The 103,188-nt window shown below is 64.3% G+C and carries 91 protein-coding genes, 1 tRNA gene and 2 pseudogenes; 47 read left to right on the top strand and 47 right to left on the bottom strand.

The features are described from left to right. The 3 genes and pseudogenes from AC5IJH_RS06490 to AC5IJH_RS06500 all read left to right on the top strand — a co-directional run. Positions 1-459: pseudogene (locus tag AC5IJH_RS06490) on the top strand (LD-carboxypeptidase); the annotation flags it as partial. Next, positions 456-1,889: a UDP-N-acetylmuramate:L-alanyl-gamma-D-glutamyl-meso-diaminopimelate ligase gene (gene mpl / locus AC5IJH_RS06495; protein ID WP_491901996.1), complete on the top strand. Its 1,434-nt coding sequence runs from the start codon at positions 456-458 to the stop codon at positions 1,887-1,889. The pseudogene AC5IJH_RS06490 and the gene mpl, both read left to right, overlap by 4 nt. Positions 1,890-1,907: 18 nt before the next feature. Next, complete coding sequence (locus AC5IJH_RS06500; RefSeq protein ID WP_491901997.1) at positions 1,908-2,609, top strand: lysophospholipid acyltransferase family protein; 702 nt, start codon at positions 1,908-1,910, stop codon at positions 2,607-2,609. A gap of 7 nt (positions 2,610-2,616) precedes the next feature. Here AC5IJH_RS06500 and AC5IJH_RS06505 read toward each other — a convergent pair whose 3' ends face one another. From AC5IJH_RS06505 to AC5IJH_RS06530, 6 genes are all read right to left on the bottom strand, one after another. Then, positions 2,617-3,441 (bottom strand): SPOR domain-containing protein, encoded by an 825-nt coding sequence (locus AC5IJH_RS06505; protein ID WP_491901998.1) that lies wholly within the window; start codon positions 3,439-3,441, stop codon positions 2,617-2,619. Then, entirely contained in the window at positions 3,438-4,253 is an 816-nt protein-coding gene (locus AC5IJH_RS06510) for a slipin family protein (RefSeq protein ID WP_491901999.1), read from the bottom strand. Before AC5IJH_RS06510 ends, AC5IJH_RS06505 begins: the two co-directional genes overlap by 4 nt. A 54-nt stretch (positions 4,254-4,307) precedes the next feature. After that, positions 4,308-5,603 carry an NfeD family protein gene (locus AC5IJH_RS06515; protein ID WP_491902000.1) on the bottom strand — a complete coding sequence of 432 codons (1,296 nt, stop codon included), beginning with the start codon at positions 5,601-5,603 and terminating at the stop codon, positions 4,308-4,310. After that, complete coding sequence (locus tag AC5IJH_RS06520; protein ID WP_491902001.1) at positions 5,600-7,279, bottom strand: tetratricopeptide repeat protein; 1,680 nt, start codon at positions 7,277-7,279, stop codon at positions 5,600-5,602. The genes AC5IJH_RS06515 and AC5IJH_RS06520 overlap by 4 nt, the downstream gene beginning before the upstream one ends. 91 nt (positions 7,280-7,370) lie before the next feature. Beyond that, entirely contained in the window at positions 7,371-8,978 is a 1,608-nt protein-coding gene (locus tag AC5IJH_RS06525) for an ArnT family glycosyltransferase (RefSeq protein ID WP_491902002.1), read from the bottom strand. A gap of 97 nt (positions 8,979-9,075) precedes the next feature. Then, positions 9,076-9,387, bottom strand: coding sequence for a DUF3467 domain-containing protein (locus tag AC5IJH_RS06530; RefSeq protein ID WP_491902003.1), 312 nt, complete (start codon positions 9,385-9,387; stop codon positions 9,076-9,078). Between the two features lie 315 nt (positions 9,388-9,702). On the opposite strand from AC5IJH_RS06530, the pseudogene AC5IJH_RS06535 reads away from it, so the two are divergent. Then, a pseudogene (locus AC5IJH_RS06535) lies at positions 9,703-9,845 on the top strand (helix-turn-helix transcriptional regulator). A gap of 68 nt (positions 9,846-9,913) precedes the next feature. Here AC5IJH_RS06535 and AC5IJH_RS06540 read toward each other — a convergent pair. The 3 genes from AC5IJH_RS06540 to AC5IJH_RS06550 all read right to left on the bottom strand — a co-directional run bounded on the left by AC5IJH_RS06540 (position 9,914) and on the right by AC5IJH_RS06550 (position 12,028). Next, positions 9,914-9,998 (bottom strand) — tRNA-Leu (locus tag AC5IJH_RS06540). A gap of 71 nt (positions 9,999-10,069) precedes the next feature. Then, a complete protein-coding gene (locus AC5IJH_RS06545) occupies positions 10,070-10,261 on the bottom strand; it encodes a hypothetical protein (RefSeq protein ID WP_491902004.1) in 192 nt (63 codons plus the stop codon). A 57-nt stretch (positions 10,262-10,318) separates the two neighbouring features. Beyond that, positions 10,319-12,028 (bottom strand): CRTAC1 family protein, encoded by a 1,710-nt coding sequence (locus tag AC5IJH_RS06550; protein WP_491902005.1) that lies wholly within the window; start codon positions 12,026-12,028, stop codon positions 10,319-10,321. Positions 12,029-12,177: 149 nt separating this feature from the next. Here AC5IJH_RS06550 and AC5IJH_RS06555 point away from each other — a divergent pair, with 149 nt between their 5' ends. Next, complete coding sequence (locus AC5IJH_RS06555; protein ID WP_491902006.1) at positions 12,178-12,870, top strand: HAD family hydrolase; 693 nt, start codon at positions 12,178-12,180, stop codon at positions 12,868-12,870. Here the strand turns inward: AC5IJH_RS06555 and AC5IJH_RS06560 are convergent. Next, positions 12,867-14,729 carry a beta-L-arabinofuranosidase domain-containing protein gene (locus tag AC5IJH_RS06560; protein WP_491902007.1) on the bottom strand — a complete coding sequence of 621 codons (1,863 nt, stop codon included), beginning with the start codon at positions 14,727-14,729 and terminating at the stop codon, positions 12,867-12,869. The genes AC5IJH_RS06555 and AC5IJH_RS06560 overlap by 4 nt on opposite strands. Positions 14,730-14,837: 108 nt before the next feature. Here AC5IJH_RS06560 and AC5IJH_RS06565 point away from each other — a divergent pair, with 108 nt between their 5' ends. After that, positions 14,838-15,950 carry an FUSC family protein gene (locus AC5IJH_RS06565; protein ID WP_491902008.1) on the top strand — a complete coding sequence of 371 codons (1,113 nt, stop codon included), beginning with the start codon at positions 14,838-14,840 and terminating at the stop codon, positions 15,948-15,950. Here the strand turns inward: AC5IJH_RS06565 and AC5IJH_RS06570 are convergent. Next, positions 15,944-17,764, bottom strand: a complete 1,821-nt coding sequence (locus AC5IJH_RS06570) for a capsule assembly Wzi family protein (protein ID WP_491902009.1) — start codon at positions 17,762-17,764, stop codon at positions 15,944-15,946. The genes AC5IJH_RS06565 and AC5IJH_RS06570 overlap by 7 nt on opposite strands. A gap of 192 nt (positions 17,765-17,956) precedes the next feature. Here AC5IJH_RS06570 and AC5IJH_RS06575 point away from each other — a divergent pair, with 192 nt between their 5' ends. From AC5IJH_RS06575 to AC5IJH_RS06585, 3 genes are all read left to right on the top strand, one after another. Next, positions 17,957-19,807 (top strand): glycosyltransferase family protein, encoded by a 1,851-nt coding sequence (locus AC5IJH_RS06575; protein ID WP_491902010.1) that lies wholly within the window; start codon positions 17,957-17,959, stop codon positions 19,805-19,807. Positions 19,808-19,979: 172 nt separating this feature from the next. Beyond that, the gene (locus AC5IJH_RS06580; RefSeq protein WP_491902011.1) at positions 19,980-22,421 is read left to right on the top strand and encodes an ADOP family duplicated permease; all 2,442 of its coding nucleotides are present in this window, start codon (positions 19,980-19,982) and stop codon (positions 22,419-22,421) included. Between the two features lie 238 nt (positions 22,422-22,659). Next, positions 22,660-23,532, top strand: coding sequence for an MBL fold metallo-hydrolase (locus tag AC5IJH_RS06585; RefSeq protein WP_491902012.1), 873 nt, complete (start codon positions 22,660-22,662; stop codon positions 23,530-23,532). 41 nt (positions 23,533-23,573) lie between these two features. Here the strand turns inward: AC5IJH_RS06585 and AC5IJH_RS06590 are convergent, their stop codons facing one another. Together AC5IJH_RS06590 and AC5IJH_RS06595 are read right to left on the bottom strand one after the other, a co-directional pair. Continuing rightward, positions 23,574-23,792 carry a hypothetical protein gene (locus AC5IJH_RS06590; protein ID WP_491902013.1) on the bottom strand — a complete coding sequence of 73 codons (219 nt, stop codon included), beginning with the start codon at positions 23,790-23,792 and terminating at the stop codon, positions 23,574-23,576. Between the two features lie 51 nt (positions 23,793-23,843). Continuing rightward, entirely contained in the window at positions 23,844-25,454 is a 1,611-nt protein-coding gene (locus AC5IJH_RS06595) for a S41 family peptidase (protein ID WP_491902014.1), read from the bottom strand. 409 nt (positions 25,455-25,863) lie between these two features. On the opposite strand from AC5IJH_RS06595, the gene AC5IJH_RS06600 reads away from it, so the two are divergent. The 7 genes from AC5IJH_RS06600 to AC5IJH_RS06630 are packed head-to-tail and all read left to right on the top strand — an operon-like array spanning position 25,864 to position 33,186. Then, positions 25,864-27,744, top strand: a complete 1,881-nt coding sequence (locus AC5IJH_RS06600; protein ID WP_491902015.1) for a peptidylprolyl isomerase — start codon at positions 25,864-25,866, stop codon at positions 27,742-27,744. A gap of 10 nt (positions 27,745-27,754) precedes the next feature. Continuing rightward, positions 27,755-28,843 (top strand): 3'-5' exoribonuclease YhaM family protein, encoded by a 1,089-nt coding sequence (locus AC5IJH_RS06605; RefSeq protein WP_491902016.1) that lies wholly within the window; start codon positions 27,755-27,757, stop codon positions 28,841-28,843. Beyond that, a complete protein-coding gene (locus tag AC5IJH_RS06610) occupies positions 28,821-29,198 on the top strand; it encodes an EVE domain-containing protein (protein ID WP_491902017.1) in 378 nt (125 codons plus the stop codon). The genes AC5IJH_RS06605 and AC5IJH_RS06610 overlap by 23 nt, the downstream gene beginning before the upstream one ends. 57 nt (positions 29,199-29,255) lie before the next feature. Then, on the top strand, positions 29,256-30,431 hold the full coding sequence (aroC, locus tag AC5IJH_RS06615) for a chorismate synthase (protein WP_491902018.1): 1,176 nt from the start codon (positions 29,256-29,258) through the stop codon (positions 30,429-30,431). Between the two features lie 36 nt (positions 30,432-30,467). Further along, the gene (def, locus tag AC5IJH_RS06620; protein ID WP_491902019.1) at positions 30,468-30,977 is read left to right on the top strand and encodes a peptide deformylase; all 510 of its coding nucleotides are present in this window, start codon (positions 30,468-30,470) and stop codon (positions 30,975-30,977) included. A 2-nt stretch (positions 30,978-30,979) separates the two neighbouring features. Next, positions 30,980-31,915, top strand: coding sequence for a methionyl-tRNA formyltransferase (fmt, locus tag AC5IJH_RS06625; protein WP_491902020.1), 936 nt, complete (start codon positions 30,980-30,982; stop codon positions 31,913-31,915). Beyond that, on the top strand, positions 31,915-33,186 hold the full coding sequence (locus AC5IJH_RS06630; protein WP_491902021.1) for a transcription antitermination factor NusB: 1,272 nt from the start codon (positions 31,915-31,917) through the stop codon (positions 33,184-33,186). The genes fmt and AC5IJH_RS06630 overlap by 1 nt, the downstream gene beginning before the upstream one ends. Before the next feature lie 3 nt (positions 33,187-33,189). Here AC5IJH_RS06630 and AC5IJH_RS06635 read toward each other — a convergent pair whose 3' ends face one another. From AC5IJH_RS06635 to aroB, 5 genes are read right to left on the bottom strand one after another with little or no spacing between them, the layout of a single operon-like run. Next, positions 33,190-33,966: a PASTA domain-containing protein gene (locus AC5IJH_RS06635; RefSeq protein WP_491902022.1), complete on the bottom strand. Its 777-nt coding sequence runs from the start codon at positions 33,964-33,966 to the stop codon at positions 33,190-33,192. Continuing rightward, the gene (locus tag AC5IJH_RS06640; RefSeq protein ID WP_491902023.1) at positions 33,963-34,361 is read right to left on the bottom strand and encodes an OsmC family protein; all 399 of its coding nucleotides are present in this window, start codon (positions 34,359-34,361) and stop codon (positions 33,963-33,965) included. Before AC5IJH_RS06640 ends, AC5IJH_RS06635 begins: the two co-directional genes overlap by 4 nt. Beyond that, positions 34,306-35,844, bottom strand: coding sequence for a cation diffusion facilitator family transporter (locus AC5IJH_RS06645; RefSeq protein ID WP_491902024.1), 1,539 nt, complete (start codon positions 35,842-35,844; stop codon positions 34,306-34,308). The genes AC5IJH_RS06640 and AC5IJH_RS06645 overlap by 56 nt, the downstream gene beginning before the upstream one ends. Positions 35,845-35,891: 47 nt before the next feature. Then, the gene (locus AC5IJH_RS06650; RefSeq protein ID WP_491902025.1) at positions 35,892-36,632 is read right to left on the bottom strand and encodes a ubiquinone/menaquinone biosynthesis methyltransferase; all 741 of its coding nucleotides are present in this window, start codon (positions 36,630-36,632) and stop codon (positions 35,892-35,894) included. Continuing rightward, entirely contained in the window at positions 36,632-37,723 is a 1,092-nt protein-coding gene (gene aroB, locus AC5IJH_RS06655; RefSeq protein WP_491902026.1) for a 3-dehydroquinate synthase, read from the bottom strand. Before aroB ends, AC5IJH_RS06650 begins: the two co-directional genes overlap by 1 nt. Before the next feature lie 73 nt (positions 37,724-37,796). Between aroB and nadB the strand changes: the two genes are divergently transcribed. Continuing rightward, positions 37,797-39,431 carry an L-aspartate oxidase gene (gene nadB / locus AC5IJH_RS06660; RefSeq protein ID WP_491902027.1) on the top strand — a complete coding sequence of 545 codons (1,635 nt, stop codon included), beginning with the start codon at positions 37,797-37,799 and terminating at the stop codon, positions 39,429-39,431. On the opposite strand, the gene AC5IJH_RS06665 is transcribed toward nadB, so the two are convergent. Genes AC5IJH_RS06665 through AC5IJH_RS06680 form a run of 4 tightly spaced genes read right to left on the bottom strand, consistent with a single transcriptional unit; the run spans position 39,423 to position 42,596 of the window. Next, entirely contained in the window at positions 39,423-40,292 is an 870-nt protein-coding gene (locus tag AC5IJH_RS06665; protein ID WP_491902028.1) for a TerC family protein, read from the bottom strand. The genes nadB and AC5IJH_RS06665 overlap by 9 nt on opposite strands. 6 nt (positions 40,293-40,298) lie before the next feature. Then, a complete protein-coding gene (locus AC5IJH_RS06670; protein WP_491902029.1) occupies positions 40,299-41,201 on the bottom strand; it encodes a M28 family peptidase in 903 nt (300 codons plus the stop codon). After that, positions 41,201-42,010 (bottom strand): twin-arginine translocase subunit TatC, encoded by an 810-nt coding sequence (gene tatC, locus AC5IJH_RS06675; protein ID WP_491902030.1) that lies wholly within the window; start codon positions 42,008-42,010, stop codon positions 41,201-41,203. The genes AC5IJH_RS06670 and tatC overlap by 1 nt, the downstream gene beginning before the upstream one ends. After that, complete coding sequence (locus tag AC5IJH_RS06680) at positions 42,003-42,596, bottom strand: Sec-independent protein translocase subunit TatA/TatB (protein ID WP_491902031.1); 594 nt, start codon at positions 42,594-42,596, stop codon at positions 42,003-42,005. Before AC5IJH_RS06680 ends, tatC begins: the two co-directional genes overlap by 8 nt. A gap of 361 nt (positions 42,597-42,957) precedes the next feature. Here AC5IJH_RS06680 and nadA point away from each other — a divergent pair, with 361 nt between their 5' ends. The 4 genes from nadA to AC5IJH_RS06700 all read left to right on the top strand — a co-directional run bounded on the left by nadA (position 42,958) and on the right by AC5IJH_RS06700 (position 46,330). Further along, positions 42,958-44,139 carry a quinolinate synthase NadA gene (gene nadA / locus AC5IJH_RS06685; protein WP_491902032.1) on the top strand — a complete coding sequence of 394 codons (1,182 nt, stop codon included), beginning with the start codon at positions 42,958-42,960 and terminating at the stop codon, positions 44,137-44,139. Then, complete coding sequence (locus AC5IJH_RS06690; protein WP_491902033.1) at positions 44,136-44,570, top strand: DUF2203 domain-containing protein; 435 nt, start codon at positions 44,136-44,138, stop codon at positions 44,568-44,570. The genes nadA and AC5IJH_RS06690 overlap by 4 nt, the downstream gene beginning before the upstream one ends. Positions 44,571-44,637: 67 nt before the next feature. Continuing rightward, a complete protein-coding gene (locus AC5IJH_RS06695) occupies positions 44,638-45,096 on the top strand; it encodes a Fur family transcriptional regulator (RefSeq protein ID WP_491902034.1) in 459 nt (152 codons plus the stop codon). Positions 45,097-45,169: 73 nt separating this feature from the next. Continuing rightward, on the top strand, positions 45,170-46,330 hold the full coding sequence (locus AC5IJH_RS06700; RefSeq protein ID WP_491902035.1) for a beta-propeller fold lactonase family protein: 1,161 nt from the start codon (positions 45,170-45,172) through the stop codon (positions 46,328-46,330). An 85-nt stretch (positions 46,331-46,415) separates the two neighbouring features. Here AC5IJH_RS06700 and AC5IJH_RS06705 read toward each other — a convergent pair whose 3' ends face one another. Together AC5IJH_RS06705 and AC5IJH_RS06710 are read right to left on the bottom strand one after the other, a co-directional pair. Beyond that, a complete protein-coding gene (locus tag AC5IJH_RS06705) occupies positions 46,416-47,375 on the bottom strand; it encodes a ferritin-like domain-containing protein (RefSeq protein ID WP_491902036.1) in 960 nt (319 codons plus the stop codon). A 9-nt stretch (positions 47,376-47,384) separates the two neighbouring features. Next, positions 47,385-48,308 (bottom strand): ferritin-like domain-containing protein, encoded by a 924-nt coding sequence (locus AC5IJH_RS06710; RefSeq protein ID WP_491902037.1) that lies wholly within the window; start codon positions 48,306-48,308, stop codon positions 47,385-47,387. Positions 48,309-48,618: 310 nt separating this feature from the next. On the opposite strand from AC5IJH_RS06710, the gene AC5IJH_RS06715 reads away from it, so the two are divergent. Next, entirely contained in the window at positions 48,619-49,881 is a 1,263-nt protein-coding gene (locus AC5IJH_RS06715; protein WP_491902038.1) for an SH3 domain-containing protein, read from the top strand. Between the two features lie 9 nt (positions 49,882-49,890). On the opposite strand, the gene AC5IJH_RS06720 is transcribed toward AC5IJH_RS06715, so the two are convergent. Beyond that, positions 49,891-51,072 (bottom strand): DegT/DnrJ/EryC1/StrS family aminotransferase, encoded by a 1,182-nt coding sequence (locus AC5IJH_RS06720; protein WP_491902039.1) that lies wholly within the window; start codon positions 51,070-51,072, stop codon positions 49,891-49,893. Between the two features lie 252 nt (positions 51,073-51,324). Between AC5IJH_RS06720 and hfq the strand changes: the two genes are divergently transcribed. The 13 genes from hfq to AC5IJH_RS06785 all read left to right on the top strand — a co-directional run bounded on the left by hfq (position 51,325) and on the right by AC5IJH_RS06785 (position 64,699). Beyond that, positions 51,325-51,621, top strand: coding sequence for an RNA chaperone Hfq (gene hfq / locus AC5IJH_RS06725; RefSeq protein WP_491902040.1), 297 nt, complete (start codon positions 51,325-51,327; stop codon positions 51,619-51,621). Positions 51,622-51,652: 31 nt separating this feature from the next. Continuing rightward, positions 51,653-53,104 carry a GTPase HflX gene (gene hflX, locus AC5IJH_RS06730; protein ID WP_491902041.1) on the top strand — a complete coding sequence of 484 codons (1,452 nt, stop codon included), beginning with the start codon at positions 51,653-51,655 and terminating at the stop codon, positions 53,102-53,104. 316 nt (positions 53,105-53,420) lie between these two features. Beyond that, on the top strand, positions 53,421-53,897 hold the full coding sequence (locus tag AC5IJH_RS06735) for a F0F1 ATP synthase subunit B family protein (protein ID WP_491902042.1): 477 nt from the start codon (positions 53,421-53,423) through the stop codon (positions 53,895-53,897). Then, a complete protein-coding gene (locus tag AC5IJH_RS06740; protein ID WP_491902043.1) occupies positions 53,897-54,682 on the top strand; it encodes a F0F1 ATP synthase subunit B in 786 nt (261 codons plus the stop codon). The genes AC5IJH_RS06735 and AC5IJH_RS06740 overlap by 1 nt, the downstream gene beginning before the upstream one ends. Next, complete coding sequence (gene atpH / locus AC5IJH_RS06745; RefSeq protein ID WP_491902044.1) at positions 54,683-55,222, top strand: ATP synthase F1 subunit delta; 540 nt, start codon at positions 54,683-54,685, stop codon at positions 55,220-55,222. Positions 55,223-55,301: 79 nt separating this feature from the next. Beyond that, on the top strand, positions 55,302-56,921 hold the full coding sequence (gene atpA / locus AC5IJH_RS06750; protein ID WP_491902045.1) for a F0F1 ATP synthase subunit alpha: 1,620 nt from the start codon (positions 55,302-55,304) through the stop codon (positions 56,919-56,921). Positions 56,922-56,927: 6 nt separating this feature from the next. Further along, positions 56,928-58,043, top strand: coding sequence for a F0F1 ATP synthase subunit gamma (locus tag AC5IJH_RS06755; RefSeq protein WP_491902046.1), 1,116 nt, complete (start codon positions 56,928-56,930; stop codon positions 58,041-58,043). Between the two features lie 95 nt (positions 58,044-58,138). Beyond that, the gene (gene atpD / locus AC5IJH_RS06760) at positions 58,139-59,593 is read left to right on the top strand and encodes a F0F1 ATP synthase subunit beta (RefSeq protein WP_491902084.1); all 1,455 of its coding nucleotides are present in this window, start codon (positions 58,139-58,141) and stop codon (positions 59,591-59,593) included. Between the two features lie 3 nt (positions 59,594-59,596). Continuing rightward, the gene (atpC, locus tag AC5IJH_RS06765) at positions 59,597-60,010 is read left to right on the top strand and encodes an ATP synthase F1 subunit epsilon (protein WP_491902047.1); all 414 of its coding nucleotides are present in this window, start codon (positions 59,597-59,599) and stop codon (positions 60,008-60,010) included. 37 nt (positions 60,011-60,047) lie between these two features. After that, complete coding sequence (locus tag AC5IJH_RS06770) at positions 60,048-60,419, top strand: hypothetical protein (protein WP_491902048.1); 372 nt, start codon at positions 60,048-60,050, stop codon at positions 60,417-60,419. Positions 60,420-60,620: 201 nt separating this feature from the next. Beyond that, complete coding sequence (locus AC5IJH_RS06775; RefSeq protein ID WP_491902049.1) at positions 60,621-61,742, top strand: hypothetical protein; 1,122 nt, start codon at positions 60,621-60,623, stop codon at positions 61,740-61,742. Positions 61,743-61,861: 119 nt separating this feature from the next. Continuing rightward, positions 61,862-63,775, top strand: coding sequence for a CocE/NonD family hydrolase (locus tag AC5IJH_RS06780; RefSeq protein WP_491902050.1), 1,914 nt, complete (start codon positions 61,862-61,864; stop codon positions 63,773-63,775). Between the two features lie 120 nt (positions 63,776-63,895). After that, on the top strand, positions 63,896-64,699 hold the full coding sequence (locus AC5IJH_RS06785; RefSeq protein WP_491902051.1) for a Stp1/IreP family PP2C-type Ser/Thr phosphatase: 804 nt from the start codon (positions 63,896-63,898) through the stop codon (positions 64,697-64,699). Between the two features lie 3 nt (positions 64,700-64,702). On the opposite strand, the gene AC5IJH_RS06790 is transcribed toward AC5IJH_RS06785, so the two are convergent. Next, entirely contained in the window at positions 64,703-65,359 is a 657-nt protein-coding gene (locus tag AC5IJH_RS06790; RefSeq protein WP_491902052.1) for a hypothetical protein, read from the bottom strand. Between the two features lie 37 nt (positions 65,360-65,396). Between AC5IJH_RS06790 and AC5IJH_RS06795 the strand changes: the two genes are divergently transcribed. Genes AC5IJH_RS06795 through AC5IJH_RS06805 form a run of 3 tightly spaced genes read left to right on the top strand, consistent with a single transcriptional unit; the run spans position 65,397 to position 69,416 of the window. Next, positions 65,397-66,329 carry a glycine--tRNA ligase subunit alpha gene (locus tag AC5IJH_RS06795; RefSeq protein ID WP_491902053.1) on the top strand — a complete coding sequence of 311 codons (933 nt, stop codon included), beginning with the start codon at positions 65,397-65,399 and terminating at the stop codon, positions 66,327-66,329. A gap of 34 nt (positions 66,330-66,363) precedes the next feature. Continuing rightward, positions 66,364-68,493 carry a glycine--tRNA ligase subunit beta gene (glyS, locus tag AC5IJH_RS06800; RefSeq protein ID WP_491902054.1) on the top strand — a complete coding sequence of 710 codons (2,130 nt, stop codon included), beginning with the start codon at positions 66,364-66,366 and terminating at the stop codon, positions 68,491-68,493. A gap of 50 nt (positions 68,494-68,543) precedes the next feature. Continuing rightward, a complete protein-coding gene (locus tag AC5IJH_RS06805) occupies positions 68,544-69,416 on the top strand; it encodes a sugar phosphate isomerase/epimerase family protein (protein WP_491902055.1) in 873 nt (290 codons plus the stop codon). Between the two features lie 76 nt (positions 69,417-69,492). Here AC5IJH_RS06805 and AC5IJH_RS06810 read toward each other — a convergent pair whose 3' ends face one another. Then, positions 69,493-69,981 carry a single-stranded DNA-binding protein gene (locus AC5IJH_RS06810; protein ID WP_491902056.1) on the bottom strand — a complete coding sequence of 163 codons (489 nt, stop codon included), beginning with the start codon at positions 69,979-69,981 and terminating at the stop codon, positions 69,493-69,495. A 363-nt stretch (positions 69,982-70,344) separates the two neighbouring features. Between AC5IJH_RS06810 and AC5IJH_RS06815 the strand changes: the two genes are divergently transcribed. After that, positions 70,345-70,869, top strand: coding sequence for a YcxB family protein (locus AC5IJH_RS06815; RefSeq protein ID WP_491902057.1), 525 nt, complete (start codon positions 70,345-70,347; stop codon positions 70,867-70,869). Positions 70,870-70,985: 116 nt separating this feature from the next. Here the strand turns inward: AC5IJH_RS06815 and AC5IJH_RS06820 are convergent, their stop codons facing one another. The 11 genes from AC5IJH_RS06820 to AC5IJH_RS06870 all read right to left on the bottom strand — a co-directional run bounded on the left by AC5IJH_RS06820 (position 70,986) and on the right by AC5IJH_RS06870 (position 79,975). Next, positions 70,986-71,504 (bottom strand): SRPBCC family protein, encoded by a 519-nt coding sequence (locus AC5IJH_RS06820; RefSeq protein WP_491902058.1) that lies wholly within the window; start codon positions 71,502-71,504, stop codon positions 70,986-70,988. Then, positions 71,482-71,838 (bottom strand): ArsR/SmtB family transcription factor, encoded by a 357-nt coding sequence (locus AC5IJH_RS06825; protein WP_491902059.1) that lies wholly within the window; start codon positions 71,836-71,838, stop codon positions 71,482-71,484. The genes AC5IJH_RS06820 and AC5IJH_RS06825 overlap by 23 nt, the downstream gene beginning before the upstream one ends. A gap of 156 nt (positions 71,839-71,994) precedes the next feature. Then, positions 71,995-72,675 (bottom strand): hypothetical protein, encoded by a 681-nt coding sequence (locus AC5IJH_RS06830; RefSeq protein WP_491902060.1) that lies wholly within the window; start codon positions 72,673-72,675, stop codon positions 71,995-71,997. Positions 72,676-72,744: 69 nt separating this feature from the next. Beyond that, complete coding sequence (locus AC5IJH_RS06835) at positions 72,745-73,569, bottom strand: hypothetical protein (protein WP_491902061.1); 825 nt, start codon at positions 73,567-73,569, stop codon at positions 72,745-72,747. A 167-nt stretch (positions 73,570-73,736) separates the two neighbouring features. Continuing rightward, positions 73,737-74,519: a hypothetical protein gene (locus tag AC5IJH_RS06840; protein ID WP_491902062.1), complete on the bottom strand. Its 783-nt coding sequence runs from the start codon at positions 74,517-74,519 to the stop codon at positions 73,737-73,739. Between the two features lie 202 nt (positions 74,520-74,721). Continuing rightward, positions 74,722-75,078 carry a hypothetical protein gene (locus AC5IJH_RS06845; RefSeq protein WP_491902063.1) on the bottom strand — a complete coding sequence of 119 codons (357 nt, stop codon included), beginning with the start codon at positions 75,076-75,078 and terminating at the stop codon, positions 74,722-74,724. Between the two features lie 5 nt (positions 75,079-75,083). Continuing rightward, positions 75,084-75,650: a DUF420 domain-containing protein gene (locus tag AC5IJH_RS06850; protein ID WP_491902064.1), complete on the bottom strand. Its 567-nt coding sequence runs from the start codon at positions 75,648-75,650 to the stop codon at positions 75,084-75,086. 5 nt (positions 75,651-75,655) lie between these two features. After that, complete coding sequence (locus AC5IJH_RS06855) at positions 75,656-76,450, bottom strand: ABC transporter permease (protein ID WP_491902085.1); 795 nt, start codon at positions 76,448-76,450, stop codon at positions 75,656-75,658. Beyond that, positions 76,395-77,561, bottom strand: coding sequence for an ABC transporter ATP-binding protein (locus AC5IJH_RS06860; protein WP_491902065.1), 1,167 nt, complete (start codon positions 77,559-77,561; stop codon positions 76,395-76,397). Before AC5IJH_RS06860 ends, AC5IJH_RS06855 begins: the two co-directional genes overlap by 56 nt. Before the next feature lie 7 nt (positions 77,562-77,568). Further along, positions 77,569-78,591, bottom strand: a complete 1,023-nt coding sequence (gene cyoE, locus AC5IJH_RS06865) for a heme o synthase (RefSeq protein ID WP_491902066.1) — start codon at positions 78,589-78,591, stop codon at positions 77,569-77,571. Between the two features lie 274 nt (positions 78,592-78,865). After that, the gene (locus tag AC5IJH_RS06870) at positions 78,866-79,975 is read right to left on the bottom strand and encodes an alpha/beta fold hydrolase (protein WP_491902067.1); all 1,110 of its coding nucleotides are present in this window, start codon (positions 79,973-79,975) and stop codon (positions 78,866-78,868) included. 140 nt (positions 79,976-80,115) lie between these two features. Between AC5IJH_RS06870 and AC5IJH_RS06875 the strand changes: the two genes are divergently transcribed. After that, complete coding sequence (locus AC5IJH_RS06875) at positions 80,116-81,825, top strand: S10 family peptidase (protein WP_491902068.1); 1,710 nt, start codon at positions 80,116-80,118, stop codon at positions 81,823-81,825. Positions 81,826-81,851: 26 nt separating this feature from the next. Here AC5IJH_RS06875 and AC5IJH_RS06880 read toward each other — a convergent pair whose 3' ends face one another. From AC5IJH_RS06880 to AC5IJH_RS06905, 6 genes are all read right to left on the bottom strand, one after another. Beyond that, complete coding sequence (locus AC5IJH_RS06880) at positions 81,852-83,429, bottom strand: amidase (RefSeq protein WP_491902069.1); 1,578 nt, start codon at positions 83,427-83,429, stop codon at positions 81,852-81,854. Between the two features lie 62 nt (positions 83,430-83,491). Further along, positions 83,492-84,742, bottom strand: a complete 1,251-nt coding sequence (locus tag AC5IJH_RS06885) for an AI-2E family transporter (protein ID WP_491902070.1) — start codon at positions 84,740-84,742, stop codon at positions 83,492-83,494. Positions 84,743-84,770: 28 nt separating this feature from the next. Further along, positions 84,771-85,400: a shikimate kinase gene (locus AC5IJH_RS06890; protein WP_491902071.1), complete on the bottom strand. Its 630-nt coding sequence runs from the start codon at positions 85,398-85,400 to the stop codon at positions 84,771-84,773. Further along, positions 85,397-85,669: an anti-sigma factor gene (locus tag AC5IJH_RS06895; RefSeq protein WP_491902072.1), complete on the bottom strand. Its 273-nt coding sequence runs from the start codon at positions 85,667-85,669 to the stop codon at positions 85,397-85,399. Before AC5IJH_RS06895 ends, AC5IJH_RS06890 begins: the two co-directional genes overlap by 4 nt. A 23-nt stretch (positions 85,670-85,692) precedes the next feature. Further along, positions 85,693-86,418 carry an RNA polymerase sigma factor gene (locus tag AC5IJH_RS06900; protein ID WP_491902073.1) on the bottom strand — a complete coding sequence of 242 codons (726 nt, stop codon included), beginning with the start codon at positions 86,416-86,418 and terminating at the stop codon, positions 85,693-85,695. Positions 86,419-86,590: 172 nt separating this feature from the next. Then, positions 86,591-87,748, bottom strand: a complete 1,158-nt coding sequence (locus AC5IJH_RS06905; RefSeq protein WP_491902074.1) for a ThiF family adenylyltransferase — start codon at positions 87,746-87,748, stop codon at positions 86,591-86,593. A 415-nt stretch (positions 87,749-88,163) separates the two neighbouring features. Between AC5IJH_RS06905 and AC5IJH_RS06910 the strand changes: the two genes are divergently transcribed. The 5 genes from AC5IJH_RS06910 (at position 88,164) to AC5IJH_RS06930 (ending at position 98,671) form a co-directional block, all read left to right on the top strand. Beyond that, positions 88,164-91,448 carry a BamA/OMP85 family outer membrane protein gene (locus AC5IJH_RS06910; protein WP_491902075.1) on the top strand — a complete coding sequence of 1,095 codons (3,285 nt, stop codon included), beginning with the start codon at positions 88,164-88,166 and terminating at the stop codon, positions 91,446-91,448. Between the two features lie 5 nt (positions 91,449-91,453). Then, a complete protein-coding gene (locus AC5IJH_RS06915; protein WP_491902076.1) occupies positions 91,454-92,479 on the top strand; it encodes a SurA N-terminal domain-containing protein in 1,026 nt (341 codons plus the stop codon). Beyond that, positions 92,476-96,708 carry a translocation/assembly module TamB domain-containing protein gene (locus AC5IJH_RS06920; protein WP_491902077.1) on the top strand — a complete coding sequence of 1,411 codons (4,233 nt, stop codon included), beginning with the start codon at positions 92,476-92,478 and terminating at the stop codon, positions 96,706-96,708. The genes AC5IJH_RS06915 and AC5IJH_RS06920 overlap by 4 nt, the downstream gene beginning before the upstream one ends. A gap of 105 nt (positions 96,709-96,813) precedes the next feature. Then, on the top strand, positions 96,814-97,596 hold the full coding sequence (locus tag AC5IJH_RS06925) for a BON domain-containing protein (RefSeq protein ID WP_491902078.1): 783 nt from the start codon (positions 96,814-96,816) through the stop codon (positions 97,594-97,596). A 241-nt stretch (positions 97,597-97,837) separates the two neighbouring features. Next, positions 97,838-98,671, top strand: a complete 834-nt coding sequence (locus AC5IJH_RS06930) for a UbiA-like polyprenyltransferase (protein ID WP_491902086.1) — start codon at positions 97,838-97,840, stop codon at positions 98,669-98,671. Positions 98,672-98,762: 91 nt separating this feature from the next. Here the strand turns inward: AC5IJH_RS06930 and AC5IJH_RS06935 are convergent, their stop codons facing one another. The 3 genes from AC5IJH_RS06935 to AC5IJH_RS06945 all read right to left on the bottom strand — a co-directional run bounded on the left by AC5IJH_RS06935 (position 98,763) and on the right by AC5IJH_RS06945 (position 99,558). Then, positions 98,763-99,053 (bottom strand): CsbD family protein, encoded by a 291-nt coding sequence (locus AC5IJH_RS06935; protein ID WP_491902079.1) that lies wholly within the window; start codon positions 99,051-99,053, stop codon positions 98,763-98,765. A 140-nt stretch (positions 99,054-99,193) separates the two neighbouring features. Next, entirely contained in the window at positions 99,194-99,343 is a 150-nt protein-coding gene (locus AC5IJH_RS06940) for a lmo0937 family membrane protein (RefSeq protein WP_491902080.1), read from the bottom strand. Between the two features lie 62 nt (positions 99,344-99,405). After that, positions 99,406-99,558, bottom strand: a complete 153-nt coding sequence (locus tag AC5IJH_RS06945; protein ID WP_491902081.1) for a lmo0937 family membrane protein — start codon at positions 99,556-99,558, stop codon at positions 99,406-99,408. Between the two features lie 106 nt (positions 99,559-99,664). Between AC5IJH_RS06945 and AC5IJH_RS06950 the strand changes: the two genes are divergently transcribed. Both AC5IJH_RS06950 and lon read left to right on the top strand, forming a co-directional pair. Next, a complete protein-coding gene (locus AC5IJH_RS06950; RefSeq protein WP_491902082.1) occupies positions 99,665-100,534 on the top strand; it encodes a prephenate dehydratase in 870 nt (289 codons plus the stop codon). A gap of 251 nt (positions 100,535-100,785) precedes the next feature. Then, positions 100,786-103,188, top strand: a 2,403-nt coding sequence (gene lon / locus AC5IJH_RS06955; RefSeq protein WP_491902083.1) for an endopeptidase La, incomplete at its 3' end; no start/stop codon positions are given.

The following is a 103,188-nucleotide window of genomic DNA, read 5'->3' on the forward strand; positions in this document are numbered from 1 at the left end:
GGGGGGGAAACAGGACTCCGTATGCTGCGGCCCGGCAACGCACGCGGTGTGCTTTATGGTGGCTGCCTGAGCCTGCTGGTCGCCTCACTCGGCACGCCCTATGCCGCGCAAACTGAAGGCAAGCTGCTTTTCCTCGAGGACCTGGCAGAGAAGCCTTACCAGATCGACCGCATGCTGCGGCAACTGCGGCTCGGGGGCAAGTTTGACGGCGTGACCGGAATTATTTTTGGCGAGATGCTCGACTGCACATCACCCGGCGCGCCACCGGATCTGGCGGAGCGCGTCATCCAAAGCGTGCTTGACTGGTTTCCTGGGCCGGTCGGATATGGACTTCGCTCGGGACATGTGTCGCGCGGGAATGTTACGTTGGCCTTCGGAGTCGAGGCGGAACTCACGCTTAGCGAAGAGGCGGTTCTGCTTGAAGTGGGTGCCCGACCGTCGCTCCTCACACGTTCATGACAACGCAAACGAAGCATATTCATCTGATCGGGATCTGCGGCACGGCGATGGCATCGCTCGCCGGGCTGCTGCAGCTCCAGGGGCACCGCGTCACTGGTTCCGACGCCGCTGCCTATCCACCGATGTCCGACCTGCTGGCGCAACTCGGCATCGTCGTGAAAGAGCCATATGGCGAGCGAAACCTCGAGCCGCGGCCGGACCTCGTCATCGTCGGCAATGCGATCTCGCGGGGCAATGTGGAACTCGAATACGTGCTTGACCAGCGGATTCCGTTTCGCTCCATGGCACAGACGATCCAGGAGGAGTTCCTTGCTGGACGTGAGTCGCTGGTGGTCGCTGGAACGCATGGAAAGACAACGACGACGAGCATGCTGGCCTGGATCTATGAGACGGCCGCACGGCAACAGCAAGTGCCTGGTCCGTCTTTCCTGATTGGTGGTGTCGCGGAGAATTTCGGTTCCAGCTTTCAATTGCAGCCGAGCCGCAGCTTCCTGCTTGAAGGCGATGAATACGATACGGCTTTCTTCGACAAAGGGCCGAAGTTCATGCACTACTTCCCGGATTCGATCATTCTGACGCACGTCGAATTCGATCATGCCGATATCTATCGCGATCTGGATGCAGTGAAAACAGCGTTCAAACGGCTCGTGAACCTGGTGCCCCGGCGCGGTCGCGTCGTGGCTTACGACGCCAGCGCGAACGTGACCGAATGCGTGTCGCGCGCATTCTGCACGGTCGAGCGCTATGGACTGCAGGAAGAGTCGTACTGGCAGGTTCGCCATCTTGAGCACCGCGACGGGCGAACGCACTGGGCGCTCTTGCGCGCCGGCGAGCCGTTTCTCGAACTCGCGCTGCCGATGGCCGGAGAGCACAACGCACTCAACGCGACGGCAGCCGCCGCGCTGGCCGCCGGGCAGGGGATTGCTCCGGCCGCAATCAAGGAGGCGCTGAGCACCTTCCGCAGCGTCAAGCGGCGGCTCGAGGTGCGTGCTATCGAGCGCGGTGTCACCGTCATCGATGATTTCGCGCATCACCCGACAGCAATCCGCGAAACACTGCGCGCGCTGCGGTCTTCGTACCCGGGGTCGCGCTTGTGGGCGGTGCTCGAACCGCGCTCGAATACCCTGCGGCGTAATGTATTCGAGCGCGAACTAGTCGAGGCTCTCGCACTGGCGGATGAAGTCATCCTTGCCGGAGTCTTCAAGCAGGAGAGTATTCCGGAGGCGGACCGCCTGCATCCGGAAGGTGTGGTGAAGGCATTGGTGGCCCAGGGGCACAGCGCTGCTCTTGTTCCCAGCGTGGCTGAGATCGTCACACGCGTTGCTACAAATGCGCGGTCTGGTGATGTGGTCGCCATCCTTTCGAACGGCGGCTTTGACGGCATCTACGAGAAGCTGCCGCAACAACTTGCGGCAACTTCTCAGGCCTGAGGACCTGCACTCTCGCCTATGCGCGGACTTCTGCTTGTCTTGATTTGGACTTTGTTGGGTCTTCCCGCAGCGATCGTTGTGCTGCCCTGGACACTGCTCGCGCGGGACACGCGGGTTCTGCTTCGTGTGGGCTTCTGGATCACGCGGGCTGGGCTGCCGCTGGTCGGCATTCGCGTGGTGCTTCGCGGAGTGAACAACGTGCCGCACGGGGCTGCGATCCTGATGGCAAATCACACGTCGAACCTCGATCCACCGGCCTTTCTGCCGAACGTTCCGGGACGAGTCGTCATTTACCTGAAAGCTTCGCTGATGAAGATTCCGATTCTGGGCGCCGCGATGCGACTGGCAGGCTTCATACCGGTGCAGAGGGATGGCTCCGTCGAGAGCGCAAAGGCCAGCGGCGCGGCTGCCCTGAATGCGCTTGCGCAAGGCGCACGCGTGGTTGTCTTCCCAGAGGGAACGCGCTCGCGCGATGGTCGGCTGTTGCCCTTCAAGAAGGGCCCGTTCTTCCTGGCCATGGACTCAGGCGCGCCGGTGGTCCCGGTCACGATCACGGGAACTCATCAGATGTTGCCGAAAGGCAGCGTGCGGTTGCGGAAGGGCGCCGTGACGGTGACGTTTCATCCAGCACTCTTGCCTGGAGAGTTTGCCGACCGTGAAGCGCTGATGGCGGCGGTCCGGGCGTGGATCGAGTCTGGGCTCAACCTCGAACAGCTTTAGCTCGGGGCTACTTCAGGATGGCGTTGTATCCATCGGCGAGCAGGTGCTGCTTCATCGACTCTGCATCGGTTTTGTTGGTGAATGGCCCCACCTGCACGTGGAAGAACTTGTCTCCCGTCCCAGGCCGCACAGAGGGACTGAAGCCGCGCTTGCGCAGTGCGCCAGCCAGTGTCTGCGCATCCTCTTCGCGGCTGACCGCGGCGATCTGCACCATTACCGGATGGCCCGGCGTAGGGTCCGGCTGGGGCCCGGCATTCACATCGGGGATGGTCGCAAATCCGGCATGTGGCTTGGCGGGCAGCGTTGGACGATGGGCGTAGGGCACGGCTGTCAGAGCGGGGTTGCTGACCGCGGGCTCGACGACGCGCGTGGTCTTCGGTTCAGCTGGCGTCTTCGGTGGTTCTGGAGCAGTCTTCGCGCTGGCGGTGTGCTGTTCAGGGACAGCGGCCTTCGCGGCTGGCGCACTGGATGGCTCGGACGCGGCAGGTGCCGGGGCCGGGTGCGCAGTGGGGCTTGCTGGTTCGGGTGTGGCTGCCGGAATGGATGGTTTTGCTGAGCTGTCGTCGCTCTGTTCGTGCGTGACGACGGTGTCCGTGTCAGCAGCGGGAGTGTCCGATTTCGTAACGGAAGCAGGACTGCCCGAGTTCGTGAGCGCGGTGAGCGCTGCTGGCACGTGCGCATTGCGCCGTCCCATTGAATAGCCGAAGCCAAAGAAGATGCCGCAGATCAGGACGACGCCGAAGAAGATGCTGAGCAGCGAGCCGATGCCTAGCGTCAGGTCAGTACCTGATCGCGGCTCGTCCGGATCGACCTCGTCCATCAGGGAATTCATGCTGGCTCTTCGTGACTCGGTGGCGGTGGCGGGGGTGTCGGTGGAACAGTCGGTCCCACAGGTCCCTGCACCGTTTTATTGAACAATGAGATTAACTCGATGGGTAGCGGAAAGACGATGGTCGTGTTCTTTTCGGTACCAATGTCGGTAAGGGTCTGCAGATACCGCAACTGTAGCGTGATAGGTTGCGTGGCCAGCAGGGCCGCGGCGTCGACCAGCCGCTGCGACGCTGCGAACTCGCCCTCGGCATTGATGATTTTGGACCGCTTCTCGCGCTCTGCCTCGGCCTGCTTGGCCATGGCGCGCAGCATGCTTTCGGGCAGATCTACCTGTTTGACCTCAACACTGGGCACCTTCACGCCCCAGGGCGCGGTGTGCTTGTCGAGGATTTCCTGGATGCGCGAATTCAGCGAATCGCGGTGACTCAGAAGTTGATCGAGGTCGACTTCGCCGAGCACCGAGCGCAGTGTGGTCTGTGCGAATTGTGAGGTCTGGTAGACATAGTTTGAGACCTCGATCACTGCGCGCGCCGGATCGATCACACGCATGGTGATGACGGCGTTCACCTTCAGCGTGACGTTGTCGCGGGTGATGATGTCCTGCGGCGGCACCTCGAGCACTTCCTGACGCAGCGAGACGCGCACCATCTGGTCGAACGGCCGGAAGACGACGATAACGCCCGGTCCCTTCGGTGGCGCCAGCGCGCGACCGAGCCGGAAGATGACTGCGCGCTCGTACTCGCGCAGGATTTTGATCGAGCCGAGCAGATAGAGGACAACAATCGCGATCACAACCAGGGCAAACATGCTCATCAGGGTTCAGGCCTCGCGCGAGAAGTGTACGCCCGCCGCTGCGGGTAGAGTGAGTTAGGGCCGGGGAAGTGGCTCGACGTGCAACGTGAGTCCGTGAATGCCGGTGACGCGGACCTGCGCATCGCGGGCGGCGGGCGTGGTGCTCTGGGCCTCCCAGATCTCGCCATGCACCATCACCTGACCGTTGGGCTCGAGCGGCTTGAGCACGACCGCAGTCTGGCCGAGCAGAGCATCGATGCCAACCATGGACTTGCTGCGACGTGCCCGCAATGCAAGCCGCAGCAGGAAAACCGTGATCAGGCCGAAGCCGACACCGGCAGCGAGCGCCGTGGCGGGATGCACGCGCAGCTCGGGCACCGGCCCGTCTACCAGCGTCATCATCCCGAGGACCAGGCAGACGATACCCGCGGCGGCGAGAATGCCGTGGCCCGCGAACTTCAGGTCCAGCACCATGAGCGCTATCGCGGCGATGAGCAGAAGGACGGCAGTGTCGCGCACCGGCAGCAGGTTGAGCGCGAACAGCGAGAGCACTACGAGCAGCGTGCCGAGGGCGCCGGGAACGATGGTGCCCGGCACGTTGAACTCGAGGTAGATCAGCAGGCCGCCGAGCACCAGCATCAGGATGGCGAGATCAGGATTGATCAGCACGTCTAGCACTCGATCACGCAGTGTTGGGCGAATGGAATCGAGAAGCGCGTTCCGCGTACGGAGCGCCGTCTTTGTCCCGTTCAGACGCGTCACGGTGCGGCCGTCGATCTCACGCAACAGGGCATCGCGATCCGGTGCGATCACGTCGATCAGACCGAGCTGACGGCACTCCTGCGCGCTGTAGGACTTCGAGTTGCGCACCGCATCTTCCGCGGCCTGCGGGTTGCGGCCGCGCTGCGCAGTATAGGAGCGCAGAAACGCGGCAGCGTCGTTCTCGAGCTTCTGCTTCATCGTTTCGTCGATCTTTGCGCCTTCGACAACCGGGTGAGCTGCGCCTGCGTTCGTGCCGGGAGCCATGGCAGCGATGTCTGCTGCCTCGAGTAGAAAAAAACCAGCCGAGCCGGCGCGTGCGCCCGTGGGAGCCACGTAAACGATCACCGGCACGGGCGAACTGCCGATGTGGCCCGCCATGTTGCGCATCGAGGTGAGCAGGCCGCCGGGCGTATCCATTTCGATCAGCACCGCGTCAGCCTTGATATCGGCGGCGTGGTTCAACGCGCGCGTGACATAGTCATCGCTGATCGGTTGAATGGTATCGACCAGTCGCACGACCACGACCACTGGACGCGCGGCATGGGCCCGCACGCTGGTGGCTAAGAGCAGGACCAGCAGGAGCAAGCCGAGCGCGCGGAGCGCCTTCATGGGTGAACCGGCGGGGGTGGTGGTGCCGGTGGGTTCAATGCCTGCTGTAGACCGTGAGCATCGCTGTTTGCAGGCTCAAGCTGCAGTGCACGGCTGACATCGTCACGCGCAGCGGGAAGCTGGCGTGCCGTGCGGTCAAGCCGAGCAAGCGTCAGCCAGGCGGCGGCGTTCGGCTGCAGCTTCAGCGAACTTTGGGCCTCTGCGCGCGCCTGGGCATCATCGCCGTTGCGACGCCGTACCTCGGCCAGACCGGCGTGAGCGTCCGCGTTGTTCTGGCTGGCGGCCAGGGCGAGCTGGAACTCACGCTCGGCTTCGAGCATGAGACCGCGCCCCAGATAAGTTCGCCCCTCTTTCGCCAGAATCGCAGCCTGCTCCGCGGGTGGCAGTGTCGCCAGGTGCTGTGCTTCCATCTCTTCCAGCTCGGAGGCGGCCTGGCGGAAGGAAGCGTCGTTGTAACCGCGCTTGATACGCTCCAACGGCAGGCTGCGCGCGCCGCCTTCTGTGCCGGGATCAGGCGTCGCACTGCCCGGGTAGGAAGCCGGAACCGCTGCGGCAGGCTGGCGCAGCATGGTCTGCAGCTTCGCTGCTTCTGTATCCTGCGGACGGAGTTTCAGCGCCTCGGCCACTGCATCAAGCGCATGCTTCGTATCACCGCGCCGCGCCAGTGCCAGCGCCAGGTTGAATTGGTAGTCGGGATCGTGTGGGTCGGCGGCGATCGCTTCCTGAAAGAGCGCGCCACCATCGTGGCCGCGTCTTGCCGCCGCAACGCCCTGGTTATTCACGACCTCCGGCAGTGGCAGTTGGCCAGCGACGAAGGTGAAGGCGTCTTCCGCCTGATCGTAGTGACCGGTGTAGAAGAAGGAGAGTCCGCGGTAGAACTCTGCCTGCAGCGCCGCCCGATCCGTCTTCTTCAAATGGCCAAGCGACAGCGCCGCTGCGTCATACTGCTGCTCGGAAAAGTAGGTCATCCCGAGCGCGAGCCAGGCCGGGGAGTAGCCGGGGTTTTCTGCAACCGCGATCTTCAGGTGACGCAGCCGCTCCGCCGGATTGCCCTCGATGATGCCACGAATGTAATTCTCAAAACCATTCAGGTGCAGGCTCGATCCGGCAGCGAGAAAGCTGCTCTCCGGCAACGGAAATTTCAGGTCGAGCGCACGGGCCACCTGCCAGGACAGCGAGTCGAGCACATCCAGCATGTGATCGAGTGCGCCATCGCGCACCAGCGGTGCGCTCAGCTTCAGTGCGTTCACATCCAGCATCTGTGCTGAGACGTGAAGTGTCGTGCCCTGGAGGCTGTACGAGCCAACGATCACATCGTCTGCATCGAGCGTCTGTGCCAGCCGGACCGCGGTGGCACGCGAGGGCTGGAAGCTCTGCGGTAGGCCGAGATGCTCCAGCGCATACTGCCGGTCGTCGCGGCCGATCACGTCGAAGCCGGACGCGCCCAGTCTTTGATTCATCGTCTCCGACACTGCCTCGCTCACCCAGTCGAGACTCGCCTGCCCGGTGCGGTTGTCGAACGGCAGCACCATTACGAGGCGGTGGTGCAATTTTGGCGGCAGGGTCGCGGAGTCGGACGCGGCCTGCGCGTGCGCGGCCGTGGTCGTGAACAGGAGCCCGGCGCAGGGGAGTAGCCCGGCCAGCAGCACGCAGCGCAGTGAGAGGGAAGGGGGCACGTTGCGGTGATTATAGTGCTCGGGCGCGAGGCATTCGCATGGCCCAAAAGGCGTTGCCCAGTGACTGCAGTGCCGTTGTCGGGATTCAGGACTAGTGCAGCGACGCCTGCTGCGGACGATCGAAGTGAACCACCGCCGCCCAAAGCCCTTCGCGCTCTTCCCGCCAGACCACGGTTCCGCCGAGCAGCCGGGCGATCGCCTCCGGCGACAGGTCCTGGTGGAAGCCGAAGTACTGGCGATCCAGTGCCTCGCTGCGATGGCCGAGCAGAAATGGCAGGTGCGGCGGATCGTACTTGGTCGAGAAGATCAGCCCGACGCTGAAGTTGTCGCGCACCGCAGCGGCGCGAGCGATCTCCGGTGCGGAGAAATCATTGATCGTGACCACCGGGATGGCCGTCTTCATGTAACCGAGCTCCGGCCGGGTCAGCTCATCCGAAACCGGCCATGCTGTGAGCACCGTCTGGTGCGGATAGCGCACTACTACTTGGTGAATGGCATGGCGATCGAGCTGGATCGCATCGGCATAGGTCAGGTTGTCTTCCGGAGCGAAGCGGTAGGGCGGGTTGAAGAACAGCCCGAGCACAAACGCGAAGCCAGAGAGCGCCACCAGGCCTCCCCATGCGGGCACGCGACGCCAGAAGGTGGCAACACACAGCAGCAGCACCAGCGGATACAGCGGGAGCAGGTAGCGTGTGAGCAGCGCACCGCCCAGCACGGAGAACACGAGCCAGTTCGTCACCACCGCGTAAGCGAGCGGCAGCCATGCACCCCGCGCCAGAGCAGGCCGTATCGCTCCTCCCGCAAGCGCACGAGGCACAAGCAGGAGCGAAGCAAACGCGCACAGCACCGGCACGAACAGATTCATATGCGCTGTCAGGTGCAGGGCACGGTGCAGCAGCGCGGCAGCCACGCGCATTGGCGCCAGCGTTGAGGTGGCGTTGTAGCGCAGGTACTCCGGGTTGCCGAAGATGTGACCCGTGCGCCGCCAGTGGTACAGATACCAGCCACACAGTGGCAAAAGGGAGGTGAGCAGCACAGCCGCCCGCTCGAGTGATGGAGGCCTCCGCCAACGTGACAGCTCGTACAGCGCGAGCGCAACGGGTGTGACGATGGCCGTCTCTTTCGAGAGCGCAGCAAGTGCGAAGCACACTGCTGCAAACGGCATGCTCGAAGAGGTCTGGCCTTCGTCAGGTTCATTCAAAGGTCGCGCCGCGTAAAACGCGAGACCCCATACCGTGAACGCGGCAGCCATCAGGTCCGCATGCGCCAGCGTGCTCTGCGCAAACCAGACCGGGTACAGCGCGGTGAGCAGCGTGGTGGCAACCGCGATCGAGAGCTGGCCGGTGACGCGCAGGGCGAGCCGATACACGCCGAGTAGTGCGAAGGACGCGATCAGCAGCTCAGCGAAGCGCGTCGTTGCGGGAGCAAACCCCGAAAGCTTCCACCACAGCGCCAGATACAACGCGGGCAGCGGCGGGTGCGCATTGGTCAGCGTGCTGTAGGGGATGAGCGTGCCGGTGCGGAAGAGGTCGTAGGCAGCCGGGATGTAGTAGCCCGCCTCGTCCCAGTAGTAGGGCAGGCGCAGAAGCGAAGCATGCGACAAGTACAGCGCGACAAAGATCAGCGGAAAAACCAGCCGAAGCGGGAAGGGACGGTGGTGCGGCGCGGCGGACGTCTGCTGTTCGGTTTGTCTGCGCACGGAAGGGAGGATCAGGTCGCCTCCACGGTGACGTTTCGGAGAACAGGGGAGCAGCAGAGGGCGATCTCGAGAGAAGCGCCCTCGCCGTCTTCCCAGGTTAGTTCAGCGGACGCGGACCAGAATTCGAGACAGGCTCGAGCGAGATGGCGCCGAAGGCCTGCTCATACTGGGCCAGATTCTGACCCAGCACGTTGAACAGCGCCTTGGCCTGCTGCGGGCTGAGGTAAATGCCCTGAAAGCCCTTGATCGTCACCTGGTCCGGCGAGTCCTGGTGCGCGGTGCCGAAGGAAAGAAAGAAGTCCCACACACTGGCGCGAACCTGCACGCTGTTCGCATAGCCCTCGCGGTACTCCGGTGCTTCCGTCACTTGAATGCGGGGCTGATTGTTCGAAGGATTGTTGTCTGCCATGCCTGTACTCGTCTGCCTGCCTGTCTGGGATTGCCCTGATTGGAGAGTTGCTGCGAACGCGGGTGCGAAACCCCGCATCAGCCTGCTCGAACCTGCGACCAAGCGATCACAGGATGAACTCAGCGCCGCTCTCACCGCTGGATGTCTGCAACGGCTGGGCTACGCAGACGAGTATAGGGGAGACGGGCGAGTGCAGGCCAACCCTGGTGTTGCTGGGACGCATGGTGGGTCACCTGTTCACTCCCCTGGAGATCATGTCGAAAGCAAGTGCCGGCGATCCGCAACAAAATCCGGGAGCTACGCGCGTCGCAAGAAATGACTCAGCAGGACCTGGCGGATCGCGTGGGTGTGACGCGCCAGACCGTCATAGCGATTGAGCAGGATAAGTATCGCCTTCGCTCGAAACCGCATTCAAAGTTGCGCTGGTGCTGGGTGTGCCCATCGAGCAGTGCTTTTAAATACGACCCGCGCGGCAAGCGCTAACCGCAGGATGCTCGACTTTGCGGTGCCGCTCTTTCTGTGACGCTGGTGCGAAAGGGGGGACTCGAACCCCCACGAGTTACCCCGCCAGATCCTAAGTCTGGTGCGTCTGCCAATTCCGCCACTTTCGCAATGCTGCTGCTTCCTGCCAGTAGTTATATCAGGCCGCTACAGGCGCGTCGTAGTCCTCAGACGTCCCCAGCTACGCAGCGAAGGAGTCGTCTGCGGATGGGTCCGGGATCGTCGAGGGTGGGTCGCTGGTGGGGAACGAATCGGCGAGCGTCTTGTCGAGCATCTTCTCGCGCAGGCTCTCCTGGTCTTCGACCGGGCGCTGCTCTGGGTCGCGCGGCGTCTGTTCCGCGGCTTCAGGTGTATGCGTCGTTTCGTTTTGCATTGGGCGTCTCACTCAGTCAGATGGCGTCGCATCGTCCGGCGTCACCTGCAAGTCATGTCACTGAGACGGTTCTTCGACCTTGAGAATGCGATCGCCCTTTACATTCGTCAGCTTCTGCACAATGCCGCTGGGCCAATGGACCTCGACAAATGATGCAGCGGTATCCTTGCCCAATCCGAAGTGCGCGCGCTTGTCGTTCGACGAAAGATAGCTGCCCGCGCTTGAAACGGTGACGCTCTGGGTGCCCATACTTGTCGTGACGCGCACCTCTGCGCCAATGCCGTCGCGGTTGCTGCGGTGCCCGGTCAGCGCGACTGCGAGCCAGTGATTCGTCGTCGGCGTTTCATTGTGCAGGATGTACGCGGGTCCATCGTTGGTGGTCACCACCGCATCAATGCGGCCATCATTGTCCAGATCGCCGACCGCCATGCCCCGGCCGGCCCACGCCTGCTGAAACACCGCGCCGGACTGCCCGGAGACATCGACAAAACGCTTGCCGGTGTTGCGAGCCAGCAGCATCGGCTCTCTATAGCGCAGCTGCGGAAACGTGAGCTGGATCGTGTCCAGGTCGTGGCCCTGCGTGACCAGCAGGTCTTTCAGGCCATCATTGTCGTAGTCCACGAAGTGGATGCCCCAGCCGGAATGCAGCAGGGTCATGCCGCCGATGCCGGTCATGTAGCTGTCGTACGTGAAACTGCCATCGCCATTGTTGCGATACAGCGCGTACTTCTGGTTGGCTAAATTGGTGATCACGAGATCCGGCAGTCCGTCGTTGTTGTAGTCCTGGAAGTCGACGCCCATGCCCGCGTAAGTGCGACCATCGCCATCGACCGCAATCTCTGCCTCGAGACCTGTCTCTTCAAACGTGCCGTTGCCTTTGTTGTGGTAAAGAAACTCCACCATCGAATCGTTTGCAACGACCAGGTCGATTTTGCCGTCGCGATCGAAGTCGGCGAGCGCGATGCCCAGGCCCTTGCCGGGCTTGTTCAGGCCGGCTTTGGCTGCCATCTCGGTGAAGTGGCCATTGCCATCGTTGTGATAGACGAGCGCGCTGATCGGCTGGAAGACATCGGGATGGCAGTACGCTCGGTAGCCCTCGCGATGCTCACCGCAGTAGACGTCGTCGAAGTCCCACTGCACGTAGCGCAGCACAACAAGGTCGAGCCGCCCATCGTTGTCCAGATCCACCCATGCCGCCGAGGTGGACCATCCACTGCCGCCCGTGGCGGAACTCGTGGTCACATCGGTGAAGGTGCCGTTGCCGTTGTTGTGGTAGAGATGATTGCCGCCGTAGCTGGTGACGTACAGGTCTTCGTAACCGTCATTGTCATAATCACCGGCGGCGACGCCCAGGCCGTAGCCTACACCGGTCAGGCCAGCCTTCTCCGTCACGTCCTCGAACGTGCCGTCCTGCTTCTGGTGATACAGACGATTCCAGTACTCCGGCCCGGTCTTTTGCGGGATCGTCCCTTTAGGGGTCGGATCCGTGATGGGAGCGCCGTTGACAAGCAACAGATCGAGCCGGCCATCGTTGTCGTAGTCGAACAGCGCGACGCCGGAGCCCATCGTCTCCAGCAGATACTTCTTCGCCGTGTGCGAGGCGCGGTCCGTAAAGTGGACGCCAGCTTTCGACGTGATGTCGACGAAACGTCCGGGAACGATCTGGGCCTCTGGCGCGGCGTGCGCTGGCGCAGCAGGTGCCTGCGCGAGTGAGGAGTGCGCAACACAGAGCAGAACAAAGCAAAAAGAAAGAGGAAACGCGCGCATAGCCGTCGGCTCCGGTGAGAACGCTCACACGGCAGCAGGCTCCACCATACGTCAGCCCGGGCGCGGACGGCTATCCATCGTTCGGTGGTGACCAGGCGCCGACCATGCGCTTAGCAGATGGCCAGCCCGCCCTCCGATAGCATGGACCCATGATCCACGTTTCGACCGAGGCCCTGCTGTTCGACATGGACGGCGTACTCATCAATTCGATTCCGGCTGTGGAACGGGTGTGGTCACGATGGGCCACGGAGCGCGGCTTCGATGTGCACGAGGTATTGCGGCGTGCTCATGGACGGCCCAGCATCGAGACACTGCGCCATCTGATGCCGGACGCGGACCACGCGGCAGAGAATCGCGTCATCGAGCAGGCCGAGATTGATGATGTCGACGGCATCGTTCCGCTCCCCGGTGTACGTGAACTGCTGGATGCGCTGCCGCCGCATCGCTGGGCCATCGTGACCTCGTGCACGCGCCCGCTGGCGGAGGTGCGTTTGCGTGCTGCGGGCCTGCCCCGGCCGGACCTCTTCATCACGTCGAACGACATCACGCGCGGCAAGCCGGATCCCGAACCGTACGCAAAGGGCGCGGCCGGGTTGGGCTTTCGGCCGGAGCAATGCTGCGTGCTCGAAGACGCGCTGGCTGGCATCACCTCTGGTCGGCGCGCTGGTGCGCGCGTGATCGCCTTCACCACGACCGCTGCTATCGAGGATCTTGTTGCAGCCGAGCCGGATTGGATTGTGAAGGATGCGTCGTCGATCCGTCTCGACCGAAGTCAGCCAGTGCTCGACCTCATGCTCGACGAAGTCACCACGCCGCAGCGAATACCTGCGCATTCAAACTAGGTCGCGGTGAGATAGGTCGAGTAGGGGCGATCGCCAAGGCTGGTGAACGGGACGAAGTCGATGGCACCCTCTCCTGTTGTGACGCGCCAGTGGTCCGCAGCCACTCGCCGCGCCTGGAGAAGCTGTTCTTGCGTCACCGAAGGCCGCCTCTCCCCCAAGGGGAAGAGCACCAGCGGCCCGCGCAGGAGCGCCACCACCTCTGGATGATGAGCGTTAATAGGCTCGAGCCGCATTGCCATGGGCAGCTTCAATTCGATGTGATCACCCGAATGCCAGCGCCTTTCGAGCACGGCGAAGCCGCGCTCCCTGCGGGCTACCGCTGGTTCCCCATTGATCCTGAATGCGGGTTCAGCGGCCCACTGCGGCACGCGCAAGCGAATTGCGAAGTTGACCGCCCGGCTCAGCGTCAGCCGGATCCGAACGTCTCCTTCGAGCGGATACGCGTGCTCCTGGCTGAGCGACGCGCGGACACCCTCCTGCTGCCATGTCACTGAAGAAGGCACGTATTGCACAACGTAGAGTCCACGCTCGTCGCGCAGATAGGTGCTGATCCGGTAGTCCGCCGCGATCTGCGGCAGCGTGCCACTGCAGCAGGGAAAGCGATCGTGGTGGTAGCTGCGCTCGCCGCGATTGCTGTAGTCCGCGTAGTAGAAGGCGTGACCATCGCGCTCGAGCGGACGCGCCCCGAGCACCGTGTTCCACTGCACGCGCTCCATCGAATCGCCAAAGCGCCCATCATGCGTCACCTGCAGCAGGTAGCGGGTCAGCTTGGTGTGCGCGTATGAGCCGCAGGGTGTCTCGAAGCTGTGATGAGTGTCGCTCAGGCTGGTGAAAAGGTCGTCGCTCGCGGGCCTGCGAAGTTGCTCGTCCGGACCCCAGCCGCCGGTGACATAGCTTTGCTGGTCGATCAGGTCGAAGCCGTGCAGCGCAGCGCGCAGATGCATCGCGCTGCCGTCTGCCATGGCAGCCTGCATGGCAGAGCAGAGCGCGTTCACATGGCTGTAGGCATGCTGTCCGGCGAGCGCATCCTCACCAAGCGCGAGTGGCCGGAACAGCCAGTCGTCGGCAAGATATCGTCGCGCCAACTCACGATAGCGCAATCCCGCGCCACGTTGCGCTGCCAGATAGAGGTTTTCGGGCAGCGTGTAGGGCTCGTCCCACGTGTAGGACTCGTCGTTGAGCGTGCTGCCCTGGTGATCGTGTCGCCAATGCACGCCGCGCTGCACCGCATAAGCAGGCAGGTGCGGCAGAGCGATGTCCGCAGTCTGCGCAAGAGTCTTCCACGCGTCAGGATCCTGCGCGAACTGGTGCGCATCGATCAGCCCGCACACCAGCTTGTCGAAGGTGTACGCAGGGAAGCGCGTCCTGTCGTAGAAAGCGCCGGCATCGGGCGACTGCAGCGTCTCGCGATAGAGAGAGGTGAGCCGTCGCACACGCGCGCGCACGGCCGGGTCGCCGCTGGCTGCGTAATCGCGCGCCAACGCAGATAGCCACTGCCCGAAGGCATGCCCGGGAGCGAACCCGGAATTGCCCAGTTGCGGGTCGTAATCCGGGTTCCAGCTGTACCAGCCGCCCAGGGACTCACCCGGCGAGGGCAGTCCCGTTATAGCGCGAAATGGTTTCAGCAGGCTGTCGTCGTCGAGCGACATGAGCACGGCCCGCGTGTTGCGCACCTGCGCCTCGTGAGGCGGGCTGGTGAGAACGACATCGCGATACGGAAGCACCTCGAGGAAGCGCTCCGACGAGAGCGTCTCTTCCTCCTCCGCGTGAAGCGCGCGCGTGCCCGCCAGCTGCATCACCAGCGCCGCGGCTGCGCCTTTGAGCACGCTGCGCCGGCTGGGCTGCGGAAGAACCGTCATCGCTCTCTAGTATGCTCCTGCGAGACCGCAACACGGAGTGTGGGCCAGGGAGCGCTCTGTCGAGAGCATCTCTTGTGAAGAGGATCGTATGCGGAACAGGAGCCTTCGTTGACACAACCCGACGCCAGCGCGATGAACCCGGCCGAGGCTGCCCAGACACGACTTGGATCCGAACTGCGCAGAGTGAGCTGGGAGGACGCGGAGTGGCGCGCCAGTCTGCTCTGCCTGCCGGCAGTCGCGATCGGACTGGTCGGGGCTCTGGCTGCTGGACACCGGTTCGCGGCGGTGGTAATCGCCGGCAGTGCGCAATCCGTGGGGTTTGGTTCGTTTCAGCGCCGGCTCTGGTTCCGCGGCGGACCGATGGTGCTGGCCACCCTGGGGATGGCTCTATCTGCAGCAATGGGGGAGATAGCCGCGAATGCCCATTGGATCCTGATTGCTGCTGTCACGTTCTGGGCCTTCTGCTACGGCATGTCGAATGCGATCAGCTCGCCAGCGTCGTGGGTTGGGCAGCAGTGCTGCATCTTTCTTGTCATCTCGAGCTACGTCCCAGGCACAGTGCACCAGGCCGCCATCCGCGCCACCGGCGTGCTGACCGGGGGCACGCTTCAGTTCTTAATGATCCTCGTGCTCTGGCATTTCTTCCGTCCGGCGCGGACCACCGAGTCCGATCCCGTCATCCACGCTCCAGGGTGGCAGCGGCGCGCTATCCTCAGCAATCTCACCTGGAAGTCATCCACCTTCCGCTACGCACTGCTGCTCGCGCTCACCGGCTTTATCGCGGAGACGGTTGCATTGCGTGTGCCCTTCGGCAACAGCTATTGGATCCCGATGACGGCGCTGATCATCATGAAGCCGGATCTCCTGCTCACGAATGCGAGAGCGATCGCTCGTCTCGGCGGCACGCTGGTCGGCGCAGCGTTGGCCACACTGCTGGCCGTCGTGCTGCAGCCGACTGGCATCTGGCTCAGTCTGCTCGTGATTGTGTCGGTCTATTTCAGCTATGCGCTCTTGAATGTGAACTACGCGCTGTATTCCATTCCGCTGACCAGCTACATCGCCTTCATTGTCGCGGTGGGACGTACGCCGGAGGCGCGCACTGCGGAAAATCGCGTCATCGCAACTGCCATCGCGGGCGCGATCGCGATGCTGATCCATACGCTCTACGTGCGGCTCGAGCTGAGGCGCCTGGCGCACGCGCCGCTCCCACAGCTTCAGTAGCGTCGGATGTTGCGCGGGTAGAAGGTGAGCTGCGCAGAGATGCTGGTGTCGCTCTGCGCCGAGTTGTTGCCGTTGGTCAGGAAGGGCGCCTTCCAGCGTTCATACTGCACCCAGGCATTCAGCTCGACATCCTTGCCCAGTCGCTTCACTGCATTCACGGCGAAATCGTTCTGCGTCGTGCCCATCGGAACGAAATCATGCGGCGTCTTCACGTTGCGATACTGCAGCTCCAGCCACTCGTTGCCGCTGAGGTGGTACGTGAGCCACGCCTGCCCGCCCTTTGCCTCGCGGCCTATCCAGTCGCCGAAGACGTAGCCTTTATTCGTGTACGCCTGTTTCTGCACGGCCTCCCAATACATGAAGCTGCCGCCGACACTGCGATGCGTCGGCGGATCCGTCGAGACCGCCTCCGCACGGAGTGACCAGCGCGGCGCACCAGGAAACTGCGAAAGATATAAGCCGGGACGAAGCGCCGAGCGGCGCGGCGCGCTCAGGGGAGTGACGTCGTCGTGCGACTCCGAGTCGCTGTAAAGGGTCAGATACTTGCGCGCGAACGGGAGGCGGTACGAGAAGTTGAAGGAGCTGAAGCGCGCGCCGGGATCGTTGCGCCCGATCTTCTCTGGAAAGGTCGTGTCGCTGATGTCGAAGAAGCCCTTCAGGAAGGTGTGCCACGTGACCGGCTCGTGACCCTTCCCACCGAAGACAATGGTGCGCTCGAAGCCGAACTCGAAGTTCTCGGTTGGCCGGAATGAGAAGCCCTCCGAATGCGTGTAGTCGGTATTCGGTGCGGTGTGGCCTTGCAGGCTGCCGTACAGGAAGTCGTAGCGGATGGGACCGAGCACGCGCGAAACCAGAGGAATGTACAGCGGCTCAACCCGGTTGACGCGGAGTGAGTAGATGTTCTCGGCATTGTTGCTGTAGCCCATGCCGCCGCCGCGTCCCGGGCCCCACCAGTCGTCGCTCTTGCCGATGGAGATCTCATGGCTGGCGAAATTTGCCGCAAGGTAGGCCTCTTGCACGCGGATAGTGTTCACGCCCTCGACCGTCTGTCCGTAGGGCAGCGTCGGATTATAGGAGATGAAGGGAGCCGTATCGGTAACGCTTGCGAAGTACCCTGCCACCGGCGTGGAGTAGCCGTTGAAGGCAGGCGCATGCTGAAATTCAGCCCGAATGTAGCCGGAGTAGCGACCAAGCGTGGTGCGCGCGCTCGCACCCGTGATGTTGTTGAAGCCCTCAGCGTAAGGACGGCCGTAGTCGTTCACTATGGTGAGTCCGGCGTGGTAGCTGTCACGCAACGGCTGGCCGGTAATGCCGAGCACCCGGGTGTACACCGACTCGATCTCGGAGTGGCCGCGATGCGCGTCGACCGGAATCTCCAGGTCGGGCGCGAGTTCGTGGCTGAGTGCCTCGTAGATGTCGACTGCCTCCTGGTTCCCGCTGTTGTAGATCTCCCCCGAGGACTGGTCGAGCATGTGGGCGACACTGGTGCGCGTGTAGGGCCGCATCCCGAGAAATACCGTATTCAGATAGCCGAGCGAATAGAGCCGAAGGATCTGCGGGTACATCCAGCTGTCAAGCGGGATGTACGTCGAGCCCAGGCTTCCGGAATAGCGCATCGGCCGCGCTGGTGGCAGCGTGCGCGTGAACTGCACGGGGGCCTGCTCGTCTGTCTTCGCGGGGGCCGCGGGCTGCGCGCTCGCAGCCGGAGCACTCTCCTGCGGGGCTGGGGTCGCGATGGGAGCCTCTATCGATTGCCCGGCGAGCAGGGGAGCACTCGACGCCAGCAGGAGAAGAACGAAACAACCTTTACGCATCCATACCTCAAAGGAGACGTGACGCGGATCACGCCCCGGGTGCCCGAGCCACACACCGGCCCCGGCTCACGCTCGCGGACAGGCTGTGTGCTGGCTTGGGTGACTGTTGTAGAGTAGATCATTCGTGTTGCCCTTGAGGAAAGCCGGAGCGCATTCGTCGCACAGAACACGTGAAGGCGAGAGGCGATCCTGATGCAGGCCACAGCACGCCAGGTCGCGACAGCGCAAGCCCGTTCAGGCACGCTGCAGACTCGCTCGATCTTTTTGGCTCTGCTGATCGGCTTCCTGTTTCTGCTGCCGCACATCGCTGGCATCGCAACCGCCGGTAGCTTTCGCGCCTACACGCCCTTCTCTGTCATCACTCCAAGCAACGTCATCTCGGACGAGAGCTTTCTCTACGGCGCTCAGACCAACACCATGCTCCAGCAGCATCGCCGTGCGGATGATACGGATAGCTGGGAGGGGCGGAATACGTGGTTTCCGTATTCCTTCCTGCCAGAGTCCGTGGAGGCCGTCACCGCAGCCGTTCTGGCGCCCGGCCATCCGCGCACTGGACTGAAGCTGGCACAGATACTGTTTCATTTCGCCTTCCCGGCGATCATGGCGGCATTGCTGATGGCGCTGTTCGATCTGCCCGAAATACCCACGTCGCTGGCTGCGCTGCTCGCGCTTACGGTGATGGTGGCCTCGTTCTCGGCGCGGACGCTCACCGGCAGCGTGCTGGCGGTGCTGAGTCATTCTGGCGGAGCGGCCTTTGCAAATCCATTGCAGGCCTCCCGCAACCCCAATCCAAACGTATCGTTTGTCATCGTGCTGGTTGCGATCTGGCTCGCCGTGCGCGCGTGCCGTTCCCTCAGCAACCGTAGTTTCGCAATCGCTGGCGTAGTCGGCGGCCTGCTCTTCTACTGCTACACCTTCTATGCCATCGCCTGGTCGGCAGCATGCCTGCTCTTGGCGCTTGCGTCGTTGGTGCCCGTTCTGCGCTTGCCGCGAGGCTTCCTTCGCATGCTGGCCGCGACAGTCGTCACCGCATTGCCTTATCTGGCGTGGGTCCATGTCTCGAAGCGCTCCGGCGTGTATGTGCAGCGCACCGGCCGACTGGGAATGGTCTACTCACATCGCCTTCCACCGGAGTCGCTGCACACCAGCCTCGAGTTCGGCATACCACTGTTTGTCCTCCTGATCACGTGGCTGCTGGTATTGCGCCGCCACGTCCAGCAAAGACCTGGAGGGGAGAACGCCTACTCCGCCATCCTCGTCACCACGGCGTTGGGCCTCGGCGGCATAGCAGGGCTGGACATGCAGATCGTCACCGGCTTCAACGTCCAGGCAGACTTCCACTACACCCATATGGTGATCCAGCCCGCCGCCGTGCTGATCGTCGCCCTGCTGATCGCGTGTCTCCTCGGGCGAAGAGGCGCGCGATGGGTGGCGATTCCGGGCTTCGTGGTCTTGTGGATCGCCTGTGCCCTGATCGAGGCGCACGCCGGCATCGCCTCGGCGCCTTACCAGCAACTTCCCGCTGGCGATGCGGTGCTCTTCGACTGGCTGGAGACGCACACCCGGCCGGGGGACGTTCTGGCGACCACCAATCTTCGACTTTGCATGGAAACGCCTCTGTTCACGCACAACCGGCTGCTGGTCGCGAATGGGACGCGGGCCTCGGGGAGTGACGAACAGTTGCTCGAACGGCTGCTCGTGGCCAATCGATTGAGCGGTGCCACGGAGCAGCAGGTCAGGGCAGAGCTCGCTGTCGGCGATGCATTGCCCGACGCGGTGCCCTTCGAGACGTACGGCACATATCTGTTCGAGCAATCGCCGCTGCTCAACCCCTACACGCACTACTTGACGGATGCCGCTGTGGCCTCGGCACTCGAGCAATACAGCCGCTTGAACGTGGACAGGGAACTGACACGGTATCGTGTCGATTACCTGTACACGGAGCACGGCGGATCACCGCAACCTGGCTCCGCGTGGCAGGCCGCTCCGGTGCTCGAAACACCCGGGGGCGGCGTGTTGTGGCGCATTACCAGACGCTCCTGAGCTGCCGTCCGGTTCCGGACATGCGGGACGCAGCACCGAACAGACCCTCGCGCAAATCATCGCCTCGTCCATTCTGAAAGCTATGACGTAGTTAGGGTTATCGGGGGCTCCCTGTTGGCGCGAGGATTGCTTCAGTCGCTCCTGTTCGCTTCAGGACACGTAAGGGGCGCCCATGCAGAGTCTGTTCAGAGATATCCGTTACGTTCTCCGCTCCCTGCGTCGCTCACCTGCGTTTGCCGTGGTGGCTCTGCTCTCGCTCACCATGGCCATCGCTGCCAATGTTGTTGCCTTTGGCGTACTGGACGCCCTCATCATTCATCCGCTGCCCGTGGAGCAGCCGCGCCAGATCTACACAGTGCAGGGCAAGGAGACAGGGAACCTGAATGTCTCCTATCCGGACTACCGCGACATTCGCCGGCGGCTCGGTGGCCAGGGCAGCACGTTGCGCGATGTGGCGGTGGCGCGCATCGTCCATTTCGGCCTCGATCAAGGTGCCGGCGCGCAGCCGGTGTGGGGCTATGAGGCCAGCGGCAACTACTTCTCGCTGCTCGGCGTGCGCCCGGTGCTCGGGCGCTTCTTCGAGGACACGGACGAGCACGGTGTGAACAGCGCGCCGTACGCGGTGCTCAGCTATGCCGCATGGCGGAGTCTGTTTGCGGGTGACCACGGCGTGGTTGGCCGGACGGTCCTGATCAACAAGCATCGCTACACCCTGCTCGGCGTCGCCCCGCCCCGGTTCGAAGGCACCGAGCGCTTCTTCGCACCCGTGCTCTGGGTCCCGATGATGAATGCACCCCAGGTGGAGGGCTTCGACTCACTGGAGGCACGCGGGACTCACGGGCTATGGGCCATTGCGCGGCTGAACCGCGGAGCGACTGTGGCGCAGGCCAACGCGGAGCTGAACAACATCTCGGCACAGCTTCGCCGCCAATACCCTGCCACCGACCATAGCCTGACCTTGTGCCTGACCAAACCCGGGTTGCTGGGAGATCTCCTGGGCGGCCCGATGCGCGCGTTTGTGGGAGGCATCCTGCTGCTCGCCGGGCTCGTCCTGCTGGCGGCCTGCGCCAACCTTGGCGGGTTGATCGCGGCCCGCACCGCCGAGCGCACGCGCGAGCTCGGCATCCGGCTGGCCATCGGCGCAAGTCGCACGCAACTCCTGCGAAGCCTCTTCACGGAGACGCTCCTGACAACCCTGCTGAGTGCGGCGGCCGCATCTCTGGTGGCAAAGCTCGTTCTGCACGCGCTCACGCGGTTCCGGCCTGCCATCGGACTACCTATCCAGGTCGTGGTCGACGCCAGCCCGCTCGCCTATGCCTTCGCCCTCACCGCGGCCGTGACCAGTGGCGTGCTCCTCGGGCTGCTTCCGGTCCGTTCGTTATGGCAGATCGAACCTCAACAGGCGGTACGGAGCAGCCCCGGAGTCGCCGTCCACGGACGCCGCCTCGCCCTGCGGGATGTGCTTCTCGTGCTTCAGGTCGCGCTGTGCTGCGTCCTGGTGACAGCCTCGCTCGTGGCGCTGCGCGGCCTCCGCCATGCCCTGACCACGCCATTAGGAATCCGTCCCCAAGGCGTCGTCACTGCTACCTTCGATCTGCACCTGGCCGGCTACTCCGAGCAGCAGAGCGCTGCGATTCAGCGGCGCATTCTCGATGCTGTTATGCATCTGCCCGGCGTCATCGATGCTGCCTACGGCAACACGACCCCCCTAAGCCCAGACACTTCGACCACCGCCATCTACCCAGTGGGTACGGTGGATTTGGCCCGGCAGCACCCGGTTTTCGGAGCGAATTACTTCGACATTTCGCCTGGGTACCTCCGCACGGCAGGCACCCGGCTGCTCGCTGGCCGGGAGTTCACCTGGCATGACGACGCCAAGGCCCCTCCCGTGGCGATCGTTAACCAGACCTTCGCTCGACGCCTGTTCGGAACCCGGCAGGCGCTCGACCGCCGATTCGTGCAGGGAAATCAGACAATGCGCATCGTGGGCGTGGTCGAGGACGGCAAGTACAGCACGCTGACTGAAGACAGCATGGCGACCCTGTTCATCCCCATCCAGCAGTCGCCCAGCTCGGAGACAGCGCTGCTGGTGCGTGCTGCGCCCTCGGCAGACAGCATAGCGCCGGCGATCCTTCACGCACTGCAGGGGATCGATCCCGGGCTGCCGATCACCGCGATCGGCAGCTGGCAGGCGCGCCTGCAGTCGTTCGTTCTGCTGCCTGCGCGGGCTGCGAGTATCGCGCTCGGTGTCCTGGGTTCCCTCGCGATCATGCTGGCTGCCACCGGCATCTTCGGCCTGGCCAGCTACACGGTCGGCCGCCGCATGCGGGAGTTCGGCATACGCGTGGCACTCGGTGCCCAACGTTCGGAGGTGCTCCGGGCAGCGCTGGGGAGGGTGGGATGGCTGCTCGGATTGGGTTCGCTTGCCGGCCTCTTATTGGGTACCGCCGCCAGCCGCATTCTCACCAGCATTGTTCTGGGGGCGCAGGGCGCCGATCCCGTGGTGTTGACCTCCGCTGCTGCGGTGATGGTGGCCATCGGCCTCCTTGCGACGTGGCTGCCGGCGCGGCATGCACTGGATGTCGAGCCGGCACAGCTGCTCCGCACGGATTGACCGTACACCAGGAGCTGATCCAGTGCCGCGCTGGGAAGTTCCGGCCCCGCGGTCCCGACGGCCCTGCCTAATCCTTCGACCTGATCCCCTTTTTTGCGTCTAACAAGAAGTTGGCACAGGGTACATTCGTGTGCTGCAGAGCCGCACCCGGGGAGGGCGACGCATGGGGAGATTGGCAGAGATCAGGCGACGTGTGAGGTACAGCGGGCACCTGCTGTGGCGTTCCGCGGTGACTCCGATGCAGGGGCGACCTCAGGAGCCGCGGCTCGTCGCGCCGGATGAACTGGGCGTCACCTTCATCGGCCATTCGTCGTTCCTGGTGCAGGCCGCGGGCCGCAATCTGCTGTTCGACCCCGTTTTTGCGCGATTTCTGATCCTGCTGCGTCGCCAGCGGCGCCCGGGCGTCCGCGTCCGCGATCTGCCGCCCATCGATCTCGTGCTGCTCTCGCATGCCCACATGGATCACCTGAACCGTCCATCGCTGCGGCGGGTCGTGCAGGAGACGCTGCGACAGACCGGCAAGGCGCCAGTGGCGGTGGTGCCCCGGGATGTCGGCGATGTCCTCCGCGGCCTCGGCTTCTCCCGCATCATCGAGCTGAGTTGGTGGGAGCGTTGCGAGGTAGCGGGGCTGACGATTACGCACACCCCGGCCCGCCACTGGGGCACCCGCTGGTTCATGGATGGGCACCGCGGCTACGGTGGCTTCGTGGTCGAGGGGGGCGCACAGCGGCTCTACTATTCGGGCGACACGGCTTACTTCCGGGGCTTTGAGGAGATTGGGGAGCGACTGCGTCCCGAAGTGGCGCTGTTGCCCATCGGGGCCTACTCACCGGATAGCTACCGGAGTGTGCATACCAGCCCGGAAGATGCGCTGAAAGCGCTCGAAGACCTCGGCGCGGCGCATATGATCCCGATGCATTATGGAACGTTCTGGCTGTCGCACGAGCCGATGACCGAACCTCTGCCGCGACTGCTGCGCTCAGCCGAACAGCTGGGATTGCGCGACCGAGTGCTGCCACTGCCGGAGGGGGAGACAGTTGTGTTCCGCCCCGGCGAAGCACGGCAGAGACCGCGTCACCCACACCTGCAGGCCAGCCTCGCGGGAGGCTGAGGGCGGGGGGCTATCTCACGCAGTCGTGAAAGAGGGCAGGCTCAGGATGCCTTGCCCTTACGGGCCGAGCGAGCCAGGTCTCCGTCCTTGTCAAGGAAGTAGAGGTAGCCCTTCTCCCGTTCCAGCCGGGTTTCGGCGACGACCTCTTCGGCTCCCTCGCCCGTTTTCTTCTTCCGGGCGACGTTGCCGTCCTTGTTGATGAAATAGAGATACTGCTTGTAGTCCCGCTCCAGCCCCAGGTGCTTCACTTTGTCTGACATACGGCAACCTCGCAGGTTGGGATGCTTGCTGCCTGCGACCGACAACCGGAATCAGCGAACCGGATGCAGCGTCGCGCTGGCGCGCTGCTCTTCAGCCTTCCGCGCCTGATCTTCGAGCGCCTGGGCCTGTGGCAGGTAGTTGATGGCCTGACTGATCATGGGGTCCCAATTGGCCCGAACGCGAAGCCCCTGTTCCTGCCCGAACTGGCTGGTGAAGATGTCGGCCTTGATATTGGCCTTGATCCAATCCGAGACGCCGGCGATGTCCTGCTCGGTGAAGGGAACCTGCTGGCTGTTCAGGAACTGCCGGAACTCGTTCATCACCGCGTCATCGACCTGGAAGTTGCGATCGACGGTGCGGTTCGCCAGGTAATGGCTCGCGAAGTTGAAGAAAATGTAGTGCTCGAGCAGCGAGTCCTGGAAGTGGTTGGACTTCGGCGTGTCGATCTTGTCGTCCGGCGTGATTCCGCCGCCGCCGTAAACGGTGCGGCCGGAGTCGGTCAGCTTGACCTCGCGGTTCTTGTCTTCGCTGGCGGCCGGCTGGTCATGGTTGTAGTAGTAGTCGTAAAGCGACACGCCCTCGTAGTTGCGCTGGATCAGGCGTCCGCTGGGCGTGTAGTAGTGATAGGTCGTCAACGCCAGGCCGCCCTGGGACAGCGGGTAGACGGTCTGGACCAGACCCTTGCCGAAGGTGGTTTCTCCGACGACGAGAGCGCGGTCATGATCCTGCAAGGCGCCGCTTACAATCTCTGCCGCCGACGCGGTGCCATGGTTCACCAGCACGACGATCGGGAAGGTGCGGCCGCCATTGCCGTGGGTGGCGCGCTGGGTCTGCTCGGGGTAGGCGCGTCCGCGCTGGGACACGATGACCTGGCCCTTCTGCAGGAACTTGTCGCAAACCGAGACTGCCTCGGTCAGCAGACCGCCCGGATTACTGCGCAGGTCGAGCACCAGGCCCTTCACCTGTCCGAAGTTATCGAGCGCCTCGCCGAGCTCGCGCCCGGTGGTCTCCTGGAACTGCGTTATATGGACGTACGCAATGCCGGGACGGATCATGTACGCCAGATCGAGGCTGCCGTGCGGGATCTCGTCACGGATCAGGTCGAACGTGAGCGGCTTCGACTGGCCGAAGCGGCTGACGGTGACCCGCACATGCGTGCCCCGGGGGCCCTTCAGCATGTTGGCGACTTCCGTCGAGTCCATGTTGTCGGTCGACTTGCCGTCAACGGCGGTGATGATGTCGGCCGGGCGCAGGCCGGCACGGAACGAGGGGGTGCCCTCGTACGGAAAGAGCACGACGATCTTGCCGTTTTGCGGCTGGATGGTCATGCCTACGCCGTAGTACTTGCCGTGCTGGTCCTCGCGCATCTTCGCGAAGGCCTTGGGATCGTAGAAGCTGGAATGTGGATCGAGCACGCGGAGCATGCCCGGGATCGCGCCGTCATAGATGGCACGCTCGGCCTTGTCGCCGGTCAGCGGCTCGGCATAGTTCTGCTCGACCAGGCTGTATACGGTGGTGAAGGAGCGCAGATCATTGCGCAGAGCAGACTCATCCGCCTGCGACTGGGCGCCTACCGTACGCTCGACCAGTGTGCCGCCAGCTGCGCAGGCGGCGAGGAAGACAGCAACGAGGACGGCGGAACGGCGGGGACTGGGTGCCATAGGTCAATGCCAGCGGCAGGGATGTGCGATTCCGCAGTCCTTGCGCATCAATTTAGACGCGAGTATAGCATCGCGGGTAGCAGGCCTGACCCCTCCATGGCTGCCACCAAAGCAGCACTGGCGCGTCAAAATGACGTATGCCAGCTCGTCTGGACCGGCCGAGGATCCGGGTGTCCCGCTCCTGTTTGCCACGGCCTCGGTCGTCCTCCCAAGGCTCCGGTCCCGCCGACCCGAAGCAGCGTGCATGCACTCTGCTTGATGAGTACACTACGCGTAGGCGCCCCGTTAGCCATGGACCTGTTCGCACCTCAGAGCGGACGGTCTGGCTTCAGTACGCCCACCCAATCGCCGAGATTCCGTCAGCCATGCGCCGCCGGCATCCTCGTTGTCGCAGATTGTCGAGAGGTTCATGACCATTCGCCGTTCCGATGTCTTTGCCTGGCTGCTGGCCGGCTCCCTGCTGGCTGCAAGTCCCGCCCTGGCGCAGAAGAAAACCAACAAGCCGCTGTCGCCCGAGCAGCAGGCCGCGCGTGAGAAGTTCGATCCGCAGGCCCAGCAATCGTCTTTCGGCGGCAGCGTGGTCGAACAGCGTGTCGCGCAGGTCAATGACCAGATCATCACGACCTCGGACTACGACCGTGCGGAGGCGCAGCTTGAGCAGGAAGGGCAGCAGCAGGGCTGGAGCCCGCAGGAGCTCGAAAACCGAAAGCGCGATCTGCTGCGGGACCTGATCGACCAGCAACTGCTCCTGTCCAAGGGCAAGGACCTGGGCATCACGGGCGACAACGAGCTGGTGCGCCGGCTCGACGAGATCCGCAAGCAGAACCACCTCGACACGATGGAAGACCTGGAGAAGGCCGCCTCTTCGCAGGGCGTGTCCTTCGAGGATTTCAAGCAGACGCAGCGCAACAGCATCATCACGCAGCAGGTGATCCGGGAGCAGGTGGGCCGCAAGCTGCAGATGACGCAGTCACAGTTGCGCCAGTACTACCAGGAGCACCTCAACGAGTTTACCCAGCCGGAATCAGTCAAGCTGAGCGAGATCCTGATCCCGACGACGGGCGACGATCCGGCCAAGCTGGCCGCTGCCAAGGCAAAGGCCGATGAGCTGGAAGCGCAGCTCAAGGCCGGTGCCGACTTTGCCCAGCTCGCCAAGGCCAACTCGGGCGGCAGCACGGCAGCGCAGGGTGGCGACCTCGGCGACTTCAAGCGAGGCGCGCTGGCGAAGCAGCTCGAGGATGCGACGTTCGCACTCCAGGCCGGCCAATCGACCGAGCCGATTCGTACCCGGCAGGGCTACGTGATTCTCAAGGTGACGCAGCACACGCCGGGCGGCGTGCAGAGCTTCGAGTCGGTGATGCCGCAGGTGGAAGAGGCGGCCTTCATGGGGCGCATGCAGCCTGCACTGCGCGACTACCTGGGGCAGCTGCGCGAGAACGCCTACATCGATGTCCGTCCCGGCTACGTGGACAGCGCGGCGGCGCGCAATCCGGTGAAGCCGCTTTATAGCGCTTATGCCCCGCCTGCGCCGAAAAAGAAGCCCCATTTCACGCGGACCCGCTACTCGGGCGCGCAACGCGGCCGGCATGCCGGCGCCACCGCCGATACGAGCACGACTGCCGCGCCAGCAGCGGGAGCGAAGACAGCCAACGATGCGACGGCAGCCCCGGGTGATACGACAAAGACGGCCAACGGGACCACGGTCGCGCTTGGCGGCAGCGTACCCCCGGCAACGGCGCGTCCAGAGCGCCCCGGTAAGAAGGAGAAGATTCGCTTCGGTCAGGCGCCGCGTGAGGCTCTGCCGCCCGCAAGCACGGACAAGAGCCCGGATGCAGCGGCTCCCGCCGATGCTGCTGCAGAGCAGGCGCAGGTCGCCTCCGCCTCGAGCTCTGCCAATACAGATGTTCCGGACGCCTCCGCAGCGCCAGCGACCGATCGCAAGACCCGCTTCGCTGACCGTCCTCGTGTGCCGAAGTCCAAGAGGCCCAAGACAGCGGACCAGGTCGAGAATGAGCGCACGGACAAGCCCACTGCTGAAGAAGCGGCGGCACAGAAGACCCAGTCCGCGCCGCTGGGGCTAGCCGGAGACACGGCGAAGAAGAAGAAGGCGCCCCGGGTGAAGGGCGACAAGACGCGCTACTCGGACGAGGCAGGCAAGCCGAAGGAAGAGCCTGCGCCAGCACCGCAGAGCTCCACGCCATCGCCGCTGGCTACGCCCGGAACTGTGCCCACCAGCAACCCACCCGCAGACGCAACTCCGCCCGCGCAGGGCACGCAGCCGCAGCCGTGAGCCGCCTTCGGTGAGCGAGGGCACGCTGCTCCCCACGGCCAGCCGCGGGAAGAGCTTCTTCATCGCAGACGCGGCTGCGCGCATGGGCAGCTTCGGGGTGAAGAGCTTCTTCGCGGTCGCCTCTCGCCAAGATCGCCAGCAGAAAAGCGGTGCCAGCTTCTGCACGCTGCGCCTGTCTGATCGCACGGGGCAATGCGAGGCTGTGATCTGGGACGACGCCAAGCCGCAGGTCGGCCCCTTTGCCGTCGGCGAAGTGGTTAAGCTCGAGTTCGACATCTCCGCGTACAGTGGCCGACCGCAGTTCGTCGTCAAGCGGCTCCGCCGTGCCGAGCCGCACGAATATCTGCTCGCGGACTTCCAGCCCCACACGCGACATGAGATCGACGAACTCTGGCAGCGGCTCATTGCCTCTGTCGATAGCTTCACCGATCCGTATCTGCACGCGCTGCTGCGTGCGTTTCTTGACGATCCCGCGATCGCAGAGCGGCTGCGCGTTGCACCCGCGGCCAAGCAACTGCACCATGCCTGGATCGGCGGCCTGCTGGAGCACATCGTGTCGCTGCTCGAGCTGTGCGATCGTGTCTGCCCGCACTACCCGCACCTGCATCGCGACCTGGTGCTCTCCGCCGCGGTGCTGCACGATATTGGCAAGCTCGAAGAGCTGAGCTGGCAGCTGAACTTCGATTACACACTCGAAGGCCAAATGCTCGGCCACATCACGCTGGGCATCGCGATGATTGAGCGCAAGGCCGCGACTGTCACTGGCTTTCCTCCGCGCCTGCTGCTCATGCTCGAGCACATCGTGCTCAGCCATCACGGCAAATACGAGTTTGGCTCGCCCAAGCTGCCTATGACGCCTGAGGCGATGCTCTTCCACCAGCTCGACGACCTGGACGCGAAGATGTTCCTGGTGCGTAGCGAGCTGGAGCGCGGGGCCGCGCAGGGCAAAGGTGCCGGAGAGATGACGGACTGGGTACGCGCACTCGAGCGGCCGCTGCTGAACACGCATGCCTTTCTCAACGAGGCTGCAGCGGGTGGAGAAAGCATGGAAGACGCAGTACCCGAGGAGCGACCGGATGCCCTACCTGCTGAAGACTGAGCCCGACGCGTACTCCTTCGACGATCTCGAGCGCGATCGCGAGACGACCTGGGATGGCATCAAGAACGCGCAGGCGCTGCGCACGCTTGCCGGTATGAAGAAGGGCGACAAGCTCGCCATCTATCACTCCGTAACGGATAAGGCCGTCGTGGGTACGGCGAAGGTGATCTCGGTCGATGCCGCCGATCCCCGGCAGCCGGTCGTGCGCCTCGCGCCGGGCAAGCGGCTGAAGCAGCCAAAGACTTTGGCCGAACTGCGCGAGGCGCCGCTGTTCCAGGGCTCGATCCTGTTTCGGCAGTTCCGTCTCTCTGTCGTGCCGCTCACGGAGGAGCAGTACGAATGGCTGCTCTCCTGACCAGCGCCGATCCTGACTGCACCTGCATTTACAATCGAATTTTCCTCAGGAAGGTCCATGCTCCGTTTCTCAACCGCGGGTGAGTCGCACGGCGAAGCGCTGATTGCGCTGGTGCAGGGCCTGCCCGCTGGCCTCGAAGTTGACGAGTTGGTTCTCAATCGCGAGCTCTGGCGGCGCCAGCAGGGCTACGGCCGCGGCGGCCGCATGCGCATCGAGACGGACACGGTGCACATTCTCTCGGGCGTTCGGCATGGCCGTACGATCGGCGCGCCGGTCGCGATCCAGATTGCAAATCGTGACTGGAAGAACTGGGAAGAGATCCTGCCGGTTGCAGCAGGCGATCCTGCACTGCACAAGGCCGTCGCATCGCCGCGGCCCGGGCACGCAGACCTCGCGGGCTCGCTCAAGTATAACTTCAAAGACGCGCGCTACGTGCTCGAGCGTGCCTCTGCGCGTGAATCGACTGCGCGGGTGGCTGCTGGCGCGCTCGCGAAGACGCTGCTGCGCTTCCTCGGCATCGAGGTGCTCAGCCACGCTGTGCGCGTGGGCAGCGTAGAGGTGGAGGAGCCGGTCGCGTGGGAGAAGATCGCCGCGCTGGCTGATCGCAATGACGTTCTGCTGAACTGCGCTGTGCCCGAGGCAGAGGAGCGCATGAAGGCCGAGGTCGATAAAGCGCTGCGCACGGGGGATTCGGTCGGCGGTGTGTTTGAGGTGGTCGCGCACGGCGTGCCGCCCGGCCTCGGAACCTACGCCAACTGGGATGAGCGTCTCGATGGACTGCTGGCCTGGGCTGTGATGTCGCTGCAGGCGGTGAAGGCTGTCGAGCTGGGCCGCGGTGTGACGGCAGCGCAGTCGTTCGGCTCGGCTGTGCATGACGCGATCCACTACAGCAGCGAGAGCAATGGCCACACCCGCTTCGCGCGCGAACGCAACAACGCGGGCGGGGTCGAAGGCGGCGTCTCGAACGGCGAAGACATTGTTGTGCGCGGCTACCTGAAGCCGATCTCCACGTTGCGCCGGCCGCTAGAGTCCGTCACCTATGAGACGCGAGAGACCACGAAGGCTGCCTACGAGCGCTCCGATGTCTGTGTTGTGCCCGCCGCTGGCGTGGCCGCGGAGGCCATGGTGGCCTTTGTGCTGGCACAGCTTGCGCTCGAGAAGTTTGGCGGCGACTCCGCGCAGGAACTGAAACGAAACTACGACGGTTATCTGGAGCAGATTCGCGCCTACTGATTTCCTCAGCGGCGAACGCTCCCCAAGCACGCAAGCATGATCTATCCCATCGTCAAGTATCCCGATCCCATCCTGCAGCGGCCAGCCGCGCGCGTGACCGAGTTCAATGACGAGCTCCGCACGCTGGTGGCTGATATGTTCGAGTCGATGTACGTAGCGCAGGGTATCGGGCTGGCTGCCCCGCAGATTGGCGTAGCGAAGCGGATCACTGTCATCGATCTGAGCAACAAGAAGGACCCCGCGCAGAAGCTGGTGCTCATCAATCCCGAGGTCACCGTGACCGAGGGCAAGCAGTTCGAAGAAGAGGGCTGCCTGAGCCTGCCCGACATTCGCGAGAAGGTGCGCCGGGCTGCGTTCGTCAAGGTGCGCGCGCAGAACGAACACGGCGAGTGGCAGGAGCATGAGGGCACCGAACTGCTGGCGCGCGCCTTTCTGCACGAGATCGATCACCTGGACGGCGTGCTCTTCATCTTTCGCGTGAGCCCGCTCAAGCGCGACCTGATCCTGCGCCGCATCCGTAAGCTGCAGCGCACGGGTGAGTGGTAGGCATGCGGCTGCTGTTCTGCGGCACTCCGGCGTTCGCTGTCCCCACCTTTCACGCTCTGCTGGCTGCGGGCCACACGATCGAGCTCGCGCTCTGTCAGCCAGATCGGCCTGTCGGCCGCGGGCTGGTCCTGACTGCGCCGCCGATCAAGCGGGCTGCGCTCGATGCGAGCATCGAGGTGCTGCAGCCGGAGAAGATCCGCAACAATCAGGAGCTGCGCGACCGGCTCACCGCGATGGTAATTGATGTCACTGTCGTGGTGGCGTATGGCCGCATCCTGCCACCCTGGATGCTCGAGCAGCCGCGCATGGGCAATGTGAACCTGCACGGTTCACTATTGCCGAAGTACCGCGGCGCAGCGCCCATTCAGTGGGCGATGGCGAACGGGGACTCTGTCACCGGCGTGACCACGATGCTGCTGAACGAGGGCATGGACACCGGCGACACGCTGTTGCGGCACGAAGTGCCGATCCGCGATACGGATACTGCGGAAGACCTTTTCGTTTCGCTCGCCGAGATCGGCGCACCACTCGTCGTTCAGACCTTGGCTGGACTCGAAGCGGGCACGATCACGCCCGAGAGGCAGGATCACAGCCTCGCATCGATGGCGCCGATGCTGAGCCGCGAAGATGGCAAGGTGGACCCGGCACGAAGCGCGCACTCCATCTACGACCGCTGGCGTGGATTTCAGCCGTGGCCCGGTGCGTGGACCACAGTGCGCGGTAAAAAGCTGACCCTGCAGCGCCTGGCGCTCGCGCCATCCGGAGCGACCGGCGAACCCGGTGTCCTGCGCGTCGACAGCGACCGACTGTACTTCACGGCTGGCGACGGTGGCGTGCTCGAAGTGCTCGAGGCGCAGATCGAGGGCAAGCGCCGCCTCCCGGCTGCAGACCTGCTGCACGGGCATGTTCTCGTTGACGGCGACCGTCTCGGCTCCTGATGGCCGCCCGCATCTCTCCTGCCCGACTGGCGGCTTATCGTGTGCTGCTCGCAGTGGCTCGGTCACGCAACCAGCACAGCGACGATCTTCTGCGTGCTCCCGCCATCGAGGCTCTCTCGCAGGCAGACCGCAACCTGACGACGGCGCTGGTGATGGGCGTGTTGCGCTGGCAGCTTGCGCTGGACAGCATCGCGGCGCAGTTCCTTACTCGGCGGTCACAGCTCGACGATGAGGTTGCGATTGCGCTGCGGCTCGGGATCTTCCAGTTGCTCGGTATGGAGCGCATCCCGGCTCATGCGGCTCTGTCGGAATCCGTCGAGCTGACCAAGGCAAGTGGCCACCAGCACGCGTCCGGCATGGTGAATGCTGTGCTGCGCCGCATCTCGGAAGCGGCGCAGCGTACGCCCCTGGTTCCGACGAAAGCGCACCCGGAATGGCTGCTCGAGCGCTGGCGCACACACTATGGCGACGAGGCAGTCGCAGCCATTGCGAACTATGACCAGCAGGCGCCGCCACTGTGTTTGCGCGTGACGGAGGCCGCCGGCGGGACCTTTCTGACGCGTGCGCTCGTGGTGAGCGAGGGCGTAGTGATTCCGGAGAACGCGCGTGCGCAGGATGAGGGCTCGCAGCTCGTGGCGGAGATTGCGGGTTCCGGAAAGCGCATCCTCGACTGCTGCGCAGCGCCGGGCAACAAGACAGCCATTCTGGCCGCGAATAATCCGAAAGCAGAGATCACGGCGTGCGACATCAGTGAGTCGCGACTGGCCGCGATGCGTCGCACTCTTGCTGCGAACCCGCCGACCGCACACGTGCATTGCATCCAGGCGGATGCGACGGCGCTGCCGTTTCGCGACGACTTCGATCTGATCCTGTGTGATGCCCCGTGCAGCGGCACCGGGACGCTCGCGCGGAATCCGGAGATCAAGCTCCGGCTCGACCCAGCGGATCTGTCGCGGCAACGGGAACGCCAGCTCGCGATCCTGCGCTCGGCGTATCGAGTGCTCGCGCCGGGTGGCAAACTGGTCTATTCGACGTGCTCACTGGAGCCGGAAGAAAACGGAACCGTCACGGCTGCATTTCTCGAATCAGAGCCGACCGCCTCGGCCGTCAATGTACGTACCAGGCTGGATGCAATGGAGCGCGAGGGCAGTCTGCATGCGCGTGGGCGAGAGCTGCTGATAAAGCACGCCGTGCGCGGTGACGTCCTGCAGACCGTACCCGGCATTCTGCCATGCGACGGCTTTTACGTCGCTCTGTTCACGCGTACCTGACCGCTACTGGGCGACGGTGAACTGCACCGTTCCACCCGTCTCGATACGCGACCCGGCGGAGGGCTGCTGTGCGATCACAGTGCCTGGCGTCACTGGCAGTGCGGGCGGTGCTGGCGCGTCACCGGGCTGTGCAATCTGCGAGACCGACGGAATTTCCGCAGCTCGATAGAGCGGCGGCGACAGCTTCATCCCCGCGCGGCTTACCGCCATGTTCGCGGTCCTGACCGGCTGATTGGTGAGGTCCGGCATGACGAAGCCACTCGATTCCGGCGGCACCGGCGCGCTGAGCAGCAGCGACACGCTGGGACGGTCGACGGCTGCCGAGCCAGCGTCCGGCGATTGTGCGATGACCAGCCCAGGCGATACCGCCGCATACGGTACTCGAGCGACCGTACCGATCTGGAGATTTGCGCGCCTCAAGGCAAGCGCGGCGGCGCGCTCCGGCTGCTGGCGCACGTCGGGGATGGCCACCTTCTGCGCGCCCAGACTCTGGCTCGCGCGCACCTGCCAGCCGGTCCGCACTACGGTGCCGGGCATGGGCGACTGCGTTACGATGCGCGACTCTTGAACAGCCGCGCTGTAGAAGTGGTCTTCGATGTTGAACTCGAGCCCTTCGCTCGCCGCCTTCTGCCGCGCCTCTGCCTCGCTCATCCCCCGCAGGTCCGGAACTTTGACTTCGGCTCCGTGGATGGCAAAGTGCATGGTGGTGAGCGCAGACACGAGGCCCACGGCGATCACCAGCAGCAGCACCAGCAGGAACTTCGCGATTCTCCGCATCATGCCGTGGCGTACTCGATCGTGTAGGTGATTGTGGCAGTCCTCTCGAGCATCGCCGAGACGGAGCAGTACTTCTCCTTCGAGAGGCGCACGGCATCCTCCATGCTCTTCTGGTTCACTGCGCCGGTCACGCGATACACCAACGAAATGGCGGTGAACACACTTGGAGAGGTCGGCGCCTTTTCTGCGGTCGCGCTGACCGTAAGCGCGGTGAACGGCTCGCGTTTCTTGCGGAGGATACCGATGACGTCCACGGACGTGCAGCCGCAGAGGCTCATCAGCACGCATTCCATCGGTGTCGGCGCTTCGGCATGATCTCCATCGAGCAGCAGTGTGTGCCCGCTACCGGATGTTGCTTTGTACACCTGCGCGTGCTGCCACTCGGCCTTCGCGATCATGGGTCTCCTGTCGTGACCGCCATTCGCGGCCCTCATGTCGATTGTCCGCCTGCGGCTCGGGATGCACCAGCATGCGGTAGACCTCCGGCCTGTCCAGCTTCAGCCGGTCTTCCAGCGCGGTGATCACATCGTGCACGCGATGCATCGGCAGATCATCGGGAAGCGTGCAATGGCAGGACACGTGGAGGCGGTCGCCCGTGCGCGAGACCACGACGTCGTGAATGTCCAAAATCTGCGGCAGCGTCTCTGCCACCCGGCGCAGGTCCTCCTCGATCTGCCGGTCGCGCTCCACAACGGCCCCCGCCTCGATCGTCGCAGGCGTGCTCTCGATGTGGGTGAGCACATCACTGACTTCGGGCGCGGCACGATACATCTGTGCTTCCAGCTCGCAGACGAAGCGATGCGCCTCGAGCAGTGGCAGAGACTCGTCCACTTCGACGTGCTGCTCTACCCTCAGCCCATTGCTCTCCTGCTGCACGCTCAAATCATGGAGTGTGACGTTGTTTCTTGCCGCAGTCCCGCGGATGCGGTCGAAGATGCTCTCCCCCTTCACCTGCCGCGGGACGGTGCGCACCATCACATCGCAGCCGGGCATCGCTGTCTTGACGGCAGCGGTGATCTGCTGCACGAGCGCCTCGATGTGCTCGGCCGTGTCAAAGCGCGGTACAGCAACGCTGAGCTCCGCGAAGGTCTTGTTTCCAGACAGGCGGACCCGCAACTGCTCGATGCCGACCACACCATCAACGCGATCCACCGCACGCACGATACGCTGCCGCGAGCCGGCCGGGGCAGCGTCCAGCAATTCGTCCGTTGTGCGGCGTGCCAGCCCCCAGGCGAAACGAAGAATGATCGCAGACACCGCAAGCGCCGCGAGTGGATCCGCGAAGTGCAGCCAGCCGATGTGAAAGCGTACGCCGGCGTACGAGGCTGCCAGCCCGAGCGCGACCGCGGTGCTTGACCAGATGTCGGAGGCAAAGTGCAGCGCATCTGCCTCAAGTGCGGGGGACCCCACCTCGTTCGCGACCTGGCGCAGTGCGCGCGAGCGGCTGAGATCAACCGCGATCGAAAGCGCGAGCACTGCAAAGGGCCACGGCGAGAAGCGCACCGCGACCGGCGCTACGAAGATGCGGAGGATGGCTTCGATGGTGATCCAAAGGCAGGACGCACCCATCAGAAACGTCTCTGTGAATGCGGAGAGCGTCTCTACTTTGGCGTGCCCGTACATGTGGTCTTCATCGGCAGGCTTTCCGGAGATGCGCACCGAGATCAGGGTGAGTGCGGCGCCCAGCAGGTCGAGCCCCGAATGCGCGGCATCGGACAGCATCCCGAGGCTGCCCGTGATCAGTCCAGCCACCAATTTGAGCGCGGTCATGCCGCATGCCATCAGCAGCGAAAGCAGCGCAGCGCTGCGTTTCCGCTTCGCCGTAGCGGCGTCCGCTTGAGCGTCATTCGCGTATAACTCGCGAGTGGTTGGCTGCGCCATGAACACAGCCTACACGCGGCTGCGCACAGGCAGCCACATCGGCTCTATCACTCTGGTCTGCGGGCGGTGTAGAGTCCGGCGATCCCGAATGTGTAGGGCGTCCAACGGACCTCGCGAAAGCCGACGCGCTCCAGCGTGCGCAGCATTTCCGGCGGAGCGGGGAAGCGCGCGACAGAAGAGGGAAGGTAGGCGTAGGCGCCGGCAGAGCCGGAGAGTAGCCGGCCGATGCGTGGGAGAATGCTGCGGAAGTAAAACGTGTACAGCTTGCCGAGAAAGCCGCCGGGCTCGCTGAAGTCGAGAATGCCAAGCGTTGCCCCGGGCGCGAGCACTCGGTAGAACTCGCGGAGTCCGGATTCGTAATTAGACAAATTGCGAAACCCGAAGGCAGTCGTCAGCAGGTCGAGCGAGCCATCGCGCAATGGCAACTGCAACGCGTCTCCCTCGACGGCGATCGCCTGTGCGGCGAACTTGCGCGCGCCGCGCAGCAACATCTGGTGCGAGAAGTCGATCGCCAGGATCGGTGTAGCGTCCACCTTGCGTTGCCGCAGCAGGGCGCGCGTCATATCTCCGGTGCCACAGCAGATATCCGCGATGCATGCCTCGGGCCGAGCCAGGATACTGCGAAATCGTCGCGCGGTGCGCCACCACCACAGCCGGTCGATCGAGCCCGAAAGCACGTGGTTCAGCAGGTCGTAGCGGGGCGCGATGTCATCGAACATCGCCTGAACCGCGGCCGCGGCATCCTGCTCACTGCGCGCGCCCTCGGGCCGGGCTCCGGGTGCGGCCATCAGCGGTCTAGCCGCAGCCCGCACGTGATGGCGCGGAGCAGTTCCTGATCGGTCACGTCCTTTGCAACGTAGGCGTGGCCGATGGCAGAGAGCAGCACATAGTGACGCACACCGGCGACGTGCTTCTTGTCGCCCGCCGAAGCATGCAGCAGGCGCCGCGCTGACAACTTCGGCAACGGCGGTAGCTCCAGCGCATCGATGGCGGCCAGGCAGCGGTCCGCATCGACATTCGGCAGACCCCTGCCGCGGCTGACTTCCACAGCCACTCGCATTCCCCAGCCCACCGCCTCGCCGTGTAGCAGCGTGCGGTATTTTGTCACTGCCTCGATAGCATGGCCAATGGTGTGGCCGAAGTTGAGCAGCATGCGGCGTCCGGACTCGCGCTCGTCCTGCTCGACGACGTGCGCCTTGATGCGAATCGATTCCGCGATCACATGATCGAGCGCATCCGCACGCTGCGTGAGCAGGTCCGTGCTGTGCTGCTCGATGTATTCGAAGAGCGTTCGATCGCAGATCAGGCCAGCCTTCAGGCTCTCGTAGAGCCCAGCGCGCAGCTCCGCCGGGGGCAGTGTGCGCAGCACCGCGGTGTCTGCCAGTACCAGGCGCGGATGGTGGAAGCTGCCGATGAGGTTTTTGCCGACGCTGAGGTTCACGCCCGTCTTGCCGCCGACGGATGAGTCGACCTGCGCCAGCAGCGTCGTCGGCACCTGCACGTACTCGATGCCGCGCATGTAGATCGCAGCGAGAAACCCGCCGAGGTCGCCAACCACGCCGCCCCCGAATGCGATCAGCACGGAACGGCGGTCGGCGCCGTAACGAGCCATCTGTTGGGCCAGCCGCTCCACCACCGCGAGCCGCTTGTGCTGCTCACCCGCTGGCAGGAGCAGCAGCGTGGGGTGCGCATCGGTTGTGAAGCCGCGAAGAAATGTGTCGGACCAGAGGGTCCAAATCTCGGGCGAGGTCAGGACAAAGGAGCGCCGCCGCTGACCATTTGCGAGTGCCTCGACATACTGTCCCAAATCGGCGAGCAAACCCGCGCCCAGGTGAACGGGATAGGTGCTCGACGAGACCTGGATCGGGAGAGTGCGCACTCGAGATTCATCGTACCGCAGGCACTTGCACGGTTCGATTTCAGCCCCGCGGCCGTGGTGTTAGCCTTCGCTCATGGGAACAAACCATATCCCGGCGCAGACCGACTTCCTGATAATCGGCGCCGGTATTGCGGGGCTTCGCGCCGCCATCACGCTCGCCGAAGTGGGCCGCGTTCTGGTGGTCACGAAGGAGGCGCTCGGCGAGTCCAACACGCAGTATGCGCAGGGCGGCATTGCGGTCGCCATCAATGGCGATGAGGACGTCTCGCTTCATCTTGAGGACACGCTTGCGGCCGGCGATGGGCTGGTGGATCGAGCGGCGGCGCGGGTGCTGGTGGAAGAGGGTCCGCTGCGCGTCGAGGAACTGCTGCGCTGGGACACGCGCTTCGATCGCTACACCACGGGTGAGCATGCGGGCGAACTGATGTTGACGCGCGAGGGCGCGCACAGCCGCAACCGCATCCTCCATGCGAATGGAGATGCGACCGGGCGCGAGATCGGTCGCGCCCTGCTGGCGCGCGCGCGCGTGCTGCCGCAAGTCACGATGTTGCCGTGGACGCTGCTGACCGAGTTGCTGGTGGCAGACGGCCGCGTGCTCGGCGCCCGGCTGCTCGATGCGCAAGGCACCGTGCAGACGGTGCGCGCCCGCGCGGTTCTGCTGGCCAGCGGCGGTGCCGGCCAGGTGTACAGCGACACCACGAATCCGGCGGTTGCAACGGGCGATGGTATCGCGGCTGCGCTTGCGGCCGGAGCGGCGCTGTCCGACATGGAGTTCTACCAGTTCCACCCCACCGCGCTCAGCCTGCCGGGCGTGCCGCGCTTTCTGCTGTCCGAGGCGCTGCGTGGCGAGGGCGCATGGCTCATTAACGCGCGCGGCGAACGCTTCATGAACCGCTATCACCCGCTGCTTGAGCTCGCACCGCGTGACGTGGTGGCCCGCGCCATCACGCGCGAAGGCTTCGGCGCCAATCCGGGCGAGACGCTGCCGGTGTACCTCGACATGCGCCACGTCACCGGCATGGATTTATATGAGCGCTTCCCCGGTATCTCCTCGTTTCTGGCGCAGCAGGGGCTCGACCTTGCGCGCGATCCGATCCCGGTACGACCAGCGGCTCACTACCTAATGGGCGGCGTCCGCACCGATGTAGAAACGCGCACCTCGCTGGCTGGCCTTTATGCCGCGGGCGAGGTGGCCTGCACAGGCGTGCATGGGGCAAATCGGCTGGCCAGCAATTCGCTGCTCGAAGGGCTGGTCTTCGGGGCGCGGGCAGCAGAGAGCATGCGCGAGATGCGCGAACCCCCATCGTCGAGGCTCGATGTACCGCTGATGGTAAGTGCGAGTTCAACGCCGCTGCCGCCGGTTGAGCCCGCGATCCGGCAGTTGCAACAACAGATGTGGCTGAATGCCGGACTGCTACGCGACGCGGCTCTGCTGAAGAGCATCGACCTGAGCCAGGCCTCCAGGTACGGGCATGCGCAGCCCACGGCAGACTGGGGTCGCCGCGAGTACGAGGCGCAGTCCCTCGCACGCGTGGCGCATGCGATTGTGGACTGTGCGCTGGCCCGGGAAGAGAGCCGTGGCGCGCACTACCGCAGCGACTTCCCCAAGCGCGATGATGACCGCTTCCTGGCGCACTCGCATCTCGAGGAAGGAACCGTGCGCTTCGGCCCCTTGGTTCCGGAGGCAGCCGCTCAGCCGCTACGCTGACTTGGGCGTGTGGTGACCAGGCAGCAGGGAAGCGGCCGCAAAGATCGCGACCGTGCCGACGATGATCACCAGCGACCAGATGGTCGGCACAGTGACCCAGCGCGCGACCAGCATCTTGACGCCGACAAACGCCAGCACCAGCGCCAGGCCATAGCGCAGCCGGTGCAGCCGCTGCATCAGGCCGCGCAGCACGAAGTAGAGCGAGCGCAGGCCTAGGATCGCGAAGATGTTTGACGTGTAGACCAGGAAGGTGTCGCGCGTGATGCTGAGCACGGCCGGCACCGAGTCGATCGCGAAGACAACGTCAGTCAGTTCGATCGCGATGATCGCGAGCGCGAATGGCGAGAGGGCAAACCTGCGACGCTCCAGCCACTTGCCGATGCCTGACGGGGTGCTGCGTCCCTTCTTCTCATGGAAGATCCGCCACGCAGCATACAGCAGCAGTACGCCGAAGATGGTCTGCACCCACTCGTAGCGGCTCAGGATCGCAACGCCGGCCACGATGAAGAGTCCACGCAACACGATCGCGCCGAGCACACCGTAGAGCAATGCGCGGTGTTGATCGCCTCCAGAGAGGCCGAAGCTGTCGAACAGCAGCAGGAAGACGAACAGGTTATCGATCGAGAGCGACGCTTCGAGCACATACCCGGACAGAAACTGAAGTGCGTGCTCCGTGCCTTGCGTGTGGCGAATGAACAGCGCGAATGCGACGGCCAGAACCGCCAGGATGATGGTCCATCCGAGCGCAACGCGCACGCGCGGGCCCTGAGGGCGGTGGCTGATCGCGTAGTCAACGCCGAGCAGCACGACGACGATGACGTGAAAGCCGATCCAGTAAGAGAGCGGGGCACCAGCCAGCATGAGGTGTTACCGAGTGTTGAGCAGGTGCAGGGTCTCGAGGAAGACCGCGCCTGAGATGGTCAGGCTTTTCGCGCTTATCTTGTCCAGCGTGTCCTCGGGCGTGTGGTGCCATCCGTCTGAGTGCGTCGCATCGCGCGGCCCATAGTCCACATCGATGACATCGGCAGACGGAACGCCGCGCTGCACAAATGGATTGAAGTCGTCGAGCTCGTCACCGGATGTTTTGAAGAAGTGGCTTGCATTGCCGGTCTTCTTCGCCGCTTCGTAGATCACGTCTTCGATGGCAGGCGTCGCGTTGGTGATGCGAGAGACATTGAGATCGCGGTCGCCGATCATGTCTGCCAGAACGAACGCCTTGATCTTCTTCAGCGTGCCGTCGTTCTGCCACTTCGCCGCTAGGTGCCGGCTGCCGTACAGGGAGTCGGAGCCGGTCCACTGCTCGCCCACGGACTCTTCTCCATCGAAGAAGACGAGCCAAACGCTGTAGCCGTCGAGCGTGCGGCCACGCAGATGATTGGCCACCTCAAGCAGCAGGCCGCTCGTTGCCGCGCCGTCGTTCGCACCTGCAAAGGATGTGGTGCGCAGCCAATAGTTGGTCTCGTAGTGCGTTGCCAGCACGATCACGCCATCTCTTTTCCCGGGAAAGCGCACGATGAAGTTGGTCATCTGCTGCGGCCCGGCGGGCGTGCTCGCGACGAAGCTGTCGGCCTCAAGCTGGTCATGCGCGAACTGCTTGCGCAGGAAGTTCTGTGCGCACAGCAGGCCTGCGCTGCCGTTGAAGCGCGGGCCGCACGTCAGCATCTGTCGTGCGTAGTCGTAGGCTCGTTGCCCGCTGAACGCGGTCGCCGGCTGTGCGGACAGCAGCCCAGGCGACAGTAGCAGCAAAAGCAGCAGCAGACGCGTGAGCATCAGGCGCTTGCCTCCTGCTTCTTCCGATCGCGGCGCGCCGGGTGGACCAGGTACGCCACGCCGATGCCAACCAGGTAAAGCAGCAGCATGGGCATGGCGAACACGCATACCTGGAAGGGGTCCGGCGTGGGCGCAATGGCTGCGGCAATGATCACGATGATCAGGATGGCATAGCGCAGGTTCTTCCACAGCCAGCGCGGGCTGACGATGCCGAACAGGGCGAGAAAGAAGATCAGGATGGGCAGCTCAAAGCTCGCGCCGAGGCCGAGTACGACCGTGGTGAACAGGTCAGCGTACTCGCTGATCGTCACCATCGGCTGGAACTGCTTGCCGTAGCCGAGCAGAAAGTCCAGTGCGCCGGGATAGACGTAGTGGTAGCCGAACCACGCGCCAGCCAGGAACAGGCCGACCGTCGCCGACATGAACGGAAGCACGTAACGCTTCTCGTTGCGATAAAGCCCAGGCGAGATGAACAGCCAGATCTGGAACAGGATGAATGGCGACGCGAAGATGGCGCCGCCGATAAAGCTCAGCTTCAGGTAGAAATTGAACGGCTCAATTGGGTTGAGGTAGACGAGCTGCGGATTCAGGTGATGCCGCGCCAGCGCGACGGTGATCGGTCGCTGCATCAGGTCGGCAATCTTGTCGTGGAAGTAGTACGCAATGAAGAAGCCGACCACGAGATAAAGCGCCGAGTGGATCAGCCTGCGGCGCAATTCCTCAAGATGCTCGATCAGGCTCATGCCTGGCAGCTCGGCGCGTTCGGAGACAGCGGTGCGGGCGCGGTCGATCAGGTCGTCATCAGCCATGGTGCGTGGGAACGGGGCGACTCGCAGCCCCCTCCTCTCGCTCCGTTCCGCCTGTGTCGCTTTGGGTCGCAGCCTGTTCGGCTGCAGCGGCCTGCATGGCTGCCTGCGCGTTCGCCTCGAGCTCTTCCATCGGTCCGGTTGAAGCAGCGGTCAGGGCTGCGTCGACCTCAGCGCCGCGATACGGAGGGCGGCTGCTGACCGGGGCACCGGTGGACGGGGGCAGGATGCTCGGGCCGGCGTCTGTTGCCGTCTCGGCCGGAGCCGCGCTTATGGTGCTGTCTGAGGAGATGGCGACGGGAGTGGCCGGTTGCGGCGTGGCTGCCGTCTGCAGCTGCTTCTGCCGTTCTGCCTGCTCGGCCACCCGCAACTCCTCTTCAATCTGGAACTTGAAGTCGTTCGAGGCCTTGCGGAATTCGTAGAGCAGCTTGCCGACCTGCCGGCTGATCTCGGGCAGCCGCTTGGGGCCGAAGACGATCAGCGCGAGCACGACGATCAGCAGCGTGTCGCCCACGCCAAAGGTCGCCAGCCGCAGGGTGGGCTGGGACGCGGGAACCAGGTGAATGAACAGGATGGCGGACAGCGGCATTCGTCTCAACTATACCCGTCCGTTCGCTCGGCGTGACAGCCGCCCCGGAGCATCCCTGTGTGTCCGGTGCGGTGTCGCCCTGCTCCGGCCGGCACGTGCCTGCTAAGTGACGGAAGGCACAGGGCGGACCGGCCTGTTCTGTATTACACTCTGGTGAAAAGAGGCGCACGTCCAGCACGCAAGAATGACGCGGGTTTTGCGTCAAACCCTGCCGGATGCGCATCTGCTGTAACGAGGTTGCAACATCCCCGCTGGTTGGGCGAGGCCCCGGTCTCGCAGCGAATCGGCTGCAACCCGAACGTGCTTTCAACATCCCCGTTCGGCGCCCTCACCGGGCGGCTGGACTGAAGGCGGAACAAAGATGGACCTGCTGCTGGAAGAGACTACTGCGGACGTGCGTGCGGGCGAAGCCTGCTCTCTTGAGAGTTACCTCACGCTACCCGACAACACCATGGATGCCCGCATTGCGGCCGCACGCGCGGCGCTCGGGAGCACCACCGTGCTGCTCGGCCACCACTACCAGCGCGATGAGGTGATCCGCTTCGCCGACTACACCGGCGATTCCTACCGGCTGTCGAAGATCGCGGCCGAGACGGACGCCCGCTACGTCGTCTTCTGCGGCGTGCACTTCATGGCGGAGAGCGCCGATGTTCTCGGCAAGGCTGGCCAGCAGGTGATCCTGCCCGACCTGAACGCAGGCTGCTCCATGGCCGATATGGCCGAGATCAGCCAGGTGGAGGACTGCTGGGAGTCTCTGGGCCGTGCGGGTCTGGGCGAGGATACCGTCCTGCCGGTGACCTACATGAACTCGACCGCCGCCATCAAAGCCTTCTGCGGCGAGCGTGGGGGCCTGGTCTGCACCTCCTCGAACGCGAAGCTCGCCTTTGAATGGGCCTTTGCGCGGCGCGAGAAGATCCTGTTTCTGCCCGACCAGCACCTGGGTCGCAACACGGCCTTCGCCATGGGCATTCCGCTAAACGAAATGGTGGTCTGGGACCCCTGGCAGATCGGCGGCGGCATCTCCCCCGAACGGCTGCGCGCTGCACGGGTGATTCTCTGGAAGGGTCACTGTTCGGTGCATCAGCGCTTTCTGCCCAGCCACGTAGACACAATGCGCGCCAAGTACGAAGGCATTCAGGTGATCGTGCATCCGGAGTGCCGCTGGGAAGTGTGCCAGAAGGCAGATGCCCTGGGCTCGACCGAACGGATCATCGAGCTCGTCGACCGGGCGCCGGCCGGCAGTATTTTTGCGATCGGGACGGAGATCCATCTTGTCAACCGCCTGGCCCGTGAGTACGCGCCACAGGGCAAGCTGGTGATGACGCTCGATGCGACTGGCTGCCTGTGCACCACCATGTACCGCATTTCGCCCCAGCACCTTGCATGGGCGCTTGAAAACCTGGTCGAGGGTCGGGTAGTGAACCGCATTCAGGTGGATGAAGATGTGAAACACTGGGCCCGGGTGGCGCTGGACCGCATGCTGGAGATTGCGCCGGCGAAAGCAGCAGCGCCCGCCGCATCTCCTGAAGCCCTCACCGCATGAAGACATTCACCCTTGAAGAGGCAAACGCACTGCTTCCGGTCGTCGAGTCACTACTCGACCGCGCCATGGAGGCGAAAGAGGCTGCAGAGCGGCTGGAGGGTGAACTCCAGTCGCTGCGCCAGCGCATCTTCATCGCTGGCGGCATGACTGTCGACGTTGCCGGGGTGGCGCGCAATCGCACCGAGGCTGAGTCGCACCTGCAGCGGGCCAAAGATGCGCTGGGTGAGATCGACTCCGTCGGCGTGCAGGTTAAGGACCTCGAGTCCGGGCTGCTCGACTTCCCGTGTCGCGTCGATGGGGAACTGGTGCTGCTCTGCTGGCGGCGGGGCGAGAGCCGCATCGAGTACTGGCACACCCTTGAGTCCGGCTTCCGCGGACGCCAGCCGCTCGATGAGCGCTTTGGCCGTGGCTGGCGCGAACGACCAAACTGAACCGGGAACCCTCGTCTACCCAGCTTTCGGCATTGACAGCGCACGACGGGTATTTTCCAATCGAGACATGCACGTTGCACACAACGCGGGGCAGACCGAGAGCCATAGGGCGCTCGACTTCCGGGAGCTCTGCGCCGTGCACGGCATTGCGGTCACTCACCAGCGCCAAGTGCTATTTGAGGTCATGCAGACCATCCCGGGGCACCCCAGCCCGGAAGAGGTCTACGAGCGTGTGCAGCAGCGCATTCCCTCGATTTCGCTGGCCACCGTGTACAAAAACCTTCATCTGTTCATCGCCAGCGGCCTCTTCCGCGAGGTCAGCCTGCACCACGGCTCTCTCCGGGTGGAGATGAACGATCGTCCGCACCACCACATGGTGTGCACGCGCTGTAAGGCGATCTTCGACCTGGATGACGAGCAGCTCGGCCAGTTGATGCCTGCACAGCCGCTGCCTCATGGTTTCGTCGCGGAGCGCTACTCGGTCGACGTACTGGGCCGCTGCGCCGACTGCCGCGACGCCGAATAGTCTTTTCTCTCGCTCTCTCCGAACGCTCTCTCTTGTCGCGACGTCCATCTCCTGCGCGTTTAGGATGGTGGCCATGTTGAAGACCCTGGCTCGGGCTGGTACCGCGATTTCGGCCGCTTTGCTGACGGCAGTGACTCTCGCCGGCTGCGGCGATTTCTTCACCAAGACAACGACCGGCGGTGGTGGCGGAGGCGGTGGCACCACCGCCAGCTACGTTTACGTAGGCACCCAGGCGGGCGTGCTGGCCAGCTTCGCCCTGTCCACCAGCGGCGCGTTCACGCAGATCGCCAACTCACCGACGACGCTGTCCACCTCGGCGATCAATGCGCTCGTCGTCACGCCCGGCAATTCCTATCTCTACGCCGCGGTGGCTGGTGCCGGCATCTTCGGCCTGGGCATCAACAGCAGCAGCGGCTTTCCCACCCTGGTGAAGACCTCCGCCCTGACCACAGATGTCGTGCCGGTAGCGTTGGCCATCGATCCCAGCGGGAAGTACCTGCTCGCTGCCGGACTGGGCGGTGGTGGTCCCGCCGTGGGCATTTACGCCATCAACTCCGACGGCACGCTCAGCACCCTCCAGGGCTCGCCCATCGCGATCACGCTGCCCAGCGGGAGCAATGCCGCCGACGTCAGCATCCAGAACATTGCAGTCGCCCCGGATAGCTCCTTCGTCTTCGTCTCGATGGGCAAGCTGGGGGTGGCACCGCTGCCGTTCAACACCAGCGGCGGCCTGTCGCAGAACACCAGCGTAATTACAGCAAAGGCAACCAGCGGTGTCGGCAATCAGGACCTTGGGCTGGCTGTCGACCCGAAGAGCAAATTCCTCTACGTGGGCGAGACCAACCAGGGCATCCGGGCCTTCTCGATCGCCACCAATTTCCCGGAGATCAGCGGTTCCCCGTTCGCGGCCGGCGGGCAGCCGCGCTTCCTGCTGCTCGACGGAACCGGTGCCAATATTTATGCCGCCAACCAGGCAGACGGCACGATCAGCGCTTCCTCGGTGGCCGCCTCGGGTGCTCTGACCGCGATCGCTGGTTCCCCATTCAGCTCGGTTGGCGCGCAGCCCTATGCGCTGGCGCTTGACCAGACCAAGAAGTACCTGCTCGGGATTAATCTGGGCGGCAATCCAAGCGTGCAGGCCTATGGGTTCAGCACTGCGACTGCGGGGGCGCTCACCGCCGGCTCGACGATCGGCGGACTGGCTGCCGCGGGTGCTGTTGCGACCACGCACTAGAAAGCAAGCACCTAAAGAGCAAGAAGAAAAGGCTCACCCGGTCCTCTCGGGTGAGCCTTTTCTCTTGTAACGACCGCAGTTCCGACTACTTGATGTTGCCGTTCATTGCCTTGGGGAAGAAGACGCCGCCTGTGCTCTTGCCGCCGTAGACGATGCTGAGCACCTCTGCCGTATTCCGCGAGAAGGTGATCCCATTGTTGTCCGCATCGACGATGGTGGCAGCGCCGGTGGAGTCGTTGCCGACACCCACGTCATCGGTCTGCGTCGCTCCGCCTGCCTTGGACAGGGAGGCACGGGCTGCCGCGATCTTCTGCGACGCGTCCTGCGCCGCCGCACCCGCTGCGTAGATCCGTGTGCGGATGCTGCCTGCGTGGTAGGCCTCGACCGCCAGAATGCCGGCTGCCGCCTGAAGCAGCGCGGGGCTGCTCAGCAGGCCCGCCGCGCCGTTGTAGGCCGTCACGCCGACATCTTCGAAGATAAACGCGCCGAGCAGGAAGCTCGTCTCGTCAGCGAAGGGGTCAAACGTGGCGCCGAGCCCGGCTGCCATGGCCAGCGTGTTGAAGCTGGTGTAGAGGTCGATGTCCGGCATGGCCACGGATACCGCGCCCGCGCCCTTAATGCCGGCCTGCAGGAACGCGACGTGGTTGCGCTCGTCCTTGGCAGTTTCGGTGGCGTAGTCCTTCAGGATGGGCGTGGTGAAGGGAACCGGGGCGATCGGAGCGTTCGTGCCTGCCTTGGTGACGACTGTGCCACCCTTGGTCATGCCGTCGCTCGAGTCGATGGACAGCCCGATGCTGGAGTCGTTGATCAGCACGCCGGCCGTGGCCAGGGTGTAGAACTGCGCCTCCAGGAATTCGAGGTTGAGTGCGAAGTTGAGCACATCCGCGTCACTGGTCGCGGCATAGGCTGACTTGGTGGTGAGCACACTGCCCAGAGCGATACCGGCCAGGGCCGCGCCGCCCATCAGGAGTGTTTTGCGGCGATCCCGCCGCTCTGCCCGCCGCTCCAGCGTTTCGATTACTGCATTCTCGATGGTTTCGTTCATCTCTGTCTCCTACTTCGCTGAGGCGGTGATCTTGCCGTTCAGGCCGTTGGGGAAGAAGCCTCCCTTGGTGGCACCCTTGCCGCTTGCGTCCAGGTACACGATGTCCAGTACCTGATCGGTGGTGCGGTGGAAGGCGAGCGAGTTCGAATCCGCCGGCACGATGGTGGTGCTGCTGGGCGCGACCTCGGCCGTGATGCCGCCGCCAGCAGAGCTGGCCGCTCCGCGCAGACCGGAGATCGCCACCGCTGCCTTCAGATAGTCGGGGTTGCTGTTGTAGACCAGCAGCGTGCGGATCTCAGCAGCGTGGTACGCCTCGGTTGCGTGAATGGCTGCCGCAGCGCCCAGGATGGTCTTGTTCGAGATCAAGGTGACAGCGCCGTTGTAAGCGGTAACGCCTACGTCCTCAAACGTGAAGGCGCCAACCAGGAACGCGTTCTCATCGGTGAAGGGGCTGAACGTCGCACCCAGCCCTGCAGCCATGGCGGCTGCATTGAAGGAGGCCGTCAGGTCGATGGCTGGCTTGTCGACCGGGGTGCCACCGAACTGCTTGATGGCGGCGCGCAGGTAGCGAACATGCTGCTGCTCGTCGTCGGCGATCTCCATCGCATAGGCCTTGATGGCCGGGGTCGCGAAGGTGACCTGAGCACCACCCGTGGTCGCGCCCGGGCTGCTGCCTGTGTCCGCGGCGGCCAGACCGTTCCCGGTGACTGCGCGTAGATAGAACTCAGCCTCGAGGTATTCCAGGTTGAGGGCAAAGTTGAGAATGTCGACGTCAGTGACGGCCGTAGACGTGGGAGAGCCCACGTTGTTGACCGACGACTTATCACTGCAGCCGATGACTGCCGCTGAACCGGCGGTGATGCCTAATCCTGCAAGGAACTGCCGGCGCGAGTGAGAACGGCGAGCCAGCAAATCCTGGATGATGTCGCTCATAGGTGCGGATGCCTCCTGTTGACGAGAACGTCTTCGTCCTCGCGCTTGGATTCATTTCTTGGAAATGGAGGAGACCGAGAGTGTTGATGTCATCAACTCTGTGGGGCTTCGGGCAGGACTAGCGGATTTTCGCGAACACCGCTCCGAAGAGGTGACGTATCCGGCTGTCCCACCTTTCGGCACTCCACACGCTGGCCAGCGGACTGTATACCAGAGGAAGAACGGACACGTGGTGCAATCAGGATTCACGCAAACAGCCCGGCAGGCGCAGGCCGGCACAGACACTTCCCCGGTCGTGGAACCGGGAGCCATGCCATGGTGGGCAGCAGCCAGCCTGGCGCTCGCTCTTGTGCTGCCTGCCGGCTGCCATCGGACCAGTGCCAGCAGCCGGGCAGAGGTCGTCTTCGTCGTCAGCAAACAGACCTGGCTGCGCGACCGCATCGCGCCCGTCTCCAGCAAGGTTGCCCAGGTCAGTAATGGCGACAAGCTTACGGTGCTGGCCCGTGACCGGCGCTTCCTGAATGTCCGCACCGCCGACGGCAAGACGGGCTGGCTCGAGGAGCACGCCGTTGTCGATCGGCCCACGGCCGACCAGTTCGAAGCGCTGACCAGCCAGCATAGGGAGGATCCCGTCGTCGCCACCGGCGTGCTGCGCGACGAGGTGTTCCTGCACCTGACGCCGGGTCGGGATACGGAGCGCTTCAACCTCCTGCCGGAGGGTGACAAGCTGCAGTTGCTGGAGCGTGCGAGCATTGAAAAGCTGACGCCTGAGGGTGCGTTTCGGCAGCAGCAGCAGAAAGCGGCCGAGCTGCGCACCGAGGCTGCCGCCCAGCGTCTGCAGTACCTCATCGAGAAGGGTAAGGGCCCCACGCCGCAGGGCAAGATCGAGATGGGAAAGTCCGCCGCCCCGCCTCCGCCGCCGGATAGCGCGTTTGTGCCCGCGCCGGTCGCTGTCGATCCAAATGCGCCTCCGCCACAGTATGAGGATTGGTGGCTGGTGCGTGATAGCAAGGGGCTGGTGGGCTGGCTGCTGGCGCGTCGCCTCGACGTGGATGTGCCGGACGAAGTGGTGCGCTATGCCGAGGGCAAAAAGATCGTTGGCGCGTACCTGCTTGGCAAGATTCCCGACGACGAGTCGCCGTTCCCGGATCACCAGGCGCCTGAGTACGTCATGGTGCTGAATCCGTTCCTGGATGGGCTGCCCTACGACTACAGCCGGGTGCGCCTGCTGGTCTGGAATGCACGCAAGCATCGCTACGAAGGCGGCCTGCGGCTGGACAACCTCGTCGGTTACCTGCCGGTGACGGTGAAGCATGAGGATCTGGACCATAAAGGAGTCGCGGTCCCGACGTTCGACTTCCGACTGGGCGCAGCGGGGGGCGAGCCCTCGCTCGATCCCAAGACGGGGCACCCGGTCCCCGTGCCCACGGTCACGATCAAGTACCGGCTCGATGGGGAGACGGTGCGGCGTGTTGCCGATAGCGGCGAGTCATTCCCGAAGCTCGCATCGAGCGCTTCGAGTGTCGAAGAGAAGCGCAAGGCGGAGCGTGCCGCCCGCCACCACCACCGCTAAGTCAGAGGGCTAGGCGCTCCTCCGGCGAAAGAAATCAGCGATCACGCTGACAACGCGTTCCTGCTCCAAGTCTTTGAGCTGCGGGAAGATGGGAAGGGCCAGCACTTCGCGCGCCGCGCGTTCGCTTTCGGGAAAGTCACCCTGCTGGTAGCCGAGCGAGGCGAGTGCCTTCTGCTGGTGCAGCCCAAGCGGGTAGTAGACCTCGCTCCCGACGCCCTGCTCGGCGAGGTATGCGCGCAGCTCATCCCGCCTGGGCACGCGAACAACATACTGATGAAAGACGTGATGGGCGCGCGGATCGGTCCACGGCAGGACAATTCCGGATTCGGGATACGGCCCCGGCTCTGCGAGGTCGGCTTGCTCGAACAGTTCAGCGTAGCGTGCGGCAAGGGCGCGGCGGCGCCCGTTCCAGCGCTCCACGTGGCGCAGCTTGACCAGCAGGACCGCTGCCTGCAACGTATCCAGCCGGCTGTTCCAGCCCACCTCGTCGTGGTGGTAGCGCACCTTCATGCCATGCGCGCGGAGGCTGCGCGCTCGCTCGGCCACCGCGGCGTTGCTGGTTGTGACCATCCCGGCATCGCCCGCCGCGCTGAGATTCTTGGTGGGGTAGAAGCTAAAGGCCGCTGAAGTGCCGAGGGCGCCTGCCCGGGTGCCGAGCCACGCTGCACCGAACGCCTGCGCCGCGTCCTCCACTAGCACGCACTCGTGAGCGCGGGCAATATCGGTCAGCGCACTCCAGTCGGCACATTGTCCGTAGAGGTGAACCGGCAGCACCGCCCGGCAGCGCCCGTGGTTGAGAGCCTCGGCGAACGCCGTGGGCGCCAGGTTGAAGCTGCGCGGATCGATGTCCGCGAGTACCGGAAGGGCTCCCGTGCGCAGGATGGCGCTGGCGGTTGCAAAGAAGGAAAACGCAGTGGTGACGACTCGGTCCCCAGGGCCGACGCCCGCGCCTGCCAGGGCCAGCCAGAGGGCGTCCGTGCCGGAGCCGCAGCCGACTGCTTCGCTGGTTCCACAGGCCCGGGCAGCAGCTTGTTCAAAGGCCGTGACCTCGGGGCCGAGCACAAAGCGCTGGCTGCGGAAGACGGCCTCCACCGCGCTGAGTAGCTCGGGGCCAATCTCTGCGTATTCGCGGGCGAAATCCAGCAGCGGAACCGCTTTCCTGGCCTCCGGCTCCCGATTTGCCGCCGTCATGGTACCGTGGTGCTCCAGGCTCACGGTAGAAGGTTATCACCGCAACCACAACCATCAATCCTGCATCCGAGTGACGTGTCTGGAGAGGCTGCACCGGGTGTCGGAACGCATTACTTGGGTACGTTCGCAACACTTGGGATGGACTCCTTCGGTTAGTCCCCATCCCCCTGATTCATACAGCGGCAGCGTTTTGGGCGCTGGCGCGGATTGTGCTGTAAAGAGACATAGCCTCACGGCGCGGAGATCGGCACCATGGACAGCAAGCCGGCACAGAACATTCAGGACACCTTCCTGAACACCGTTCGCAAAGACAAGACCCCGATCACGATCTACCTCGTCAGCGGCGTGAAGCTGACAGGCCGGATCCGCTCATTCGACAAGTATTCGGTCCTGCTCGAGAACAACAGCCAGGAGCAGTTGATCTTCAAGCACGCCATCTCCACCGTGGTGAGCAATCGCGCCGTGATGCACGACCACCGTTTGGGTCATCCCCCCGCCGGTGTGTCGCATCCGCAGGCGACGCCACTGCGGCAGGAGGCGGAATCCTAGCGCTTTCGCGGCACACACTCCTTCCAAACGCATGAATCGTGCGGCAACGACCGATCCGGCGCGCGGCAACCGATGCGTCCTGGTCTCTGTTGAGTTCGCAGGCCGACGGCGCGGTGTGTCTCGCGCTGCAGCAGCAGCACGCGCCGCCGCGCAGTCTTCTGCTGATCTCGAAGAGACAACCGATGTGCCCGATGCGGCGCACAGCAGCGGCAACACTCGGGCGCCGCGCATTGCTGCGTCACACTTTGATTTCGAAGCCGCGCGCGAGGAGTTCCGCGAACTGGTGGTCAGCGCCGGCGGCGATGTGGTCGCCGAGATTACGCAGCGGCGCCTAGAACCAGACGCGGCCACGCTGATCGGCAAGGGCAAGATCACGGAGGTAGCCGCGGTGACTGCCTCGAGCAACGCGGATGTCGTGCTCTTCGATCAGGATCTGTCACCGACACAGCTACGCAATCTCGAAGCCGAGCTTCCGGCGCGGGTAGTCGACCGCACGCAGCTCATCCTGGACATCTTCGCCCGGCACGCCCGCACCCGCGAGGGCCATCTGCAGGTGGAGCTGGCGCAGCTTGAATACATGCTGCCGCGGCTGGCCGGCCGGGGCGCGGCCATGTCGCAGACGGGCGGCGGTATCGGGACGCGGGGTCCGGGTGAAACGAAGCTCGAGACCGACCGCCGGCGGATTCAGCGTCGCCTGGTGCAACTGCGTCAGGATCTCGAGGGCGTCCGCCGGGTCCGCGGCCAGCAGCGCCAGCGGCGCGAGGCAGTGCCGGTGCCGACCATCGCGCTGGTCGGTTACACGAACGCCGGCAAGAGCACGCTATTCAATCGGCTGACGCATGCCGATGTACTCGAGTCGGCGCGCATGTTCGCGACGCTTGACCCCAAGCTGAAGGCGATCACGCTGCCGTCTCGCCGCAAAATTCTGCTCTCCGACACGGTGGGTTTCATTCGTGATCTACCGCACACGCTGGTGACCTCGTTCCGGGCGACGCTCGAAGAGGTACAGAAGGCCGAGGTGCTGATCCACGTCGAGGATGCGGCGAGCCCCATGCGTGAAGAGCGCAGCCGCGAGGTGGAGCGCGTCCTTGCCGAACTCGATGTGCGCGAGCGGCGGCAATTGCAGGCGCTCAACAAAGCGGACCTGCTGACGGAGGAGGAGCGCGCCGGGCTTTCTGGCCGGCCGGACGCCTTGCTGCTCTCAGCCCGCACTGGCGAAGGACTGGACCGCTTGCTGGCCGAGATGGATGCCGCGCTGTCTGCAGATCCGCTGATCACGCGTTCGCTCACTGTGCCGCAGAGCGAGGGCGGCGTGCTGGCCGCACTCGGGGCCGGCGCCCGCATCGCGGAACGACGCTTCGTCGACAGCGAAGTCGCCATGGTGGTTGAAGGGCCGGCGTCGCTGCTGGGCCGCTATCGCCGGTTCTGGGATGAGAACAGGCACAAGGAGAACGCTGTGGACCCGGAAGCGCACGGATCCTAGTCGAGCCTGCGCATGGTGTTGTTTGTACCGGATGGGCAGGGGAGGAGAAGCGGTGGTACGTCCCCTCTACCCTGCATCCAGCAGACCCGGCTCGGGTCGAGATGTGTTTAGTTTACCCCGCTGAAACTCCTGGTCAACCCGGGAATCGGGATAACCGGTATCATATTCACAGACACTTCACACGTTGCTGAAAGTGAGCAGTTTTCGGCGATCCTGCTTGGTTTGACACCCCAAAATCGCCTCTGTTAGAACCGTACTTTCCGGACCTTTTCGCCGCCATCTCCCATCCTGATGGATGGCACCCTCGGGGACTGCATTGGACCTTATCCTTCAACAACTGGGCGATCTCTTTCTGCGTTCTGTGCCCACGGTTGTGCTGTTTCTGCTGCTTCTGGTGGCCTACCGCGTGCTGGTCTACGCACCGCTCGAGCGAGTGCTGCGCGAACGTCGGGAGCGCACCACGGGCGCCGTGGCCAAGGCAGAGGCCGCCATCCGCGCAGCCGATGTTCGCTCGCAGGAGTACGAAGCCAAGCTGCGCGCCGCCCGCGCCGAGATCTTCCGCGCCCGCGAGCAGCGCATGCAAGTTTTGCAGCGTGAGCGGGAGCGCATTCTCGAAGAGGCGAGGCATGCCTCGCATGACACCGTGCGCGTGGCTCGCCAGCGACTCGAGTCCGAAGCTGTAACGGCTCGTACCTCCCTCGAGAGCAGAGCCGACGCGCTCGCGTCCGAGATTCTCCGCGCCATCGTGCCCTCAGCGGCCGGCGTGGCCACTGCGCCGGGGAGCCGGTACTGATGCAAAGTTCGTCACTGCGGCTGCGCGCCGCCCTCTCTTCGGCTGTCCTCGTTCCGGCAGTCCTCGGCCTCGCCCTGTATGCGACCGCGGCGATGCCGCGCTCTCTCCATGCGCAGTCTGCACCTGCGGCCCAGTCTGCACCTGCCCAGTCGAGCGGCGACCAGAAGATCTTCATCGACAGTAAGACTGCCTCGTCGCAGAACCTGGCCAAAGCCGAGCAGGAAGACGAGGAATACGTCTTCAAGCACTCGGGATCGGTACGTGCGTTCGCCCGCATCTTCCACCTGTCGCCGGAGACGGCTTCGGTCGTGTTCTGGGCCTTCAATGCACTGCTGCTGATCGGGTTTGTGGCCTACTTCCTGCTGAAGGCGCTGCCGTCTGCCTTTCGCAGCCGCCGCGAGCGGCTGGAGCGGCAGATTGTCGAAGCACGCACCGCGACGGATCAGGCCAACGCGCGGCTGAAGGTTGTGGAAGAGCGCCTCGGCCGGCTGGACACCGAAATTGCTGCCGTGCGCGAGCAGGCGGAGCGCGAGAGCGCGCAGGACGAGGTTCGGCTGCGCGCGACGCTCGAAGAAGAGCGCCAGAAGATTGTCGCCTCGGCCGAGCAGGAGATCACTGCTGCCGGCGCCGTCGCTGAGCGGCAACTGCGGCGCTTCGCTGCGGGGCTTGCGGTCGATCGCGCGACTGCGCGACTGAACCTGACCGAGGGCGATGATCGCGCGCTGATTCAGGACTTCGCCGCGAGCCTGGGCGGCAGCCCCGATGGGCGCGGAGGGCGGAACTAGATGGCCAACTTTGCTGCCCGCTACGCACGCGCGCTGGCCGACGTGGTGCTTGAAAATCGTGTGCCGACCGATCAGGTCAATAACCAGCTCAATGATCTGCTTGCGACGCTCGACGAGAGCGCCGATCTGCGGCAGGCGCTCTTTAATCCGGCTCTGCCGGTGCCGGTGCGTGTTCGCGTGATCGACGCGCTGGCGCCTCGTCTAGGCCTGAGCCGCGAGGTACGCAACTTCGTGGCAGTGCTGGTGCAGCATGACCGCATCACGTCGATCCAGGACATCGTCACCGAGTACCGCGCCGAGATGGATCGCCGGCAGGGAATCTCCGAGGTCGAGATTGTCTCTGCGCGGCGGCTGGATGTGGATGAGCGGCAGCAGATGGAGCAGCAGGTGGGCCGGCTAGCCGGTACACGCGTGCGCGCTCGCTTCCGCGAGGACAAGGCGCTGATCGGCGGCGCGGTGGTGCGCATTGGCAGCACTATCTATGACGGGTCCGTACGCGGCCGGCTCGATCGCATGAAGCAGGAGTTGATGGCGGGCTAGTCGCAACACGTCACCGCCATTACGACAGATTTGCAGGAGCCGGCACAAAGGCCGGTACTGAAAGACAGAGAGACAGGGAATGGCTCAGATCAAGGCAGACGAAATCACACAGCTCCTGCGTGAGCAGATCCAGAACTACGACACGGAAATGCACGTCGACGAGGTGGGCACCATCATCTCGCTCGGTGACGGCATCGCCCGCATCCACGGCCTCGAAAAGGTGATGGCGGGTGAGCTGATCGAATTCCCGCACGGTGTCGCCGGGTTGGCGATGAACCTGGACGAGAGCGAAGTCGGCGCGGTGCTGCTCGGTGACTACACAGAGCTGCGCGAAGGCGACCAGGTCAAGCGCTCGGGACGCATCATGAGTGTCGGCGTCGGCAAGTCACTGATCGGCCGCGTCGTGAACGCGCTCGGCCAGCCCATTGACGACAAGGGTCCGATCACCGGCACGGAAGACTACCCGGTCGAGCGTCTCGCTCCCGGTGTGGTCGACCGCCAGCCTGTGCGTGAGCCGATGGCGACCGGCATCAAGGCGATTGACAGCATGATCCCGATCGGCCGCGGCCAGCGCGAGCTGATCATCGGCGACCGCCAGACGGGGAAGACGGCCGTGCTGCTCGACACGATCATCAACAATGCGAAGAACAACCTGATCTGCATCTACTGCGCGATCGGGCAGAAGCGTTCGTCGGTCGCGCAGGTGGTCAAGACGCTCGAAGAGTACGGCGCGATGGCCTACACCATCGTCGTTGCCGCGACTGCGTCCGAGCCCGCGCCGATGCAGTACATCGCTCCGTACGCTGCGACCGCCATCGGCGAATACTTCCGCGACAACGGCATGCACGCGCTGGTGATCTACGACGACCTGTCGAAGCATGCGACCGCTTACCGCGAAATTTCGCTGCTGCTGCGGCGTCCCCCGGGCCGCGAAGCGTATCCCGGCGATGTGTTCTATCTCCACTCGCGACTGCTCGAGCGCTCGGCCAAGATGAGCGACGCGCGCGGTGGTGGCTCACTGACCGCACTGCCTGTCATTGAGACCCAGGCCGGCGACGTTTCGGCTTACATTCCGACGAACGTGATCTCGATCACTGACGGCCAGATCTATCTCGAGACTGACCTGTTCAACTCGGGCGTGCGTCCGGCGGTGAACGTCGGCCTCTCGGTCAGCCGTGTCGGCGGGGCCGCGCAGATCAAGGCGATGCGCCAGGTGGCGGGCACGCTGAAGCTGGATCTCGCGCAGTATCGCGAGCTCGCAGCTTTCGCGCAGTTCGGCTCCGATCTCGACAAGGTGACGCAGAACCAGCTCAACCGCGGTGTGCGCCTGACCGAACTGCTGAAGCAGCCGCAGTTCTCGCCGCTGCCGACCGAGAAGCAGATTGCGCTCATCTTTGCCGGCACGAATGGCTTCCTTGACGACCTCAAGGTGGAAGACATCCGCGCTTTCGAGGTGGGCTTGTACAAGTATCTCGACTCGGCACAGTCGCAGTTGCTGAAGGACATCATCGAGAAGAAGACGCTTGACGACGATCTGAAGGGACGACTGAAGGGGGCGCTCGAGGAGTACAAGCGCAACTTCGTGGCCGAGCACCAGGATGCAAAGCTGAAGAGCTCGGCTGTTCAGCCGCTCGATCCGCGGGAGCAGCGCAAGGTCGACGCGGAGAAGCAGCAGAAGGAAGTCGTGGCGAAGGCCTAACCAGCGATGGCGAACGTACTTGACCTGAAACGCCGCATTCGCAGTGTGCGGAACACGCGGCAGATCACCAAGGCCATGAAGATGGTCTCCGCGGCCAAGCTGCGCCGCGCGCAGGAGCGCGCGATGGCGGCGCGGCCGTACGCGACCATGATGGCGAGCGTGATCCGCTCGCTGATGCGGCGCATCGATGTCTACGATCCCGCCACGGGCGAGCTGCGTCATCCGCTGCTTGTGCCGCGCGAAGAGAAGAACGTGCTGCTGCTCGTCATCTCCGGCGATAAGGGCTTTGCGGGCGCGTTCAACTCGAACATCGCGAAGGCCGCGTTGCGCTTCGTCGTGACCGAGAGCGAAGCCGAGCACCGCACGGTGGACGTCGAGACGGTGGGCCGTAAAGCGCGCGACCTCTTTCGTCGTCGTTATCCCGCGGCCCGCATCACGGAAGGACCAGCAGATGGTGCTCCGAGCGAGGCCGAGACGCAGGCCATGGATGTGGCGCTGATCCGTCAACGCGCCGAGCGCAACGCTTCGATCGAAGTCACAGCGGACTACCAGGGACTGCTCGACAAGCTGCGCTTCGAGCCGGTCGCCACGATTGGCGAGAGCCTGGTCGAGCGCTACGTCTCGGGCGAGATCGATGCTGCCTACGTCGTCTACAACGAGTTCCGCTCGGTGATTGCGCAGCGCGTCGTTGTCGAGAAGCTGCTGCCACTGGCGGAGCCCGGGCAGCAGGATGTCGCGCAGTCGGACGAACTCTCGCGTGAGGAGCGTGAGCGCGCGGGCGAAGCAGCCCTGAGCGCGGGCATCAGCCTGACTGAGCCCGACACCGAGCAAGCGGACGCCGAAGCGAAGCAGTTCGGCACTGCCGACGTCGACTACATCTACGAGCAGCGGCCGGAAGAGATGCTGCGCAGCCTGCTGCCGCGTTATATCGCGACGCAGATTTACCGCGGGCTGCTCGAATCCGTTGCGTCCGAGCACGCAGCGCGCATGACGGCCATGGACGCGGCCTCCAACAACGCCTCCGACATGATCGACTCGCTCACGCTGACCATGAATCGCGTGCGCCAGGCGGCCATCACGAAGGAAATCATTGAGATTGTGAGCGGCGCGGCCGCTCTGTAAGGACAGGTATGGCACAGATGAATGACACGCACTCCTCCGCCGTGCACGGCATGGGCGAGGGGCAGGATCAGGGCGCGGGCTACCAGGGCTCGAAGATGGCCGCCGGCAAAGAGAACATCGGCAAGGTGGTCCAGATCTCCGGGCCCGCCGTTGACGTGCAATTTAACGAACGCACGATGCCGTCCATCTACCAGGCGCTGCGCGTGGTCAGCGAAGGCTTCAACGTGCCCTCGCCGATCAACGTCATCCTCGAAGTGCAGCAGCACATCGGCGAAGGCCGCGTGCGCTGCGTCGCGATGGAGTCGACGGAAGGCATGGTGCGCGGCATGCGCGTCATCGACCTGGGCGGTCCCATCACCGTGCCGGTCGGTATCCCGACACTCGGTCGCGTGCTCAATGTGATCGGCATGCCGGTCGACGAACTGGGCCCGGTCAACGCGACGGAGATGCGCCCCATCCACCGCAGCGCGCCTGCCTTCGACGAGCAGTCCACATCGGAGGAGATGTTCGAGACCGGTGTCAAGGTCATTGACCTGATCCAGCCCTTCCTCAAGGGCGGCAAAATCGGCCTGTTCGGGGGCGCCGGGGTGGGCAAGACCGTCGTCATTCAGGAGCTGATCAACAACGTCGCTTCCAAGCACGGCGGCGTCTCGGTGTTTGCCGGCGTTGGCGAGCGCACCCGTGAGGGCACCGACCTGCTGCTCGAGTTCCAGGAGTCAGGCGTCATCGACACGAAGAACCGGGAGAAGTCGAAGGCCGCGCTGGTCTATGGCCAGATGACTGAGCCGCCAGGCGCACGTCTGCGCGTTGCGCTCACCGGCCTCACCATCGCGGAGTATTTCCGCGACGAGCAGGGTGCAGACACGCTGCTGTTCATCGACAACATCTTCCGCTTCACGCAGGCCGGCTCTGAAGTCTCGACGCTACTGGGCCGCATGCCTTCTGCCGTGGGCTACCAGCCGAACCTTGCGACCGAGATGGGTGAGCTGCAGGAGCGCATCACCTCGACCAAGCGGGGCTCGGTCACATCGGTGCAGGCCATCTACGTGCCCGCTGACGATCTCACGGATCCGGCGCCAGCCACCGCCTTCGCTCACCTCGATGCGACGACTGTGCTGTCGCGTCCGCTGTCGGAGCTCGGCATCTACCCTGCCGTCGATCCGCTGGCCTCGACCTCCCGCATCCTGACGCCGCGTGTCGTCGGCCAGGAGCACTACGATGTCGCGCAGGGCGTAAAGCGCATTTTGCAGCGTTACAAGGACCTGCAGGACATCATCGCCATCCTCGGCATCGACGAACTCTCGGAAGAGGACAAGCTGACCGTGCAGCGCGCTCGCAAGGTGCAGCGCTTCCTGTCGCAGCCCTTCCACGTTGCTGAGGTCTTTACTGGCTCGCCGGGCAAGTACGTGAAGGTCGAGGACACGGTCCGTTCCTTCAAGGAGATCATTGACGGCAAGCACGACAGCATCCCGGAGCAGGCCTTCTACATGAAGGGCTCGATTGATGATGTGCTGGAAGCGGCCGAGAAGCTGCAGGGAGTAAACGCCTAAGCCATGGCCGATCAACTGCAAGTGCGGCTGGTGACGCCCGATCGCGAGCTGGTCAACACGACTGCGGACGCGGTTGAGCTGCCCGGCCGCACCGGCTACCTCGAAGTCCTGTATGGGGCGGCTCCGCTGCTCACCGAACTAGGCACCGGCGTGGTGACAATTCACGGCGCAGCTGCCGGGCAGGACCGGTTTTACGTCGCGTGGGGCTTCGCCGAGGTGCTGCCGAATCGCGTCACCATCCTGGCCGAGTCCGCGGAGCGCCCGGAAGAGATCGACACGGCGGCCGCACAGCAGGAGATGGATCGCGGCCAGCAGATGTGGAATCAAGCAGGCGAGAACGCATCTCAATATGAGCGGGCCAACGCTGTCATGCACGACGCACAGTCGCGGCTGGATGCAAAGGGCGGCGCGCGTTAGCCAGGCGAACTCTACACTGCATCGAGCGAAGGACGTATTGCTGAATACCTCTGACATCATCATTGCTCTCGACCAACGGATCGAAGAGCTGCGCGCGGCTCGCGCACTGCTCGCGGACAGCGCCTGGTTGCGCTCTACTCCCGCCTCCCGGCGGACGAAGCAGCGCGCGAGCCCTGTGGCTGCTCCGGTCGTCGCCCTTCCTGAGCCGGCGACCGTGACGGTGGTGCCTGCTCGAATGCCTCGCATGCGCGGCACACGGCGCAAGACAGCTCCGCTACCGCAAACTAGCGCGTTGAGCTCCCTCGTCCCGCAGGGGCCGGTGGCCGTATCGGCCGCGAGTGTGCAGGCCGCCAAGGCCCCTCCCGCCGCTCCTCCCGTCCAGAGCGCGTACGACTTCCTGCGCGGCTAGGAACCCCGGGTTCAGCCAGTACACCTCGGGTCTTCCCCGATCGCTGTGATCGATTCTGCTGCACCACTGCGACAGATCCACAGCATCACCCGAATTTGACAACAATCACTGTTGCTAATTACGCCTCTGGTCGAATACAAGGATGAGCAGCTCTTGGCCGCCGCCTGGCCGAGAGCACTTCCGCATTCCAGGAGCTCCCCCATGAGGCTTGTCCGCAACACAGCGCTGATGGCATTCACCATAGCCGCGTCTCTTCCGCTCGCCACTCTCTCCATGTCAGCCCAGACCGCTCAGCCGGCGAAGGAGACGCCGCACGGTCGCTATGCAGTCCTCGCTCCACGCATCACCCCGGAGCCGGCCACGGCACGCGTCACAGCAGCCTCGACTCTTTCCCTGCGAACATGGAACGGCTCCTTCGCATACGGCGGCAAGACGTACACGTACAACATGGTGGGCGCGGCGCCTTCGAGTAACAGCTCTGTGGCGATTCCCGTTTACATCATTCCCGTGAAGGTTGTGGTCAGTAACAACGGGGTGCGCAGCACGTTCGACGCCGAGCACGTGCTGTCGAACGGCAAGTCGGTTGTGGCAAACACGGTTGACTCTCCGCTCTTCACGTCCAGCATCAACTACACGGTCGGCTCCGCGAATGTGGGCACGACGCAGTACATCGATGCATACCAGAGGGCAAATTTCTGGGGCACTGTGAGCAGCCACACGAACTCCCACTTATTGCTGGACACGCCCACGGTGCTGGCGGAGCAGACGCTCACCGTGCCTACGAATTACGGAAAGACCGGCTCTCCCTTTGGGTTCACCGCTGGTCTCGTCGACATCAACTGGTTCGACGCACAACTACCAGGCATCATTGCGGCTAATGGCATCCAACCCAACGCCCTGCCGATCTTTCTGACCTATGACGTGTACCTGACGCAGAACGGAAGCTGCTGCATCGGCGGCTATCATTCGTCCGAGGGCAGCACCAGCAATCCTCAGTCTTACTCTCATGCCACATACATCGATCACAGCGGCGCGTTCGCTCAGGATGTGTCGGCGCTGTCTCATGAGCTGGGCGAATGGGCAGACGATCCGCTGACCGTGAACTACAACGGCAACGAGACGCCGTGCGGCATTCTCGAGAATGGTGACCCGCTCGAGAACACGGCCAACTACGGCGACTACGCGTATAGCCTGGGTGGCTTTACCTACCACTTGCAGGATCTGGCTTTCCTGCCCTACTTCGGCGCACCGGCCAGCACGTCAGCGAATGGCTGGTACAGCCTTCATCATGCGGCTCTTTCCGTGTGTTCGAACGGCTCCTAACAACGTTGAGGCAGCCTTAGCATTCAGCCCGCCCTACCTTCTGGCGGGCTGCATGCGTTTCGGCACCGTGCTATGGTTCAGAGCATCGCTGTCGCCACACTCGCGGAGTCACCACTCAGATGAGCTCAAGAGTCCTCACCATTCTGGCCGTTGCCGTTGCGGCTCTACCTGCTCTCCATGCGCAGGCCGCCGAGGGCACAGAAGAGTACGTGAAGGCGCATTACACCAAATACGAATACCGCATTCCAATGCGGGATGGAGTGCGCCTTTTCACGTCTGTTTATGTGCCGAAAGACCACGCGCAGGCATGGCCGATCCTGATGGATCGCACGCCGTATTCGGTGGCGCCCTATGGTGAAGATCAGTACAAGAAGGAGCTTGGGCCCTCGCGTGAGTTCGAGCGCGCCGGCTATATCTTCGTGTACCAGGATGTGCGCGGACGCTATATGTCGGAGGGCAAGTTCATCGAGATGACGCCGCACATCGACGACAAGAAGTCGAAGACGGATGTCGATGACAGCTCCGATATGAGCGACAGCGTCGATTGGCTGCTCGCGCATGTGCCGAACAACAATGGCAAAGTCGGTATCTGGGGTATCTCGTACCCAGGCTTCTATACGTCCGCCAGCATCGTCGATTCGAATCCCGCCATCAAGGCTGCGAGTCCTCAGGCGCCCATGACGAACCTCTTCGAAGGCGATGACGCGTACCACGGCGGAGCCTTCATGCTGGCTGCCAGCTTTGGTTTCTACGCCGGCTACTTCCGTCCTTTCGAGCATCCGATGACGCCGGCCGAGATGGGTCCGGTGCATCCGTTCGACATGGGAACTCCCAACGGTTACGAATTTTTTCTGCGCGCCACGCCGACCTCTGTGCTGAACACGCAGGCCTCGAACCCGCTGCTGACGGACCAGATCAACCACGACACCTTCGACAGCTACTGGAAGGCGCGGGATCTCTCGCAACATATGAAGAACGTCCACTGCGCCGTCATGACGGTGGGCGGCTGGTATGACGCCGAAGACCTGAGCGGTCCCTGGCGCACCTACCGCGCGATCGAGAAGGCCAACCCGGGCACACCCAACACCATCGTCGAAGGGCCATGGGTTCATGGCGGCTGGGCGCGCACGGATGGGGATCGCCTTGGGGACGTTGCGTTCGACGCAAAGACGGCTCAGTTCTTTCGCGAGCAGATCCAGTTTCCGTTTTTCGAGTACTACCTGAAGGGCAAGGGTGAGGCGCCGCCTGAGGCGTATATGTTCGAGACCGGCACGAATGTCTGGCGCAAGTATCCCAGTTGGCCCCCGCCGGCCGCGCAGACGAGGCATCTCTACTTTCATCCCGGCGGGCGGCTCTCGTTCGACGCTCCCACGCACGATGCGAAAGGCGCGGAGTATGACGAGTACGTGAGCGACCCGATGCACCCGGTTCCGTTCGTTGGCTATGTCACCGACACTGTGCCGCAGCGCTACATGGTGGACGATCAGCGCTTCGCGGCAACACGGCCCGATGTACTCGTCTACCAGACCGAGCCGCTGATCGAGGACGTCACGATCGCAGGACCGATCTCCCCAAAGCTTCGTATCTCCTCGAGTGGCACGGATTCTGATTTCGTGGTGAAGCTGATCGACGTGTACCCCGAGGACTACCCCGATGCCGAGGGGACGACCAGCGGCAACAAGCGGATCACTGGCGACGCGCCGCTGCACATGGGTGGCTACCAGGAGCTTCTGCGCGGTGAGCCGATGCGCGCGAAGTTCCGCAAGAGCTGGGAGACACCCGAAGCGCTGAAGCCGGGGCAGGCGACCGAGATCAACTTCGACATGCCGGACCTCGATCACACCTTCCGCAAAGGGCACCGCATCATGGTGCAGGTGCAGAGCTCGTGGTTTCCGCTGACCGATCGCAATCCGCAGACCTTCACCGATATTCCGCATGCCCGGCTGGAAGACTTCCAGAAGGCGACCGAGCGGGTCTATCACTCGGCCGCGGAGCCGAGTGGGGTGGAGCTGCTGGTTCTGCCACAGCCTTGACCATGGAAGCCCGATCGCCTTTGGCTTGAGCGCTTCGAGGGTGACGGGACCAGAGCGTAGCGGGTAGCATGGTCGCTTGGCCGCGAAGACCCGAAACCAGGGGCTGCGTCCCGAGTCGACATGAGCATTCGCACGCAACAGCGAGCCAATCCTGCGGCTGGCCCCGCGGTCAGCAATGGCCACCAGCCAGCGCCGGTGCGTGCTGCTGCGGTTGCTGCGGCAGCCGGGTGCACCGACCGCGGTCGCGTTCGTAGCGGCAACGAGGATTCCTTCGTCATGCATGCGGACTCTGGCGTGTTCGTGGTCTGCGACGGCATGGGCGGCGCCGCGGCGGGCGAGACAGCAAGCCGCCTGGCTGCGGATACCGCCGCCGCTGTGCTGGCCAAGTCAGGCGTTGGCGATGCCGGTCTGCGCGATGCAGTGCGGCAGGCGAACGTCACCGTGTATCAGCACGCACGACAGGACCGTCGTCTTGAAGGCATGGGCACCACGCTGGTGGCGCTCGCCGTGGACAGCACGCGGGCGTGGGTCGCGCATGTGGGGGACAGCCGCTGCTATCGCTGGCGCGGCGGAGTGCTGCAGCGGCTCACGCACGATCACTCGCTGGTGGAAGAGCAGATTCGCTTCGGCCGCATGACCCGCGAGCAGGCGCGCCGCTCACCCATGCAGAACGTGATCACGCGTGCCATCGGCACACGCGAAGAGGTGGTGCCCGACGTGCAGGAGCTGCCGCTTGAGCATGGGGACGTATTTCTCCTGGCGTCAGACGGACTGACACGCGAGCTCTCCGACCCCGCGCTGAGCGCGATCCTCGCCTCCGCGGGCCACGACCTCGAGGCCGCCTGCGATCGCATGATCGCTGCTGCGAATGCGGCAGGCGGTCGCGACAACATTACCTGCATCCTGGTCCGTACCACGGCTTAACGGCTAAGGCTTTGTGCTGCCTGAGCGCAGCGCGCGGTTCTGCGCAATGCAGTCTGTGTAAGCCTTCAGGAAGCGGCTGCTGAGCTGCCGATACTGCTCGATGGTCTGGAAGCGGCGCGTCAGCGGCTCCTGGTTCAGCAGATACACGCTCGTCGCGATGTGGCTCGCATCGTCGAACAGCAGGTAGAAGCCGAGCGTACCGCCCTGTAGCACGGTTCGATTGATCCCGCGCACCTCGAGTCCATGGAGTTCGTGCGGCAAGGTCGTGTCCGGCTGCATGTCGTGGCTGGAGGAGAGCAGAAACGCCAACTCATCGAGCAGGGTCTGCTTCTCTGCAGCCCAGCGGGTCGCCGGCAGCACCTCCGGCTTAACGTTCGCGAAGAAGTCGCCACCGAGCCCATACGCGAGCATGATGCGGCGGCCAGCCTCCATGTCGATCGATCTGGGACCGGCCTTGGTCTGGATCGTGCGCTGCTGCACTCCGTCGGGCAACGCGTCGATCTTCACCACGGCCAAACCGTCGTCGAAGGTGCAGGACTCGTAGTTGTGCAGGAGTGCGCTGTCTGCTGCCGCACCGGGGGTAGCCTGTGCGTGCGCGTGGTTTGGCAGAAGGAGCAGAAGAAGCAGGGCGGGAGAGACGCGCAGGCGAGGCATGGGCACGGGCAGTATACGGCGGCCGGTCAGCTAGAATCGCCCTGTGGCCAATGCAAGCGCTCTGACCTTTCAACAGCTCCTGTTCAATCTGCAGACATTCTGGGCTGCGCGCGGTTGCGTGCTGCAGCAGCCCTACGATGTGGAGGTCGGCGCCGGCACCATGTCGCCGGAGACATTTCTGCGCGTGCTCGGGCCGAAGCCGTTTTCCGTCGCGTATGCGCAGCCATCGCGGCGTCCTGCCGATGGCCGCTACGGCGAGAACCCGAATCGGCTGTTCAAGCACACGCAGTTCCAGGTGATCCTCAAGCCCCCGCCAGAGCGCGTGCAGGAGATCTATCTCGAGTCGCTCGCCGCCATGGGGATCGATCTGCGCGTGCATGATTTGAAGTTCGAGGAGGACAACTGGGAGTGGCCGGCAGGTGGCGCGTGGGGCGTGGGCTGGCAGGTGATGCTCGATGGACTTGAGGTCACGCAGTTCACGTATTTCCAGCAGTGCGGCGGCCTCGATCTCGATCCAATCTGCGCCGAACTCACATACGGTCTGGAACGCATAGCCGCCTTTCTGCAGGATGTGGATTCCATTTACGACATCGTGTGGGCGCGAGATCCGGCGACGGGACGCGCGATCACCTACGGCGAAGTGCGCTTGCAGGAAGAGGTGCAGTTCTCGACCTATAACTTCGAGCACGCGGACGTGGCCAAGCTGTGGGAGCACTTCCGCCTTTACGAGCAAGAATGTCAGGCGCTGCTGGCGCTGGTGCGCGACGACGAAGCCACGCGTCGCGAGCGGGATCGCGTCCCCGTGCTCGCGGCGTATGACCTGTGCCTGAAGTGCTCACACTTGTTCAACCTGCTCGATGCGCGGGGAGCCGTCAGCGTGACCGAGCGGGTCGGTATCATCGCGCGCATCCGCAACCTCACGGTCGGTGTCGCGCGCGCTTACGCGGCCGCACAGCGCACACCACAGGCTGCCTGAGCCTCGCACGCTGGTCGACGAAGGAAAGAGAACGATGCCAGAGTTTTTGTTGGAGATAGGGCTCGAGGAAATTCCTGCCCGCATGATCGACGCAGCGGAGCGCGAGCTGGCGCAGCGCGTGCGGGAGCTGCTCGGGGCTGAGCGGCTGCTCGAACCGGCAGCAGAACTCACCAGCTATGCCACCCCGCGGCGGCTTGCCGTCTGGGTGCGCGGCGTGCTCGCGCAGCAACCAGACGTAACTGAGCAACTCACCGGGCCGGCATGGAAGATCGCCTTTCGAAACGATCAGCCCACACCCGCGGCTGCGGCGTTCGCGAAGAAGGCTGGCGTATCGATCGAGCAGCTCGTGAGGCAGGCGACGGTCAAGGGTGAATACGTCTCCGCAACCGTGACCAGAGCCGGACGCCGTGCGGCGGACATTCTCGCCGAGCGCCTGCCCGCGGAACTCGCGAAGCTTTACTGGGCGAAGAGCATGTACTGGCGGCCGGGGAAGCCGGAGCGCTTCGTGCGCCCGGTGCGCTGGCTTCTCGCATTGCTCGATGGGGCCGTCGTGCCGGTCGAGTTCGGCGGCAAGAGCGCTGGTGCGGTGAGCTTCGGCCATCGCGTGCTGCACGGCGATGCGCCGGTGACCGTCACCTCTGGCGCAGAGTACGCCGTACAGCTCGAGCGAGCGTATGTGCTGGCCGACGTTGCAGCGCGGCGCGAGCGGATTCGCAAGACACTGGACCACGTCACGCGCAGCGTCGCTGGAGCACGCTGGCGCGAAGATGAGGCGCTGGTCGAGACGGTGACGCAACTCACGGAGTGGCCGTCGGTCGTGCTCGGCACCTTTGAGCGCGAGTACCTCGACCTGCCGGAAGAAGTGCTGGTGACCGTCATGCGCGATCACCAGAAGTACTTCGCTGTCGATGATGCGAGCGGACGTCTCGCCCCGCACTTCCTCGCGGTGCTGAACACTGAAGTGGACGAGGCGGGCGTGGCGATCATTCGCCACGGCAATGAGCGCGTGCTGCGCGCGCGCTTCAACGACGCGCGCTTCTTCTGGACAGTTGATCAGAAGACGCCGCTTGCCGACCGCGTCGAACTGCTGAAGGCGGTCACCTTCCAGAAAGACCTGGGCAGCTACTACGCGAAGGCGGAGGCGAATGGGCGGCTCGCGCATGCCCTGGCCGGGGCTGTCGCCGCGCGTGGAGTCGCGGTGGACGAGCCGGCGCTGGCGACGGCGGCGCGGCTGGCCAAGGCCGACCTCACCGCGGAGCTGGTGAAGGAGTTCACCGAGCTGCAGGGCGTCATTGGTGGGCTGTACGCACGCGCAGAGGGCCTGGGGGAGACGGTCGCACAGGCGATCTACTGGCAGTACCGGCCGGCAGCGGCCGACGATGCCATTCCGCCCACGGTCGAGGGACAACTGCTCGGACTGGCGGACCGCACGGCGACGATCGTGGACATGTTCGCGCTTGGGCTGGAGCCGACCGGGTCGAAGGATCCGTTCGCGCTGCGTCGCGCGGCGAACGGCGTGATCCGCATTCTGGCCGAGTCGTCGTTGCCGTTGACGCTGGGCGAACTGGAGCGGCTGGCGACCAGCCCGCAGCAGGATGCGCTGGCGGAGACGACGACCTCGGCGGTCGCTGGCTTCCTGCGCGAGCGGCTGGACTTCTACCTGCGCGAGGTGCTGGGGCTGCGCTACGACGTGACCAAGGCGGTGCTTGCGGCAGGAGCGGATGACGTGGCCGACGCGATCGCGCGCGCGCGTGCGCTGGCTGACGTCCGCGCGGCTGATACTGAAGGGAATCTGGAAGCGATCTCGGCTGCCTCGAAGCGGATCCAGAACATCCTGCGCCAGGCACGCGAGCGCGGCGAGCCATACGATACTGCGCCCGTGGCAGATGCGCTGCACGAGCCAGAGGAGCGCGAGCTGCACACGCGCCTCGCTGCGGTTGCGCCGGAGGTCGAGACGCTGGCTGCGGCGCGACAGTACGAGGAGGCGCTGCGCCGGATCGCGACGCTGCGTCCGTCCGTCGATGCGTTCTTCGACGAGGTGATGGTGATGGCTCCAGACGCTGCGGTGCGCCGCAACCGGCTGTCACTGATCGCGGAGGTGGCGCAGCGCTTTTCGCGCATTGCAGACTTCTCGGAGATCGTTCCAGGGATCGTCGCCGGCTGAGTTCGGCGTCCGCCTGTACAGGGCGGCGTTCGCGCGTATGATGGTCGGCCATGGGATCGACTACACGACGCCACTTCCTCGGCATGAGCGCGACGGCAGCGCTTGCTTCGGCTGTTCTTCCGCGCCTCTCATTCGCCTCGCCGTACGGGCTACCGCTCGGGCTGCAGCTCTACTCGGTCCGCGAGGAGCTGCCCAAGGATTACGCGGGCACACTCAAGGCGGTTGCTGCACTCGGCTACCGCGAAGTCGAGGCGGCCGGCTTCTTCGGCCACTCTGCGCCTGAGGTGAAACAGGCGCTGTCTGCTGCGGGCCTGCGCTGCGTCAGCGGACACTATCCGTGGCCGCAGCTCGATGGCAAGCTCGATGCGGTGATCGACTTCCACAAGCAGATCGGTGCGGAGTACATCGTCTGCGCGTACCCGGGCCACAAGCCCGGCAGTGCGTCCGGCGATCCGCACAGCTTCTCACTCGATGACTGGCGCTGGAATGCAGAGCAGTTCAACAAGGCAGGCGCGACGGTGAAGAAGGCCGGGCTGCGCTTCGGGTATCACAACCACACGCCGGAGTTTAAGAAGGAAGGCGGCGTGGTGCCGTACGACGAACTGCTGCGGCTGACCGATCCGAACCTGGTCACGTTCGAACTGGACTGCGGCTGGGTGATGGTCGGCGGCGCCGATCCGATCGCATACCTGAAGAAGTACCCGAACCGCATCTCGATGCTGCACGTGAAGGACTTCCAGAAGGGCGTCAATCCGCCGCACGCAGCGCAGCTGGGGGAGGGGATGATCGACTACAAGCCGATCTTCGCCGCTGTGAAGCCGGGGCAGATTCGCCACGCGTTCATCGAGCAGGAGGAGTTCGATGTTCCCTGGCAGCAGGCGCTGAAGACAGATGCGGCTTACATGAAGAAGCTCCAGGTGTGATGGTGCAGATGTGAAAAGAGCCGGCAGCCCTGATTGGGGCTGCCGGCTCTTTCTGTTGGCGCATGGCGCGGGAGGGCTAGAAGGGAATGTCGTCGTCGGTGATGCCCTGATCGCCGTAGTCGTCGTTGACCGGGGCCGGGGCGCGCTGGTCGTAGCCGCCGGAGCTGCTGCCGCTCGACTGACGGCTGCTGCCGCCGTAGCTGCCACCGCCACCGCCTTCACCTTCGCCGCGCCCGGAGAGCAGGACGAGCTCGTTGACCAGGATCTCGGTCCGGTAGACCTTTTTGCCGGTCTCCTTGTCGTCCCAGGAGCGGGTGGTGAGGCGTCCCTCGACGTAGATCTTGCTGCCCTTCTTGACGTAGTCACGCACGATCTCCGCGGTGCGGGCGAAGGCGGCGAGGTTGTGCCATTCGGTGCGGTCCTGCCACTCGCCGGCCTTGTCCTTGAACCGATCGGAGGTGGCGATCGTGAAGTTGGCGACGGCCTGACCGCTGGGGAGGAACTTGACCTCGGGATCCTTGCCGACGTTGCCGAGCAGGGTCACTCTGTTGACGCTCTTTGCCATGATTCTTGTCCTTCGCTGGGGCTAAACGACGAGGATAGCAGAGGGCGGCGCCCCACCCCTCCCCCCTCCGGCTCCCGGCTTTCTCGGCGTAACGATAGGTCGGCACAGCACTTAGCACCAGCGAGGACGCTAACTGTGGCTGTTCAGAGAGGTTAGCGGCAAAGATGTGCAAGCACTGAGGTTAGCGCTGCTGTTCAGTGTGCGGGAGGCACAGCAGAAAACGATCCTGATTCCATGCTAGAGGATTGGGTGGGGTGGTTACGCCAAGTTTCTGCGGCGCGGGCTGGGTCGCTGGTCTGTTTCGGGAACAGTGACGTATTCCCATCGAGCCAAGGGAGTCCTGCCTGTAGGATCAGGTCGGCCATGATCGAAGCGGAATACACCGTCTCCTACTCTGACTACAAAGCCGCGATGCGTTTGTTCACGCGGCACAGTACTCACTGCGCGATCCGGTGGGCGATTACCTTCCTGCTGCTCACACCGTTCTCCCTATTCACTTCGCTCATCTCCCTGTGGCCTCGCTTGATCGGTTCAGGGAGGCCCGGGCACCCACTCCATGCAGCTCTCAACATGGGCATCGCTTGCTTTTTCCCTTTGCTTTACCACTTGAGTTTGCGGCGAGGGTACCGCAACCTCTTCCTTCTGTCCGACTCGAAGCAGTTGCTCTTCCGTGCAGATCAGTCCGGGTTACTGTTCCACCTGGCGTCTAAAGCGGAGTCCCGCTACGAGTGGGGAGCAGTGAAGCGGTGGTACCAGAATAAGAATTGCCTCATCCTCTTCGTGAGTAAGGTTCACTTCCTCCTTCTTCCCCAACACGCATTGAGTGAATCGCAATGGAAAGAGTTCCGCGGCATGATCGCGGCGCATGTCTCACAGGGAGTGAAGTAAGGATCGGTCCGGGGCATCCATTGATCCGAATGTGCTCGTCGCCGGTGAAGTGGGTGAAGAGATATCTTGAGCACTGGCCTCGTTCACCCACCCCACACGCGACTTCCTAGCGGACTTCAGCCCTTCGTGTTGCCCTGCGTCAGTTCAGCGAGAACCTCGGCGACCTTGTCGAGTATCTGGTTCCAGCCCTCGAGCTGTCCGCTCTCCTTTGCGCTCTCCATGGGTTCATTGCCGATGAAGGTAAGCTTCGTCTTCCCGTTGCCCAGGTCCTCGAACAGGGTGACGTCATTCGCATCGGCGATCGCCTCATGCTCTATGCCATAGTCCGCGGCGTCGACCTTGTTTCCCTGCGCGTCGGCGAAGTACATCGAGGACACGATCTTTTCGTGCGGAACGATCTCGTGGTATTCGCCAGCATTCCAGAACTCCTGCCCATCCGGGGATCGCATGCAGAGGAGGAACTTGCCGCCGACGCGGAAGTCCATCTTGCAGACGGGCACGGTGAAGCCCTTCGGCCCCCACCACTGCATTGCATACTTCGGTTCTGTCCACGCCTTCCAAACCAGTTCGCGTGGAGCGTCAAAGATCCGGGTGATCACCATCCGCTCTGTTTCACTTACCGTGCTGTTTGCCATGCTTCTCCTCCGCCTTTTTCATTTCGTTCACGACCACTTCCAGCTTGTCGAGACTTTCTTCCCAGAACCGGCGATAGCTGAAGGCCCAATCACTGACTGTCTTGATCGCCTCCGGCCGGAGTGTGCAGACACTCTCGCGTCCACGCCTGGTCTTTGTCACAATCCGCGCCCGCACCAGATAAGCGATGTGTTTCGAGATCATCTGCTGCGAGAGGGCAAACGGTTCTGTCAATCCATGCACGGAGGCAGGCCCCTGGGAGAGCCGTTCGATCATTGCCCGTCGAGTGGGATCGGAGAGAGCCGCAAATGTTGTGTTCAACTGATCCACAACCACATGGTAGTGAATTAGTGCGAGATGTCAAGGAGGAATTGCGATGCCGAAGTCACGTCCGGAGTGTCCGTGGCAGAGCGCGGCGGGAAGGGCAGTGCCTGAAGAAAAAGCCCCACGCCGACGAGGCGTGGGGCTTGTGATCTGCGTTGCCGTGTTCGTTTACTGGCGTGAGCGCATGTAGTTGCTGCTGTTCGAGCGCAGGCTGACGTCGCTTGCGGTGCGGAAGCGAAGGACTGTTTCCGCGGGGATGTCGAGCGACTTGCCGCGGGTCAGGGTCTGTGCGCCGGCTCCGGCTGCGCCGCCGGCCAGTGCGCCGATGGCTGCGCCCTTGCCCCCGCCGGCGAGTGCTCCGATCAGGGTGCCGGCCACTGCGCCGCCGCCGACGTACTTGCCGGTGCGCTTATTGGCGCCGACGCCGTCCTTGCGGCTGCCCGACTCACTCACTGACTCGCTCGAGACGCGATAGCGGTGGCCATTCACGGTGACGGAGTCGAGATCGAGCGTCATGTCATTGCCGCTGCTTTTGGACGGCACGGAGACGAGGCGCAACTCTGCGCGCGAGCCCTTGGGGATGGCGACGCGGCCGTTCTGGTCGAGCACTTCGTTAGCCACGGTGCCGGTGTAGCTCTCGCCGACGCGGCCGGCTTCCTTCACGTTGATGGCCTGATCGGTGCGCACCTGGATCTCGGTGCCGGCGGAGACGTAATCCGCGGTCTGAGAGCGAGCGGAGCGCGAAGAGCGGGCGGTGGTGGTGCCCGTGTCATCGCTCTGGGCCAGCAGCGCTGGTCCGTTCAGCATGAGTAGTACCGCGACCCCGGGAAGAAGTGTCTTCAGCTTCATCGTGAAAGCCTCCTATGTCCTGTTGAGGGATGTCTGCCAGCGGCTGCGAGATGGCTGGCGACGGACGGGCTAGCGCGCGGCGACCTGCTGGCGGGGCACGGTGGCCGCCTGGCGCAGGACGGCGGCCGCGGCCTGCTCGAGGGTGGGCGCATCGGGCTCGCGGGTGAAGCGGGAGCGCTCATCGTCCTGCTGGAGCGAGACGCTGTGGAAGAGCAGCGCGTTGCCATCGAGGTGAACGCGGATGGCGGTGAGCTGCCAGAGATTATCGCCAACGGGCTGCTGCTCGAGCGCGAAGGAGCTGCCCTGCTTGAGCCGGCCGAGCAGGCCGCCGCCGAAGGTGACGTCATGGATGAGGTGGCCGTTCATGGACCGGATGCGATAGCTGGCGTTGTCGGCGACGAGGTCGCCGGTCATGCCGGCGAAGACGCGCGCGTCGCGGGTGGGCGGGTGGAACTTCGGGTCGGGCTCGAAGTGCAGTGTAGTGCTGGTCTCGGTGGCGGCGGTGCGGGTCCAGAGGAAGGCCTGCGGCAGCAGCTTGAGGAGGTCATCGACCTGCTGGAGGTCGTGCTTGTTCTCGGCGATCTCCTTGTTCTGGGCGCGGGTGTCGTGAAGAAAGCGCTGGATCTCGGCCTGCTGCTCGGCTTCGGAGAGGGTGCGTCCATCGCGCTCGAGCACGCGGCAGACGCTGCCGTGGGGCGTCGCGGCCACCCACTGCACGATGTGCTCGTGGGGCTTGCGATTGTCCTGGAAGTAGAGCCACTCGGAGTGGTCGGCGGCGTTGGCGGCGCGCTCGGTATCGACGACCTTCTGGACGGTCTGAAGTGGTGTCTGGGCGAGGGCAGCGGCGGGCAAGAGGAGCAGCAGAGCTGCAAGGCAGAGACGGGGTGTGGGCATGCGAAGGCTCCTCGACAGGGAGCCGGAAGGATGCATGGAACCGAGCAGTCCGGCTGCCTGGCTGGGCTTTCGATGCCGGCAGGCAGGTGGCGGGCTGCACGAATTTCGAAGGGGATGGCGCCCGGTGCCCGGACGCGTTTGAGCGTCCGGGCCGGACGGGGGAGGGGCTACTGCTTGTGGTAGTCCTGGTTGCCGTGGTCGAGGTTGCCAGCCACGCTCAGGATGGTCTGCGAGTTGGGACCGGTGATGACGTAGGAGGCGTAGTCGTGGATGCCCGGCTCGCCCGCATCGGTGAAGACGAAGCTGATGTGGTAGCCGGTGTTGCCGTTGTACTCGCCTGTACCGGAGCCGATGATCTCGGGCACGCCGGCGGAGTTGATGAAGCAATAGGCGGAGGTGAGGCTGGTGAGGTGGAAGCGATCGCCGCCAAAGTTGATCTCGAGCCGGTTGGGCGTGACGGAGGCGTCGCAGTGCAGCTCGAAGCCATGGGTGACGCGCTCGCCAGAGTTGGTGAAGATGCTGCCACCGCCGGTCCAGCGACCGCTCAGCTCAGTCAGGACGCTGTTGACGAAGTGGACGTAGGTGCTCTGCTCACCGAGGACTTCCACGCGCGCGGAGCGCTGAGGGAAGGTCCATGTGGCGAGGCTGTTGCTGGGCGCGGCCCAGACGCTGGTGAGCACGGTGCCGGGGGCGTCGTCTTCGCTGACGGTGTAGGTGAGGTTGGGACCGTTCGCGACGAAGGTGCAGCCGCCGACCGGGACAGAGACGACGACGGTGGAGGCGAGGTGGCCGCCGCTGACATGGAAGGTGAAGAGTCGGCCGGCGAGGGCGGTGCTGGGCGAGGCGTCCTTGCAGACGTAGAGCGAGTGCGCGTGCAGCAGAGGCGTGCACAGGGCGAGCAGGAGCGCGAGAGCGAGGCCGGCGCGGAGAGAGAGTTGACGAAGAATCACGGGAGGTGCCTCCTACGAAGGCGTTTCGAAACGGAAACGCAGCGAGAGCCGGGGATGTTGGGGGGAACGAAGGGCCCGGGTCGTCGAGGGAGGAGGGGTGAAGCGCGACCCTGCAGCTAGGATGGCTGCGCACCTGTGGGTTGGCACGGAATTTTATCGATATACCGGCGGGGAACCGGTGAGCGCGTGAGCGCTGGCGCTGCTAGCGGCTGAGGCGTTTGTTGCGGAGGTACTTCGCGCCACCAAGCAGCAGCAGCATGGAGCCGAAGGGCAGGCACATCATGGCGACGATGAGCGAGAGCCAGCCGGGGCTGGTGTGGGGGCCATGCTCGCCGACGCCGCCGAAGACGAAGCGCGTGGCTGCGGCGGCGAGGATGCCGACCAGCAGGACCCAGAATGCGGCCTGGAGGAGCTGACGGGTGCCGTCGTCGGGGAGCGGCGCGCCACCGCCGGGGGAGGGCGGGTTGCCGAGGTTGCGTGGCTCGGTGGGCATCGGCTTGGTGGGCATGGACTGCGTGGGCATTTGGGTCGGCGATTCGGGCAGGGGCGTGAGGGGCATCGCGGTTATCCGTGCCAGCCGGCGAGCATCGCGTAGACGACGACGCCGGTGACGGAGACGTAGAGCCAGATCGGGTAGGTCCAGCGGGCGATCCTGCGGTGGGTGGCGAAGCGGCCGCTGAGCGCGAAAAAGAAAGTGATGAGCACCAGCGGCAGAGCGACGACGGAGAGCAGGATGTGGCTGATGAGGATGACGATGTAGGTCATCCAGACGGCGTTGTGGGGGCCGGGGAAGCGCATCTCGCCGTGCAGGTAGTGGTTGGTGATGTAGCTGACCAGGAAGAGCGAGGAGAACGCGAAAGCCGAGAGCATGGCGGCACGGTGCGCGGCGATGCGGCGGCGGCGGATCAACATGTAACCGACGACGAGCGCAATCGCGCTGAGGCCGTTGAACAGCGCGTTGAGCGCGGGCAGGAAGCGGAGCTTGAGGCCGTAGGCATCGGGCGCGTGGTGGGCGTAGACCAGCCAGAAGAGAAACGCCGAAGCCAGCGCCGAGACGGCGAGGATGGCGCCGATGGCGATGGCGGCAGGGAAGCGGGCGGGCGTGTTGGCGGGTGCGATGGTGACGGTCATAGCGATCAGGCGGCCGGCTTGCGGGTGCGGCGGTTGACGACGGCCCACGCCGTGACGAAGGTGAAGGCGCAGAAGCCGAACGTGACGGCGAGGTTGAATGGCAGGGTGTGGCTGGTGTGCGCTGCCGGGTCGAGTGCGTTGCGCAGTGCGTCGACTCCGTAGGTCAGCGGATTGAGCAGCATCAGCTTGCCCAGCCAGCCGGAGGCCTTGTCCGCCGGGAAGAGTGCGCCCGAGAGCAGCCAGAGCGGCAGCAGGATGAGGTTGACGATGGCGTGGAAGGCCTGTGTCGAGTCCATGGGCCACGCGATAGTGAAGCCGAGCGCCGTGATCTCAAACGAGACCAGCGCGACCACGGCGGCAGCGAGCAGGAGGCCACTGAGGCCGGGATGCACGCCCGCGAGCGGCGAGAAGCAGAGGAAGATCAGCCCCTGGATGGCGGCGAGCGTGGCTCCGCCGAGCACCTTGCCGAGCACGATGGCGGAGCGGGAGACCGGCGACGCGAGCACGGAGAGGAGGAAGCCTTCGTTGCGATCCTGGATGAGCGACATCATCGAGAAGATCGCGGTGAAGAGCACGATCATGACGATGGAGCCCGGGAAGAAGTAGCCGAAGGCGTGGCCGCTCGCGCCCTCTGCACCGGATGAGAACGAGTGCGCGAAGCCTGCACCGAACGCCACCCAGAAGAGCAGCGGCGAGGCGATGACGCCGACCACGCGCGCTTTCTGGCGGTAGAAGCGGACGATCTCACGCTGCCACAGCGAGAAGGACGGGATCAGGATACCGGGGCGCGCCGTGCGAATGGCGGGCCGGGGCGGGCGCGGAGCGGATGCGGGCTGCGGTGCGCGTTCGGCAGCAGCGGGGGCGTAGGTCGCCATTAGTCGATGCCCTCCTTCTGGCGGGCGCTGGCGTCCGTGCCTTCGCTCCAGTAGCGATGGCCGGTGCGCTGGATGAAGACGTCTTCGAGGCGTGGGCGTGACACGGAGACACCGCGCACCTCACCGGGGAAGGCGTCGAGCACGGCGGTGAGAAAGCGATGGCCGTGCTCGCGCTCGAGCCGGACGTCGAGCCGAGCACGGTCGGCGCGACGGAGAAGCGGGCGGCCATGCGCTCGCCCAAGGAGCGGGCGGCGGTCTCGTTGTCCGTCTCGAAGAGCACGACATCGCCACCGATGGTGGATTTGAGCTCCTCGGGCGAGCCGAGTGCGACCAGCTTGCCTTCCGACAGGATGGCGAGGCGGTCACAGTACTCGGCCTCTTCCATCAGGTGCGTGGTGACGAGCACGGTGACGCCCTCGTCGTCGCGCAGGGTGCGCAGGTACTGCCAGAGGTCGAGGCGCGCGCCGGGATCGAGGCCGGTGGAGGGCTCGTCGAGCAGGAGCACGGAGGGCGAATGGATGAGGCCCTTGGCGAGCTCGACGCGACGCTGCATGCCGCCAGAGAGTGTCTCGACGTATTCCTTCGCGCGATCGGTCAGCGCGACTCGTGCGAGGACGTCGGCGATGCGGGCGCGCAGGGCCTTGCCGCTGAGTCCGTAGAGGTGGCCGGCGTGGCGCAGGTTCTCTTCAACGGTGAGCTTGATGTCGAGCGAGCGCGCCTGGAAGACGATGCCGGTCTGCTGGCGCACGGCGCCGGGCTGCGTGGCGACGTCAAAGCCGCCGATGGTGGCCGTGCCGCCGCTCGGCACCATGAGGGTCGAGAGGATGCGGAAGAGCGTCGTCTTACCGGAGCCGTTGGGGCCGAGCAGGCCGAAGATCTGCGCGGGGGCGACGGAGAACGAGAGGTGATCGAGGGCGAGACGGGTGCCGTAGTCGTGGGTGAGGCCGGTGAGGACGATGGGGTCGGACAAATCCTGAACAAGCGGGGCGGATGAGCCGGCGGTGGCGGCGGGGTCGAGCAGGGAGCTGGCGGGCATGGGCGGCTTACCTCCTTCCCGGGGTGGCATCGAGCATGAGGATGATGAGCAACAGTGGCAGATACAAGACGCTGACGCGGAGCAAAGCGTGAGCAAAGGGGCGCGATGCAGTGAAGCTGGGCGCCTTGAGGATGCGGGCGAAGCGGATGGTGGCGCCGAGATAGACGAGGCCGAGCACCACCGCTGAGATCGCGTAGACGGGGCCCGCAATGTGCAGCATCCAGGGCAGGAGCGAGACGGGAACCATGAGCACGGCGTAGACCAGGGCCTCGGCGACGGTCGACCAGCCATCCGGCTCGACGACGGGGAGCATGCGGATGCCGGCGCGGCCGTAGTCCTCGCGGTAGAGCCACGCGATCGCCATGAAGTGCGGGAACTGCCAGACGAAGAGGATCGCGAAGAGTGCGACGGCGGGCCATTCGATGTGGCCGCGCGCCGCGGTCCAGCCGAGCAACGGGCCCATGGCCCCGGGGAAGGCGCCGACGAAGGTCGCGAGGGTGGAGCGGTACTTGAGCGGCGTGTAGATCGCGACGTAGGTGAAGACGGTGAGCAGGCCGAGCAGCACCGTGACCGGGTTGGTAAAGCGCAGCAGCACGAGCGAACCGGCGGCGATCGCCGTGAAGGCGACCAGCAGGCCGTGAGGCAGGCTGATGCGTCCGGAGGCGAGCGGGCGGCTGCGGGTGCGCATCATGCGAGCGTCGGCGCGACGCTCGATGATCTCGTTGCAGGCGCTGGCGCCGGCCGAGATGAGCGCGATGCCGGTGAGTGTCCAGAGCAGGCCGAGATGCAGTGTGGGGATGGCCGAGCGCACGGAGCCGAGGTGGAAGCCTGCCCACGCCGTGATGACGACCATGGCGGTGACGCGGGCCTTGCCGAGCTCCATGTAATCCGTGAGCAGTTGGCGCAGACGGGCGATCAGGCTGGGGGCTGCGCTCTCAAGAGTGGGGCGACCGGGAGCTCCGGCTGTGGCGTCGACCGGCGCGGAGGCCGCATTCTGAACAGCCGCGTTGTGAGCAGCGCTTATCGGCACAGGGTGCTCGCGGCTGAGGGGTCGGGGACGAGCGGCATGGGCAGGGTCCGCGCGGAGATCTGGAGGAGCGCGTTCATGCCTTCGCGTCTACGCACTCCTCAATGATAGCAACCGGAGCGGGGGTGGGCGGGGTGACGAGCAGAGGGCGTTTTGATCGGCTGGGGACGAGTGGCGGCAGGGTACGCGTACGACTTCGATTTCGACAACGACCCGACCGGCTTCCCTACCAGTATTCATCCGACGCGCTGAGTGTGTGAGGGGCCGCGGGCACGGCTCAGTGAGAAGGCTTGTCTGCCAGAAACGCGGCGATGTGCTCGTTCAGAAACTTCTCGTCGGCGGGGCTGGCGCCGGCGCCGGCGGGGTGGCCCCAGAGCGAGGGAATAGGCAGCAATGTGCAATGCGGGATGAACTGCGATTCGTACTGCGCGTCGGCGACTGGGAAGTAGAGGTCGGTCGCTGAGGGCATGTAGAGGACCGGCGCATGGATGGATGCGAGCGCCTTCGCGACATCGCCGTGGAAGCCGGGTGTGGTGCCGACGTCGTGCTGCTCCCAGGTACGTAACTGGAGGATGAGGTCGTTCGCGTCGCCGCCGTCGATGAAGTGGGTGCGGTATTGCTCGATGACCTGCTGGACCGAGGTGGCCTTGGGGTTCTCTTCGCGCCATAGCTCCTTGCGCCACCACTCCTGTCCGTAGAGCCACGCGGTCCACACGATGGAGAAGGCCTGGATGCCCTTGGTGGGCTCGGCCTTGTAGTCGCCGTTTTCAAAGGCGGCGTCGGTGGTGATGGCGGTGATCTCGCTCTCGTTGCGGACGATGCCGTGGCCGTAGGTCTTCGCGGTGCCGGAGGTGGCGACGATGTGGCTCATGTAGTCGGGGTAGGAGACGGCCCACTGGAAGGCCTGCTGCGCGCCCATGGAGAAGCCGATGACGGCTTCGAGGTGGCGGACGTGGAGCTCATCGACGAGCAGTTGATGCACGGCGTTGACGTTGTCTCGAATGGTCGTGACGGGGAAGCGCGGGCCGTGGAGCGGCTCGGGCGTGTTCGAGGGCGAGGAGGAGCGGCCGTTGCCGAACAGCTCCGAGGTGACGAGGAAGTGCCTGGCGGGGTCGAGCGCCTTGCCCGGGCCGATCAGCCATTCGTAACCGTGAAGGTTCGCCATGTAGTGCGAGGGCAGAAGGATGGCATTGTCGCCCGCTGCATTGAGCTGGCCATAGGTGCCGTAGACGATCTTCGCCTCGGGCAGCACGGTGCCGTTCTCGAGTTTGAGGTTGTGGATGACGTAGCTGTGCTCGGTGACGGGCGGGGCGGCGGCAGGCGCTTCCGCATGGGCGGCAGTGAGCGTCAGGGTGAAACACAGAGCGACGGCGGCGGCGAGCTTCATCAGGACTTGTGATCTCCAAAAGCGGAAGCGACGGGAACCGCACATTGACAGGCTGGTTCAGCTCCGCGTCGTCGCGTTCTGCATTAGTCTCATTACGATCCCCGATCATACGGTTTCTATCGAAGGAGCACTCCGTCTCTATGGTTCTGTCGCGATTTCAGTTTGGCGCGGTCACGTCGGCCGCGTTGCTTTCGCTGGTGTGTGCTACGGCTGCGGGAGCGCAGTCGCATGAGGCGCCTTCCGCGGCCGACAAGACCGCCGCTGCTGCTGTGCATGCCGCGGCGGAGACGGCTCCTGACAAAAGAGGCACGGTGCTGCCGCCGGACTCGACGACCGAGAGCTCGGTGACCCTGGCCAATGGCAAGTCGATGGCGTACACCGCGGTGGCGGGGCTGCTGACGGTGGGCGCGACGGATCCGCAGGATGCGATGCTGGGGCTCGACGGGCGCTACCTGCAGGACGCGCCGGTGGACCTGCCGACGAAGCCTGAAGACCGGCAGCCGACGGCGCACATGTTCTACACCGCGTACTTTGCAAAGGGCGCGACCACGGGCAAGCGGCCGATCATGTTTTTCTACAACGGCGGTCCGGGCTCGGCGACGATGTACCTGCGCATGACCAGCCTGGGTCCGGTGCGCGTGGACATTCCCGATCTCGAGCATCCGCTGGGTGGTCCGTACAAGGTGTCGAGCAATCCGAACTCGCTGCTCGATGCGGCGGACCTGGTGTTCATCGATGCGCCAGGTACGGGTTACAGCCGGATCGAGGGCAAGGACGCGGTGAAGGGCTTCTACGGCGTCGACCAGGATGGGGGCGCGTTCGACCGCTTCATCCGGCGCTTTCTGACGAAGTATGACCGCTGGGCGTCACCGAAGTATCTGTTCGGCGAGAGCTATGGCACGACGCGCGATGCAGTGCTGGGCGCCAAGCTGCAGCAGCATGGTGTGGACCTGAACGGCATTGTGCTGCTGAGCCAGATCCTGAGCTTCGACAACTCGGCGGACGGCGCGGGCACGAATGTGGGCACGGACAACGGCTTCTTTCTGGCGCTGCCGAGTTATGCGGCGACGGCGTGGTTCCACCACAAGGTGCCGGGCGAGCCGACGCAGGCGAACCAGGAGCAGTTCGAAGCGCGGCAGCGTGAGGTCGAGCAGTATGCCCTCGGGCCGTATGCGAGCGCGCTGCTGCAGGGCGCCGATCTGGACGCGGGCAAGAAGCAGGAGGTCGCGGCGAAGCTTGAGAGCTACACCGGGGTCTCCGCGGCGACGTGGGTGAAGGCGGACCTGCGCATCAACGGCGGGCAGTTCTCAAAGCTGCTGCAGGACCAGGAGAACATCACGACCGGTCGGCTGGATTCGCGCTACCAGGGGCCGGCAATGGATCCGCTCTCCGCAACGGCGGAGTACGACCCGTTCACGGAGTCGGTCGAGTCGGCCATTCTGGCGGCGATGAACACCTACGCGCACGGCACGCTGAAGTACGGCACGGAGATGACGTACAAGCCGCGCTTTGACGATCCGGGCGCGAACTGGGATCTGAAGCACCGCGTGGGTGGGAACCCGGATGGCTGGTCGGGCACCTTCACGAACGTGTCGATGGACCTGGCGAACACGCTGAAGCTGAATCCGAAGATGCACGTGCTGCTGATGGGCGGCTACTACGACCTGGGCACGCTGTACTTCGCGGCGACATACGAGATGAAGCATCTGCCGATTCCGGCGTCGCTTGAGAAGAACATCGAGTACCAGTTCTACCCGACGGGGCACATGGTGTACGTGAAGCCGGAGGTGGTGCGCGAGCTGCATGACCGGACGGCCCAGTTCATCGGGGCGAGCGAGAACGGGCAATAGTGCTGAAGGGCGGCAGGCGCCGCCCTTCACTTTTGTCGAAGTGCAGGGAACAGGGCAGGCGACTTGCGATGGCGGGTCGCCTGTTCGTAACTGTATGCGTAACGAATCAATTGTTGCTCCGTGAACGGCGCCGTGCCGAGGAAGGTGAGCCCTGCGGGCAGTGTGCCGTGGGTGAAGCCCATGGGCACGGTAATGGCGGGGAAGCCGGTCTGCGGCGAGAGCACCTGTGAGTTGTCACCGGCCGGGCTGGTGATGTCGCCCACCTTGCGCGGTGCGTTGCTCCACGTGGGGTAGACGATCGCGTCGAGATGGTTCTGCTCGATGACTGCTGTCAGCGCGTTGCGGAACGCGATCTTCGGCGCATCGTGATAGACATCCGGACATGGCGAGCGGCGATCGAGCGTGCCGTCCGGGTTCGGCTTCGGCGGTGCGGCCGCGCCCTGGATCTCGTCGCTGATGTAGGGCAGGTAGAGGCCTGAGGCGACGATCGCTTTGAGGGAGTGGTACGGCGCGTTCGGATGCTCGTCGAGGTAGTGGTTCAGATCGGCCTCGAAGTCGCCGCACCACAGGTCCTTCTCGAGCGCCTGCTCATTCGGAATCGTGACGGGATCGACGATGGTCGCGCCCTGCGCCTCCAGGTCGTGGAGCGCCTGCTCGGTGAGTTTGCGAATCTCCGGGTCGGTGGTGGGCGTGTCGATGTACGAGCGATAGACGCCGATGCGTGCGCCTTGCAGGCCATGCAAATCGAGCGAGCGCGTGTAGTCGATGCGATCGTGATCGCGGGCGAGCGCGGTGAGCGGGTCGCGCGGATCGGGGCCGGCGAGCACGGTGAGCAGGGCGGCGGCATCAGCGACGGAGCGTGCCATGGGGCCGCCCACATCATTGTTGAGAAAGAGCGGGATGATGCCGGCGCGGCTGGTGAGCCCGAGCGTTGGCCGGATGCCGACGAGCGCGTTGTGCGACGACGGGCCGCGGATGGAGTTGCCGGTATCGGTGCCGAGTCCGGACTCGGCGAGGCTCGCGGCCACGGCAGCGGCGGTGCCGCCGCTGGAGCCGGCGGGCACGCGTGTCAGGTCGTAGGCGTTGCGCGTGATGCCGGCGATGGAGCTGGCGGTGAGGTAGGGCGAGAAGGCCCACTCCGCCATGTTGGTCTTGCCGATTACGATCGCGCCTGCCGCGCGCAGCCGGGCGACCATGGTCGCGTCCGCAGCGGGGACGAAGTTTTTCATCGCGAGCGAGCCGCCGGTGGTCTGGATGCCGGCCGTGTCGTAGTTGTCCTTGATGAGCATGGCGATGCCGTCGAGCGGACGCAGCCGATGCGTCTGGCGGAAGCGGCGATCGCAGCTGTCGGCGTCCGCGAGCGCGTGCGGATTCAGCGTGACGATCGTGTTGAGGCGCAGGCGATCGGGGCCGAGCGGCTGCTGATCGTACGCGGCGATGCGCGCGAGGTACTGCTCGACGATGGCGCGGCAGGTGCTGTGGCCGGAGCGGATGGCCTTTTGCGTGTCAGTGATCGAGGAGTCAGTGACGTCGAAGCTGGGCTGGGCGTGCGCTGCGCAGAGAATGAGCAGGGTGGCGAGGAGCGTGCGGTGAGGGCGATGCATGCGTGTGCCGCATGATCGCACGAATGACGCGCTCTGCCCCGGTCAGTGTTCGGGGCAGAGCGTCAGTCGCCCGCGGCTGTCTCGGCGAGTTGTCGCGCTGCCGCGCCGCCCGTCTCGTCGCGCTGCACGGCGTATTCGTTGAGCAGCACGGCAACCAGCACGGCGGTGGGTACGGAGACCATCGCGCCGAGGATCCCGGCGAGGTCCGAGCCGATGATCAGGGAGACGATGATGGCGAGCCCGGCGAGGTCGACCGAGGACTGCATGATCTTGGGCGTGAGGTAGGAGTTCTCCACCTGGGCGTAGATCGCATACGCGATGCAGACGTAGAGCACGTGCGGCCAGGAGTCCATGGCGGCGGCGATGATGACCAGGCACATGGAGATCATGGCGCCGACCACGGGAATGATGTTGAAGACGCCCATCAGCACGCCGAGCGCGTACGCATAGCGGATGTGGAGCGAGACAAAGACGATGGTCGAGTAGACGCCCAGGATGAGCATGAGCGAGGCCTGACCGAGCAGCCATTTGCCCATGCGTACTTCGGCGCGAAGCATGGTCTGATTGAGCCGCTCGCGATGGCGCGACGGGAAGAAGGAGAGCGCCCAGTTGTAGGCGTTCTCGCCCTCGAGCATGAAGTAGATGGTGAGCACCAGACCGGTGATGACCTTGAACACCTTGTCGGCCCACGAGCTGGCCGATGTGACGATATAGCCGACGAAGTTCGAGGCGAAGTCCTGGATGCGTGCGTTGAGCGCTGACACGTCGAGGCGCGAGGCGAAGGGCAAGCGCTTGAGCCTGCCGAGCAGCTGGGGTCCGCGGGTGGGCAGCTCCTTGACGAACTCACGCGTGTCGTCGATGACCGGGGGCAGTGCGAAGAGGATGAACAGCGTGATTGCGCCGCCGACGGAGACCAGCAGCAGAGCGATGGCCGTGCCGCGCCCGGGGCTCCACCTGCCGATGCGCAGACGCTGCACGCCGCGAATGACGGGCATGAGCACGACAGCGAAGAGCGCGCAGACATAGAGCAAGAGCAGAACGTGACGCAGGTACCAGGCCAGCGCGAGCGCGATGCCGAGCGCGAAGGTGAAGAGGATGTCGCCGCGCAGCGTGCGGTGACGGCGGACTTCCTTCGGGGTAAGGGCGGCCGCTGGAGGATCAGTCTTTGGCTGGGCGGTCGTCTCCGGCTCAGGGCTCTTCTGATCGCGCAGGACGATCTCCGGGACAGGGCGCTCCGGGACAGCGCGCTCAGGTCCGATGCTGGGCTCCGGTGCGGGGCCGGGCTGGCGTTGCTCGTCTCGTCGTTGGGGCATCGTGCGCTCCTGGCGATGGGCAGCGATTCTACTGTGCCGGGATCTCGCGGTTTGCGTTCTGTGCGGGGAACGGCGCGAACAGCGCGTCCAGAATGTGCGTGACCACCTGCTGCGGAGCGAGTTCGGCGGTGTCCACGATGAGATGCGCCTGGCGATAGAAGGGCAGGCGATGGGCGAAGCGCTGCTCGACAGCAGCACTTCCGCCCTCGGTGGAAGCCAGCAAGGGGCGAACAGGGACGGTGCCGGCTGCGGGTTCGGCGTGGCAGCGGGCGAGCAGCTCCGGCAAGGGAGCCGCGAGATAAATCGTCACTGTATCAGTTGCGAAGTGCCGTGGGGCGCTGGTGGGGTCAGGCGAGGGGAGGAGCAGCGCGCGGACCCCCGGGGTCTCGATGGCGCCGCCGCCCAGAGCGAGGACGACCGGGTCCTGTGCGAGAGCGGACTGGATTGCAGCCAGTTCAAGGGCGCGGAAATGCGGCTCGCCGCGGCGGGCGAAGATGTCGGCAATGGAGAGCTGCTGTTCGGCCGCGATGCGCTGATCAATGTCGAGGAACGGCCAGCCGAGGCGGCTCGCCAGCAGGCGGCCCACGGTGGTCTTGCCAGCCCCCATGAACCCGGTGAGGACGATCCGGCGAGGCCCGTTGGGGCCGCGCTGGGTCATTTCGGACGAGAGCTCGGCGTGGCGCTGTTGCCGTTCTGGTCCGTGGAGAGCGTCGTCTGGATGTTGGTCCAGACGGCCGGGCTGGGGTCATGGATCGGCAGCAGCAGCTTGGCCTGCTGCGCAATGTACTCGAGATCACGAACCAGGGCACTGCACTGCTCGCAGGTCTTCAGATGGTCCTGCTCCTGCAGCGAGGCTCCGGATTCGAACAGCTCGGGGAGCTGTTCCTGGAACTCGGCGCAGGAGAGAGTGGTTTGGTTGGTTTTCATGGTTTTGGTGTCGTCGGCCCAGCTCATGGCAGCGCCTCTCGCCGTGTGTTGTTCTGCTGCCCCGTGCGCAGCAGGTCACGCAGCTTCATGCGTGCCTTGTGAAGTTGCGATTTGCTATTACCGATGGAGCATTCCAACATATCGGCAATTTCGTTGTGCTCATAGCCTTCGACGTCGTGAAGGACGAAGACCAGGCGGTAGCCGGGCGGCAGGTCGCCGACGGCGCGCTCGAGCGTGACCCGGTCGATGGAACCGGACAGCATGAGGTCGCGGGCGCCAATGTCCTTGCGCGGGCCGTCTTCCTGTGACGGCTCCAGGGTCTCTTCAAGCGAGACCTGGGGTAGGCCCTTCTTGCGCAGGTGCATCAGCACGACGTTGACGGCAAGCCGGTGCAGCCAGGTAGAGAAGGCCGAGTCGCCGCGGAAGGTGCCGATCTTGCGATAGAGCTGGAGGAAGGCTTCCTGGGTGAGGTCTTCGGCTTCGGCGACATTACCGAGCATGCGCAGGCAGAGCGAATAAACGCGCCGTTTGTGCAGAGAATAGAGCCGCTCAAAAGCAAGCCCATCGCCCGCCTGGGCAGCCGCAATCGCCTCGGCTTCGCCAGCAATCGGAGGATTGCGGCGAAGGTGCTGATTGCCCTTCTGCCGCTCCGGACCATTGGTTTCGGAAGATTTGGCGGGTGGGGAAAACACGCCGTTCGTCACTGATTTATTCATGAGTGTCTTGGTGCTCGCCAACGCAGTCTTCATGGTGAGATGCGGAATCCTTTTCAGAAACGCTGGTCGGGGGCAGTGCTCGTTCTGACGCGGAAGTGGCCTGGAGGGTTGCCCGGGTTGGCTGGTCAGGAGCCGGCAGAGACTACGCCAACCGCTCCTTGGGAAGCCGGCCTTTCGCCGACGGCTTCCCGCCGACCGCTCCACCTTAGCTGCCGATGAATCTGGCGTAGAGGGTACGGGCGAGGGTGATGTCCGTCGTGCCCTGGATGAGGGCGCGGCCATCGGCAAAGAGCGTGAGTGTGTGGGGACCGCGGCGGAACTGGAGCAGCAGGCCGTTGTGGCGGACCTCGCCGTGGGGGCGGAGGCGGGCGGCGGTGGCGGCGAGGTCGACGGGCCGATGATGCTCGTGAATCTGGACCGAGTTGCGGCCGCAGAGGGTAATGTGCGGGCGGCCCTCGCCACGGAGGTGCACGAAGTTGCGCAGGTCGCAGACGTCGCAGCCGGGGCGCGGGCGCGAAGCCTGGACCTCGGAGCGCTCGTTCTGCCAGAGGTCCCAGGCGAGCAGGGTGCGGCGCATCTCGGCAGTGCGGCCGGTCAGGTACTTGAGTGCCTCAGTGACCTCGAGCGAGGCGGCGAAGTTCACTGCCGTGTTCAGGATGCCGGCGGTGTCGCACGTCTCGACCACGCCGGTGGGCGGCTTGGGGAAGACGCAGGCGAGGCACGCGGTGGCGCCGGGCAGGATGTTCATCGTCGCGGCATAGGCGCCCACGGCGGCTGCGTAGATCCAGGGGCGCTGCTGCTCGACCGCGTAGTCGTTGATCAGGTAGCGGGTTTCGAAGTTGTCGGTCGCGTCGAGGATCAGGTCTGCGCCGGCGAGCAGGGCGTGTATGTTGTCCGGGACCAGGTCGGCGACGTGCGCACGCACCGTGACCTCGCGGTTGAAGCGCGCGATCTGGCGGCAGGCCGCCTCTGCCTTGGGTGTCGCCGCGGCGGCGTCTGCCTCGTCGAAGAGGACCTGGCGCTGCAGGTTGCTGCCTTCGACGAAGTCGCGATCGATCAGAATCAGGATGCCGACACCGGCGCGCGCAAGCAGCGCGGCTGCCGCGGCTCCGGTGGCGCCGCAGCCGACGATCGCGACGGTCGCGGCGGCGAGACGGGCCTGACCGTCTGTGCCGATGGGCGCGAACAGCACCTGGCGGGAGTAGCGGTCGGTGAAGTCCAGAGCGGGAGCGGTGGAATCGTGGGCAGGGGCGGCGGGAGCCGGGGTCTCCGGCGCAGCGGAATCGTCAAGTTCCTGAGCAGAGGGTAAGGGCTCTGCGGGCTCCGCGGCAGCTACGGTCGTCACTGGGCTGCTGTGCTGCATCCGCTCTAGTATAGAAAGACCCGAAGGCACAGCGCCGCAGAACGTTCGCGCGGCTCGGGCGGCAGAGTTCCGGGACGCCAGTGCGGTCGAAGCCGAATGCGTCGTGAGTTCTTGGCTTGCCGCATCTCACGGATCGTATGCTGCCGTGTTCCGCACGATCCGACCACTCTCCCGGGACTGCGCCTATGGGCGTTCGGGCCTGTCTCAGTGGTGGCGGTCAGGCACAACGACCGAAGTGGCGGGCGAAGAGCGCTGGCGTCCACCCCGGGCCTGAAGTCGCAGGAACAAATCTCAATGGCGCACCGCAGGGCGAGGTCCTTTGATTGCAGTGCTTGACGGTCGCGGCCGGAAGACGCCGAAGACCGAGGAACCAGGTGGCAGGACCACGGAACGCCCCCGCACGGGGGCGCGCTCTGTGCTGAGAGCCGCGTCTCTTGTGCTGGCCGGGGCGGCGCTGTGTCCGCTCGCCGCACGTGCGCAGCAGCCGGTGCCGCTGAATCCGTCGTCGCCACAGCCGCAGTCGAAGACTCCGACACCGGGGCAGACGACGCCGGGCGCTGCGGGCGGGCAGTCGCAACAGGCGCCGCCTGCGATCGCGCCCCCCAAGACCAACACAGAGCCGGCGGTCGTCTCTCCGGAGGGCGAGGGAGAGCAGCACGCTACGCAGACCTCTGAGGAGTCGACGGGAGCGCCGCTGCCGGGGCTGGAGCGATTCGAAGGACGGAAGGTCACGTCGATTCAATTTGCGGGTGTGACCGGGGCAATGCTGACGCCGCTGCCGGGGCAACTGTCGCTGCAGCCCGGCGATGTGCTCGACGACCGCAAGGTGCGGGAGAGCCTGCGCCGGCTGTACGAATCGGGGCTATACGACTCAATCGAAGTGCAGGGAACGCCGACGGCGGATGGCGTAAAGGTGGTGTTCTCCGGCGATCCACGGCTGTTCATCGGACGCACACAGATCTTCGGAGTGAAGAACGACCAGTTGCAGGCGCAACTAGTGGCCGCGGAGCGCCTGCAGCCGGGCTCGCGCTATAACCAGCGCAAGCTCGATGCCTCGCAGGCGTCGATGGAGAACTCGCTGCAGGAGAACGGACTGTACCAGGCGACGGTGGAGCGGCGGGAGCAGCTCGATCCGGTGCACTCGCAAGTGAACGTGGTCTACAACATCAAGCCGGGGCGCGTGGCGCACATTGGCGCGGTGGAGATCAAGGGCACGCCGGGCATGTCTCCGGAGCAGTTTCGCAAGGTCGGCAAGCTGAAAGAGGGCAGAAAGGTGGATCGCCAGACGGTGAGCCGCGCCCTGACCCGGCTGCGCAAGTACTACGACAAAAAGCAGCACTGGGCGGGCGCGATCACGCTCGAGACGGCGCACTACGACGCTGCGAAGAACGAGGTCAACTACGTCTTCCAGGCGAACCAGGGGCCGGTGGTGAAGGTGCAGGTGGAAGGCGCACGCATCGGCAACAGCACCATCCAGCGGCTGGTGCCGATCTATGAAGAGGGCACGGTCGATCTGGACCTGGTGAACGAGGGCGCGCACAACCTGCGCAGCGACCTGCAGGGCAAGGGCTACTTCGACGCCACGGTGACGCACGAGCCGGTGCATAACTCGAAGAGTGAAGTCACGGTTCTGTACAAAGTGGACCGCGGGGCGGAGCATCGCGTCGATTCCGTGCGGATCGTGGGAGGGAAGTACTTCGATCACGACACGCTCGAAGAGCATGTGAGCGTGCGGCCGGCGAACTTCGTCGAGCGGCACGGCACCTACAGCCAGGGCATGGTCGAGTCCGACGCGAGCAACCTGACGGCGCTTTACGAGGGCAGCGGCTTCAGTCACGTCAAAGTGACACCAGAGGTGCGCGACATCGACAGCAAGGACAAGAAGGGTCGTACGACGGCGCACATTGATGTGACCTACCGAATCGAGGAAGGCCAGCAGCAGAAGATCGGGCAGTACAAGCTGAACGGGATGGTGAAGATCTCACCCGATGCGCTGCGCGGGCAGTTGAATACCGAGGTGGGGCAGCCCTATTCGTCGCTGAACGTGATCGGGGACCGCGACCTGATCCAGAGCTATTACCTGAGCCATGGCTATCCCAACGCGACGGTGAACGTGCTGCAGCACACGGATCCACAAAGTCCGGGGCTGGTCGACATCGACATGAACGTGTCCGAGGGCACCCAAGTCTTCATCAAGGATGTGCTGGTCTCCGGGCTGCACTACACCAAGCCGAGCACGGTAGACCCGCGGGTGACGGTGCGGCCGGACCAGCCGATCGACCAGACGGCGCTGCTCGATTCGCAGCGGCGGCTTTATAACCTTGCGCTGTTCAACGAGGTCGACACGGCAATTCAGAACCAGACGGGCTTGCAATCGCACAAGGATGTGCTGCTGCTCTCGACCGAGGCGAAGCGCTGGGATGTGACGTATGGATTCGGCTTCCAGGCGCAGACCGGAACCCCCTACCGCAACAGCCCGTCGGCGGCCTACCTGATCCAGCAGGGGCTGAACCCGAGCACGTACAACGCGAGCGCGAATGGGCACTTCGGCTTGAGCCCGAACCTGATCTTCGACGTGTCGCGCATCAACCTGTTCGGCACGGCGCAGTCGGCGACGCTGCGGACGAACTACGGCACGCTCGAGCAGCAGGCAGTGGTGCTCTACCAAATTCCGCAGCTGTTCCACAATCCGACCTTCGCCGGATCGCTCTCGGGCGGCTACACGAGCAGTCAGAACGTGACGACGTTCCAGGCGTCGTCGCTGTTTGCCACCGCGCGTGTGACAGAGAAGATCAGCAAGCCAACCACGCTGATCTACTCCTTCTCCTACCGCGAGGTGAAGGTGAATCCGAACAGCATCCAGGTGAGCCTGGCGTTGATTCCACTGCTGTCCCAGCCGGCGCGCGTGGGCGGCCCGGGGTTCAGCTTTATTCGAGACACGCGCGACGATCCTCTCGATGCACACCGCGGCATGTTCACCAGCCTGCAGACGTTTCTATCGGCCACGCGCTTCGCGTCGCAGGCGAACTTCAGCCGCGTGGATCTGACGAACTCGTCGTATCTCGACTTCGGCAAGCGGCACTGGGTGTTCGCGCGCGAGACGCGTTACGGACAGGAGCGCAGCTTTGGCAAGGGGGATCAACTGCTGATCCCGTTGCCCGAGAAGCTCTACGCAGGTGGGGCGACATCGCATCGCGGGTTCGCGATCAATGCCGCAGGACCGCGCGACCCTGAGACGGGCTACCCGATCGGCGGAGCGGCGGTGGCGGTGAACTCGCTGGAGTTGCGGACGCCGTATCCCAACCTGCCGCTGGTGGGCAACAATCTCGGCTTTGTGCTGTTCCATGACATGGGCAACGTCTTTGCGACATCGGGCGACGTGTTTCCGAGCTTCGCGCACTTCCACCAGCCGAATGAGGCGAGTTGCAAAACAGTGCCCAAGGTATCGACGAATCCGGATGGCACGCTCCATGTCATGGAGTCGCCCTGCAGCTTCAACTACTGGTCGCACGCGATCGGCGCCGGTGCGCGCTACCATACGCCGATTGGTCCCATACGTGTCGATCTGAGTTACAACCTTAACCCGCCTTACTACCCCGAGGTCTACAACTACCAGAGCTCGACCTCAAATGTGCCGCAGCCACAGACCGGGCAGGCGGGTCACTTCAACTTCTTCTTCTCGATCGGGCAGACGTTCTGATGCGGATGCGGCGGAACATCTTCGACCTCTTTCTCTGCGGGCTGGCCGCGGCGCTGCTGCTATTGCCCGGCGTCGCCCTGGCGCAGAACGGGGACAACCCGGGCCTTACGCCTTCGACCGGCACCGGCAACATCGGCACGTCCACCCAGCAGGCGCCGGTGGGGCCGGCGAATGGCGTCGCGAACACGGGTGGCCTGACGCACGAAGAGCAGGCGGCGCCGGGCAGCGCAGTGAAGGAGCGCGGCGGCCTGACATTCCTCCCCGAGCTGAAGCCGACAGATGGCTCGACCACCGCGCCAGTGCGGCCGAAGCTGCCGCCTCAGGCGGGCGCGGTGACACTGGATCGCGCAGTCGCGGTGATCAATGGCGAGGTCATCCTGGCGAGCGATGTGCGGGAGCAGCAGCACTTTGCGGTGTTCGAGCCGGTGGGGGTGCCGAAAGGCGAGTTCACACCGCTCGAGGCGATGCAGCAGATTGTGAACAGGACACTGCTGCTGGAGCAAATGAGCGAGCAGCAACTTGCACAGCCGCCCTCGGACGAGGACGTGAACAAGCAGATTGCGGAGCTGCGCCGCCATATCCCGGGATGCAATCAGTGCGAGAGCGACGAGGGCTGGCGCAGCTTCCTGACCGCGCATGGCTACTCGGAGAAGGAGTTCCACCGCCGCTGGAAGGAGCGGATGCAGATCCTCAACTTCATCGGGGTGCGCTTTCGCATGGGCATCCGGATCGCGAAGCCTGAGATTGAGAAGTACTACCGCGAGACGCTGGTGCCGCAGTTCAATGCACGCAAGCTGCCGCCGCCGCCGCTGGCCAACGTGTCGTCGCGCATCGAAGAAGTGCTGCTGGAGCAGCACGTGAACGTGCTATTGACCGACTACCTGCGCAGCCTGAAGGATGCCGGAAGCGTGCAGATTCTCGATCCGGCTTACAACCAGCTCGGCACGCAGGGCGGCTCGGCGGGAACGACCACCACGACCGCGAGTGCGCCGACGACGACGCCAGAGACGCCTAGTGGAGGCGATCAGTGAGCACGCAGCCGGATCCGCCGATTCCACCCAGAGCGCGCCCGTCGCTCGCGCCCGCGCCTGTTGGCCGGGGAGCGCGACGGCATCGTGTGCTGCGTGTGCTCGGCATTCTCGCACTGGTGTTCGTGGTGCTGCTCGGGCTCGGGTTCTGGTACATCAACACGAACTCATTCGCGGGCATGGTGCGCACGAAGCTGATCCAGGCGCTGGGCGATGCGACGGGTGGCCGCGTGGAAGTGGCACGCTTTCGCTGGCATCCTCTCCGGCTGGATGCGGAAGTGGACGACCTCACCATCCATGGTCTCGAGGGTCCGGGAGAGGTACCGTATCTGCATGTCGACCGGCTGGAGGTGCAGGCGAAGATCATCGCGCTCTTCCAGGCAAAGTTCGGACTGCGGCTGCTCGAGGCGGATCATCCTGTCGCCCACCTGATCTTCTATCCGAATGGCACGACGAATCAGCCGACGCCGAAGACGAAGTCGACCAGCAACAAACCGGTGACGGACACGCTGTTCGACCTGGCGGTCGATCGCACCGCGCTGAACAACGGCATGCTGCTGCTGAATCAGCGAGCGCTGCCGTTCAATGTGGCGGCGAACAATATGTCCGCGACGGTGACCTATCGTGCGCAGCCGGAGAGCTACCTCGGCACGCTGCATATCGAGGACCTGACGGCGCAGCGCGGCCGCGCGCCAGCGGTGCGTTCCACGCTCGAGATGAATGTGGAGATGGCGCGCAACTCGGTCAAGCTGGACGGACTGCACTTCACCTCGGGCGCGTCGCGGCTCGATGCCTCGGGCGTGCTGAACGACTTTGCGGCGCAGCACTGGAACATCGGCGCGCAGGGCTCGATCGATCTGCGCGAGGTGGCCGACCTGGCGGCGGTGGAAGGACTGGGGCCCGGCGAGCTGGGACTCTCGATCAAGGGGCAGGGGGTGGCGGCGACGAGCTTCGATGTCACCGGCCACGTGGATGTGCGGAACGCCACGTACAAGACAGCGTCGCTGGCGCTGCGCGGCGTGAATGCGACGACGTCGCTGCGCGCGACCCAGGACCTGATCACGGCGCCGGACCTGAAGGTGCGGCTGCGGCAGGGCGGCGGGCTGGATGCGGACATCCGGGTGGCACACTATCTGCCGGCAGCCGCGCCGAGCACGCCGGCGGCTGCTGCCACTGCCGGGGTACCAGATAACAAGAAACCACCACAGGCACAGACAACGCCTGCCGCGAATCAGGACGCACAGATCCATGCGCGGGTCTTCGGCATCCGGCCCACGACCGTGTTTGAGATTATCGCGCTGCAGAAGTACGACAACCTCGGCTTCGACACCCAGGTGGACGGCACCGCAGACATTCGCTGGAAAGGTTCGCCGGCAGACCTGGTGGCAAGCACGAAGCTGAACCTGACGCCACCGCGGCCGCCGACGCCGAACGAGGTGCCGATGCGCGGCACCGTGGACGCGACGTATGCGATGCGCGGCGGCAAGCTCACTGCGCGGCAGGTAGAGCTGCACACGCCGGCAACGTTTGTCGGGGTGCGGGGGCAGGCGGCCTTCTCGCCGCTGACCGGGCCTACGTCGCTCAACATCGACTTCACCAATAGCAATCTGAACGAATTCAATCGAGCGCTCATTGCCTTGGGTGTGCAGTCGAAGGGCAAGAAGGGTGTGGCCGCCGTGCCGGTGCAATTGCATGGGCAGGCGGGGTTCCATGGCACGCTGACCGGGTCGCTGAAGGCGCCGGATGTGCGCGGGCACCTGAGCGCTCGTGACTTTGCCACTGTGATTGAGACACAAGCACAGGTGCCGCCAGTGCCGCAGCCGCGTGTGCCGGTGAGCGCGACCCCGCCGCATCCGCCGCCGCCCTCGCAGGGCACGCAGCAGACAGTGCAGTGGGACGACCTGGAAGCGGATGCGGAGTACAGCCCGGCGTTGATCTCCGTCAGCAACCTGTCGCTGACGCGGCAGAAGACGGCGATCCATGCCAGCGGGCAGTTGCACGCGGCGCGTACGCGGCATGGCCAGCTCGCGTTTAACAATCATTCGGCACTTTCCGCCGATGCGCGAATTGAGAACGCCAGCATTCCCGAACTGCTGTCGATTGCGGGAGAGAGCGTTCCCGTGACCGGCACCCTGAATCTGCAGGCGCACGCGGGCGGCACGCTGGACAGGCTGAACGGCGGCGGTCACCTCTCGGTGGCTGGCGGGGACATCTATGGCGAGCCGTACAAGAGCCTGAACACGGACTTGCGGTTTGCCGGGCAGACGCTCGGCATTACGAACCTGGCCTTGTTACAGAATGGTGGACGGCTGACCGGCGATGCGGATTACAACCTGGACGCGAAGAGCTTCCATGCCAACGTGCAGGGCAATGGCTTTGAGCTGGCGCATATCCAGAAGCTGCAGGGCAGCAACAAGGTAGGTGGCGCGCTGAAGTTCGATCTGCACGCAGCCGGCACGGCCGAGGCGCCGCAGGTGAACGGCACGCTGTCGCTGGCGCACCTCACGCTGAACGAGCAGAATGCCGGCGACGTGAATGCCGAGGTACACACCACCGGGCATACCGTCTTTCTGAACACGAAGGCGGGGCTGGCGCAGGCGCAGTTCAATGTGACTGGCCAGGTGGAGCTGGTCGGCGATTATCCGATGCAGGCCAGGCTCACCTTTGCGCAGTTGAACTTCGCGCCGGTGATGCAGTTGCTGAACGTGAACGGGGTGAAAGGCAGCTCGGACTTTGCCGGTGTGATCACGGTGCGCGGCCCGGCGAAGACGCCGAAGCGGCTGAGCGGCACAGCAGAGATCCAGCAGTTCCAGGCGACACTCGAAGGTCAGCCGCTGACGAGCAAGGGCCCCATTCGCGCTTCGCTCGCAAACGGCGTGCTGCGCCTCGACCAGTTGGAGATCGATGCCGAGGATACGAACCTGATTGCCGGCGGCACGGCGGATCTGTTCGGTGAGGGCGGTCTCGATGCCCAGGCGCATGGCTCGGTGAATGCGCGGCTGGCGCAGAGCTTCAGTCCGCAGTTGACCTCGTCCGGCCACGTCACCTTCAACCTCACCGCGCAGGGCGCGCTGAAGAAGCCAGACCTGCAGGGGCAGATCGTCTTCAACGACATCAACGTTGCCTACCAGGCGATTCCGAACGGGATCAGCCATCTGAACGGCTCGATGGTGTTCAGCCAGGACCGGCTCGAACTGCGAGACATGAAGGCGACCACGGGTGGCGGCCAGTTGCTGCTGGGCGGCTTCATCATCTACCAGCAGGGCGTGTACGCGGACATCACGGCGAATGCGAAGAGCACGCGCTTTCGCTTCGCGGGGCTGAGCACGACGACGGATGCGAACCTACGGCTGCAGGGCTCGACGAGCTCGCTGCTGCTGAGCGGCAATGTGCTGATCACCCGCTTCCTGGTGGGCGAGAATGTGGACTTTGCGGCGCTTGGCGGCTCGGGCGCGGTGTCTGCGCCGCCGGACCCGAATGCCTTTGGCAATCACCTGCGCCTGGATGTGCACATCACATCGGCGCCGCAGATGGACTTCCAGAACTCTTATGCGCAGATTGCGGGCAGCGTGAACCTGCGTATTCGCGGTACAGCGGCGCAGCCCGCCGTGCTGGGGCGCATCAACATCACCGATGGTAAAGCGACTTACAACGGCACCACCTACCAGTTACAGCACGGCGATATCTACTTCACGAACCCGGTGCGGATCGAGCCGGTCATTGACCTGGACGCGACGACGCGGATCGAGGACTACGACGTCACCATCGGGCTGCACGGAACTGCCGACAAGTTGACACCGACCTTCCGCTCCGAGCCGCCCTTGCCGGAGGCGGATGTGATCTCGCTGCTGGCGCAGGGGCGCACGCAAGAAGAGCAGTCCATCTACAGCACGCAGCAGCAAGCGGCGGGCGTGAACGGCACGACCAACGCGCTGCTGAGCGGCGCACTGAACGCGACCGTGAGCAATCGTATTCAGAAGCTGTTTGGCGTGGGCAGCGTCAAGATCGACCCGACGTATACCGGCTCTCTCGGCCAGTCGAGCGCACGTATTACGGTGACCCAGAACGTGGGCCAAAAGGTGCTGCTCACATATGCGACCAGCGTGAACGCGACGACTCAGCAGCTCATCCAGGCGCAGATTAACCTAAGTCCGACGCTCTCGATCACTGCAGTGCGGGATGAGGCGGATGTATTCAGCCTGCTTTTCAAGATACATAAGCGCTATCGTTAGCCCCGGGCAACGCGTCTTATAGCAGGAAGACCGCGCCGTGTTAGGCTCGGCGCGCTGCTTCCGATGCGTGCTCGCTCAGGCGAGCACGCCTGCAAGGAGAACGACATGCGCATCGCAACAACTCTTCTGGCGACCACGCTGCTGGCTGCCCCGCTTGCCGGCGCGGTTCTAACGCCGGCCGCTCACGCTGCGATCGAAGACTCGACCAAGAACGACAGCCAGATCCTCAAAGAGGTGCAAGGCAAGCTGAAGGGCTCGCGCTTTTCTGGCGTGCAGGCTTCGGTGCAGAGTGGAATTGCCACACTGACTGGTTCGGTGAAGGTTTACGCCGACAAGCAGGATGCGGAGAAGCGCATCGGCAAGGTGAAGAATCTGCAGTCGGTGGTAAACGACATTCAGGTGCAGAGCGGCGAAACCACAGACCAGCAGCTCGCGGACAAAATTGGCAAACAGCTGGCCTACGATCGCGTGGGTTACGGCAACGCGTTCAATGCGATCGAAGTCTCGGTGAACAACGGCGTGGCGACACTCAGCGGACACGCGCTGGGGCCGGTGGCGAAGAGCTCGGCACTCAACCTGGCCAGCCACACTCCAGGAGTCACAAATGTGGTGGACAAGATCCAGGTGGATCCGGTCTCGCCGATGGATGACGAGACGCGCGTTCGTGTCGCGCGGACGGTTTATGGCTATCCGTCACTCAACAAGTATGCGATCAATCCCGCGAATCCGATCCGGATCACGGTGGTGAACGGACACGTGATCCTCTCGGGCGTGGTCGATACCCAGGCCGACAAGGATGTTGCGGGCATCCAGGCGAACACCGTGCCCGGCGTTTTCAGCGTGACCAACAATCTGCAGGTCGCGAACGCCGGCAGCGAAAAGCGCTAGCTAGCAGAGAAGAGAACCTAGCTGAGCAAGCAGCGAAGAGGGAGATCGCGAGCAGGGATGGCCTGCCCTCTCTCCCTCTACTTTTCTCCCGCCCTTCGTTTGCACCCCGCTACTTGAACTGTCCTGCACGCTCGCCCTCCTCCGTCCTTCCCTGCTCAGTACACTGAAGAGAGCGGAAGGGAGGCAGGGCGTGGCAGCAGGCGGAGCAACGTGGGTGCGTCATCTGGGCACGACGCTCGAGATGATCAAGTGGGAGCACTCGATCTTCGCGCTACCCTTTGCGCTTACCGGTGCGGTGCTGGCTGCGGGTGGCTGGCCGCGGCTCCTGCCCTTGCTATGGATCGTTGTTTGCATGGTCACGGCGCGCTCCGCGGCGATGGCCTTCAATCGCTGGGCGGATGCGGAGCTGGACGCAGCAAATCCGCGCACGGCGAAGCGCGCGATTCCTGCCGGGCTGCTGTCGCGGAATTTTGTAGGCGGCTTTACTGCGTTGATGGCGGTGCTGTTCGTACTGGCCGCTGCGCAACTGAATCGTCTCACGCTGCTACTCTCGCCGGTCGCTTTGCTGATCGTGCTGGGCTACTCGTACATGAAGCGCTGGACGCGCTGGTCGCACCTGGTGCTGGGGCTCGCGCTGGGGATTGCGCCGGCCGCGGCGTGGATCGCGATTCGCGGCTCGCTCGATCCGCGCATCCTGGTGCTGACGGCGGCGGTGTTGTTCTGGGTCGCTGGATTCGACGTGCTCTACGCGTGCCAGGATGCGGAGCACGACCGGCGTGTTGGGCTACGTAGCCTACCCGCGGCGCTGGGGCTCTATCGCGCATTTGCGCTGGCGCGCATGATGCACGGCATCATGCTGCTGCTGCTGGCGTGGCTGTTGGTGCTGTTCGGGTTGGGCGAGGTGGCGTGGTGGGGACTGGCCGTGGTCACGTCGCTGCTGCTCTATGAGCACTCGATCGTGTCGCCGAAAGATATGCGGCGCATGGATGCGGCATTCTTCACGTTGAACGGCGTGATCTCAGTGCTGTTCTTCTTCTTCGTTGCTGCGGCCGTGATGATCTCGCACCGCATCTAGCTTTGCATTAGCTGCGGGGAGTTAGCTGCGAAACGCAGAAGGGGGTCGCGCCGTAGCGCAGACCCCCTTCGAGTCGAACGTCGTTGCGGACCTAAGCCCTGCGGCGGTCCTTGAAGTTATCGATCTTGTCGTTGACGCTTTCATTCGCATTGGTCACGTGATCGCTGACGGTTTCGCGGTTTGCGGCTGCATCGTCATGGGCATTGCTGCCGGTGGTCCGCGCCGCATCCTTTACGTTGCCCCAGGTCTCTTTCGCCGAGCCTTTCACCTGATCGGCAACACCTTCGTTTGCCAGATGATCATTGCCGACGGCATCGCCGACCTTCTGCTTCATCTTGCCGATTGCCTGGTCGAACTTGCCACTGATGCGATCGTTATCCAAGGGGATCTCCTTCCAGGAGTGTGCTGCGCGAACGGAAGGAAGGCCTCTCCTGGATCGGCCTGCCTTCGGGGTGGGAGGAATGGTGGCAAAGCAGCCGTTCCCGGGGGAACGGCTGCCTCAGGGGGACTTAGAGCTGTTGCCTAAACTGCAGTTCGTCGGCCGCTAATCAGCTGCCAGACCAGCACGATGACGGCGATCACCAGAACGATGTGGATCAACGCACCGACATGGAAGACGAGGAAGCCCAGCAGCCACAGCACAACCAATACTGCGAAAATCGTCCAAAGCATATTTGTCTTTCTCCTGACCAGAACTGCGCTTGGGTATAGCTCAGGAAGGCGGGTGTTGCTGTCTATACGACTGTGCGGCGTCCGCCGACGAGCTGCAGAATCAGCACGACGAGAGCGACCAGCAACAGGATGTGAATGTACGCACCCAAAACGTGGAAGCCCACAAAGCCCAGTAGCCACAGCACCAGCAGTACAACGAAGATTGTCCAGAGCATTTGATCTTTCTCCTTACCAGGAAAGCGCGCTTCGGTATGGTATGGTGCGCTTGGCGGCCAAGCGGTTGCCGTGCTCACGCCAAATAACTCCAGGTCCAAGAGGCTCATGAAGATAGCCATCCAGGGTGAACTGGGTTCATTCAGTCACCAGGCAGCGCTCGAGTTTGTTCCGCGTGCATCCATCGCTCCCTGCATGCTGTCGGCCGAAGCATTCGACCAGTTAGCCAAGGGCTATGTCGATGCCGTCGTTGTGCCCATCGAGAACACGCTGGCGGGTTCGGTGGTGGAGCACTTCGACCTGCTGCGCGAGCGGGCCGTCCACATCGAGCGGGAGACCCTGGTACGCATCCAGCACCACGTGATTGGTAACCGTGATAGCGACATTGAGTCAGTGCAGCGCGTCTACTCGCACCCGGTCGCGTTGGCGCAGTGCCGTGCCTTCTTCCGCGAGCACCCCGGGATCGAGCCGATGGCGTTCTATGACACAGCCGGCTCGGTGAAGCAGATTGTGCAGCTCCGGGACCGGCACTCGGCCGCGATCGCCGGCATCAAGGCAGCGGATCTCTACGGCGGGATCGTGTTGGTGCAGGGTGTCGAAGACGATCCGGCGAACTTCACGCGGTTCCTGATGGTGCGGGCCGATGGCGCCGCGGGCGTGGTCGAAGGAACGCAGAAGCTGAGTCTGTGCTGCGAACTCAACAACCGCCCGGGTGCGCTGGCAGAGGTGCTGACGACGATCGCAGGCGCCGGCGGCAATCTGTGCCTGCAGCAGTCGCGCCCGGTGCATGGGCGTCCCTGGCATTACCACTTCTTCCTCGATGTGCTGTTCCGTAGCGCCCCTGCGGCCGAGCGCCTGCTCGATCAGTTGCCGGGGCTGTGTACGCGCCTCAAGCTGCTGGGCAGCTACACGGCGGCCAGTGAGTTTGCGCAGCTCGCGGACGAACCGACCGGCGCCAGCCAGAGCCACTCTTCCTGACACTTGCGGGAAAGTTGCCTGGGAGGGCACCCGCATTCCCGCACCGCCGTAATGAGTGTTTCGCTGACGGGCTGCTCAGAAGCGGTCCGGATGCGTCATATTTCGCCGATAGGGTGAACAGGGCGGCAAAGGTCAGGGCATCCCACCTAGCAGAGACCGGCCGAGAACAGGCGGCGAAGGGATGGTGGGGAATTTGCGACCTTTGCAGATGTGATGCGTCCAATGTACACGAACTTGATAGAAGGACACTCATGGCTAGCGATTTTCTAAGCATCATCGAACCCTCCAACCGTCTGCAGCGCGAAGAGCGCGCCGCGTCGGACCAGGGGGGCCGGGTTCTCCCCATCCTGCCAGTCCGGGATACCGTGCTGTTTCCCCACGCCGTTCTCCCGCTGACCGTAGGACGCGAGAGCTCGATCCAGCTGATCCAGTCTCTGGGCGAGGAGAAGACGGTCGTCGTCGTGGCGCAGCGCGACGCCCGCGTGGACGCACCCCAACCCAGCGATCTACATTCCGTCGGCACCCTGGCGACCGTCCATAAGGTCGTCAAAATGCCCAACCAGAGCCTCTTTGTCTTTACCGAGGGCACCCAACGCGTGCGGCTGGGCGAATTCAATCAGTTTGAGCCGTTCATGACGGCATCGGTCGAGACGGTGCCGGACCTGGTCGCGCCCAAGGGCGCCGAGATGGAGGCGCTGCACCGCAACGTTACCTCGCAGTTCCAGCAGATCGTGAGCTCCTCGCCGACACTGTCGGACGAGTTGCAGACCATCGCGCTCAACATCGAAGACCCGGGCCGGCTGGTTGACTTCATCGCGTCGTCACTGCCGTTCCTGCCGACAACCGAGAAGCAGGAGCTGCTCGAGACGCCCGATGTCGTGGTCCGCATGGAGCGGGTCAACAAGCACCTGGCGAAGGAGCTCGAAGTTCAGCAGCTGCGCAACAAGATCCAGTCCGAGGTCCAGGACCAGGTGCAGCAGTCGCAGCGCGACTACTACCTGCGCGAGCAGATGAAGGCGATCCAGAAGGAACTCGGCGAAATGGACGAGGGCCAGAAGGATATCCAGGAGCTGCGCGACAAGATCGAAGCAGCCGGACTGCCGGAAGACGTGAAGAAGGAGGCGACCAAGGAGCTGAACCGCCTCTCCCGCATGTCGCCGATGGCGGCCGATTACTCGCTCACGCGCAACTACATCGAGTGGCTCGCGGTGCTGCCGTGGACCAAGAGCTCGGGCGGGGAAGTGGACATCACCAAGGCGAAGGAGATCCTCGACGAGGATCACTACGACCTGAAGAAGGTGAAGGACCGCATCCTCGACTACCTCAGCGTGCGCCGGCTGAAGCCGGACATGAAGGGGCCGATCCTGTGCTTTGTCGGACCTCCGGGCGTGGGCAAGACCTCGCTCGGCCGCTCGATCGCGCGCGCCCTGGGACGCAAGTTCCAGCGCATCTCGCTCGGCGGCATGCACGACGAGGCGGAAATCCGCGGCCATCGCCGCACTTACATCGGCGCACTGCCAGGGCAGATCATGCAGGCGCTGCGTCGTGCGGAGACCAACGATCCGGTGTTCATGCTGGACGAGATCGACAAGCTGGGCCGCGACTTCCGGGGTGATCCGGCGTCGGCGCTGCTCGAGACGCTCGATCCCGAGCAGAACAACACGTTCCGGGATAACTACCTCGACGTGCCGTTCGACCTGTCGAAGGTGCTGTTCATCTGCACGGCGAACATGCTCGATCCGATCCCGGAGCCGCTGCGTGACCGCATGGAGATCATCGACCTTTCCGGGTACACCGAAGAGGAGAAGGTCCACATCGCGTTCCGCTACCTGGTGCCGCGGCAGATCAAGGAGAACGGCATTCAGCCCGGCGAGGATGGCCGGCCGCTGATCGAGTTCCCGGACGAGAGTGTGCGATTCATCGTGCGCCACTACACGCGCGAAGCGGGTGTGCGCAAGCTGGAGCAGTTGATCGGCACGGTCTGCCGCAAGCAGGCGCGCCGTATCGCGGAGGGCAAGACGGAGACGCTGGTCGTCGATCGCGCGATCATCCACGAGTTCCTGGGCGGCATCAAGGTGCGCGTGGATACAGAGATTGCCGAGCGGACGCGGCGCTCTGGTGTCTCAGTCGGGCTGGCCTGGACGCCGGCGGGTGGCGATGTGCTGTTCATCGAAGCCAACCGGATGAAGGGCAAGGGCGGCTTCACGATGACCGGCCAGTTGGGCGACGTGATGCGGGAGTCGATGCAGGCCGCACTGACCTGGGTGCGCTCGAATGCGGGGCGTCTGGGGCTGACCGAGGACTTCACGGCGGAGCAGGACATCCACATCCACGTGCCGGCGGGCGCCATCCCCAAGGATGGTCCTTCGGCGGGCGTGGCGATGGCAACGGCCCTGGTCTCGCTGATGACGGACACACCGATTCATCCGCTGACCGCGATGACGGGCGAGATCACGCTGAGCGGCAATGTGCTGCCGGTTGGCGGCATCAAGGAGAAGTTCCTCGCGGCGAAGCGTGCTGGTGTGCTCGACGTGATCCTGCCGGCAGAAAACCGGCAGAACGTGGAGGAGGACCTGACGCCTGACCAGATCGATGGCGTGCGGATCCACTACGCGAACACGATCGAAGATGTGCTCGCCGTCGCGCTGCCGAAG

This window comes from Candidatus Dedyshia acidiphila, assembly GCF_051025295.1.
Taxonomy (GTDB): domain Bacteria; phylum Acidobacteriota; class Terriglobia; order Terriglobales; family Acidobacteriaceae; genus KBS-83.

What these genes read in the sequence shown, in the direction of transcription:
- mpl (WP_491901996.1), top strand. Translation starts at nt 456, where the DNA reads ATGACAACGCAAACGAAGCATATTCATCTGATCGGGATCTGCGGCACG.
- AC5IJH_RS06500 (WP_491901997.1), top strand. Translation starts at nt 1,908, where the DNA reads ATGCGCGGACTTCTGCTTGTCTTGATTTGGACTTTGTTGGGTCTTCCC.
- AC5IJH_RS06505 (WP_491901998.1), bottom strand. Translation starts at nt 3,441, where the DNA reads ATGAATTCCCTGATGGACGAGGTCGATCCGGACGAGCCGCGATCAGGT.
- AC5IJH_RS06510 (WP_491901999.1), bottom strand. Translation starts at nt 4,253, where the DNA reads ATGAGCATGTTTGCCCTGGTTGTGATCGCGATTGTTGTCCTCTATCTG.
- AC5IJH_RS06515 (WP_491902000.1), bottom strand. Translation starts at nt 5,603, where the DNA reads ATGAAGGCGCTCCGCGCGCTCGGCTTGCTCCTGCTGGTCCTGCTCTTA.
- AC5IJH_RS06530 (WP_491902003.1), bottom strand. Translation starts at nt 9,387, where the DNA reads ATGGCAGACAACAATCCTTCGAACAATCAGCCCCGCATTCAAGTGACG.
- AC5IJH_RS06545 (WP_491902004.1), bottom strand. Translation starts at nt 10,261, where the DNA reads ATGCAAAACGAAACGACGCATACACCTGAAGCCGCGGAACAGACGCCG.
- AC5IJH_RS06550 (WP_491902005.1), bottom strand. Translation starts at nt 12,028, where the DNA reads ATGCGCGCGTTTCCTCTTTCTTTTTGCTTTGTTCTGCTCTGTGTTGCG.
- AC5IJH_RS06555 (WP_491902006.1), top strand. Translation starts at nt 12,178, where the DNA reads ATGATCCACGTTTCGACCGAGGCCCTGCTGTTCGACATGGACGGCGTA.
- AC5IJH_RS06560 (WP_491902007.1), bottom strand. Translation starts at nt 14,729, where the DNA reads ATGACGGTTCTTCCGCAGCCCAGCCGGCGCAGCGTGCTCAAAGGCGCA.
- AC5IJH_RS06570 (WP_491902009.1), bottom strand. Translation starts at nt 17,764, where the DNA reads ATGCGTAAAGGTTGTTTCGTTCTTCTCCTGCTGGCGTCGAGTGCTCCC.
- AC5IJH_RS06575 (WP_491902010.1), top strand. Translation starts at nt 17,957, where the DNA reads ATGCAGGCCACAGCACGCCAGGTCGCGACAGCGCAAGCCCGTTCAGGC.
- AC5IJH_RS06580 (WP_491902011.1), top strand. Translation starts at nt 19,980, where the DNA reads ATGCAGAGTCTGTTCAGAGATATCCGTTACGTTCTCCGCTCCCTGCGT.
- AC5IJH_RS06585 (WP_491902012.1), top strand. Translation starts at nt 22,660, where the DNA reads ATGCAGGGGCGACCTCAGGAGCCGCGGCTCGTCGCGCCGGATGAACTG.
- AC5IJH_RS06590 (WP_491902013.1), bottom strand. Translation starts at nt 23,792, where the DNA reads ATGTCAGACAAAGTGAAGCACCTGGGGCTGGAGCGGGACTACAAGCAG.
- AC5IJH_RS06595 (WP_491902014.1), bottom strand. Translation starts at nt 25,454, where the DNA reads ATGGCACCCAGTCCCCGCCGTTCCGCCGTCCTCGTTGCTGTCTTCCTC.
- AC5IJH_RS06600 (WP_491902015.1), top strand. Translation starts at nt 25,864, where the DNA reads ATGACCATTCGCCGTTCCGATGTCTTTGCCTGGCTGCTGGCCGGCTCC.
- AC5IJH_RS06610 (WP_491902017.1), top strand. Translation starts at nt 28,821, where the DNA reads ATGCCCTACCTGCTGAAGACTGAGCCCGACGCGTACTCCTTCGACGAT.
- aroC (WP_491902018.1), top strand. Translation starts at nt 29,256, where the DNA reads ATGCTCCGTTTCTCAACCGCGGGTGAGTCGCACGGCGAAGCGCTGATT.
- def (WP_491902019.1), top strand. Translation starts at nt 30,468, where the DNA reads ATGATCTATCCCATCGTCAAGTATCCCGATCCCATCCTGCAGCGGCCA.
- fmt (WP_491902020.1), top strand. Translation starts at nt 30,980, where the DNA reads ATGCGGCTGCTGTTCTGCGGCACTCCGGCGTTCGCTGTCCCCACCTTT.
- AC5IJH_RS06630 (WP_491902021.1), top strand. Translation starts at nt 31,915, where the DNA reads ATGGCCGCCCGCATCTCTCCTGCCCGACTGGCGGCTTATCGTGTGCTG.
- AC5IJH_RS06635 (WP_491902022.1), bottom strand. Translation starts at nt 33,966, where the DNA reads ATGATGCGGAGAATCGCGAAGTTCCTGCTGGTGCTGCTGCTGGTGATC.
- AC5IJH_RS06640 (WP_491902023.1), bottom strand. Translation starts at nt 34,361, where the DNA reads ATGATCGCGAAGGCCGAGTGGCAGCACGCGCAGGTGTACAAAGCAACA.
- AC5IJH_RS06645 (WP_491902024.1), bottom strand. Translation starts at nt 35,844, where the DNA reads ATGGCGCAGCCAACCACTCGCGAGTTATACGCGAATGACGCTCAAGCG.
- AC5IJH_RS06650 (WP_491902025.1), bottom strand. Translation starts at nt 36,632, where the DNA reads ATGGCCGCACCCGGAGCCCGGCCCGAGGGCGCGCGCAGTGAGCAGGAT.
- nadB (WP_491902027.1), top strand. Translation starts at nt 37,797, where the DNA reads ATGGGAACAAACCATATCCCGGCGCAGACCGACTTCCTGATAATCGGC.
- AC5IJH_RS06665 (WP_491902028.1), bottom strand. Translation starts at nt 40,292, where the DNA reads ATGCTGGCTGGTGCCCCGCTCTCTTACTGGATCGGCTTTCACGTCATC.
- AC5IJH_RS06670 (WP_491902029.1), bottom strand. Translation starts at nt 41,201, where the DNA reads ATGCTCACGCGTCTGCTGCTGCTTTTGCTGCTACTGTCGCCTGGGCTG.
- tatC (WP_491902030.1), bottom strand. Translation starts at nt 42,010, where the DNA reads ATGGCTGATGACGACCTGATCGACCGCGCCCGCACCGCTGTCTCCGAA.
- AC5IJH_RS06680 (WP_491902031.1), bottom strand. Translation starts at nt 42,596, where the DNA reads ATGCCGCTGTCCGCCATCCTGTTCATTCACCTGGTTCCCGCGTCCCAG.
- nadA (WP_491902032.1), top strand. Translation starts at nt 42,958, where the DNA reads ATGGACCTGCTGCTGGAAGAGACTACTGCGGACGTGCGTGCGGGCGAA.
- AC5IJH_RS06690 (WP_491902033.1), top strand. Translation starts at nt 44,136, where the DNA reads ATGAAGACATTCACCCTTGAAGAGGCAAACGCACTGCTTCCGGTCGTC.
- AC5IJH_RS06695 (WP_491902034.1), top strand. Translation starts at nt 44,638, where the DNA reads ATGCACGTTGCACACAACGCGGGGCAGACCGAGAGCCATAGGGCGCTC.
- AC5IJH_RS06700 (WP_491902035.1), top strand. Translation starts at nt 45,170, where the DNA reads ATGTTGAAGACCCTGGCTCGGGCTGGTACCGCGATTTCGGCCGCTTTG.
- AC5IJH_RS06705 (WP_491902036.1), bottom strand. Translation starts at nt 47,375, where the DNA reads ATGAACGAAACCATCGAGAATGCAGTAATCGAAACGCTGGAGCGGCGG.
- AC5IJH_RS06710 (WP_491902037.1), bottom strand. Translation starts at nt 48,308, where the DNA reads ATGAGCGACATCATCCAGGATTTGCTGGCTCGCCGTTCTCACTCGCGC.
- AC5IJH_RS06715 (WP_491902038.1), top strand. Translation starts at nt 48,619, where the DNA reads ATGCCATGGTGGGCAGCAGCCAGCCTGGCGCTCGCTCTTGTGCTGCCT.
- AC5IJH_RS06720 (WP_491902039.1), bottom strand. Translation starts at nt 51,072, where the DNA reads ATGACGGCGGCAAATCGGGAGCCGGAGGCCAGGAAAGCGGTTCCGCTG.
- hfq (WP_491902040.1), top strand. Translation starts at nt 51,325, where the DNA reads ATGGACAGCAAGCCGGCACAGAACATTCAGGACACCTTCCTGAACACC.
- hflX (WP_491902041.1), top strand. Translation starts at nt 51,653, where the DNA reads ATGAATCGTGCGGCAACGACCGATCCGGCGCGCGGCAACCGATGCGTC.
- AC5IJH_RS06740 (WP_491902043.1), top strand. Translation starts at nt 53,897, where the DNA reads ATGCAAAGTTCGTCACTGCGGCTGCGCGCCGCCCTCTCTTCGGCTGTC.
- atpH (WP_491902044.1), top strand. Translation starts at nt 54,683, where the DNA reads ATGGCCAACTTTGCTGCCCGCTACGCACGCGCGCTGGCCGACGTGGTG.
- atpA (WP_491902045.1), top strand. Translation starts at nt 55,302, where the DNA reads ATGGCTCAGATCAAGGCAGACGAAATCACACAGCTCCTGCGTGAGCAG.
- AC5IJH_RS06755 (WP_491902046.1), top strand. Translation starts at nt 56,928, where the DNA reads ATGGCGAACGTACTTGACCTGAAACGCCGCATTCGCAGTGTGCGGAAC.
- atpD (WP_491902084.1), top strand. Translation starts at nt 58,139, where the DNA reads ATGGCCGCCGGCAAAGAGAACATCGGCAAGGTGGTCCAGATCTCCGGG.
- atpC (WP_491902047.1), top strand. Translation starts at nt 59,597, where the DNA reads ATGGCCGATCAACTGCAAGTGCGGCTGGTGACGCCCGATCGCGAGCTG.
- AC5IJH_RS06775 (WP_491902049.1), top strand. Translation starts at nt 60,621, where the DNA reads ATGAGGCTTGTCCGCAACACAGCGCTGATGGCATTCACCATAGCCGCG.
- AC5IJH_RS06780 (WP_491902050.1), top strand. Translation starts at nt 61,862, where the DNA reads ATGAGCTCAAGAGTCCTCACCATTCTGGCCGTTGCCGTTGCGGCTCTA.
- AC5IJH_RS06785 (WP_491902051.1), top strand. Translation starts at nt 63,896, where the DNA reads ATGAGCATTCGCACGCAACAGCGAGCCAATCCTGCGGCTGGCCCCGCG.
- glyS (WP_491902054.1), top strand. Translation starts at nt 66,364, where the DNA reads ATGCCAGAGTTTTTGTTGGAGATAGGGCTCGAGGAAATTCCTGCCCGC.
- AC5IJH_RS06805 (WP_491902055.1), top strand. Translation starts at nt 68,544, where the DNA reads ATGGGATCGACTACACGACGCCACTTCCTCGGCATGAGCGCGACGGCA.
- AC5IJH_RS06810 (WP_491902056.1), bottom strand. Translation starts at nt 69,981, where the DNA reads ATGGCAAAGAGCGTCAACAGAGTGACCCTGCTCGGCAACGTCGGCAAG.
- AC5IJH_RS06815 (WP_491902057.1), top strand. Translation starts at nt 70,345, where the DNA reads ATGATCGAAGCGGAATACACCGTCTCCTACTCTGACTACAAAGCCGCG.
- AC5IJH_RS06820 (WP_491902058.1), bottom strand. Translation starts at nt 71,504, where the DNA reads ATGGCAAACAGCACGGTAAGTGAAACAGAGCGGATGGTGATCACCCGG.
- AC5IJH_RS06830 (WP_491902060.1), bottom strand. Translation starts at nt 72,675, where the DNA reads ATGAAGCTGAAGACACTTCTTCCCGGGGTCGCGGTACTACTCATGCTG.
- AC5IJH_RS06835 (WP_491902061.1), bottom strand. Translation starts at nt 73,569, where the DNA reads ATGCCCACACCCCGTCTCTGCCTTGCAGCTCTGCTGCTCCTCTTGCCC.
- AC5IJH_RS06845 (WP_491902063.1), bottom strand. Translation starts at nt 75,078, where the DNA reads ATGCCCCTCACGCCCCTGCCCGAATCGCCGACCCAAATGCCCACGCAG.
- AC5IJH_RS06850 (WP_491902064.1), bottom strand. Translation starts at nt 75,650, where the DNA reads ATGACCGTCACCATCGCACCCGCCAACACGCCCGCCCGCTTCCCTGCC.
- AC5IJH_RS06860 (WP_491902065.1), bottom strand. Translation starts at nt 77,561, where the DNA reads ATGCCCGCCAGCTCCCTGCTCGACCCCGCCGCCACCGCCGGCTCATCC.
- AC5IJH_RS06870 (WP_491902067.1), bottom strand. Translation starts at nt 79,975, where the DNA reads ATGAAGCTCGCCGCCGCCGTCGCTCTGTGTTTCACCCTGACGCTCACT.
- AC5IJH_RS06875 (WP_491902068.1), top strand. Translation starts at nt 80,116, where the DNA reads ATGGTTCTGTCGCGATTTCAGTTTGGCGCGGTCACGTCGGCCGCGTTG.
- AC5IJH_RS06880 (WP_491902069.1), bottom strand. Translation starts at nt 83,429, where the DNA reads ATGCATCGCCCTCACCGCACGCTCCTCGCCACCCTGCTCATTCTCTGC.
- AC5IJH_RS06885 (WP_491902070.1), bottom strand. Translation starts at nt 84,742, where the DNA reads ATGCCCCAACGACGAGACGAGCAACGCCAGCCCGGCCCCGCACCGGAG.
- AC5IJH_RS06890 (WP_491902071.1), bottom strand. Translation starts at nt 85,400, where the DNA reads ATGACCCAGCGCGGCCCCAACGGGCCTCGCCGGATCGTCCTCACCGGG.
- AC5IJH_RS06895 (WP_491902072.1), bottom strand. Translation starts at nt 85,669, where the DNA reads ATGAAAACCAACCAAACCACTCTCTCCTGCGCCGAGTTCCAGGAACAG.
- AC5IJH_RS06900 (WP_491902073.1), bottom strand. Translation starts at nt 86,418, where the DNA reads ATGAAGACTGCGTTGGCGAGCACCAAGACACTCATGAATAAATCAGTG.
- AC5IJH_RS06905 (WP_491902074.1), bottom strand. Translation starts at nt 87,748, where the DNA reads ATGCAGCACAGCAGCCCAGTGACGACCGTAGCTGCCGCGGAGCCCGCA.
- AC5IJH_RS06915 (WP_491902076.1), top strand. Translation starts at nt 91,454, where the DNA reads ATGCGGCGGAACATCTTCGACCTCTTTCTCTGCGGGCTGGCCGCGGCG.
- AC5IJH_RS06925 (WP_491902078.1), top strand. Translation starts at nt 96,814, where the DNA reads ATGCGCATCGCAACAACTCTTCTGGCGACCACGCTGCTGGCTGCCCCG.
- AC5IJH_RS06930 (WP_491902086.1), top strand. Translation starts at nt 97,838, where the DNA reads ATGATCAAGTGGGAGCACTCGATCTTCGCGCTACCCTTTGCGCTTACC.
- AC5IJH_RS06940 (WP_491902080.1), bottom strand. Translation starts at nt 99,343, where the DNA reads ATGCTTTGGACGATTTTCGCAGTATTGGTTGTGCTGTGGCTGCTGGGC.
- AC5IJH_RS06945 (WP_491902081.1), bottom strand. Translation starts at nt 99,558, where the DNA reads ATGCTCTGGACAATCTTCGTTGTACTGCTGGTGCTGTGGCTACTGGGC.
- AC5IJH_RS06950 (WP_491902082.1), top strand. Translation starts at nt 99,665, where the DNA reads ATGAAGATAGCCATCCAGGGTGAACTGGGTTCATTCAGTCACCAGGCA.